The sequence below is a fragment of the Mesorhizobium ciceri biovar biserrulae WSM1271 genome (assembly GCF_000185905.1).
GTDB classification, from domain to species: domain Bacteria; phylum Pseudomonadota; class Alphaproteobacteria; order Rhizobiales; family Rhizobiaceae; genus Mesorhizobium; species Mesorhizobium ciceri.
Genome location: NC_014923.1, coordinates 1,922,934 through 2,038,276, shown reverse-complemented (window position 1 = coordinate 2,038,276; position 115,343 = coordinate 1,922,934). Strand labels below are relative to the sequence as shown.

Here is a 115,343-nt window from a genome sequence, read left to right as displayed (position 1 = left end):
GACTACGGCCTTGCCGCCGAAGTCAAGAACCAGGGCGTCCTCGATCGCCAGACCTCCATCTATTCCACGGGCGCCGCCCAGACCCTGTATGACAACGCCTATGCTGGCGTGATCGCGGGCGGAGGAACGGATATCGCCGCGAACACTGCCGGCCAGACGGCGGCGGGAGCGGTCACCAAGGTCAACAATATTTCCGCCTACAACCTCGACATCACGGCCCCAGGGGTGACCGACGGCATCATCACCCAGATGGTCACCATGATGGACAAGGTCATGGCCCAGTTGACTGATTCCGCCACCATCATCGGTTCGGCCAAGAGCTCGATCGACCTGCAGAAGACCTTCACCCAGAGCCTGATGGACTCCATCGACCGCGGCGTCGGCCAGCTCGTCGACGCCGACATGAACAAGGAATCGACCCGCCTCCAGGCCCTGCAGGTGCAGCAGCAGCTCGGCATCCAGGCACTGTCGATCGCCAACAGCTCCTCGCAGTCGATCCTGTCGCTGTTCAAGAACTAATCGCGGGCGCCACCGGCGCCCTCCTTTCGCATCCCAACTGACGGGCCGCGCCGCAAGCGCGGCCCGATTTCATTTTCGCACAAGCTTCGAAGACTAGAGTTCCGGCGGACAATCATGCTGGGAGTCGTCGAACCGTGCCGGAACAGATCCAGAGCATCATCTCGAATCTCCGCGGGTTTGGCGTGAAGCGCCTCGCCATGCTGGCGGGCATCGCCGTTCTGGTGATGGGCGTCATCGGCATCGCCTCGGTCTATCTCAACCGCCCCGCCTACGACACGCTCTATGTCGGGCTCGACCGCGCCGACGTGAACCAGATCGGCCTGGTGCTCGGCGAAGCCGGTATCGGCTTCGATGTCGGCGCCGACGGAACCTCGGTTCTGGTGCCGGCCGGCACCACCGCCCAGGCGCGCATGCTGCTCGCCGAAAAGGGCCTGCCGACCAGCGCCAATGCCGGCTACGAATTGTTCGACAATGTTGGCTCGCTCGGCCTCACCTCGTTCATGCAGCAGATCACCCGCGTGCGAGCGCTGGAAGGTGAGATCGCCCGCACCATCCAGTCGATATCGGGCATCAAGGCGGCGCGCGTCCACATCGTCATGTCCGAACGCGCCAATTTCCGCCGCGACGAGCAGCAGCCCTCGGCCTCCGTGGTCATCCGCTACGCCGGCATCGACGCCGAGAAGAGCGCCATGTCGATCCGCCATCTCGTCGCCGCCGCCGTCCCCGGCCTGTCGGCCGACAAGGTGACTGTTCTCGATTCCAGCGGCAATCTGCTGGCCGCAGGCGATGATCCTTCCAACACCAGCGCCGCCCGCACGCTCGGCGTCGAGCAGACCGTCGAGGCGCAGATCGGAGACAACATCCGCCGTGCGCTGACGGCCTATCTCGGCCCCGACAATTTCCGCGCCAGCGTCAAGGCCGAGGTCAACACCGACACCCGCCAGACGGAAGAGACCATCTTCGATCCGAATTCCCGCGTCGAGCGCTCGGTGCAGTCGGTGCGCGCCAACGAGAACAACAACCAGAAGCAGGCTTCCACTCCGGCCAGCGTCGAGCAGAACCTGCCCGAGACCCAGGCAACCGCCACCGATGGCCCGCAATCCTCCTCGCAGAACGACCGCAGGGAAGAGATCACCAACTACGAGATCAATTCCAAGAAGATCGCCACCGTCTCCAACGGCTACACCGTCACCAAGATGTCGATTGCCGTGGTCGTCAACCAGCAGCGGCTGACGACCATCCTCGGCAAGGATGCCACACCGGAGCAGATCGCCAAGCGCGTCGCCGAGATCCAGAAGATGGTCACATCCGCCACCGGCCTGGATGAAAAGCGCGGCGACATCATCGACGTCTCGGCGGTCGAGTTCATCGATGGCCTGGATGGCGAGGCGATCCCGCAGGCGGGAATGCTCGATTCGATCGGCCAGCATGCCGGCACGATGATCAATGCAGGTGCCTTCATCGTCGTGGTGTTCCTGGTGGCCTTCTTCGGCCTGAGGCCGATGGCCGCGGCGCTGACGGCAAAGGCTGCTCCAGCCCTGGCAGGTCCCAGCTTCGACGACGTCCAGCGCTCGCTGCCGACGCCGGAGGCAATGGCGGCCACCGACAATGCCGCGGTTGGCGCCTTGCCAGGCACACGCCCAGGCCCCACTCCGCTCGACGATCTTCGCCAGAAGATCCGGCCGGCGCCGCAGGACCGGCTTGCCAGGATGGTCGACCTCAACGAGGAGCGCACCGCGCAGATCCTGCGCAAATGGGCTTCCCAGGAAGTGGCGGTGTAAACCATGCCTTCCGTAGCCCTCTTCGACCTTCTGCCTGATTTCGGCACGCGCGCGCAGCGTGCCGGCCAGCCCCGGGCAGCAGTCGATCCCGAACACAAGCCCGAGACGCCGGCGCCACAAGCCGATATCGGCACGCTGATCGCCGAGGCGGTTGCCCAGGCGGAGGCAGCGCTGGAGGGCCGCCTGGCGGCTGCGCATGACGCCGCGCTCGAAGCCGAACGCCAGGCCAGTGCTGAGGAAGCAAGGATATTTCTCGAAAGCCTTGGCGACGATGTCGGCAAGGCGGTCTCGTTGCACATCGATGCGATGGAGGCGCGCGTGACCGGACTTGTCGCCGGCACGGTCGCCCGCATCATCGGCGGCATCGTCAGCGACGATCTGCAGAAACGTTCGATCGATGCGTTGGCAGACGCCGTCCGCGAAGCGGTTGGCGACGCCGAGGCTGTGCGCATCGTCGTGCGCGGCCCGCTCTCGATGTTCGAAACACTGAAGGCATCGCTCGGACCCCGCGCCGCCAATCTCGATTTTGTCGAGGCGCCAGGCTTCGACCTGACCGTGGCTATCGACGAGGCGGTGTTCGAAACGCGCATGGCCGAATGGTCGACGACCCTCTCGGAGGTCCTGGCATGAGCGTCGCCAACGCCGATCAGGGCCGCCACGAGATCATCATCGTGCGGCGCAGTCATGACGACCATGACGAGGCCCACCATGGCGGCGTCTGGAAGATCGCCTTCGCCGACTTCATGACGGCCATGATGTGCTTCTTCCTGGTCATGTGGCTGATCAACGCCGCCAACGAGCAGACCAAGGCAGCCGTCGCCAGCTACTTCAACCCGGTCAAGCTGGTCGACCGCAATTCGAGCCGCAAGGGCCTGGAGGATCTCGGCGACGGCCCGCGCGCCATGGGACTGACGGCCGACGATCCGCAAGAGGCGACCAGCAAAGCCGGACAGAACGGCAATGCCGGCGCGGGCGCGTCGGAGCGCAAGCAGGACAAGCAGGAGCCACAGCAGGCGGAACACTCCGACGACCATCTCTTCGCCGACCCCTACGCGGTGCTTTCGGAAATCGCCACAGATACCGGCGTCATGCAGAATGTCAGCCAGAAAGGCGATGGCGGCGTGCAGGCTGCCGGCCCGGCTACCGGCGCCTCCGGTGGCGCCTCCTACCGCGATCCTTTCGAGCCGGATTTCTGGTCGCAGCAGGTCGCCGCGCCCGGCGCCGAGGCCAGCGCCCAGCGCACCAAGATCGAGGGCGATCCGGCCAAGCCCGGCGACAAGACCGCCGAAACGCAGGTGCTCAAAGTCAAAGCCGTGCCGCCTGTCGCGGCACCGCTCGAGCCACTGGCAAAGGACGCGACCAGTAAACAGGCCGCGAACCCTGCCACGGCATTGGCCGGCGAGACGAAACCGGACGGCACCAAGGCCGCGGTAGCGAAGGCTGAGCCTGAGGCGCAAAAGGCCGTCCAGCCCGACATCGGGGAGAAGGCGCCAACCGCTGCTGCCGTGAAGGCAGCGGCCGACGTCAAGCGGCAGTTGGCCGATGCTTTCAAGCCTGGCGACAAGCTGCACGACGGCGTCTCGGTCGAAGCCACCGACAAGGGCGTCGTCATCTCGATCACCGATCAGCTCGACTTCGGCATGTTCGAGGTCGGCTCGGCGTTGCCGAGACGCGAACTGGTGCTGGCGATGGAGAAGATCGGCCGCATCGTCAACAGCCAGAAGGGCACCATCAGCATCAACGGCCACACCGATGCCCGGCCGTTCCGCAGCGACAGCTACGACAATTGGCGGCTGTCGACGGCGCGCGCGCATTCCGCGTACTACATGCTCGTGCGCGGCGGCGTCGACGAACGCCGCATCACCGAGGTCGCCGGTTTCGCGGACCGCCAGCCGAAAATAGCAGCCGATCCATTGGCGGCCGCGAACCGCCGCATCGAGATCCTGATGGCGACCGGCGGATGAAGCGAGCGGCTGTCACCCGCCGGTTGATTGGCCTGTTGCTGCTGGCCGGCGGACACCCGTCCACTGGTTTCGCCCAGGAGGCCCTGCAGCCGTATCAGCTGGTGCGCTCGCTGCAGCTCATCCAGGACCGCATAGCCGCCGGCGATCATGCCGCCCTGCCGATGCAGGCCAAGCTGCTCGAGATGACGGATGCGCGCCTGCGCGCGGCGAATGCCGAGGACTACAAGGATCCCAAGAATTTTCGGGCCCTGCTTGTCTACGGCATGAGCGGCGGCAACCCGGTGACCGTCGAAGCGGCCACGTCGCGCGCTACGGCGGACCCGCAAAGCCTTGCCATCGCCAAAGGCGTGATTGAGTACCTCAACGGCCGGCCCGGCAAGGCTATCGAAGCCTTGAGGCCGATCGATCCCATGGCGCTGCCTCCGGATCTCGGCGCCTTCCTCGCTTTGGTCAAAGGCTCGCTGCTTGCCGGCGATCAACCGGCGACCGCACTCGGTCTGCTCGACGAGGCAAGATTGCTCAGCCCCGGCACGCTGGTCGAGGAGGCGGCACTTCGCCGTTCGGTCGGCCTTGCAGTCGCGCAAGGCGACGCGGCACGTTTCGCCCTTGCTTCCACCCAGTATGTCGAGCGCTACCTCTATTCGCCCTATGCTAGCCAGTTCGCGGACTCCTTTGTCTCCGGCGTCATCGCGCTGCACATGTCGATCAGCCAGGACAAGCTGGGCGACATCACCTCGATGATGGATCCCGAGCGCGAGAAGGTGATCTATCTGCGCATCGCCCGCCGTGCCGCGATAGACGGCCTGAACGACCTTTCGGCCTTCGCTTCGGCGCGGGCCGAGCAGGGCCGCGACGGCAACACCAATCAGGACGATCCACGCGCCCTCCTCTATGCCAGCCTTTCCACCGTCACCTCGGGCACAATCGAGGACATTCGTGCCAAGCTCGGCAAGATCGATCGCAGCCGGCTGTCGGAGGGCGACCGCGCCTTGCTCGACGCTGCTCAGGCCATTGCCGGCGAGGTCGTCGCGCCGCCCACCGCCCTTCCGGCGGAAAAGCCTGCCCCTGTCGCGGCCGAGCAACCTCCGGCTCCCGAGATCGCCACGCCGCAAAACGCCGATGACAGTAGCTTGCCACCGGTCGAAGGCGCCATCTCGGAGCAACCCGCCGCCACCGCGGCCTCCGGCGGATCGGCCGCCAATGCGCCGGACACAGCGGCAGTTGCAGCCACATCCGCCGAGCCTGCGACCGTCGTGCCGGCGTCGGCACCTTCACCCGCCGCCGGTCCAGAACCCGCCGATCCGACCGACGCCGCCATAACCAGAACACGTCGACAGCTCGACCTGATCGACCAGATGCTTGGAGCCGCCCCTAAATGACCACCAGCCTCGGCTCGGCCTTGCCAGGATTTGCCTCCACGCGCGCGACGTCGGAGCAGCCGGCCGCGAACGGCAGAAACGATGACGCCGGCTTCGGCAAAATGCTGCGCGACGATGCCCGCCCGGAACGGCAGGCGTCGACAGAGGCGGGATCGCGCGACCGGCGCTGGAGCAAGCTCGCTGCCGGCCTCGCCGGGCATGGCGCCAAGGCCGAACCGGCATCGGCCGAGCCCGGAAGGACCACCTCGGCCAAAGGCGCAAGCGTGAAAACCGGCAAGGACGAATTGGAAGCAAAGGCGCACAAGGCCGACGCCGAACAGACGGCGTCGGATACCGCGCCGCTTCAGGACGACCTGCCGCTGCTGATCGCGTTTCATGACCTGCGGCATTTCTCGACAGCGGCCAAGGCAGCGGGGGGCAATGCGGCCACCGGCGAGAATCCCTCGGACCCGATGCTCGGCGGACAGGCTGCACTGCCAAAGACCTACCGCTCAAAATCGTCGGGCGGACGCGAAGCACTCGAAACCATGTCGAAGCCGGAGCAGGCGTCGATCGTCGACGGACCTTTGACGGCGCTTGACGGTCAGTCGCCGAGCGCTGCCTCCAGCGCACCAAAACGCGACGTCACAGCGGCGGCCCGGAAGCTGTCGGACGCGCCGGCTGCCGATGTGCCCGGCGTGCCGTCGAAGCCCACCACGAATGCGATGAGGAGCATCGAGGATGTGCGGTCCTCGATGCGTCCCGAAGCGGGAAAACAGTCCCTGTCCGCCGCGCGCATCGACGTGGTGTCGGAACGGAGCTTCCCCACGCCGCCGCAGGGTCCCATCAGCCAGGCGGCCCTCAATGTGATCAACGCCATAGCCGCCGACGCCGGGCCGCAAACGGCGCTTTCAGCCTCACCCACGACCACCCATCTGGCCAGCTCTGTTGCCGTTCCGACACATGTGTTGAAGATCGAACTTCACCCTGCCGAACTCGGCATGGTGACGGCCAATCTTCGCCTCTCCGGGGAACAACTTTCGATTGAGCTGAAGCCTGAAACACACGATGCCTATCGTCGGCTGTCGGCCGACAGCGAGGCCATCGTCAAGTCGCTGCGAGGGCTCGGCTTCGAGGTTGACAAGGTCACGATACTGCAACCTTCGGTAGCAGTTCCCGCTACAACCCGGACGGATGCAACCGCTCCGTTGGCGGCGGCAACAGGCCGCGATCCAGCATCCTTTCAACCGGGGAATTCGGGCGGCGGCAATGGTGGAGCCGGCGGCCAGCAACCGGGTCAGCAATCCTCAGGGAACCGCAACGATGACGCGCAGGACTACGGCCGCGGCACTTCGCCTTCTCGCGAGCGCGCTGGCGGCGATATCTTTATCTAGCACGGTGACAGCTGCCGCAGCCGCGACCAACCCTTGCGAGCCGGAAATCCTGCGCGCCGCCGACCGCTATGGCGTTCCCGCCGGCATCCTTTATGCCGTTGGCCTGACGGAGACCGGCAACAAGGGCAGCCTTCAACCCAACGCTTTGAATATAGAGGGAAAAGCAGTCTTTCCCAGGAGCCGGACCGAGGCCCTTGCCGCCTTCGCCAATGCCCGGCGCGAGGGCAAGACCCTGATCGATCTCGGCTGCATGCAGATCAACCACCACTACCACGCATCGCATTTTCGCAGCGTCGAGGACATGCTCGACCCACGTCAGAACGTCGACTATGCGGCGCGCTTCCTGGCCAGCCTTCATGCCCGTCACGAGACCTGGTCGATGGCCGTGGCCCGCTATCATGCCGGCCCCGACAATGACCCGGCGCAGAAGATCTATGTCTGCCGCGTCATTGCCAACATGGTCGCCACCGGCTTTGGAAAATGGACCGCGAACGCCCGCGGATTCTGCAACCCATAAGCGCATTTCCCATTACTAATAGACCTACCACACAACCCCGAATTGTTGTTCTGGCCTGGCCAAAACTTGGCGCCGAATGCGTATCTGGCTGCACGCTAATGCAACCGATACGATTCCAGACTCCCAAGAAACTAGCTACAAGAAATGACGGTTGTTCAGGATTCTCGCCAGCGGATAGGCCTCTCTTCACGGGGCAAATGATTTGATTCGGAAGGCGGGGCCGATGATTGTGATCGTTGACGAGCGCGAGCTCGTAACAGAGGGATACAATTCACTTTTCGATCGTGAGGGCATCGCCTGTGCAGGCTTTGCATCCGGCGAATTCGGTGAGTGGGTGAATTCGGCCGCCGACACCGATCTGCGCTCGGTCAGGGCCTTCCTCATCGGCGATTGCCGCGAAGGTTCCATCTCTCCGCGCCAGATCCGCGACCGCACCGGCGCCCCGGTGATTGCGCTGAGCGAACAGCATTCGCTGGAGAACACGCTGCGGTTGTTCGAGAGCGGCGTCGATGACGTCATTCGCAAGCCCGTCCATATTCGTGAGATCCTGGCCCGCATCACCGCGATCCGCCGCCGCGCCCAGGAAGACGTCGCCTACACCGAGATCGGCGCCATGCGCATCTTCATGGACGGCCGCGACCCCGAGATCGACGGTCAGCCCCTCCCCCTGCCGCGCCGCGAGCGCCGCATCCTCGAATATCTGGCGAGCAATCGCGGACGCCGGGTCACCAAGACCCAGGTCTTCAACGCCATCTACGGCATCTTCGACGAAGAGGTCGAGGAGAACGTGGTGGAAAGCCACATCAGCAAACTGCGCAAGAAGCTGCGCGAGAAGCTGGGCACCGACCCGATCGATTCCAAGCGTTTCCTCGGCTACCGGCTCGTCTTCTGATGCAGCGCCGCGCCAGCCTCGCGCAAGAAAACATGCGTAGCCTCGCAGCCAGCAGCATGGACACAGCGGAGACGTTTCGATGAGCCTCTATGGAATGATGCGGACCGGCGTTTCCGGCATGAACGCGCAGGCAAACCGCCTGTCGACGGTCGCCGACAACATCGCCAATTCAGATACCACGGGTTACAAGCGGTCCTCCGCCGAATTTTCGACGCTGGTCATGCCGTCGACCGGCGGCGCCTACAATTCCGGCGGCGTCACCACGACGATCCGTCAGGCGGTCAGCGATCCGGGCGTGCTTCAGTACACGACCTCGGTTTCCGACCTTGCCGTCAGCGGCGATGGCTTCTTTGTCGTTCAGGATCCGAGCGGTACCCCCTATCTGACCCGAGCCGGCGCTTTCGTTCCCGACGGTCAGGGCAGGCTTGTCAACTCGGCCGGTTTCCAGCTGATGGCCTACAGTTACGAGAACGGCGTACCGGCAGCGACGGTCAACGGCTTCGAGGGATTGGTCCCGGTTGTCATCTCCGACCAGGGCATGACCGCAACGCCGAGCACCGAGGGCAGCTTTGCCGGCAACCTGCCGGCGGGTGCGACACCTGTCGCGACCGCCAACCTGCCCGCCGCCAACGCTGCGACCGCGCAATACACGTCGAAATCCTCCATGGTCGCCTACGACAATCTCGGCAACAAGAAGCTGCTCGACGTCTACTTCACCAACACCGGCGCCGGCACCTGGCAGGTGGCGGTCTTCGATCAGTCGAAGGCCACCGCTGGAACATCGTTCCCCTACACCGCCGGCGGCTTGCTGGGCTCGGCCAACCTGACCTTCGACACCACCACCGGCAAGCTCACCGGCACGCCCACCAACGTTTCATTTACTGTGCCGAACGGCGCCACCCTCAATCTCGATCTGTCGGCGCTGACCCAGCTTGGCACCGGCTTCACGGTTTCCGACGCCCAGGTCAACGGCAACGCACCGAGCACCATCGACAAGGTTCAGATCAGCAAGGACGGCACCATCTACGCCCAGTACAAGGACGGCTCGACCAAGCCGCTCTACAAGATCCCGCTCGCCGACGTACAGAGCCCGGACCAGCTCAAGGCGCTGCCTGGCAACGTCTATTCGCAAGGCACCGAGTCCGGCGCGGTTCGTGTCGGCTTTGCCAATGAAGGCAAGCTCGGCTCCATCATCTCCGGCGCGCTCGAGAATTCCAACGTCGATATCGCCGAAGAACTGACCAACATGATCGCGGCACAGCGCAGCTACACCGCCAATTCGAAAGTCTTCCAGACCGGTTCCGATCTGATGGACGTCCTTGTCAACCTGAAGAGATAAGACGGGCGTCGCCCGCGAAAGACCCGCATGTCACTGTCTACCGCATTGAGTATCGCCCAGTCGGCGCTTATGAACACCGCGCGACAGACCAGCGTTGTCTCGCGCAATGTCGCCGACGCCTCCAACCCGGACTATTCGCGGCGTCAGGCCGTCGTCACCAGCACGGCGCCGGGTGCGCGCTCGGTCGATATCCAGCGCGCAGCCAACGAGCTTCTGTTTCGCCAGAATCTCGCCGCGCTATCGGCCTGGAGCGGCCAGAACGCTCTCTACAACGGCATGGATCAGTTGGGTGTTGCGGTCAATGGCGTCGACAATGCGTCCTCGCCCTCGACTGCGATCGCCAACCTGCAGCAGGCGCTGCAGCTCTACGCCACCTCGCCGTCGAATCAGAACCTCGGCGCCTCCGTCATCGACGCCGCCAAACAGGTCATGCGCTCGCTCAATGAGGGCTCCAAGGCAGTCCAGGATTTCCGCACCCAGACCGACGGTCAGATTGCCACCGCCGTCGACGACCTGAACTCGCTGCTCGGCCAATTCCAGGATGCCAACACGGCCGTCATGTCCGGAACCCGTTCCGGCACCGACGTTTCCGATGCGCTCGACCAGCGCGATGCGCTTTTGAAGAAGATTTCGAACTATGTCCCGGTGTCGACCTTCACGCGAGGCGACAATGACATGGTCATCACCACCGGCGACGGCACGACCTTGTTCGAGACGATACCGCGCACGGTCACCTTCGCGGCGTCGGCAGGCTATACCGCGGGTGCCGCCGGCAATGCCGTCTACATCGACAATGTGCCGATCTCGGCGGGAGCCGGTGGCAACACCAGCGCCAGCGGCACGCTTGCCGGCCTGCTGCAATTGCGCGACGGCGTCGCCTCGACCATGCAGAGCCAGCTCGACGAGACCGCGCGTGGCCTGATCACAGCCTTTGCCGAGACCGCACCCTCGATGGCCAACGCCGCCGGCCTGTTCACCTGGTCTGGTGCGCCGGCCGTGCCGGCGGCCGGCACGCTGGTCAACGGCCTTGCCGCGTCCATCAGCGTCAATGCAGCGATGGACCCGAGCACCGGCGGCAACCCGATGCTGCTGCGCGACGGCGGAGCCAACGGTGCGGCCTACGTCGCCAACACGGGCGGTGGCGCATCCTATTCCACCCTTCTGGTTGCCTATGGCGACCGGCTCGACCAGCCGATGACTTTCGACCCCGCCGCTGGGGTTTCGGCAACGTCCAGCGTGTCCGACTACGCCGCCAGTTCGATCGGCTGGTTCGAGGGCGTGCGCCAGCAGGCTTCGACCGCCTCCGACGCCAAGGAAGCACTGGCGTCGCGCAGCGCCGAGGCGCTGTCCAACGCGACCGGGGTCAATGTCGACCAGGAAATGTCGCTGCTGCTCGACCTCGAACACACCTACCAGGCATCGGCCCGGATGATGAAAACCGTCGACGACATGATGACGGCCTTGCTCAACGCGGTGGGATAATTCCATGACTTCAGTCTCCTCGGCCGCAATCTCCAATGCCATGCGCTCCCAGCAGATGCGCATGCAGGCCGAACTCGTCAAAGCCACGAAAGAATCCTCGACGGGCAGGGTCGCCGACGTCGGCCTGGCTCTCGGCGGGCGCACCACCCAGGCCGTCACTTTCCAGCGCGATCTTGACCGGCTCAACGTCATCATCGATTCCAACGGCCTGGTCGGCGCCCGGCTCTCCTCGACGCAGACCTCGCTTGGTCAACTCTCGACCGCCGCTCAGACGTTCCTGTCCGCCCTGACCACCGCCTCCTCAAGCGACTCGTCCAACAGCCTCACCCAATCCTCCGGCAAGGCGACCATCCAGCAGCTGACCTCGATCCTCAACACCAGCGTCAATGGCGAATACCTGTTCGCCGGCACCAACACCGACGTCAAGCCAATCAACGACTTCACAGCTGCCGGCTCCCCCGCCAAGGCGGCATTCGACGCCGCTTTCGTCGCCAATTTCGGCTTCACCCAGGACGATCCGCTCGCGGCCGACATCACGGCTGCCCAGATGGACGATTTCATCACCAATGATGTCGCCCCGCAGTTCACGGGCGCTGGTTGGCAGGGCAACTGGTCGAACGCCACCGACCAGCAGATCGTCAGCCGCATCGCACTCAACGAAACCACACCGACGTCGACCAGCGCCAACAGCGCCGGCATCCAGAAGCTCGCAATGGCGGCAGCCATGGTCAGCAGCCTGATGTCCAGCAACATCAGCCAGGCGGCGAAGAATACGGTTGTCAGCCGCTCCACCACATTGGTTGGCGAAGCGCTGAGCGGCATTGGCCAGCTTCAATCCGAGACCGGCATCGTCCAGAAGCGGGTTTCCGATGCCAACGATCGGATGAAAACGCAGGTCGACCTTTTCGAACGGCACATTCTCGACCTGGAAGCCGTCGATCCGGCCGAAGCCGCGACACGGGTCGCGGATCTGACACAGCACATCGAAACGTCTTTCGCGTTGACCGCACGCCTGCAGCAGCTCAGCCTGTTGAATTACCTGACCTGACAACGCTTAACGGAACGGTAGAGCCCCAACGATGTACCAATTCTCTTACGCCGACATCCAGAGCAACTCCGTTGCCGACGCGAAGGACCGCGAGCGCGAGCTTCTGACCCGCTCGATCGACATGCTGGCGGCGGCAGCAGTGGCCGGCCACGGTTCGATGGAGGCGATAGAGGCGCTTCACTTCACCAACCGCGTCTGGACCGCCTTCGTCGAGGATCTTGGCTCCAGCGACAACGCCCTGCCAAAGGAACTGCGCGCCAACCTCATTTCCATCGGCCTGTGGCTGCTGCGCGAGGCGGAGGACATCCGTCAGGGCCGCACCAACAATTTCGAAGGGCTGATCGAGGTGTCCCAGATCATCAGGGACGGCATTCAATGACCAACACGCTGAAGATATCGCTGAAGCCGAACGAAAAGATCTACATCAACGGCGCCGTCATCCGGGTCGACCGCAAGGTCACCGTCGAATTGATGAACGACGTCCAGTTCCTGCTCGAAAACCACGTGATCCAGGCCGAAGATGCCTCGACACCGCTCAAGCAGCTTTATTTCATCCTGCAGGTCATGCTGATGAACCCGGCCGGCGCCGCCGCCGCACGCGAGATGTTCCGTCGTTCGCTGCCGCTGCTTCTGGCAAGCTTCGAGGACGGCCAGATCTGCAGCGCGCTGAAACAGATCGACCGCATGGTCGGCGAGGACCATATCTACGAAGCGCTGAAGGCGATCCGCGCACTTTATCCGCTCGAACGCCGCGCGCTGGGTGGCAATGACGATGTTTCGGGTGCCGAGCGCCCGTTGGCTGTGGGAGCACGATACTGATGAACGTGGACATGACGACGACGATTCCGACCGGCGCCAATCAGGCCACCGCGTCCACCTCGAAGACAGCAGTCGACTACCAGTCCTTCCTGAAGCTTCTGATCGCCGAGATGAAGAACCAGGATCCGACCAAGCCGATGGATTCGACGCAGTATGTCGCCCAGCTCGCCACCTTCTCGCAGGTCGAGCAATCGGTGCAGACCAACACCAAGCTCAATCAGATCATGCAGTCCTCGGCGCTGTCGCAGGCCGACGCACTGATCGGGCGCTCGATAACCTCCGCCGACGGCCTGACGACGGGCACCGTGGCTTCGGTGCGCCTCGCCAGCAACGGTCTCATCGCCGTGCTGCAGAACGGCACCGAAGTCGCGGTCGGTCCGGGAGTTTCGGTCAAGGCGGCAAGCTGACGCTTTCGACAGAGAGCCAGTCCCATGAATGAGGCCGACGCTCTCGACATCGTCCAGTACGCGGTATGGACGGTGCTCGTCGCGTCCGCTCCGGTGGTGCTGGTCGCCATGGTGGTCGGCATCGGCATCGCCCTCATCCAGGCGCTGACCCAGGTGCAGGAAATCACCTTGACCTTCGTGCCGAAGATCGTCGCCATCATGCTGGTGGTGGCGCTGACCGGCCCCTTCATCGGCAGCCAGATATCGGCCTTCACCAACGTTATCTTCGAGCGCATCCAGAACGGGTTCTAACCTGTTTTGGGAAGGCGTGCCGCGGCATGCCGTTCGTAATTGTCCGAAGACAGACGCCGCCGATCCCCTTGGCGCCTCCGCACGCACGGCAGACAAGGCCTGGACCGCCTCTATCCCATTGTTGGACCATGAGCTTTTTTGCCCTTTGCGGCGCCATGCCCTACTTTCGGCAAACGGTCTGCGCAAACGGATTGTCTGACGGGCAGGCACGACATGGCAGGAATCCCAAATGATTGACGAAAAGCCGGACAGCGAGAGCGTCTCGGCGCTGGCGCCCTTCCGGCACGGCATTTTCCGCGCCGTGTGGGGCGCAAGTCTCGTCTCGAATTTCGGTGGCCTGATCCAGGGTGTCGGCGCCGCCTGGATGATGACCACGATCGCCACCTCGCCCTATCAGGTGGCCCTTGTCCAGGCTTCGACCACCTTGCCGATCATGCTGTTTGCGTTGGTCGCCGGCGCCATCGCCGACAGTTTCGACCGGCGCAAGGTGATGCTGGTCGCCCAGACCTTCATGCTGGTGGTGTCGGTGCTTCTGACCCTGTTCACCTATTCGGGCCTGATCACGCCATGGACGCTGCTTGCCTTCACCTTCCTGATCGACAGCGGCACCGCGCTCAACAGCCCGTCATGGCAAGCCTCCGTCGGCGATATCGTTCCCCGCAACAAGGTGCCGGCGGCCGTCGCCCTCAATTCGATGGGCTTTAACCTGACGCGCAGCGTCGGTCCGGCGATCGGCGGCATCATCGTCGCCGCCGCCGGTGCGGCAGCCGCCTTCGCGGCGAACGCGGTGAGCTATATCGGCCTGATCGTCGTGCTGGCGCGCTGGAAGCCGAACGTGCCGGTATCGACCTTGCCGCGCGAGTCGCTGGGGGCCGCCATGGGCGCCGGCCTGCGCTATGTCGCCATGTCGCCCAACATCGGCAAGGTGCTGGTCAGGGGTGCTGCGTTCGGCTTCAGTGCAGGCGCTGTGCTTGCGTTGCTGCCTCTGGTGGCGCGCGATGTCGTCAAGGGCGATGCGCTGACCTATGGCATCATGCTCGGCGCCTTCGGCATCGGCGCGGTCGGCGGCGCCTTGATCAGCGTCAGGCTGCGGCAGTTGCTCTCCAGCGAGACGATGGTGCGCTGTGCGTTCGCCGGCTTCGCCGTCTGCGCCTTCAATGCCGCCGTCAGCCAGCATGCCTGGCAGACATCGCTCGGCCTGCTTGTCGGCGGTGCCTGCTGGGTGATCGCGCTTTCGCATTTCAACGTCACGGTGCAGATGGCGACGCCGCGCTGGGTGGTCGGCCGGGTGCTGTCGGTCTACCAGACCGCGACCTTCGGCGGCATCGCGCTCGGCAGCTGGATCTGGGGCGTCGTCGCCGACGCGCATGGCGCCGAAACCGCGCTGATCGCCGCCAGCATCGCCATGCTGGCCGGCGGCGCCATCGGTCTTTTGCTCCCGCTGCCGCAACAGCAGGTGCTCAACCTCGACCCGCTCAATCGCTTCAAGGAACCGCATTTGGCGCTTGACCTGAAGCCGCGCAGTGGTCCCATCGCCATCATGATCGAGTATGTGATCCGCCACGAGGACGAACCGGAGTTCCTCGCCATCATGGCCGAACGCGGCCGCATCCGCCGCCGTGACGGCGCCCGCAACTGGACGCTGGCGCGTGATCTCGAGAATCCCACCATATGGATCGAGCACTATCACACGCCGACCTGGATCGAATATATCAGGCACAATGGACGCATCACCCATGCCGACGCCGTCATCGGCGAGCGCCTGCGGGCACTGCACAGCGGCAACGAGCCGCCCCGCGTGCGCCGCGTGATCGAGCGCCCGACGACCGCCGGCACGGCCCTCGTGATGGCCAAGGGACCTATTGAGCACTGACTCCGGGTTGTCCCTTAGCCCTCGCCCGACAGATCCCGGCGGGCCTTGTCGAGTTCCTCGGCATAGCGTCGCATCAGATGGCCTTCGGTCAACAGGCCCAGCACGATATGGTCGGTGAAATCCTCGACCACGGCGAGTTCTTCGGCGCCCGCCCGCTGGAATGTTTCCGCGGCGGCCTGCACGTTCATGCTCGGCACCAGCACCGCGTCCTTGTATTTGGCGAGATCGCGCACCGGCACCTCGCCATCGGACGGATCGCTGTGCAGTTCGGCCACGATCAGCACACCGACATAGTGGTCGCCCGCGTCGACGGCGATGACGCGCTGGGCAGAGCCGAGCGGCACCTCCTTGCGGAAGGCTGCCAGCGTCGTCGAGGCATAGATGGTCTTGATGTCCTTGCGCATCATCGAGCCGACTGTGAGGCTGCGCATCCAGCCGACATCGTGGGCGCTGCGGATGGTCTCGCCGCGCAGATGGAAGCGCCATGTCGAGAACGAGTAGCCGAAGGTTTCGCGCACCAGGATGGCCGACATGATCGAGGCGGCCAGCACGACGCCGGTCAGCGTCAGGTCGCGGGTCGATTCCAGCGCCAGGAAGGTCATCGTCAGCGGACCGCCGACGACACCGACGGCGAGCGACGTCATGCCGACGACGGCGGCGACGGCAGGGTCGATGCCGGTTGCCGGAGAAATAACAAGCATCACATCCGCGAACGCCTTGCCGAGCAGCGCGCCGAGGAACAGCGAGGCAAAGAACAGTCCGCCGCGAAAACCCGACCCCAGCGAGACCGCCGACGCCGCCAGCTTGAGCACGAAGACGCTGGCCACCACGGCCAGCCCGTAATTCATCGAGAATTCGCGATGCAGCGCGCCATGGCCGCTGGACAGGACCTGCGGCGTGATCAGCCCCAGCAGCCCGACGATGACGCCGCCGATGACGGGGCGCAGCGACGCATCGATCGACAGCCTGGCGAAACCGCGCTCGATCAGCGTCACCAGATGCATGATGGCGATCGAGGCGGCACCGCCGAGCAGCCCGAGCAGCAGGAACGGCACATACTGGCTGGCGGTGAGCGCCGGCAGACCCGAAAGCTCGAGCGGAAACGGCACGCCGCCGAACATCTCGGCGGTCAGCGAGGCTGAGATCGCGGCGGTCATGACAGGCGCGACATTGGCGACCGAGTAGATGCCGATGACCAGTTCGAAGCCGTAGAAGGCGCCGGTCAGCGGTGCATCGAAGGCAGCGGCGATGGCGCCGGCCGCACCACAGCCGACCAGGATGCGGACATCGTTGCGGCGCAGCCTGAAGATGCCCGCCAGCCGCGATGCCAGCCCGGAGCCAACCTGCGTATAACCGGCTTCCAGCCCGACCGAGGCGCCAAAACCGCTGGAGATCATCGTCTGGCCGGCGATGATGAAGGTGTCGGTCAGCGACATGCGCCCGCCATAGAGCGCATTGGCTTCGATCGGGTCGATCGGTGTGCGGAATTTCCGTATCCGGAGCCAGACCGCCGTCAGCCCCAGCAGTATGCCGCCGATCGCCGGTATCAGCGCCTGCATCGGATTGGCGAGCGAGAACATGCCGGAAAGCCGGCCGCCTGGCTGAACGCCGAACAGCAGCCCGTGCAGGTCCTGCACGATCTGGCTCATCGCCGTGACCAATATGCCAGCCATCACGCCTACGACACCGGCGAGGATGACCACCACGATGCCGCGTGCCTCGAGCAGGGGCAACGACCTGATCAGCACCGCGCGCAGCCGGCGGGCGTAGACTTCGCTGTGGTTTCTGGAAAGCACCGGGGCGGCTCGCCGATATCGAAAGGCAGTGGAAAGCCAGCCTGATACGCCCGGCGGCACGGCATGGCAACCACAATGCCGACAGACACCATGTTGGCGACAGCGCGATATCGATCGGGCCGATGGACCGTTCAGGTCGACATGGGCTCGCCGGCTTCATAGAGCACGAGGTTGCGCTCGCCTATGCCAAGCGCCGGCCAGCTCGCACGCCAGTCCGCAATGTGCGGCGAGGCGAAGTGCGCGTCGAGCGCTGCCCTGTCGCTCCAGACTTCCGTGACCCGGATGAGCCCGGCATCGAAAACATCCTGCGCATAGGAATATTGGATGCAGCCGACCTCGGCGCGGCTGCCTGAAACCATGCGTTCCATTGCGGGCTTGGCTTCCTCAAATTTGTTCGGCGGCAAGCGGATGGTGCCGATGATCAGAAGCATGGGTTTCCCTTTCCTGGCGAGGCTAGCCGACACGGCGACCTGCGCATGATCGTTCGAACTAGCCAGTCTCCCACCCTCGCGCAAGCTTGGCGGACTACCCTCACAGGGCTGTCGCGCGCTCGGCAGTCTATGGGGTTTGAGGACGATATGGCGATCAGCGAAAGCATTCAGCCCGGCGCGGCCGCCAAGAACGGCCGCGACGTCTTCTTCGCCATCGGCATCGTCATCATCCTTGCCGTGCTGTTCCTGCCGATCCCGGCCTTTCTCATCGATGTCGGCCTCGCCTTTTCGATCGCGCTTTCGGTGCTGATCCTGATGGTGGCGCTGTGGATCCAGCGGCCGCTCGATTTTTCGTCTTTTCCAACCGTGCTGCTCATCGCGACCATGCTGCGGCTGTCGCTCAACATCGCCACCACGCGCATGATCCTGTCGCATGGCAATGAGGGCACGCACGCCGCCGGCTACGTCATCGCCGGCTTCTCCAAGCTGGTGATGGCCAGCGACTTCGTCATCGGCCTCATCGTCTTCATGATCCTGATCGTGGTGAACTTCATCGTCATCACCAAGGGCGCCACGCGTATCGCCGAAGTCGGCGCGCGCTTCACCCTCGACGCCATCCCTGGCAAGCAGATGTCGATCGACGCCGACCTGTCGGCCGGCATGATCGACGACAAGACCGCGCAGCTGCGCCGCCGTGAACTGGAAGAAGAAAGCTCCTTCTTCGGCTCGATGGACGGCGCCTCGAAGTTCGTCCGCGGCGACGCCATCGCCGGCCTCATCATCACCGCCATCAACATCGTCGGCGGCATTGCCATCGGCTACATCAGGCACGGCATGGGCATGGGCGAAGCCGCCGACGTGTTCATCAAGCTGTCGGTCGGTGACGGCCTCGTCACCCAGATACCGGCGCTGATCGTGTCGCTCGCCGCCGGCCTGCTGGTCTCCAAGGGCGGCACCCGCGGCTCGACCAACCAGGCGGTGTTCGGCCAGCTCGGCGCCCACCCGCGCGCCCTCTATGTCGCGGCATCGCTGCTGGTGCTGCTCGGCCTGATGCCCGGCCTGCCGCTGTTCCCGTTCTTTGCGCTCGCCGCCGGCATGGCCGGTCTCGGCTACGTCATCCCGATGCGCGCCAACCGTGTCCTCGCCGAAGCCGAGGCGATCAAGGACCAGGAAAAGGCGACCAAGGTCGAGGAGGAGAAGAACTCGGTCAAGGCCTCGCTCGCCACCGCCGAGATCGAGCTTTTGATCGGCAAGCAGCTGTCGACAAGGCTGCTGACGTCGCATCAGGAACTGGTTTTCCGCATGGGCAAGATGCGCAAGAAATTCGCCACCCAGTACGGCTTCGTCGTGCCGGAAGTGCGTGTCGCCGACGATTTCGCCATCCCGCCGAAAAGCTACCAGATCAAGGTGCACGGCACCGTGGTGGCCGAATACCAGATGCGCGTCGGCGAGATCATGGTTCTGCTCGGCAATCGCGACATACCCGAGATACCGGGCGAGGAAATCCGCGAGCCGGCCTTCGGCATGCGCGCCTATTCCGTCGTCGAAGCCTTCGCCGAGGATCTGAAGCGCGAGAACTACACCTTCGCCGACAACATGTCGGTGCTGCTCACCCACCTCTCCGAGGTCATCCGCAACAACCTGCCGCAGCTTCTGTCCTACAAGGACATGAAGGCGCTGCTCGAACGCCAGGACCAGGAATACCGCAAGCTCGCCGACGAGATCTGCACCACGCACATCTCCTATCCCGGCCTGCAGGCGGTGCTGAAGCTGCTGCTCGCCGAGCGCGTCTCGATCCGCAATCTGCACCTGATCATCGAGGCGATCGCCGAGATCGCGCCGCATGTGCGCCGCACCGAGCAGATCGTCGAACATGTCCGCATCCGCATGGCCCAGCAGATCTGCGGCGACCTGTCCGAGGGCGGCGTGCTGAAGGTGCTTCGCCTCGGCAACCGCTGGGACCTCGCCTTCCACCAGAGCCTCAAGCGCGACGCCAAGGGCGAGGTGCGCGAGTTCGACATCGACCCGCGCCAGCTCGAGGAGTTCGGCCAGGACGCCACCAAGGCGATCAAGAAATATCTGGAAGCCGGCGAACGTTTCGTCCTCGTCACCGCGCCCGACGCCCGCCCCTATGTGCGCATGATCATCGAGCGGCTGTTCACCACGCTGCCGGTGCTCAGCCACGTCGAAATCGCCAAGGGCGTCGAGATCAAGGTGCTCGGAACCATATCGTGAGCGTGCTGTCGCAAGGCGTCGTCATCGCGGCGTTCCTCGCCTTCTGCCGCATCGGCGCCTGTTTCATGCTGATGCCGGGCCTGTCCAGCGCCCGCGTCCCGGTCCAGGTCAGGTTGTTCGTGGCGGTCGCCGCCACCGGCGGCCTGCTCGCCTTCCTGTGGGACAAGATCTTTCCTTTCGTCGACCCGCGCCCGCAGATCCTGGTGCCGATGATCATCTCGGAACTTCTGGTCGGCGGCCTGATCGGCGCCATGACCAGGCTCTACATGGAAGCCCTGCGCTTCATGGGCTCGGCCATCGCCATGCTGGTCGGTTATGGCGGCACCGGCGGACCGGCGATCGAGGAGCCCGAACCCCAGGCAGCCCTTGCCGCGATCATCTCGTTCTCGGCGCTGTTGATGCTGTTCGTGTTCGATTTCGACCACGAGATAATACGCGCGCTGGTTTCCTCCTACACGGTCGCGCCGGTCAACATCTTCTTCAACCCGCAGGCAGCCCTCGTCGATGTCACCGACACGGTGTCGGACACCTTCTTCCTGGTCATCCGCCTCGGCAGCCCGTTCGTCGCCTATGCCATTCTCGTCAATCTGACGATCGGCTTCGTCAACAAGCTGACCCCGCAGATCCCGATCTATTTCATCTCCCAGCCCTTCATCATCGCCGGCGGCATGATCATCTTCTATTTCGCCGTCGGCACCATGCTGTCGCTGTTCGTCGACGGCTTCGTCGACCTGACGCTGGCGAGATGACCATGAGCACGCGCAAGGACCGCCTCAAGAAACTGGTCAAGGTGCAGGAACAGCTGAAGGCGCTGCACGAAACCCGCCACGCCACCTTCCTTGCCGCGGCCAGTGCCGCCGAGGCTGAAGCCAGGGAACTGGTCGGCCATTTCGACCAGCCCGATTCGCTTTCCGCCCTGTTCCCCGATCTCTACCACCGCCGCATCGCCCAAGCGGTCGTGCGCCAGGAGGCGAACCTGGCAAGCGCGAAGCAAGAAGCCGGCCTCATCGCCGCCGCGACCGCCCGCACCAACATGGTTGAGCGTGCCTACAAGGACGTGCGCAACCGCGACGAGCGCGAACGCTCCGACCGCGAGCGGCTCGACATCATCGCGCAGAAGCAGGGCGAGGAGTAAGCTGAGGGTGTTCCGCTATGGGCCAACGGTGAGCGTCATTGACCAGGTTGCGAATGGCGGCAATCTCGGTCTTAGGGGCGGGCATGGTGGCTTCCTGAGAGCGGACATTGCAGGCTGCACATCGAGGTCCTGCCGCGCCATGACCAGTCGATGCTTCGGTCTGGAAGCAGCCGTTGAGCAGACGTTCATTGCACGGCGGCGGCTGCGGTGAAGATGTAGCCAACGCCATAGACGACCTTGATCGGCGCGGGCAAGCTGATGTGCTCCTCCAGTTTGCGGCGTAGCCGGCTGACGACTGCGTCGAGATGCCTGTTGTCGAAGTTCGACCTGGGACGGGCGACAAGCTCCACCAGATCCTCGCGCTGGCAGATTTCGCCGCTACGGTTGCAGAGCACGTTCATGAAGGCGAACTCGGCCGCCGTCAGTTTAAGCGAACGGTGATTGGGCGCGATCAGCATCCAGTTCGTGCCGTCCAGCACCCACCGATCGCTGCTGCCGTTGGCAGAGTCGGGCGGGGCTCCCGTCCGTCGCAGCAGGCTGCGAATTGCGGCGTCGATCTCGCGCAGCGTGCTGTGCTTGACCAGGTAGATGTCGGCGCCGCTCTCAAAGCCACGGATACGGTCGTCGCTGTCACCGAGTGCCGTCAGCATGATGATGCCGCAGGCATGTGATTTGCGGATTTCGGTTGCCAGATCGAACCCGTTCCCATCGGGCAGCCCGACATCGAGGATGATGACAGCGGGCGAGCTGCCGTTGGCCAGCGTCTGGCGCAATTCCCCTGCCGTGGCGACGCCTTCGGCCGTGAAGCCCGTCAGTTCCAGGAAATCCGCCAGATCCTTGCGCAGCCGGGGCTCGTCCTCGACGATCAGAATATGCGTCATGCGGTCAGTTCCTCGGGCGAAAGTCGATCCGTTGCCTCGCCTGCCAGAGGCAGGCTGACGATGGACGTAATGCCCTGGTCGTCGTTGGCGAGCAACTGCAGCTTGCCGCCGTGATAGGCCAGCAATTTGCGCGAAGAATAGAGGCCGAGACCGGTTCCGGTTCCCGCCATCGTATTGGAGGCCCGGAAAAAGCGCCTGCCGATCTTGTGAAGCTCGGCCTGTGGAATGCCGATGCCACGGTCACGCACCCGAATGACCGCACTTCGACCTTCGCTGCGCACATCGATATCCACTGGCTGGTCCTCCGACGAATATTTGAGCGCATTGTCGATGAGGTTGATCAGGACGGTCGCCAGCATCTCGGGATCGGCGACAAGCGAAACGGCGTCGTCATCCGCCGTAAAGATCAGGCGCTCGCCGCGCCCGGTCATCCCGAAATGCAGCCGCACATCGGCAATAAGCAAACCGACGCGTATCATCTCCGGCTGAAACCCGCTGTCGCGATCATTGGCCATGAAGCGGTCGATCAGGGAAAACAGGCGATCGAGCGCCTCGCCAATGCCGGCAATCCGTTCTCGTGTCGCTTCGGGCGACTTGTGGCCGACAAGGCCGATCATGTCGGCCGCGTTGCGGATGATGGCGAGCGGGGTGCGAAACTCGTGGCTGACGACGCGCATGAAGTCCGCCTGCTCGTCGCGAAGCACACGTTCGGCCGCCAGGCTCGCGTTCAACCGGCTTTCCAGCCGTCGTCGTTCCCGTACCTCCCGCGACAGGGCGATATTTTTCTCCAGCAGCGCAGAGGACAGCCGCGAACTGACCATGAACAGCAGGCAGCCGAAAAAGGCGATCAGGAACAGCGCGCCCTGCAGCAGATACCAAGCGTTGCGGTCGGCCAGAACCGAGGCGCCTTGAAAATCGACCGGCAGCCGGTATTCGATGATGCTCTGGAGAACGCTAGCCGCGATATACTCGGCAAGCACACCGATCGTGATCCAGCGCAGGAGGGTTGGTTGCGTCCGGTCCCGCATCAGCCCAAGACACATCACCGACATCATCACGACCGTAAAGAAGGTCGATGCGTGAATGCGTATAGCAATGTCGCCCGGATCCATCGCGAGGGCGGCACTCCATGCGACAATTTGGAAAATCAGCAGTGAAATGCTGATCCAGGTATAGCGTGGCTGTCCCAGAAAGCGCGCCAGACCCTCGGCCAGCAACACCAGGCCTAGCTTGATGATCGTGTTGTGGAGCACGATGGCCCAGGCCGCCGGCTGCTCCCCACGCAGGAGAATCAGCAGCACCCCCGCCGCGATAGCGACGAAGCCGGCCGCAAGAAACTTCAACTCATAGAGGCGGCGCCACGCCAGCCACACAAACAACCAGGTGACGGCCTGCAGGCTTGCGGTTGCAAACGTAACAACCAGAACGGTCTTCAGATCAAGCATGGTCGAGTATTCGCACGGGTTCCCCTGCCACACCCCCCGATGCGCCAAATGTTGAATCTCGCAGGAGTTGTGCGGGGAGGCAAGCGCGATCCGCCCGTGCAAGAATTGGTCAGAATTCAATAGAATTGATCGGTGGAATTGTCGGGAGAGGACGTTTTATCATCGGCCGCGATCGTCTTGGTGGTTTCGCCGGGCGGATTGTGAGGAAGCAGTCGGGCGATGTGCGTGGCGGACGCACGCGACCCGACGCAGCGGCAAGCGATGATTTTCGCGGGACGCTCGGCGATCGGGCCGGCCGCGGAATCGTTGCTTGCGGCACACGGGGGGAATTCCATGACAATTCGCGATCGTCGCTCGCTCATACGCCCGCTTGTACTTTTGTGCTCCACGGCGCTCGCGGGGTCGTTGCTGCTGCCAGTCATCCTGACGGCGCCGGCGCATGCACAGGCTCTTTATGGTGCGACCGGAGGCGGGGGCGGTGATGGTGACGTAGACAGCAACGGCGGCGATGGTGGCGATGCAGGTGACGCCGGCGTCGCGGGCAACGGTCCGGATGCAGGGACCGGTGGGGCGGCCGGCACGCAGGCCATTCCAGACGGTGGAAATGGTGACAACGGCGGCTCCGGTGGTGGCGGTGGTGGTGGCGGCGGCGGCGGCGGTGGTTACAGCAATATCATTGCTGGCGATATTTCCGCGCCCCTCAATGGTGGCAATGGAGGCTATGGCGGCGGCTTTTTGGACGGAGGCTATGGCGGCGGCGGCGCTGGTGGCGATGGCGTGCGTAATGAAGAGGTGAACCCGGCAATTTCCGTGACGGCTGATGTTCATGGCGGCGATGGCGGCGATGGCAATGGCAATGGCCCGTTTGCCGGCGGCGGCGGCGGCGGCGGGGGCGGGGGCGCCGGCATGGTGCTTCTGAACAACGGCGCCATCACTGTTGAAAGCTCGGCCACCGTTGCTGGCGGAAACGGTGGCAATCCTGGCGCCAATTTCGGCGGTGGTGGTGGTGCGGGCATTGTTTTGAACGCCGGCGGCGACTTGACCAACCATGGCGATGTCCTCGGTGGCACGGGCGGGGCTTTAGCCACCGGCGGAACAGCCATTGTGATGGGAGATTCTGGCAGCATCGTCAACGACGGTCGCATTACCGGTGGCCGCGCCGGGGTTTCTGCATCCGCCGGTGCAGCGATCGACCTCAGAAATGGTGGGACGGTTTTTAACAGCGGAGTGATCATTGGCGGCGAGGGCAACGGTGGCCATGCCGGCGGCTCTAACGGCCCTGCTGGCGGAACCGGCAGTGGCGGCGCCCCCGGCTATATTCCCCTGACGCCCAGCAATGGAAACGGTGGTACCGGCATCGTTGGGGCCAATTTGGCGGTGCTTAACGTTGGGGAGATTACTGGGGGAGATTCTTTCTTTGGCCGGGCTAACGCCATCACCTTCACCGGCGGCGCCAACACGCTTTCCCTGCGAAACGGCTCGATTATCACCGGCAATGTCGTGGTGGAGAGTGGCGCGACCGGCTCATTGATGCTCGGGGATTATGACACGCTGCCTTCCACGCCGGCCTTCGATGTCTCGAAGCTCGTGAATACGGCCACCGTAGGCGCGAGTGACGAGTTCGTCGGCTTCACGAGCTTTAACAAGGCCGGGACGAATACCGTGACCCTGACCGGCACGGGTGCGCAGGACTGGACCATCGATCAAGGCACCTTGGTCGGCGACACCAACAGCTTCGGCGGCAATCTCACCTTCTCAGGCGTGAACACCGGCGCCGTCGTCTTCGACCAGGCGAGCGACGGTACCTATGCCGGGACCATTACCGGCCCCGGCCATTTCGGCAAGGCCGGCGCCGGTACGCTGACGCTGTCAGGCGACGCTTCCGACCTCGCGGGCAACCTGGGCGTCATGGGGGGCACGCTCGACATCGACACACAGCTCACCTCTTTTACCGGGATCATTGCTACTGACGGAACTGATCCGGACGAGTGGGCAACCGCAAGAGTTTCAGGGTCGGCCACCTGGACTGCCGACGTCCTTAGGGTCGGGGATTCCAATGGGGATTCCAAAGGGAAAGGGAGCTTGATCGTCGAGAATGGCGGTCAGGTTTTCAACGATTCGGGAGTTGTGGCGTATGGCGCGGGCAGCACTGGCTCCGCGGTGATTTCCGGAAATGATTCGGGTTGGACACTCGTTGATGCCATCGCAGTTGGTCTCTTTGGCAATGGATCGCTCAGCATTGAAAATGGCGGGCAGGTTTCCAGCGGCAACAACGCCATTGTTGGTTGGGATGCTCAAGCCACCGGAATTGTGAATATTACGGGCCCCGGGTCGGTTTGGACAGGCGACTCCATCATTGCCGTTGGCGTCTTGGGCAAGGGCACGCTGACTCTGTCGGAGGGCGGGCAGGTTTCGCTTGCCGGGGGTCCTGCTATCGTTGGGTTGGCGGCCCAGCCAGGATCATTCGGAACGCTCAACATCGGTGCGGCAAGTGGGGAAGTGGCGAAGGCCGCCGGCACGGTTGATGCGGCATCGATAGCTTTTGGCGCTGGCACAGGCACGGTTGTGTTCAATCATCTGGGAAATCCCGATGGGTCCGATCTGATTTTCAGCCCTTCCCTGACCGGCTTGGGGACCATCCTCCATGAAAGCGGCACGACCGTTTTGGCTGCAGACAGTTCCAGCTTCACCGGTGCCACCACTGTTGCAGGCGGCACGCTTCTTGTCGGGAACCATGCCAGTGCCGGCTTCCTCGGTGGCACGATCAATGTCGAGGACGGCGCCACGCTCGGTGGCTCGGGCACGGTGGGCACGACGACGGTTGCCGATGGCGGGCATATCGCGCCAGGCAATTCGGTGGGTACGCTGACGGTTGCCGGAAATCTGGGCCTCTCTTCAGGGTCGATTCTCGATTACGAATTCGGCAATCCAGGCGGTTCAACCGACTCTCCGGGGATAAGCGACCGCATCGGGGTGAGTGGCAATCTGACGCTCGACGGTACGCTCAATCTTGCGCAGAGCGGCGACGTGGCCGATGGCACGGCGGGCCTCGGCTATTACCGGCTGATGACCTATGGCGGCAGCCTCACCGACAACGGCCTGGAGATCGGCACGAAGCCGCCGCTTTCCGATCCGGCCGCCTATGAGATCCACGCGGGCGGCGGCAATGTCGACCTCTTCATCGGAGCGGCCGGCGACGACACGCTGCAGCACTGGCAAGGCGGCGACGGGACCTGGAACACCACGAACGAAAAATGGCTGAACCAGGGCGGCGATACTCTCGTCTCCTGGGCAGGAAACCATGCGGTGTTCAAGAACGAACCGGGCGGCTTCGACGGCGGCACGATCGCCGTCGAAGGAGCGCAAAGCTTCAAGGGCCTGCAATTCGTCGACAGCGGCTACCGCCTGGAAGGTTCCGGCACGCTCGCGATAGATGGTTCCGACAGCGCCGATGGCAATGCCGAGATCCGCGTGCTGGCCGGCACGGCAGCCACCATCGCGACGACGATTACCGGCGCGGGCGGGGTCAGCAAGACGCAAGGCGGCACGCTCGTCCTGGAAGGCAGCAACAGCTATCAGGGCGGCACGCGGCTTCTAGGCGGGATTATTTCCGTTTCTTCCGATGCCAATCTCGGCGCTGCAAGCGGTGCCCTGACATTCGATGGCGGCACGCTGCGGAACACGGCGGCGTTCGCGACGGCGCGCAACGTCACCCTGGATGCCGGCGGTGGGACGTTCCAGACCGATGCCGACCTGACGGCGAACGGCGTCATCTCCGGGACCGGCGCGCTCACCAAGACCGGGGCCGGCGGGCTGGTGCTTTCGAGCGCCAACAGCTACGCCGGTGGGACGACGGTTTCGGCAGGATTCATCACCGCGGCGACGACAGGCGCGCTGGGCAGCGGACCGGTGAATGTCAAGGCCGGTGACCTCCGCTTCATCAATGATGCAAGCGCCGAGAGCCTCGACATCGTCATGGAAACAAACGCAACGATGCGCTTCGATGGCAGTGCGTCGGCGGGAACGGCGACGATCGTCACTACCCAAAGCCGCATCAACTTCAACGACGAAACATCGGCCGGTGCGGCTTCGATCACCGGCAATGGTAGCAGGACGTCCTTCAACGGCAATTCGAGCGCCGCCAATGCCACGATTGGCGTTACAATCCAAGGAACGCTCGACTTCTACGACACCGCGTCTGCCGGCAGCGCCGCCATCACCAACAAGGGCGGCTTCGTTGGCTTCCATGGCGCTAACACGGCGGATGGGGCCGCGATCATCAACGATACGGGGGGAAAGGTCGACATCTCCGAAATGACGTCGGACGGTATCGCGATTGGCTCGCTTTCGGGCGATGGTCTCGTCTTTCTCGGCTCGAAGTCGCTGACGCTTGGCGGATTGGATAAGAACGACACCATCGGCGGCGTCATCCAGGATGGCAGCACTGGCATCGGAGGGAGCCTCGTCAAGACCGGCGCCGGCACGCTGACGCTGAACGGCGTCAGCACCTATACCGGTCTGACCACCATCGGCGGCGGCAAGCTCGTTGTCGACGACGGCAGCCATTCCGGGGCAAGCATTGCTGGCGCCATTGCGGTTGCAGCCGGCGGCACGCTCGGCGGTTCGGGAACGGTGGGTACGACCACGATCGCTTATGGCGGCACGATTACGCCGGGCAATTCGATCGGCACGCTGAATGTGTCAGGCGATTACACGCAGGAGATAGGCTCGACCTACGAAGTCGAGATCAATCCGGCCGGCAATTCCGACCTGATCGACGTGACGGGCAAAGCCACCATCCAGGGTGGCACCGTCTTCGCGCTCAAGGCGCCGGGCGGCTACAGTGCCGGAACCCGCTACACGATCCTGAGCGCGGATCAAGGCGTGACCGGCACCTATGATGCGTTCGACCAGAACGCCCCGTTTGTCGACCTGGCACTCGCCTATGACGCCAGTAATATCTATCTCGACGTTGCCCGCAATGACGTGTCGTTCTGCGACGTGGCCGGCACCCGCAACCAGTGTGCCACCGCCAATGGCGCCGAAAGCGCCGGGCCGGGCAACCCGATCTACGATGCAATCGCCGGCCTGCCGGACGATGAAACCGCACGCGAAGCCTTCGATGCGTTATCTGGCGAGATCCATGCGTCCGCCAAATCGGCGCTGATCGAGGACAGCCATTTTGTCCGCAATGCCATCAATGATCGCCTGCGCGCGGCCTTCGAGGGGGTAGGGATCCCGGCAATCCCGGTGCTGGCCTATGGCGAAGGCGGTCCGGTGCTGGCGCCTGCCACCACCGATCGCTTTGCCGCCTGGGGCACGGCTTTCGGGTCATGGGGCACCTTCGACGGCGACGGCAATGCCGCAGGCCTCGATACCTCCACCGGCGGCTTTCTTACCGGCGTCGACGGCCTTGTCGTGGAGGATGTGCGGCTTGGCATCATGACTGGCTACAGCCACACGAGCTTCGATGCCGACGGCCGATCCTCGTCAGGCTCGAGCGACAATTATCATCTCGGCCTTTATGGTGGCACGCAGCGGGGCGCTCTCGCCTTCCGCTCCGGGCTTGCCTATACGTGGCATGACATGAAGACATCGCGCTCGGTGGCCATGCCCGGCTTTGCCGACAGCCTGAGCGGCGACTACAACGCTGGCACCTTCCAGGCGTTCGGGGAACTCGGCTATCGCATCGATACGCCAGTCGCGGCCTTCGAGCCTTTTGCCAACCTCGCTTATGTCAACCTGCATACGGACGGCTTCACGGAAAAGGGCGGTGCGGCGGCATTGACCAGTGCAAGCCAGACCACCGACGCCACCTTCACCACGCTTGGTCTCAGAGCCTCCGCCGGCTTCACGCTCGGCGCCATCAATGCCACAGCGCGCGGCATGCTGGGCTGGCGCCATGCCTATGGCGACGTCATACCGACCAGCACACATGCCTTCTCTGCCGGTGATGCCTTCACGATCGCTGGCGTGCCGATCGCCAAGGACAGTGCCGCCATCGAAGCGGGGCTCGATCTCAACCTGACCGATGCCGCGACCCTCAGCGTCGCCTACCAGGGTCAGTTCGGCTCCGGCGTCCAGCAGAACGGCTTCAATGCAAAACTCAACGTGGAATTCTAATCAAGCGGGAAGGATCGTTCCGGAATGACTGCCCCTTACGAAAAGGGGCTATTCAATCCGCTTGTCGCATCGCCCAGGCGGTCGTACGCCAGGAAGCGAACCTCGCGAGCGCCAGGCAGGAAGCCAGCCTTATCGCCGCCGGTCGAGCGAGCCTACAAGGACGTGCGCAACTGTGATGAATGCGAACGCTGCGACCGCAGGTGCCGGACTTGATCGCGCAGAAGCGGACGCAGGAGCAGCTGGGAGGATTGTGTGGCGCGAAGCGGACCCTCCCAAGGTTCGGCTTTCCCCTAAACGCTTTACAGCCCGGTTTGGTAGCGCTACCGTTTCGGCCTAGCGTGAGCCTGGGAGGAGCCAGGGCTGTCGCTAGCGGAAGCGTTGTTCCTTCGACGACGTCGCAGGAATTTGTTGGGAGGATCGATGGCGTCTGTCGCAATTGGCGAAGTCTACAAATCATTCGGCGCTGTCGAGATCCTGCACGGGGTCAGCGTGAACATCGAGGACGGCGAGTTCGTCACACTGGTCGGGCCATCGGGCTGCGGAAAATCAACCCTTCTCAGAATGATCGCCGGCCTGGAAAAGATTTCACGCGGCCAGATCGCGATTGGCGAACGTGTCGTCAACAACGTTGCGCCCAAGGAGCGCGACGTCGCCATGGTCTTCCAGAACTATGCGCTCTACCCACACATGACCGTTGCCGAGAACATGGCGTTCTCGCTGATGCTCAAAGGAGTTTCCAAGCCGGAGAGCGATGCAGGCGTGCACCGCGCGGCCGAAATCCTTGGGCTGGTGCCGTTGCTGGCGCGCTATCCTCGGCAGCTTTCCGGCGGCCAGCGCCAGCGCGTCGCCATGGGCCGCGCGATCGTGCGTGATCCGGCGGTCTTTCTCTTCGACGAACCGCTGTCCAATCTCGACGCCAAACTCAGGGTGCAGATGCGCGCCGAGATCAAGGAACTGCACCAGCGCCTCAAGACCACGACAGTCTACGTCACGCACGACCAGATCGAGGCCATGACCATGGCTGACAAGATCGTGGTCATGCATGACGGCATCGTCGAGCAGATAGGGCCGCCGCTGGAACTCTATGACCGGCCGAACAATCTTTTTGTCGCCAGCTTCATCGGCTCGCCGGCCATGAATTTGCTGAGGGGCGAGATCGCTATTGACGGCTCACCCTCGTTCCGCGGCGCCGGGGGGTTTTCAGTCCCGTTGGCCTCGGCACTTTCCATCCCCAATGGCGAGCCTGTGGTGCTGGGAATAAGGCCCGAGCATTTGCGGCTGTCCGACGACCAGGGCATTCCGGTCACCGTCGCGGTGGTTGAACCAACCGGGTCCGAAGTGCAGCTCATCGGCCGGACAGCCGGCGGCGAAGAGATCGTCGCGAATTTCCGGGAACGACATTCCTTCACGCCGGGCGAAACCATCCGGCTTACGGCCGAGCCCGGCCTCATCCATCTCTTTCACGGAGAAACCGGACAGAGGTTCCAAACACGTGCCGATCAGTAGGACCACAGGCAAGGACAACAAGCAGGAGGAAACGAGCATGAAGTTCACCAGACGTGACGTGATCCGCACCACCGCCGGCGCGGCGGCGGGTGCCTTGGGAAGTCGGTTCATCAGCTCTCCGGCCCTTGCCCAGGACGGACCGAAATACAAACCCGAGGATGGCGCCAAGCTTAGACTGCTGCGCTGGTCGCCCTTCGTCCAGGGCGACGAGGACCAATGGCTGGCCAACACCAAGCGCTTCACCGAAGCGACCGGTGTCGCGGTCCGCGTCGACAAGGAAAGTTGGGAGGACATTCGCCCCAAGGCGGCAGTCGCGGCAAATGTCGGCTCCGGCCCCGACCTGATGTTCGTCTGGTTCGATGACCCGCACCAATATCCCGACAAGCTGCACGACGTGAGCGAACTGGGCGAGTATCTCGGCTCGAAATACGGCGGCTGGCATGATGGACCAAAGCAATATGCGACCCGGGAAGGCAAATTCATCGGCCTGCCACTGGCCACGATCGGAAACGCCATCGTCTATCGGGAAAGCTGGGTGAAAGAGGCCGGCTTTTCGGAGTTTCCCAAGGACACGAAAGGCTTCCTGGAACTTTGCAAGGCCTTGCAGGCGAAGGGACATCCGGCCGGCTTCACGCATGGCCATGGCGTCGGCGACGGCAACAACTATGCTCATTGGCTGCTGTGGAGCCATGGCGGCCAGATGGTCGACGAGAGCGGCAAGGTAACGATCAACAGCCCCGAGACCCTCAAGGCCATCGAATACGCGCAGGAACTCTACAAGACCTTCATTCCAGGCACGGAAAGCTGGCTCGACGTCAACAACAACCGCGCCTTCCTGGCCGGCGAACTGGCTGTCATCGCCAACGGCATCTCGGCCTATAACACCGCCAAAATCAATAAGGACAATGATCCGAAGCTGGCTGAAATCGCCAAGGACATACGCACCACCAACCTGCCCATTGGTCCTGTCGGCAAATCCGTCGAATTGTTCCAGGTGACCACGGCTGTCATCTTCAATTACACGCCCTACCCCAACGCGGCCAAGGCGTATTTGCAGTTCATGTTCGAGGAACCGCAAATGAAGGACTGGATCACCTCCTCGGCCGGATATTGCTGCCAGACCCTGAAGGCATTCGACAACAACCCGGTATGGACTGCCGATCCCAACAACGCCGCTTACGCCAAGGCTTCGGCTACTCTGCGGCCTAACGGCTATGCCGGGCCGCTCGGCTATGCTTCGGCGGCAACCATGGCCGACTACGTGCTGGTCGATATGTTCGCCAAAGCGGTGACCGGCCAGGCGACGCCGCAAGAGGCAATGGAAGAGGCCGAGAAGCGGGCAAATCGCTATTATCGCGTTTGAGCCGGTTCAGCCGGGCAGCGCGGCTGCCCGGCTGGCTTCGGATTGCGTCGCGGCCGATCCGGCCGATCAATGAGACCTCAGCAGGAGCCGACCCATGGCCGTGCCGTCAGCTGCTATCCAGCCGCGATCTTCGATCTTCTCACGGATTCTATCGCGCTGGAGCGAAAGCCGGAACGCACTTGGCTTCGGCTTCATGCTTCCGGCGGCTGCACTGCTGCTTGTCTTCCTGACCTATCCGCTGGGGCTCGGCGTCTGGCTCGGCTTCACCGACGCCCGCATCGGCCGCCCCGGCATCTTCATCGGCATCGAAAACTATGAATATCTGTGGAGCGACGCCGTCTTCTGGCTCTCCGTCTTCAACACCTTGCTCTACACGATCAGCGCTTCGATCCTGAAATTCGCGCTCGGCCTCTGGCTGGCGCTCCTCCTCAACCAGAACCTTCCCTTCAAATCGTTCTTCCGCGCGATTGTCCTGCTGCCGTGGGTGGTGCCGACGGTGCTCTCGGCCATCGCCTTCTGGTGGATCTACGATTCGCAGTTCTCCATCCTCTCCTGGGCGCTGCAGCAGATGGGATTGATCGACCACCGCATCAATTTCCTTGGCGATCCGGAGAACGCACGCGCCTCGGTGATCGCCGCCAATGTCTGGCGCGGCATTCCTTTCGTGGCCATCACGCTGCTGGCCGGCCTGCAGACGATTCCCCAATCGCTTTACGAGGCCGCGACGCTCGACGGCGCCAGCCGTTGGCAGTTGTTCCGCTATGTGACGCTGCCGTTGCTGACGCCGATCATCGCCATCACCATGACCTTTTCGGTCCTGTTCACCTTCACCGATTTCCAGCTGATCTATGTGCTGACTCGCGGCGGGCCGGTGAATGCCACCCATCTGATGGCGACGCTCTCGTTCCAGCGCGGCATTTCCGGCGGCCAGCTTGGCGAGGGAGCCGCGATCGCGGTGGCGATGATCCCGTTCCTGCTTGCGGCGATCCTTTTCAGCTATTTCGGGCTGCAACGTCGTAAATGGCAGCAGGGCGGTGGAGACTGACATGGCCGCGATCGAAACGAGCAACCGTCCGAACACGGATGAAGGCGGCATGGGCTATCTCCAGAGCCTGCCCCGGCGCGTGGTGACCGTTTATCTGCCGCTCCTGATCTTCGTCATCGTGTTGCTGTTCCCGTTCTACTGGATGACGATCACGGCGGTGAAACCAAATCTCGAGATGACGGATTATGCCAATTTCAACCCGTTCTGGGTCGTCCATCCGACGCTCGAGCATATTCGGTATCTGCTCTTCGAGACGTCCTATCCGGGTTGGCTTCTCAACACGATCATCATCTCGACCGCCGCAACTTTCCTGTCGCTGCTGGCGGCGGTGTTCGCAGCCTATGCGATCGAACGCTTGAGGTTTTCCGGGGCGCGGCAGGTCGGCTTGGCGATCTTCCTGGCCTATCTCGTGCCGCCCTCGATTCTGTTCATTCCACTGTCGGTAATGGTGTTCAACCTCGGCCTTTACGATACGCCGTTCGCACTGATCCTCACCTATCCGACGTTCCTCATTCCATTCTGCACGTGGCTCTTGATGGGCTACTTCCGCTCGATACCCTTCGAACTGGAAGAATGCGCGCTGATCGACGGAGCGAGCCGCTGGCAAATCCTGACCAAGATAGTTCTACCGCTGTCGGTGCCCGGCCTGATCTCCGCCGGCATCTTCGCCTTCACCCTGTCATGGAACGAATTCATCTACGCCTTGACCTTTATCCAGTCGTCCGAAAACAAAACCGTGCCGGTCGGCGTACTTACCGAGCTGGTACGTTCGGACGTCTATGAATGGGGAGCCCTGATGGCAGGCGCGCTGATCGGCTCCCTGCCGGTGGTGGTGCTCTATTCATTCTTTGTCGAGCACTACGTCTCCTCGATGACGGGGGCGGTCAAGGAGTGAGGCTGGGGCGGAAATCCCCCCCTCGGCCGGCAGCTTCGATCCGATCCCCGCACTCCGCTCCCTCTCCTTCCCGCAAGCCTGCCACAAGCTTGTTGAGGCATGGTCTGGTCAGGGAAAACCGGTAAAAGGCGGACTTTCTTGGCGATTTCTCCACCCAGCGACATCGTTATGGATGTGGCCCGAGCCGTCGACCCGGCGGATATCGAGACCGCCCGCGCCGCGCTGGCAAAGCGGGCCGGCGGCGCTGCGGGCACGTTTTCACTCGACACCGCCGCTTCCGTCGATGCCGGCTCGATCCTGTCGCGCGCCACCGCCGACAAGGCCGCCGCCGCAACCGACCCGGCCAAGAAATTCAAGAAGTTCGAGGCGATGGTGCTGCAGACCTTCATCCAGAACATGCTGCCCAAGGACACCGAGGGCGTCTACGGCAAGGGCCTGGCCGGCGACATGTGGAAATCGCAGCTTGCCGAGCGGGTGGCCGACGTGATGGCCGAACGCGGCGGCATCGGCATCGCCAAATCGATGCTCGCCGACCACTATCTCGAAGGCAAGCGCGTCGTGCCCGTCGGTCCGGTTTCGGGCGGGCCGGAAAAGACCGAGGTCGACCAGCAAAACAGCCTGTCGACCTCGCTGGTCCATCAATTGCAGCGCAAGGCTGCGGGATCGATGACCGGTGACGAGACGACCATAAAAACAAATATCAAGATCTAAACTGGGAAACGCCATGGCCGACTTTTCGGAATCCACCCCCAACCTGCCAGCACGCACGACCACGTCGGAAGCGCCGATCCCGTTCGCGCGGCCCGGCAACCTCGCCGCCATCATCGGCCGCATCGAGGAAGTGGTCGAGGAAGAGACGGCAGGCATCCGCAACGCCACCAACTATGATCTCAAGGCATCGAACGCCCGCAAGAGCCGCTACCTCTACGAGTTGACCCGCGCCATGAAGGGCGGCAGCGAAGCCGAATTCCTCGAGCAGCACCGCGAGGGCCTGACCCGGCTGCGCCAGAAGCTGGCGAAGAACGAAGCGGCGATCCTGGCGCATCTCAGCGCGGTCAACGAAGTCGCCAGCCTGCTGCGGCACGCCATCCAGCGCGCCGAGACCGACGGCACCTATTCCGCCGGCGAGTTCGGCTGGATAAAGGCGTGATGGCGAACACAGGCGACACGTCGGAGATCCTGCCTCGGCAGCGGCGCCGTGCCGCGTTGCCATTGCAAGGGACTGACCAAGGGACTGACAAGGCCCGATGATCAAGGTCATCGCCATCGCCGTCTGGATCTGCGCCGCAACGCTGGGCGCCGTGTTCTATTCTTTCCAGGCGGCCGGCGAGCGCGGTGTCGGCGAAACGCCGAAGCCGATGCTGGGCGGCCTCGACTACGTCAAGACCGACATCATTTCGGTGCCGCTGATCCGCGATTCCGAGATCGGCGGCTATTTCCTGACCAAGCTTGTCTACACGGTCGAACCCGAGCAGATCAAGAAACTGTCCATTCCCGCCGAAGCGCTGATCACCGACCAGGTTTATTCCTACCTCTATTCCAATCCGCAGATCGACTTCACCAACAAGGCGACGATCGATCTCGATGCCTTCCGCGCCGCCATCCGCGATACCGTCAACACGCGTGTCGGGGCGCCTTTGGTGCATGAGGTTCTGATCGACCAGGTCAATTTCCTGTCGAAGGACGAAATCCGCGACAACTGGCTGCGCCGCAAGAAAAGCGAGACGGCGAGCGAAATGACCAAGGCGTTCAAGGAACACTGAGTTGCCGGGCTCGCATTCCCGGCCTCCTCCATGCTCGCCTGCCGCAACGGCAGGAACCAACCGCCTGAATTCGCGTTGACGTAAACGTCAACCCAAAGCTATATGCGGCAGCGACCGTGATCGCGAAACCGCGGCACGGGCTTCGGCTGGATCGAAGCGCCGTTGCGAGACAGATGCAACCAGACAAGGAGAACAGCGTGAGCGTTCAGGAGATTGCCGAGAAGATCAAGTCGCGCGTGGCCAGCAGCGGGTTCGATCGTTCCGTGAAATTCGACACCGGCAGCGACGGCGTCATCGTCATCGACGGCGCAACCGTCTCGAACACCGATGCACCCACCGACTGCACCATCAAGCTCTCGCTCGACGATCTCGATTCGCTGATCGCTGGCGACCTGAACCCGACAATGGCGTTCATGACCGGCAAGATAAAGGTCGAAGGCGACATGACCGTTGCCATGGCGCTCAGCCAACTGATCGGCTGAAGGCATGCAGGCGCCCAAGGTGGCGCCCACCAATCGCGAAAAAACGCCGCCTTTTCGGGCGGCGTTTTTGCATGAAATGCTGGCGGCTTCGTATCTCAGGCCGCCGATGTCAAGGCCTGCGCCTTCAGCTTGCGGCCGGCAGCCTTCAGCGTGCCGTGCACGCCGTCAAGCGCGCCTTCCACCAGTTCCAGCGCCAGCAGGCGGTGCCGCTCATAGGGTCCCGGCATGGCAAGTGAACCGGTCTTCTCGGCCGAGAAGCCGAAGCGCGCGTAATAGGGCGCATCGCCGACCAGAAGGATCGCGGCATGGCCAAGACGTGCCGCCTCGGCGATGGCATGGCGCATCAGGGCCGAGCCGATGCCGGCGTTCTTGAGCGACGGATCGACGGCAAGCGGGCCAAGCAGCAGCGCGGCCGCACCGCCCTCGCCCAGCCTGACGTCCCACAGCCGCACGGTGCCGGCGACGCCGCCCGAAGCATCGCGGGCGACGAAGGCCAGGCCTTCCGAGGGCCGCCGGCCACGCCGCAGCTTCTCCGACGACTTTTTCCTGCGCTTCGGCCCCATGGCCCGATCGAGCAACGCCTCGCGCGCCGAAACATCGGCGGCGGTTTCGGCAACCATCATAAAGGCCGGTGCGTGGCCCCCAATTTCAACTGGCATTTCCATTTCCGTAATCCCTGGCGAGCGGAGATCTGTTCCACAGGCGAGCCCGGGTGGACGAAAGTCGCCCACCTGGGATGATCTGATCGGCTCTCTCAGCGCATTTTCAGGCGAAGTTGTGTCCGGTTCGCCGTTCGAAAATGCGCTGAGCAAGCGCCGTCAGATCACGTAGGATCGGAGAGGCTCGAAGCCGTTGAAGGCGACCGCCGAGTAGGTGGTCGTGTAGGCGCCGGTGCCTTCGATCAGCACCTCGTCGCCGATGGTCAGCGACAAAGGCAGCGGATAGGGCGTCTTCTCGTACATCACGTCGGCCGAATCGCAGGTCGGGCCGGCGAGCACGCAAGGTGCGGTCTCCGTGCCGTCATGCGCGGTGACGATCGGGTAGCGGATCGCCTCGTCCATCGTCTCGGCCAGACCGCCGAACTTGCCGATGTCGAGGAACACCCAGCGCACATTGTCGTTGGCGGCCTTCTTCGAGATCAGCACGACTTCCGACTTGATGACGCCGGCATTGCCGACCATGCCACGGCCCGGCTCGATGATGGTCTCCGGAATGGCATTGCCGAAATGCTTGCGCAGCGCCGAGAAGATCGCCTGGCCATAGGCCTGGGCGGCCGGCACGTCACGCAGATAGCGCGTCGGGAAACCACCGCCCATATTGACCATCTTCAAGACGATGCCTTCCTCGGCGAGCGTCGCGAACACCACCTTGGCGTCGGCCAACGCACGGTCCCAGGCGGTCAGGTCGGTCTGCTGCGAGCCGACATGGAACGACACGCCATAGGCGTCGAGGCCGAGCCCCTTGGCATGGCGCAGCACGTCTACGGCCATCGCCGGCACGCAGCCGAACTTGCGCGACAGCGGCCACTCGGCGCCCTCGCCATCGGTCAGCACGCGGCAGAACACGCGCGCACCGGGCGCGACGCGGGCGATCTTCTCGACCTCTTCGACGCAATCGACGGCGAACAGGCGGATGCCGAGCTGGTAGGCGCGTGCGATGTCACGCTCCTTCTTGATGGTGTTGCCGAAGGAGATGCGGTCCGCCGGCGCACCAGCGTCCATCGCCATCTCGACTTCGGCAACGGAAGCGGTGTCGAAGGACGAGCCCATCGCAGCAAGCAGGCGCAGGATTTCCGGCGCCGGGTTTGCTTTCACCGCATAGTAGATCCTGGAATCGGGCAGCGCCTTCTCGAAGGCGCGGAAATTGTCGCGCACGACATCGAGGTCGACGACGAGGCAGGGGCCGGTCGGACGTCGGGTGGCGAGGAAGTCAAGGATGCGCTGGGTGGCCATCGGGGTCTCTCCATCAGCGCCTTTCGGCGCGCAATAAGGCTGCGGGACGCGGGCTGTCGGCCTCGCGAACTCGCGGTGGACAAAGGCGGGACGGAAATCCATGGAACCAGCCGGTGGAGACCCCGGAACCATGAAGCGCCGTCTCGCGGCGGTGAACCTTGGCCTTGCCCGGCCTCGGTTCGCTTTGTCTGCCTTGGCTTGGATGGGAGACCCGTCCGCACTGCCGGCAATGAAGGTGTGCCTCTTCAGTAACCCCGGTTTTTGGACAACCGGCAGAACACCAGAAAGGCCCGCACCGTCGTTGCTTCAAGGTGTCCTCGGGCTGGCGGTTGGCCGCTAGACCGACTGGAGGGGTTGGCTCCAGTTACCTTACCGATTTCCCTCACCATTCGAGGATCGGCGGACACCCACAGGCACGTGCGACTTTGGGCAAGCGCGATATAAGGGCGAAGACTTTCACAATCAATAAAAATCGTATCGCAGGTTGTAAAATTTCTGGCGTCGAACAATGTTGCGGCAACCGTATCCGGATATCGAACGATGACAGGCACGCACGGCCCTCTCAACGCCTTTCTCGATCTTCGCCAGATGCCCGTGGCACATGCCCAGCTTGGCCCGCTGGCCGGCCTGCGGCTGGCCGTCAAGGACATATACGACGTCGCCGGCTACCGCACCGGTTGCGGCAATTTGCAAAAATTCGCCGAAAGCCACGCAGCCTCGCGCACCGCACCCGCCGTGCAGATGATCCTCGATGCCGGCGCACGCTTCGTCGGCAAGACGCAGACCGACGAGCTCGCCTTCGCGCTGTTCGGTCAGAATGCGCATTTCTCGTTTCCGGTGAACCCGGCGGCACCCGACCGCGTCACCGGCGGCTCCTCATCGGGGTCGGCGGCGGCGGTGGCGGGCAGGCTGGCCGATATCGCCACTGGTTCCGACACCGGCGGCTCGATCCGCGCGCCGGCGAGCTTTTGCGGACTGATCGGGCTGCGCACCACGCATGGCCGCATTTCGCTCGACGGCACGATGAAGCTGGCGCCGAGCCTCGACACGTTCGGCTGGTTCGCCGACGACATCGAGACCTACGAGACCGTCGGCAAGCTGCTGCTCGGCCGCGATCCGCACCAGCACGTGTTGGACCGGCCGCTGGCGCTGGATTGGCTGGACGGGCTGGTCGCCCGCCCGGCGCTGGCCGAATATGCCGGAATGAAGGGGCTGGCGGGCGCGGTTTTCGGCGCGCCGGCGACGCCGGCAATCCGCTTCTCCTCATCTCCCGATGAACTTTACTGGTGCTTTCGCCGGCTGCAGGCCAAGGAGGCCTGGGCGGTGCATGGCGAATGGATCACCAGCGGCGAGCGCGACCTCGGCCCCGGCGTCGAGGAGCGATTCGGCTTCGGCCGCGCCGTCGACGACAAGACAGCCCAGGCCGAGAAGGTGCGGCGTCTGACCTTTCGCGGCGAACTGAGCGCCCTGCTCGGCAAGGACGGCTTCCTTGTCTTGCCGACGGTGCCTGGTCCGGCGCCTTACGTGGACAGCACGCCGGAGCAGTTCCAGGCCTATCGCGAACGGGCGCTCCAGCTTCTGTGCCTGGCCGGCCTGTCCGGTTTTCCACAGATCACACTGCCCATCGGCTCGGTCGCCGGCGCCCCGTTCGGCCTGTCGCTGCTTGGCCCTTCCGGCAGCGACATTGCCCTGATACGGCTCGGCCGGAAACTTCTCGACGCGGCACGAAAGGCCTGACCATGGACACACTGACGCGCATGCGTGCCTTCATCGACGTGGTCGAGGCCGAGGGCTTTTCGGCGGCGGCGCGCAAGATCGGCCGCTCCAAGGCCTTGCTGTCGAAATATGTGCGCGAGTTGGAGGACGAACTCGGCGCTTTGCTGCTCAACCGCACCACGCGCCAGTTCTCGATGACCGAGGCCGGCCACACCTATTACCGGCGCGCCTCGGAGATCGTGCGCGAGGTCGACAGCCTGGCCGACGCGGTGCGCGAATCCTCCGGCGACGTGCGCGGCCGGATCAAGCTGTCGGCGCCGCGCACCTTCGCCGACGCGCCGATCGGCCAGTCGCTGATCGACTTCGCCAAGCAGCATCCCGACATCGTGCTCGACATCCAGCTCGACGACCGCTTCGTCGATCTGGTCGAGGAAGGCTTCGACCTTGCGGTGCGCATCTCGCGGCTGGAGAACTCGTCGCTGATCGCCAGGCGTCTGGCGCCGTTTTCGATAAAGCTCTGCGCCTCCCCCGAACTGATCGCCAAGCACGGCACGCCGACACGGCCGCAGGATCTCAGCCGCATGCCTTGCATCGTCGACACCAATGGCCGCGGACTGAACAACTGGCCGTTCAAGGGCGACAATGGCGATCCGGTCAGCGTTTCGGTGTCGGGTCCGATCGAGGTCAACAGCCCGATGACGGCGAGAGCCGCGGCCGTGTCCGGGCTGGGATTCACCGTCCTGCCGGATTTCATTGCCGCGCCCGACCTCGCGAGCGGCCGGCTGGTGTCGGTGATAGATGACCGTATCCTGTCGGGCGGCGGCATCTTCGCCGTCTACCCGCACCGCCGCTATCTGCCGGCCAAGGTCCGCGTTTTCGTCGACTTCCTGGTGCAGTGGTTCAGGACGGGTGAAGTTGCCTGACCCACTTCAGCCGAGCAGCGGTCCCAATTTCGCCCCCTTTCTGGTAACTCTCGGCAACTCTTCCGAGGCCTAGGGAATCGCGACCGAGAATGCACCTGAAACGGCACGCAATCATGCTGGCTTCGGCCTTGGCGGCTAGCTTTGCCGCCACTGGACCCGCTTACGTGCATCCACACGTCTTCGCCGAGGCTCGCCTCGATGTGATCCTCTCCCCGGATCACCAAAGCGTGAAGGCTCTGCGTCATCTCTGGCGCTTCGACGATCTGTTTTCCTCGACGGTGATGATGGAATTCGACAAGAACTCCGACCTGAAGCTCGACGACAAGGAGCTGAAGGAAGTCGCCGACACCGTTCATGCCTCGTTGGCGGAGTTCAATTACTTCCAGCTCGTCACCGTCGACGGCAAGGACGTGGCGATGACGCCGCCGCCGCATCTGATGGCCAATTTCGACAACGACCAGCTGATCATCCTGTTCGAGTCCGAACCGAAGCTGCCGATCAAGCTCAACGGCAAAATCGATATCGGCGTCTACGATCCGACATTCTACACGGCGATCGACTTCACCGAGGACTCCAACATCACGGTCGAAGGCCTGCCCTCGAACTGCACCAGCAAGGTGGTCCGTCCCGACCCCGACGAGGCCATCAAGGAAAACCAGAAGACCCTCACCGATGCCTTTTTCAATGACCCGACCGGCACCGATATGAGCAAGATCTTCGCCACCAAGCTCGAACTGACCTGTCAGCCAGAAGGATGAAGCCGGTGACGAAACCGTCCCTGCGTTTGGCATTCGGCCTGTTGGCCCTCACAGTCGCCATGATGCATTTCGCCGACGCGGCTCATGCCCAGAGTTCGCTCGGCATCGGCGTCAATGACGGCATGGCGCCCACCACCGGCCCGTTCGCCCATATCCTGATGTGGATCAATCTCAGGCAGCAGGAATTCTACCGCGCGCTGGCAACGGCGATGAAGGCGATGCGCCAGGACGGCAGCAAGATCTGGATACTCGTCGGCCTGTCCTTCGCCTACGGTATTTTCCATGCCGCCGGCCCCGGTCACGGCAAGGCGGTGATCTCGTCCTACATGGTGGCCAATGAAGTGGCGTTGCGGCGCGGCATCCTCTTGTCCTTCGTCTCGGCGCTGCTGCAGGGCCTGACCGCGGTCGCGGTGATGGGGGTCGCCTATTTCGTCCTGCGCGGCACCTCCGTCTCGATGACGGACGCAGCCTGGTTCATGGAGATCATGAGCTTTGTCTTCGTCACCCTGTTCGGCGCCTGGCTGCTGTGGCGCAAACTCGGCCCCGCCGTCCTGCGTCTGTTCGGCAAGGGCCCGGCCTACAGCCTGTCGGCGGCTCATGCCGGCCATTCTCACGCCGGTCATTCTCATGGGGGTCATTCTCATGGGGGTCATTCGCACGGCGCGCATTCGCATGCCGGCCATTCCCATGCAGCTCACAGCCATTCGGCGCATGCCCATTCGCACGCGCTGCACGCGCATGACCATGTGCACGGCCCTTCGCACGATCATCACGATCATCACGATCATGCCGAACACGATCATGCTCATCACGATCACGCGGCCGGCGAAGTCTGCGACACCTGCGGCCATTCGCACGCACCCGATCCGGCGCTGCTGTCAGGCGACCGCTTCGACTGGCGCACGGCCTGGACAGCGGTGGCGGCGGTCGGCATCCGCCCCTGCTCCGGCGCGCTGATCGTGCTCAGCTTCGCCCTGCTCAACGGCCTCTGGCTCGGCGGCCTGCTGTCGGTGCTGGCAATGTCGCTGGGCACCGCCATCACCGTTTCGGCACTGGCGACGCTGGCGGTGACCGCCAAGAACTGGGCGGTCTATTTCGCCGGCGACGGCCGCATGGGCAACCGCATCCACTCGATCGTCGAGATCGGCGGCGCCGCCTTCGTGTTCCTGTTCGGACTGCTGCTGCTGTCGGCAAGCCTGGCGAGCGGCGGATGATGCCCGACGCCACGAGGGTCGGAGTTTAACCCGCGATCTTGCCGCCGAGCTCATCCTCGATGTGAGCGCGGATGATCTCGTCAAAACTCTTTTCGGCGCTGAAGCCGAGCTCCCGCGACCGCTTTGCCTCGAAGCGCGTCGGCCAGCCCTTGACGATCGCCCAGATCGTGTCATCCGGAACCTCGCGGATCAGGCTTACCGCCTTCGGCCCGGCGATGCGTTCCAGCGCCTCGATCTGCTCGCCGACGGTGACGGCGACGCCGGGCATCGTCAGATTGCGGCGTGGCCCGACAGCGCTGCCGTCGATCCCCGCCGCATGGATCAGGAAGTTCACCGCCGAGCGCGGGCTGGCATGCGTGTGCACGACCGAGCGCGGCACCGGCAGGATCGCCTCATGGCCGCTCAACGGCTCGCGGATGATGCCCGAGAAGAAGCCGGACGCCGCCTTGTTCGGCTTGCCCGGCCGCACGCAGATTGTCGGCAGCCGGATGCCGATACCGTCGAAGAACCCGCGCCTGGAATAGTCGGCCAGCAGCGCTTCGCTCATCTGCTTCTGGGTACCATAAGAGGTCAGCGGCGTCGGATGGAAGTCATCGGGAATGACGTCCGGGAACGGCGCGCCGAACACCGCGATCGACGAGGTGAAGACGACGCGCGGCGCAAAGCCCGCCACCCGGATGGCATCGAACAGGGCGCGCGTGCCATCGAGATTGACGCGGTAGCCGAGATCGAAATTCGCTTCCGCCTCGCCCGACACGATGCCGGCAAGGTGGAACACGACGTCGGGGCGCGATGCGACCAGGCGCTCGGTGGCACCCGCTTCGGCGAGATCGCCGGTGTGCAGCGTGACGCTGACGCCATCCAGGCTCGGCGCCTGTGGCGGCACGATATCGTGGAGATCGAGCGCGGTGATCTTGCCCCCGCGCAGCGTCCCGTCCTTGGCCAGCCGGGCGATGAGCTTGCGGCCGACCATACCCGCGGCGCCAGTGATCAGAATGCGCATGTCGAAAATCCCTTGCCTATTTACCCTGGTTTTTGCGCTGGTTGCGGGCGCGCAGCCAGAACACCGAGAAGAACGCCAGCACGAAGACGATGCCAAAGGCGCCGGCCAGCACAGTGGAAAGGCTGCCGAGTGCCAGCATCACGGTCGGCAGATAGTAGGCGCCTATACCGAACAGCAGCATGATCCACGCGGCGGCGATGACCGCGTTCCTGGTGTCGCGGTCCATCATGCCGCGTCCGGAGGATGGGCGTTCGTCAAGCTGGTTTTCAAGGTTTTGCAACTCCTGAGGCAGGACGATCGACATCGATCGATCCGGTCCTAGTGATGGTGGTCGTGATATGCAGCCGCTTCATGCTCGTGCCCGTGGTCGTGCTCGTCGCCATCGTCGGCGCATTGGCCGAATTCCGGTTCCACGGTGGCATGGCTGATGCCGTGCTCGCTGGCAAGCCGCTTCTTGACGGCACTCACCGCCTGATGCGCATCGACGCCCTCGTCGAGACAGGCATGCAGCGTCGCCATGTTGCTGGTCCCGTCGAGCGACCAGACATGCATGTGGTGCACTTCGCGCACGCCCTGGATGGTCGCCTCGATATCGCTGGCGATCAGATCTCGGTCGAGGCTTGGCGGCACGCCCTCGAGCAGGACATGGGCGGCCTCCCGCATCAGCGACCACGCCGTGTAGAGGATCAGCAGTGAAACCAGGACCGACAGGATCGGGTCGATCGGCGTCCAGCCGGTCGCCAGAATGACCAGCGCCGCAACGATGGCGGCGGCCGAGCCGAGCAGGTCGCCAAGCACATGCAGAATGGCGCCGCGCATGTTCAGGCTCTCGCGGTCGCCGCCATGCAGCACGAAGAACGAGCCGAGGTTCACCAGCAGGCCGAGGATCGCCACCACCAGCATCGGCCCGCCAAGCACCGGCGCCGGCGCCTGCAGGCGTCCCCAGGCCTCATAGACGATCCACAGCGCGATGACGAAGATGGCGATGCCGTTGGTATAGGCCACCAGCGTCTTGACCCGGCCGAAGCCATAGGTGAGGCGAACGGTCGCCGGCCGGCCGCCAAGATGAAACGCATACCAGGCAAGGCCGAGCGCGATCGAATCGGCGAGCATGTGGCCGGCATCGGCCAGCAGCGCCAGCGAGCCCGTGAGGATGCCGCCAAGCGCCTCGGCGACCATGAAGCCGCCGGTCAGGCAGGCTGCGATCAGAACGCGTTTCTTGTCGGTCGAGCCATGCACATGACCAGGGCCGTGACCGTGCCCAGTGTGATCGTGGGTATGTGCCAATAGTGAACTCCTAAGCGCCGAATTCCGCGCGAAAATCCTCGAGCCGTCGCTTCTGCCGGCCGTCGCCATCGAAATTGGCCGGATCGAGCCACGCCTCATAGGCACTGCGCAGCGCCGGCCACTCCTTGTCGATGATCGAATACCACGCAGTGTCGCGGTTTTCACCCTTGACGATGAGATGCTGGCGGAAAATGCCTTCGAACTTGAAGCCGAACCGCTCGGCGGCCCGCTTCGATGGCTCGTTGCGGTTGTTGCACTTCCATTCGTAGCGGCGATAGCCGAGCCCGTCGAAGATGTATTTCATGAACAGGAACTGCGCTTCGGTTGCTCCCGGCTTGCGCGAGATGAGCGGTCCCCAATAGATGTTGCCGATCTCGATGACGCCGTAGGCCGGATCGATGCGCATCAGCGTCTGGCGTCCGGCGACCTTGCCGCTGGCCTTGTCGATGACGGTGAAGAACAGCGGATCCTCGCTGGCTTCGACTTTGTCCAGCCATGGCTGGAAGGCGGCGCGGGTCTCCGGCGGATAGTCGGGCAACCAGGCGAAGCGGTCGTCGATATCGGACACGGAGGACGCTTCATAGAGGCCGTCGCCGTGTTTTGCAGCGCTCAGCGGTTCAAGCCGGACGTATCGACCGTCGATGGTCTTGCGTTCGGGCCGCGGACGCGGTTGCCAATCCTTCAGATTTTCCGACACCGAATGCTCCAATCCGTTTGACTTTTGCGGGCTGAGGCTCACAAAAACGCGACCCAACAGCAAGAACCACACGGACGGGAAAAATGCTCCACACGATTTCGGCCTTCGACCGCCTTGGCGAGGAAAACGCCTTCGCCGTGCTTGCGAAGGCCACAGCACTTGCCCAACAAGGCCGCGACATCGTCAATCTCGGCATCGGCCAGCCCGACTTCAAGACGCCGCAGCACATCGTCGAGGCGGCGATCAAGGCGCTGCGCGACGGCCATCACGGCTACACGCCGGCCAATGGCCTGCTGGCGACGCGCGAGGCGGTGGTGCGCCGCACGCTGACCACCACCGGTGTCGAGATATCGCCCGAAACGGTGATGATCCTGCCCGGCGGCAAGCCGACCATGTTCGCCGCGATCCTGATGTTCGGCGAGCCCGGCGCCGAGATCCTCTACCCGGACCCCGGCTTTCCCATCTACCGCTCGATGATCGAGTTCACGGGTGCGGCACCCATTCCCGTGCCGATGCGCGAAGAAAACGGCTTTGCCTTCTCGGCCGAGGAGACGCTGGCGCTGATCACCTCGAAGACCAGGCTGCTGATCCTCAACTCGCCCGCCAATCCGACCGGCGGCGTCACGCCTCGCGCCGAGATCGAGAAACTGGTCAAGGGGCTGGAGGCGCATCCGCAGGTCGCCATCCTCTCCGACGAGATCTACGACGTCATGACCTATGATGGCGAGACGCATTGCTCGCTGCTCGGCTTTCCCGAAATCCGCGACCGGCTGATCGTGCTCAATGGCTGGTCGAAGACCTGGGCGATGACCGGCTGGCGCATGGGCTGGTCGATCTGGCCGAATGGCGACAAGGGCGCCCATCTCTACGACAAGGTGCGCAAGCTGGCGGTCAATTGCTGGTCCTGCGTCAACGCGCCGAGCCAGTTTGCCGGCATCGCCGCCATCGACGGCCCGCAGGACGACGTCGACGAGATGATGCGCGCCTTCGACCGCCGCCGGAAGATCGTCGTCGAGGGACTGAACGCCCTGCCCAACATATCCTGCATCACGCCCAAGGGCGCGTTCTACGCCTTCCCCAACGTCTCGAAGACCGGCTGGAAGGCCAAGAAGCTCGCCTCGGCGCTGCTCGACGAGGCCGGCGTGGCGCTGATCGGCGGCCCCGATTTCGGCATTCTCGGCGAAGGCTATATCAGGCTCTCCTACGCCAATTCCGAGGAGAACATCTTGCGCGCACTGGAGCGGATCGGAGCGTTCCTGGCGAAGTAGGTTTGAAAGCGGGCCGGTGGCCTCTTTCCGGATGGTTGCGGCTGGCGACCATGATGGTGTCATGATCTGTCCGGACACGCACGGCCAAGGCTGGGCGGGCGTGTCGGGAACCGCTACGCTCCCTGGATCAGGATCGAAGCAGGTGACATAAAATGTTCTACGCAATCCTTGCCTATCACGTGGAAGATGCGATCAAGGCGCTGACGCCGCAGGAAGATGCAGCACTTATGGCCGACCTGCTGAAGATCAACACCCGGCTTCATGAGGAGGGCACGCTTGGACCGTCCGCGCGTCTGGGCGCGACACAGGATGCCATCACCCTGCGCGGCCCGGGCGACGGTGTGATCATCGACGGTCCGTTCGCCGAAACCAAGGAACAGTTGCTCGGGCTCTATGTCGTCGACTGCGCCACGCGAGACGAGGCCATCGCGATCGCCCGCGACCTTCGCCGCGTCAATCCCACCGCCGTTTACGAGATCAGGCCCATTCTGCTGTTCAAGCCCGGCGTGCCGCTGGCCGGGAAATAAAACCATCCGGCTGGGTCCCCGCTGCTTCGCAGCGTCCCAGCGTTCGCCGGCCTTTCATCGTGCCACTGGCACGATGAATTCGCTTACGCGAACCGGGCTGCTCACCCACGCCCGACAAACGGCATCTTGGTCGCCATCACGGTCATGAACAGCACGTTGGCGTCGAGCGGCAGGCTGGCCATGTGGACGACGGCGTCGGCGACGCGCTGAACATCCATCACCGCTTCGGCTGCGATCGAGCCATTGGCCTGCGGCACACCGACCGTCATCGGCTGCGCCATGTCGGTCAGCGCATTGCCGATGTCGATCTGGCCGCAGGCGATGTCATAGGGCCGGCCGTCGAGCGCCAGCGTCTTGGTCAGTCCGGTGATGGCATGCTTGGTCGCCGTGTAGGGCACCGAGCCTGGGCGCGGCGCATAGGCCGACACCGAACCGTTGTTGATGATGCGGCCACCCATCGGCTTCTGCTTGCGCATGGCGCCAAAGGCGGCACGGGCGCACAGGAACGAACCGGTGAGGTTGACGCCGACGATATCGTTCCACACTTCGACCGGTATCTCGTCGATCGGCGTCGATTTGTAGCCCATGCCGGCATTGTTGAAGAGCAGGTCGACACGGCCGAAGGCCGCCGCCACGGTCTCGAACAGATCGTCGACCTCGCCTGCCTTGCTGATATCGCAGGCAACCGCCAGGGCCTTGGCGCCGGTGGACCCGGCCTCAGCCACGGCTGCATCCAGCACGGATTTGCGGCGTCCGCAGAACACCGTGTTCCAGCCGGCCTTGAGCAGCGCCGTGGCGACGCTCTTGCCGATGCCCGTGCCGGCCCCGGTGACGATGGCGGTTCTTTGCTCGGTCATGGCTATTGTCCTCCGGCAGCGCTGCGCTTGCTCGACTGATTTTGGGGGGTTGGCTCGAAAAGGAAGGCATCGCAAATGACGGCGGCGATGGCAAGCGTGTCCATCCGGCCGGACCGACAAAAAGGGCGGCCATTGGCGACCGCCCCTGATCTGAACCGGGCTTGGGAGGAGGAAAAGCCGATCCGACTGTGTTGAATGATGCGCTTGCTGGGTTAATGAGCGGTTAACCCGGAAAGTGCCCCCTGTTCCGTTTTGGCCTACCAGCGCGGATTGGGTGACGTCCCGGCCTTGGCCGGCACCTTGGCCGCCGAAACCGTCGCCTCGACATGGTCGACCAGCGCGTCCGGCAGGCCGAGCCGACCGGCGAGCAGATCGAGATAACCGCGCTCGGCGCGTGTGTCGGGATCGATGGTCAGGCGCGACGCCGTGTAGAGTTCGAGCTTCTGCGCATCGGTCTTGGCGCCGGCCACCAGCGTGTCGAGGTCGAGCGGGCTTGCCAGCTCCGCCATCAGGAACTTTTCGGCATCGGAGCCTATGCCGGCCAGGCTGAGCTTGCCGGCGATCTTCTGGCGCTCTTCATCGTCGATATGGCCATCGGCTTTCGCCGCCGAGATCATCGCCCGCACCAGGGTCAGCGTGAATTCGTCCTCGCCTTGCGGCGCCTGCGACGGGTGGAAGGGGGTATCCTTGGGCGGCGGCAGCAATTCCGGTTGGCCGGCCGCCGGTGCTTCTGCGGGCGCGTTGCCGGCCTTGTAATTCTGGTAGGCCTTGTAGGCGAGGCCGCCGATTGCGGCCAGTCCGCCAAGCTTCACCGCGGCGCCCGTCACGTTGCGGCCAGTACCGGTTCCGAGCAGCACCGCGGCCAGCGCACCGGCGGCCAGCGGATTGTCCTTGGCCATCTGCACGGCCTGCCCCGCCTTGTCGCGAACAGTGCCGCTGGTGCCGGGGATTTGCGAGCCGAGCAGATCGTCGAGAAGCTTCTTGGGATCGAACATTCAGTGCCTCCAGGATTTGCCCGGCCAACGGGCGGGTTTCGAACGTCGAAGACGTAGGTCCCGAAACTTGACATTGCAATGACAGGCAGCAGCTTTGCAGCAGCACGATGCTGGATCAGGAGCCGATATGCGGCCCCCTGCCCCGCGCCTGCGCAAGCTCGACCTGGCGCTGGCGCTCGGCATAACGCTGGCGGTCCTCGTCCGAACGCGCATCGAAGCAATGCGGGCACGAAATACCGGCAGCGAATTTGGGCGACGTCAGCTCGCCCGGCGTTAGCGGGTGGCGGCAGGCGCGGCACAGTTCCGCGTCGCCCTCGGCAAGGCCGTGCGACACCGAAACCCGCTCGTCGAAGACGAAGCACTCGCCTTGCCAGAGGCTCTGTTCGGCCGGAACCTCTTCGAGGTATTTGAGGATACCGCCCTTGAGATGGAAGACATCCTCGAAGCCGAGCGATTTGACATAGGCGGTCGCCTTTTCGCACCGTATGCCGCCGGTGCAGAACATCGCCACCTTGCGGCCTTCGAGCTCCGCCCGGTGCGTTTCCACCCAGGCCGGGAACTCGCGAAAACTTGCGGTGGCTGGGTCGATCGCACCCTTGAACGTGCCGATCGACACCTCATAGGCGTTGCGCGTGTCGATGATGACAGTGCCGGGCTGCGAAATCAGAGCGTTCCAGTCGGCCGGCGCGACGTAGGTGCCGGCACTTTTCGAAGGATCGATGTCATCGACACCCATGGTGACGATCTCGCGCTTCAGCCGCACCTTCATGCGATGGAACGGCATGTCCGCGGCCGCGCTGTACTTGACCTCGAGTCCGGCAAGCCCTTCGATGGCTTCGAGATACGCGATCAGTTCGGCAATTGCCGTCTCGCTGCCGGCGACGGTGCCGTTGATGCCTTCATGCGCCAGCAGCAGCGTGCCCTTTATGCCGCGCCCGCAGCAGAATGCGGCGAGCGGCGCGCGCAGTTCTTCGAAAGCGTCGAGCCGGGCAAACCGGTAGAGCGCGGCGACGCGAAGGAGTGGAAGTGATGTCATCGCCGAAGCCACTAGACGCTCGAGCAAGCCGATTCAAGGCAAAGCAGGCATCCTGTTCGGCGGGTCACTGGCGCAAATCTGCACCATGGCTGAATTTGTACCATAGCTGAGATCAGGGAGTCAAGAAAAAATTCCTATCCTGAAAAGCCACCGGGACCAAAGCTGTCGGCACCATCGAGCCGGCAGCCACCCTTGTCAACTTGGGCTTGGCGAGTATGGGCGACGCGTGACATCGCGACACGGCCGGTTTCGTGGACAGGAAAACGGCCTTCTGCTAATCGGTTGAATTGTCCCACGCCACGGAGAGACACATGCCCAGCAAGACCGAAAAACTTCTGTCGCTCCTCAACGGCCAGCCCGTCATCCCGGTGCTGAAGATCTCCGATGTCGCCAATGCCGTGCCGCTGGCCCGCGCTCTGGCGCGCGGCGGCCTGCCTGCGATCGAGATCACGCTGAGGACCGCCGACGCGCTGGAAGCGATCCGGCGGGTCGCTGGTGAAGTCGAGGAAGCCATCGTCGGCGCCGGCACCATTCTCGATGCCAGGCAGTTCGAAGAGGCTGCCGCCGCGGGCTCGCGCTTCATCGTCAGCCCCGGCATCACCCGCGAGCTTCTGTTGGCAGCCGCCGCCAGCGATGTTCCGCTGCTGCCCGGTGCGATCACCCCCGGCGAGATCATGGCCGCGCGCGAAGCCGGCTTGCGCTTTCTGAAATTCTTCCCGGCCGAGCAGTCGGGCGGCATCGCTTCGCTGAAGGCCTTCGCCTCGCCGCTCGCCGATGTGAAATTCTGCCCGACCGGCGGCATCTCGGCCAAGAACGCGGCTGACTATCTAAGTCTGCCCAACGTGGTCTGCGTCGGCGGTTCCTGGGTGGCGCCCGACGACCTCGTCAAGGCCGGCAAATGGGACGAGATCGAAGCCTTGGCGCGCGCGGCGAGCAAGCTCACAAAATAAGGCTTTCATGGCGGCATGGAAAAACCCGGCCGACTTGCGTCGACCGGGTTTCCGCCGGATGTTTTTTCCAGGCCTGCCTTGGCCGGATCAGTTGCAGACCCTGACTTCCCTGACCACCCTATGATGATGCTTCCAGGTCGTGACAACCTTGGTCCGGCAGTGCTTCTTCATGTGCATGTGATCGTGGGTTTTGACGACAATGGTTTCGGCCTGCGTAGGGGCGATGGCCGCCGAAGCGGTTGCCAACGCGATGACCGATGCCAGTAGAATCTTCTTCATGGGTATCCCCGGTTTGAACGAACGGGGGAGAAACCGCTGACGGCCCAAGGCGTTCCACGATCACGGCAATGTCAGGCCGGTGTGATCGGAAGCCGGCGGGCCACGCGACCGGATCCGGCCACGCAGCAAAAAGCCGCGCTGGTTGCCCGGCGCGGCTTTGTCGGTTGATTTGCCGTCATTTGGTCTGGAAGCGGGCTACCGACATGAACTTGACGGCGTTGCCGGTGAAGCGATTGGCATCGGCCACCTGGCTGCTCGGCTGGAAGCCAGCGGTGTAGACCTCGCTCGGCGGCGTGTGCACGATGCTGTAGGCGTAACCCGGCGCCGTCGTCGCGCTTGAAACAGTGGCGACCTGCTCGCCGCTGGTCAAGGCCCAACGGGCGGCCTGCGGTGCGGCTGCAACCACCATGGCCTTGGGGCCTGGCTTCAGGTCGCGGGCGGTGGCTCTCGATTCCTTGCGGGTCGTCTTGACGCCGGCGCCGATCGCGGCGGCCGGATCGGAACCGACTGGGCGGGCTACGACAGCATCGCGCGGTGATGCGGCGTTGGTGCCCGGATCGTTGAACGCCGAACGCGGCTCGGACCCGGACAAGGAAGCAAGCTGGTAATCGGCCGCACCGACCTGGGCATTGGCCTCGTCGAGCACGGCCTTGACCGCGTCCGGCCTGGCCATCTCGGGCCGTGCCGTCGGCAGCACCGAGAACGCATCGGTCGCGGTCTTGCCTTGGTCGGCCGTCTCGGCCAGCGCCATCAGCACATCCTTGCTGGGCGGCGCAGCCAGAGCGGCCGGCAGCGAATTGTCGGGACGCCATGTCGGCAACGGTATGTTGTTGACCGCGACCTGGGTCGCATCAGCCGAAGCCGTTGCATCGGCCATGCCGAAAGGAACGCTCGCCGGCGCATGCGCGGTCGCCACGGCCTGCTCGGTGGTGGCTGTCGCCTCCGCCATCGCGAAGGGAACATTCTCAGGCTGCTGCGCGCCGACATCGGCTTTCGGCCGCGGTGCGAAATCCGGCAGCGGAATGCTTCGGGCCGGCAATGCCGCGATGATCGTCTCCGGCGTGTCCTGTTCAGGCTCCGGAGCCTGCTGTTCGGTCACCTGCGGAATCTCGGCGCGCCGCGCATTCTCCGGCGCCACGATGGCGATGCCCGGGAGGTTGCTGGTCTTGGCCGCCGCTGCCGGCTTCAGGTTTCTCGCCTTGGGCGGGGGGGCGGCCGAAGCGGTCTCGACATCGGCGCTGTCGTCGGCCTCGTCGTCGCCGCCGCCACCGAAGAAAGCCGACAGGAATCCACCCGATTTCTTGCTGCTGCCGCCGGCACTGGCCATCTCGATGGCCGGCGAGCCCGATCCCTTGCGCGCCTTGTAGGAGGCGAGCGCCTGCTCAAAACCGGGCAGCGGCCTGCCGTCGCTCGGCACATGCAGCGTCTTGCCATTGGGGAACAGGGAGACCAGTTCCTGGCGGCTGATACCGGGCCAATGGCGCACATTGCCGACATCCATGTGGACGAACGGCGAACCGGATGACGGATAGTAGCCGACGCCGCCGCCCTGCATCTTGAGGCCGATGTTGCGCAGCTTCTTCAGCGGCACGCCGGGAATATAGAAATCCATCGCCTTGCCGAGCATGTGCTGGCTCTTCTCGGCCACGCCCCTGCTGCGGCTGCGCAGCATCGAGTTCGTCGACGGCGAGCGATAGCCGCAGACGACCTGGATGTAGTCCGTGGCACCTGCTTCCCGATACGCCTCCCAGACGAGATCCAGCAGGCGCGGATCCATCTTGGTCGGCTCGTTGCGACGCCAGTCGCGCAAAATGATGTTGATCTTGCGGAGACCCTCGGGAACGTAGCGGCCGTTGCGCTTGTAGACGATCTCGGCCTTCTCGTGGGTGTGGAGATGATACAACTTCAGCGACCGTGTTTCGGCGCTGGCTCCGCTCGCAGCCGCGGCAACAAAACCAAAAGCGACAACCAACACTGCCAGCCACTTCGGCCAGACGCTCAAATGATGGTGCCGCCTGTTTGTGTGTCGTTCGATTCTGTTCAAATCAAAAGGCCTTGCAGGCTGCCGTTTGTCCCCGGATTTGTCCAAACGGATGTGGCATTAGCACACCCGAATATCGATCCTAATGGTTAATCATCGCTTATTGAAGCCGAAATGCGGTAACACCGTGGCGATATCCCGTCAAAAATTGTTCACAAGGTTTCTTGGTAAACCGCTGGTTTAGATCGGATTTTCGCCTTCGCCCCAAACACGATCTGTTACCGTTAGCCTTAATGCGTGAACAGAGCTGTCCACGGGACAGCCACAATGCCGCCGAAACGGCGATACAAGGCCCGTTGTGGCATTGCAAGCTGGCGCCGGCCTTGTGGCAAAGCCGGAAGCCGGGCCAAAGCTCAGCCCGGCATCGCCCTTAAGAGGCTAGTCGATCGACGCGGCCTGTCTCCGGATCGATGCCGTGTTCCTTGAGCTTGCGATAGAGCGTCGAGCGGCCGATGCCGAGTCGGCGGGCGACTTCGCTCATCTGTCCGTTGTAGTGATCGATGGCAAGCTTGATCATCTCGAGTTCGACATCGGCAAGTGCCCGCACATTGCCGCGCTCGTCGAGCGCCCGCAACGTGCCGAAGCGAGGCTGCAGCCTTGCCGGCGGATCGAACGCGATTGCCGGGCCGCCCTCGCCGGGCAAGGCTTCGTCATCGCGCGCCTGCAAAGGCAAGGACGGCGACGGCGCGTCGCCATCCATATCGAGGTTGACGGTGCCTTCCACTTGCGCCCGGATCTGCGGGAAGTCCTCCGCGGTTAACATATCGCCTTCGCAAAGCACCGAGGCGCGAAAGACGGCGTTTTCGAGCTGCCGGATGTTTCCGGGCCAGTCATAGGCCTGCAGCACCGCGAGCGCTGCCGCCGAAATACCTTGCAGGCGACGGTGCGGGTCGGCCGGCGCGACCTTCTCCATGAAATGGGTGACCAGATATGGGATGTCGTCGCGGCGGTCGCGCAGCGGCGGCACGAAGATCGGATAGACGTTCAGCCGGTAGAACAGATCCTCGCGGAACTTGCCGTCCTTGACCTGCTGCAGGAGGTTGCGGTGCGTCGCCGAAATCAGCCTGATGTCGACCCTGACGGTCGAGCGCCCACCGACCGGGTCGACCTCGCCGTCCTGGACCGCGCGCAACAGCTTGACCTGCACGTCGAGCGGCAGGTCGCCGATCTCGTCGAGAAACAGCGTGCCCGAATGCGCTTCGACGAACTTGCCGGTGTGCTTGTCGGTGGCCCCGGTGAACGAGCCCTTCTCGTGACCGAATAGGATCGATTCGACCAGATTGTCTGGAATGGCGCCGCAATTGACGGTGACGAAGGGCTTCGTGCGGCGGTCGCCACTGCCCTGGATGGCACGCGCCACCAGTTCCTTGCCGACGCCGGACTCGCCCTCGATCAGGATCGGGATGTTGGATGCCGCCGCTTTCTGGCCAAGACGGATCACCCTGTCCATGGCCGGGCTGTGCGTGATCATGTCCTTGAAGGTCAGGAGGCCGCCGCGCCGGCGCGATGTGCGCTTGACCTCGCCCTCGACGGCCTCGACCTTGAGCGCATTGCCGATCGATGCCTGCAGCCTGTCGGGAGACGCCGGCTTGACGACGAAATCGAAGGCGCCATGACGCATCGCCGAAACCACGGTCTCGATTCCGCCCTGCGCGGTTTGCACGATCGCCGGCACGTTGATGTCGCGCTCGCGCATCGCCTTCAGCACGCCGATACCGTCGAGACCGGGCATGACCAGATCGAGGATGACCACCGACACCTCGCGGGCGCCGGGTCCATCGAGGATGTCGAGAGCGGCCGCGCCGCCGTCGACCACGATTGCGCTGTAGCCGAACCGCGTCACCGCCGCTTCGAGCAGCCGGCGTTGCACCGGATCGTCATCGACTATGAGTATGGAACCTGTCATGACTGGTGTGACTGCCCGCCCGAGGAATTCTGCCCTGTGGACCATCTTGGCACAGGGTTCTAAATAAGGTTTCAAAAAACCCGGTGAATGAATTCCTTAGGATTTGACCGGCTTCTCGTTTCTCCTTGAACCTTGGCCACGGAAGGTGTCGGCAATGCATAGGGATTCTGGCCACATGATTTCCGCACGGCGGCTGGCGGCGCCGGCGTCGGGTCAAGGCGCGGCCGAGCTGGGCGACTTGCCGGAATGGAACCTTGCCGACCTCTATGCCGGCATGGACGCGCCGGAGCTGAAGCGCGACATCGCCAAGGCCGCCACCGATGCGACCAGTTTCGAGAGCCGCTGGAAGGGTACGCTGGCCGCCGAAGCCGAGCGCGGCGGCGCCGGCAGGTTGGGCGAGGCGCTTGTCGCCTACGAGGCGCTGGAGGAACTGATCGGCCGCATCGTCTCCTATGCGGGACTGGTTTATGCCGGAAACACCGCGGATCCCCAGCGCGCCAAGCTCTATGGCGACATCCAGGAGAAGATGACCGACGCCAGCGCGCACCTTCTGTTCTTCGCGCTCGAACTCAACCTGATCGACGATGCGTCGATCGAAGGCGCGCTCGCCGTCGATCCCGCCTTCGGCCACTATCGGCCATGGGTGCTCGATCTGCGCAAGGACAAGCCCTACCAGCTCGAGGACCGCGTCGAGCAGCTCTTCCACGAAAAGTCGATCACCGGACGCGGCGCCTGGAACCGCCTGTTCGACGAGACGATGACCGACCTTCGCTTCCACATCGACGGCGAGGAACTGACGTTGGAGCCGGCGCTGAACCGTCTGCAGGACGCCGACGGCGAGGTGCGCCGCCGGGCGTCCGAGGCGCTGGCCACGACCTTCCGCAAGAACTTGCGCACCTTCACGCTGATCACCAACACGCTGGCCAAGGACAAGGAGATATCCGACCGCTGGCGTGGCTTCGAGGACATCGCCGATTCACGCCATCTGGCCAACCGCGTCGAGCGCAGTGTGGTGGACGCCTTGGCCTCCGCCGTTCGCGATGCCTATCCGCGCCTCTCGCACCGCTACTACGCGATGAAGGCACGCTGGCTGGGCATGGAGGTGATGAACCATTGGGACCGCAACGCGCCGTTGCCGGATACGCCCCAGGCGATCATCGGCTGGGACGAGGCCAGGAACACCGTGCTGTCCGCCTATCAGCGCTTTTCGCCCGACATGGCCGAGATCGCGCGAACCTTCTTCGACCGGAACTGGATCGACGCGCCGGTGCGGCCCGGCAAGTCGCCTGGCGCCTTCGCGCATCCGACCGTACCGTCGGCGCATCCCTATGTCCTGCTCAACTACATGGGCAAGCCGCGCGATGTGATGACGCTGGCGCACGAGCTTGGCCATGGCGTGCATCAGGTGCTGGCCGGCGGCCAGGGTGCGCTGATGGCCTCGACGCCGCTGACGCTGGCCGAGACGGCATCGGTCTTCGGCGAGATGCTGACCTTCCGCTCGCTGCTCGACCAGACCACCGACCGGCGTGAGCGCAAGGCCATGCTCGCCCAGAAGGTCGAGGACATGATCAACACGGTCGTGCGCCAGATCGCCTTCTATGAATTCGAGCGCAAGGTGCATGCCGAACGCAAGAACGGCGAACTGACCTCCGACAGGCTCGGTCAGTTCTGGCTCGAAGTGCAGGCCGAAAGTCTGGGTCCCGCCATCAAGCTGCGCGAAGGCTATGAGGTGTTCTGGACCTACATCCCGCACTTCATCCATTCGCCCTTTTATGTCTATGCCTATGCTTTCGGCGACTGCCTGGTGAACTCGCTCTACGCGGTCTACCAGAACGCCGAGCGCGGCTTTCAGGACAAGTATTTCGAAATGCTGCGCGCCGGCGGCACCAAACATCATTCCGAGCTTCTGGCGCCCTTCGGGCTCGACGCCACCGATCCCGCCTTCTGGCAGATCGGACTTGGCGTCATCGGTGGCCTGATCGACGAGCTGGAAGCGCTCGACACTTGAAATACGCCCCCAGGCGTCGCTCTAACAGTTTAGCCGGAATGCATGTTGGGACAGCTCTACTATCGCCCTAAATATCTGTTCTTGAAGTACTCTCCACCGAAGTTTTCCGATAGCTTTCCACAAGCTCTATGATAGCCTTCGCTCCAAGCTCAGCCGGAGCGCATGCGGATCGGCGAGGAGAAATCTCAGCCGGCCGTGGCGCTCAGGCGAACGCGACAACGGCCGTTGGCCATGGGCAAGCAAAGCCGATCGCCGACAGCTCGAACCGAAGCCGGCTGTTCTGCTTACCGCGGAACCACCAAGAGTAGTCCTTCGCCGAAGATCATGACCCACGGCAGACGGATCTGACTGGAGAGAGACAATGGGCACTTTTTTCTACGTGGTCCTGGCGTTCCTGATAGGCGTATTGGTCGGCTGGTTCCTTTGGGGGCGCCTGCGCGGTGAACTCGACAGCTTGCGCGGCGATCTCGACCGTACACGCAGCGAACGCGACAGGCTGCGCACCGACAGCGACCGCCTGACCGGCGAACTCGATGCATGCGGCAAGACCCGCGCCGACCTTGAGCGTCGGCTGCGCGAAGCGTCGGCCGCACCTGCCGCCGGAAGCAGCGCGGCAAAACCGGCAAGCCAGGCGCCGGCGGCCCTGATGTCGACCCCCGCGACGGCCAAATCCACAAAGCCCGCGCCGGCCAAACCGGCCGCTGCGAAAGCGGTCCCTGCCAAGGCGGTCCCTGCCAAGCCGGCGGCGAAACCCGCCGCCACCAAAACCTCGGCTCCAGCCAAATCCGCAACGAGCAAGCCTGCAACAGCCAAGCCTGCATCCGGCTCAGCATCCGGAAAGCCCGACAATCTGCGTCGGCTGATCGGTATCGGTCCGGTCAATGAGAAACTGCTCAAGGCACAAGGCGTCACCAGCTTCGCCCAGATCGCGTCCTGGACAGCGGCCGATATCAAACGGATCGAAGACGTCATGAATTTCGATGGCCGCATCGCGCGCGAACGCTGGATCGAGCAGGCCAAGCTGCTCGCCGCCGGCAACGAGAAGGAATTCGCCAAGCAGTTTCCAACAGCCGGAACCTCCAGCAACAGCTGATCGCCAGGCACGACCTGAAGATTGCAAGCGGCGGCGCCATATCGGCGTCGCCGTTTGCTCTTGGTTCCTGAGTTGGCCCAAAGGTCGGCTTTAAGAGGCAGCGTGCCGTTCCCTCGATTGCGCGCGGGCGGCACCCCATATAGAGCGGTTGATGGCTTCATTGACCGCAGCATTCGGTGCCCATGTCCCTGCCCGCCGCAATTTTTCGCAATGACAAAAGCGCGCGCCAGCTCGTTTTCGACCGGCCGGCCGATATCATCGTGGCGCACGACGCAGGCGATTTCCGGCCGGCTCTGGAAGCAGCACAAGCCGCGCATGATGCAGGCAAATGGCTTGCCGGCTATTTCTCGTATGAGGCGGGCTACTTGCTCGAACCCAAGCTCGTTCCCCTGCTGCCGAATGGACGCCGCGCCCCACTCGTGTGCCTTGGGGTTTTCGATGCCCCGGTCGAAGAGGCGGTGCCGCCGCGCAATACGGCGGCGACCAATGGCCCGATCTTCGACGCCCGTGCGACGTGGTCGCCCGAGGATTATGAAAAACGCTTCTCGCGGCTGCACCAGCACATCCGGCAAGGTGATTGCTACCAGGGCAATCTGACCTTTCCCGTGCACGCGCAATGGTCAGGCGAGCCGCTGGCCGCCTTCGATGCGTTGACTGAACGTCAGCCGGTGAAATATGGCGCGCTGATCGCGCTCGGTGAACCCATCGTGCTGTCGCGCTCGCCTGAACTGTTCTTCGAGATCGACGCCGAGGGCATGATCGAGACGCATCCGATGAAGGGAACGGCGCCGCGCGGCGCCACCAAAGCCGAGGACGAACGGCAGAAGATCTTCCTGCGCAATGACGAGAAAAACCAGGCCGAAAACCGGATGATCGTCGATCTCCTGCGCAACGATATCTCGCTGATCAGCGAGGTGGGCACGCTGGACGTGCCGGCGCTGTTCCGCATCGAGACTTACCCGACCGTGCATCAGATGGTGAGCGACGTCAGGGCCAAACTGCTGCCGGGTCTCTCTATCCGCCAGATCTTTGCGGCGCTGTTTCCTTGCGGTTCGATCACCGGCGCGCCTAAGATCCGTGCCATGGAGATCCTGCGCGACCTGGAAGGCACGCCCCGCAATGCCTATTGCGGCGCCATAGGCTGGATCGCGCCCGGCGGCCCGATGCGCTTTTCCGTGGCGATCCGCACCATCTCGCTCTTTTCGGGCGGCGAGGCCGTCTACAATGTCGGAGGCGGCGTCGTCTTCGATTCGACGGCGCAGGAGGAGTATCAGGAGTGTCTGCTGAAAGCGCGCTTCGCGACGGGAACACCGCCGACTTTCAGTTGATCGAGACCATGCGCTGGGAACCCGGCTCGGGCTTCCTGCGCTTCGATCGTCATCTTGCGCGCCTCTATGGCTCGGCGGCGGAACTCGGCTTCCGCTGTGATCCAGGCACGGTCGGCGAGGCGCTGAGCAGCGCGGTCGGCGGTTCCGGCGTTGCCACGCGCACGCGTCTCGTCCTGTCGCACGATGGCGAGGTGACGGCCTCTGCGCAGCCTTATGAACCGCTCGCCGCCGACAAAGTCTGGATGCTGCGGCTGGCGCGGACGAGGCTCGATTCGAACGACACGCTGCTGCGCCACAAGACCAGCCGGCGACAGCTTTACACGCGTGCCCGTGCCGAACACCTCATCACGCAGGCCGACGAGGTGCTTATGGCCAACGAGCGTGGCGAGATCTGTGAAGGCACGATCACCAATGTCTTTGCCGATCTCGGCGACGGCGTGCTGGCGACGCCCCGGCTCGATTGCGGCCTTCTGCCTGGCGTATTGCGCGCGCAGCTTCTGGATGAAGGCCGCGCCCGCGAAGCGATCTACAGCTTGGACGATCTGAAATCCGCCAAGTCCCTGTTCGTCGGCAATTCGCTGCGCGGACTGATCCCCGCAAGACTGACCTGAGACATGACGTCCGTGCCCACTCACACACCCCCAAAACATACGCTGCCCACCCACACGCCCTATGACGGCTCGTCGAAACTGTTCAGCATCGGGCTGAAGCCGCTCGACCCGGCGGCCTGGATCGAGGTCGACGGCCATCTGCTGCCGTATCTCGCCGAAAAGCACCGGCTCTATGCCGAAATCCCAGAGCGCGTTTTCGTCGAGGAGGACGGCACGCGGGACGCCCAGCAGGAAGTGCTCGACTTGCTCGCTGCGCATCTCCCGGAGAGGTTCCCCGAAACCCATCGGCTCGGCGGATCAGGCGTCGAGGTGGCGGGCGCGGCGAACCGTCTGCCTGCTTCCCTCGCCGATGCGCCGCTGGCCAAAGCCTCACTGCTCGTCCAGGAAGACCTGATCCTGATGCGCAGCAGTGACAGCGGCTGGCGGCTGGTCGCCGGCTCGCTCTGCTTTCCCTCCTCCTGGTCGCTCCTGGAAAAGTTCGGCAAGCCGCTGCAGGACATCCACGCGCCGGTGCCGGGTTTCGGCCCGGGCACGCGTCCGGCGGAACTCATCAACCGGATGTTCGATGGCCTCCAGGGGCAGGCCGTCGAGCGCTACAACTGGTCGATCCAGGCCGACAACGCGCTCTACCATCCGCTCTCCGACCTGCAGCGCATCGACCGCGCCACCAACCGGCCGTCGCGCTTTCCCGATGGCGACATCGACGCCCATGCCTTCATTCGCGTCGAGCGGCAAACCCTGCGCAAACTGCCTGTTTCACGCGATATCCTGTTCACCATCCGCATCCATCTCGACCCGCTCGCCGTGCTGGCCAGGCACTCTGATCGGGCGAAGCTCGCGGTGTCTTTCGCCGCCCAGCTCGAAGCACTCGATCTCGCCCAGCTCGACTACAAGGGCCTGACATCGGACCGCGACCGGCTGATGACGGTCCTTAACCACATGGCCAATGACGACTGATCGCTGGTTGGCGCTTTTCGCTGGTTTGTGACAATGATCTGTGATGTAGCGCATGGCCGCCGGGCAAAGATGCCCGGTTTTGTGTGTGCGTTTTCCCAGTTTCCTGGGCTTTGAAGGAGTGCTCGATAAAATGGCGAATGAAAACTGGCCCGTTTACGGTGAGATCAGCGGCCCTGTCGTGATGATCGGCTTCGGCTCGATCGGCCGGGGAACGCTGCCGCTGATCGAACGCCATTTCAAGTTCGACAAGTCGCGCATGACGGTTATCGATCCGCGCGACACCGACCGCAAGCTGCTCGACGAGCGCGGCATCACCTTCGTCCAGGAAGCGGTGACCGAGAAGAACTACAAGAAGCTCCTGACCCCGCTTCTGACCAATGGCGGCGGCCAGGGCTTTTGCATCAACCTGTCGGTCGATACCGGCTCGGTGGACCTGATGCGGCTCTGCCGCAAGCTCGGCGTGCTCTACATCGACACCGTCGTCGAGCCGTGGCTCGGCTTCTATTTCGACGCCAAGGCCGATAACGCCAGCCGCACCAATTACGCGCTGCGCGAGTCGCTGCTCAAGGAAAAGCACGACAAGCCCGGCGGCGCCACGGCGGTCTCCACCTGCGGCGCCAATCCAGGCATGGTCTCGTGGTTCGTCAAGCAGGCGTTGGTCAATCTCGCCACCGATCTTGGCCTGGAGTTCTCGGAGCCCGCGCAGGACGACCGCGAGGGCTGGGCCAAGCTGATGAAGAAGGCAGGCGTCAAGGGCATCCACATCGCCGAACGCGACACCCAGCGCACCAAGAAGCCGAAACCGATGGATGTGTTCTGGAACACATGGTCGGTCGAAGGCTTCATCTCCGAGGGCCTGCAGCCCGCGGAGCTTGGCTGGGGCACACACGAGACATGGATGCCGAAGAACGCCAAGAAGCACAAGCACGGCTCGAAGGCAGCCATCTACCTGGAGCAGCCGGGCGCCAACACGCGCGTGCGCTCGTGGTGCCCGACGCCCGGCGCGCAATACGGCCTGCTGGTGACGCATAACGAGGCGATCTCTATCGCCGATTTCTTCACCGTGCGTTCGAAGAAGGGCAAGGTGCATTACCGCCCGACCTGCCACTATGCCTATCATCCCTGCAACGACGCGATGCTGTCGCTTGACGAGATGTTCGGCGCCGCCGGCAAGCCTCAGCCGGTGCATCATGTGCTCGACGAGAACGAGTTGATCGACGGCGTCGACGAACTCGGCGTGCTGCTCTACGGCCACGACAAGAATGCCTACTGGTACGGCTCGCAGCTGTCGCTCGCCGAGGCGCGCAAGCTGGCCCCCTACCAGAATGCCACCGGCATGCAGGTCACCTCGGCGGTGCTCTCGGGCATGGTCTGGGCGCTGGAGAATCCCGAGGCCGGCATCGTCGAAGCCGACGAGATGGACTACAGGCGGTGCCTGGAAGTGCAGTCCCAGTATCTCGGACCGGTCAAGGGCTACTACACCGACTGGACGCCGCTCGATAACCGTCCCGGGCTGTTCCCGGAAGACCTCGACCGGAACGACCCGTGGCAGTTCCGCAACATCCTTGTGCGATAGCAGCACCGCCCACCTGCCTCACTGCCTTGCAATCGCCCGGAAATCGGGCGATTGAAGGGATGCGGACCATAGCGATACGTATTCATCTGGACGCACGTCGCTCTGGAAACTTGGATGCACGCCTCGTGCTTGTCGAAAATCGATTTCCGATTTTTGGGCCGATGCGAGAGGAGAGGATTTTCACATGATCATTGCGCGCAAAATTCTTTCGATGAGCGTGGCGGGTGCCATTGCGGCGATGCTCGCCGCCTGCGCGACCAGCGGCCCCGATCAACCGCCGATGGCAGCGGCGCCGAAAGGCGTCGAGGGCTCGTGGATCGACGCCAAGGGCACCGGCCTGTCGACCTTCACCGGCGGCACCTTCACGACGGTAGCCACCGACACCGGCCAGAAGCTTGCCGACGGCAGCTACACGATGACCGGCGCCACATCGGTACAGATCAACGGCACCTCGCTGATCCGCCAGACCGCGGTCAGCTTCAACTGCCTGATGGTGTCGACAAGCCAGCTCAACTGCACGAGCTCCAGCGGTCAGAATTTCGTGCTGACAAGGCGCGTCTGAACCCACGACCATTCGTTTTCCAAGGACGGCGGCCGGTTGGCCGCCGTCCTTTTTTGTGCCGGCAAAGGGTCCCGGATTCCGCTTGCGTCATCCGGAACGCGATGGGAACATGGCCAAAGCGCCGGCTGTTATGTTCCAGTCAAGCAAGAGCGCTAATGGCCTCTGATCAGCTCTCCGGGAGACGAAGATGAAGAAGCTTGCCGCCATTGCAGCCCTGTCAGCCTCAACCCTCGGCCTGTCGGCCGGCGCGTCCTTTGCCGACTACACGCTGAACATCCTGCATATCAACGACTGGCACAGCCGCATCGAAGGCAACAACAAATATGAATCGACCTGCTCGGCGGACGAGGAGACCAAGGGCGAGTGCATCGGCGGCGCGGGCCGGCTGATCACCGCGATCGCCCAGGAACGCAAGAAGCTGGAAGGCCAGAACGTGCTGCTGCTCAGCGCCGGCGACAATTTCCAGGGCTCGCTGTTCTACACGACCTATAAGGGCAAGGTCGAAGGCGAATTCCTCAACGACATGAAGTTCGATGCCATGGCCCTCGGCAACCATGAATTCGACGACGGCGAGGCCGCCTTGGCGCCGTTCCTCGACATGATCAAGTTCCCCGTGCTCGGCGCCAATGTGAAGGCCAACGCGCAATCCAAGCTCGGCGACCGCGTCAAGCCATCTGTTGTCGTCGAGGTCGGCGGCCAGAAGATCGGCATCATCGGCGCGATCACCAACGACACGCCGGATCTCGCTTCGCCGGGTCCCAACGTCGCCATCGAGGACGACGTCAAGTCGATCACTGCCGAAGTCGAGAAGCTCAAGGGCGAAGGCGTCAACAAGATCATCGCCGTGACCCATATCGGCTACAGGCGCGAACGTGACGTCATCGCCAAGATCCCGGGCATCGATGTCGTCGTCGGCGGCCACAGCCATTCCCTGCTGTCGAACACCGACCCGAAGGCGGAAGGCCCCTACCCGACGATGGTCGACAATCCGGACGGCTACAAGGTGCCGGTGGTGCAGGCGGCCTCCTATTCGAAATATCTCGGCGAGTTCAAGGTGGTGTTCGACGACAATGGCGTCGTCAAATCGGCCAGCGGCGACCCGATCTATCTCGACAAGTCGATCACCCCCGACCCGGCCGTGCTCGCCCGCATCAAGGAGCTTGGGGCGCCGATCGAGGCGTTGAAGAACAAGGAAGTGGCCGAAACCACCGACGTCATCGACGGCAGTCGCGAGAGCTGCCGCACCCGCGAATGCGCGATGGGCAATCTCGTCTCCGACGCCATCCTCGACCGCGTCAAGGGACAGGGCGTCGAGATCGTCATCTCCAATGGCGGCGGCCTGCGCGCCTCGATCGACAAGGGCACCGTCACCATGGGCGAGGTGCTGACCGTGCTGCCCTTCCAGAACACGCTGGCGACCTTCCAGATTTCGGGCAAGGATCTGGTGGCCGGCCTCGAGGGCGGTCTCAGTCAGGTCGAGGACGGCGCCGGGCGCTTCCCCCAGGTCGCCGGCCTGAAATATTCCTTCGACAAATCCGTTGCGCCCAATGCCGGCCGGGTCAAATCGGTGGAGGTCATGGAAGGCGGCGCCTGGACGCCGATCAAGCCGGACAAGGACTATCTGGTCGCCACCAACAACTATGTTCGCCAGGGCGGCGACGGCTATAAGATCTTCGCCGACAAGGCCAGGAATGCCTACGACTACGGCCCCGGCCTCGAACAGGTGGTCGCCGACTATCTCGGCGCCCACCGGCCCTACACGCCGAAGCTCGACGGCCGCATCACCGAAATAGCCGCGACCGTCGCCGCGGCGCCTGCGGCCCCGGCAAGCGATCCGGCCAAGCCAGCCGAAGCGGCCCCGGCCACCCCGGCGCCCGCACCGGCTGAAGCCGCCAAGCCTGCCGAAGCGGCACCGGCAATGCCTGAATTACCGGCCAACTCGGGCGATATCGCCAACACACCACCGGCCATATCGACGGAAGGAGCACCTCCCCCGCCAGCGCCACCAGCCGCGCCGGCACCGGCCGAGCCGGCAAAGCCTGCTGAGGCCGCGCCAGCGGAAGCCAGCCATGTCATCGTTGCCGGCGACACCTATTGGGATCTGGCCAAGAAAGCCTATGGCGACGGCGCCAGGTGGAAGGTCATTTCGGGCGCCAACAAGGGCTACGAACCCCGCCGGCTTCCTGTCGGCGCAACGCTGACCATCCCGCCGAAATAGCTCGCTTATATGCCTGAATGACACCGCCCGTCCGAAAACCGGACGGGCGTCCTGTTTTCGGGCTAATGCATGTCGCCCAAAAGTGACCTCGGTTTTGGGAAAACGACATGCATAAAACAAAGAGTTAAAGCGGGTCGTCTGAATCCATTCGGACAATCCGCTTTAAGGTGCGGCCAGACGCTGCATTGAATGCGCGCGCAAGATGGTTAGGTTCGCGTCTCCCGGAGAACCCTTATGACGCTTCCCACCCCTGCCGATCCCAAGGTCGCAAAAGCGCTCGGCCCGTTGCCCGCTGGGCATCCGCCGGTCAAGGCGGGCAAGATCGGCGTCATGCTGGTCAATCTGGGCACGCCCGATGGCACCGATTTCAAGCCGATGTGGCGGTATCTGCGTGAATTCCTGTCCGATCCGCGCGTCATCGAGCTCAACAGGGCGATCTGGTATCCGATCCTCTATGGACTTGTGCTCACCACGCGCCCCAAGAAGTCGGGCGCCAATTACGCCCGGATCTGGAACCGGGAAAAGAACGAGTCGCCGCTGCGCACCTACACCCGTGCCCAGGCCGAAAAGCTGGCCGAAGCGCTGCGCGACCTGCCTGATGTCGTCGTCGACTGGGCGATGCGCTACGGCAACCCTTCGACCGCCAGCATTGCCCAGCGTCTGGCCGACCAGGGCTGCGACCGCATTCTTTCGTTTCCGCTCTATCCGCAATATTCGGCGACGACCACGGCAACAGCCAACGACCAGCTGTTTCGCGCGCTGATGAAGATGCGCCGCGCGCCGGCCGTCCGCAGCGTGCCGCCCTACTATGACGAGCCGGTCTATATCGAGGCGCTGGCGCGTTCGATCGAACGGCATCTGGCGACGCTGGATTTCGAGCCGGAGGTGGTCATCACCTCCTATCACGGCATTCCAAAACCCTATTTCGAGAAGGGCGATCCCTATCATTGCCACTGCCAGAAGACGACGCGGCTGTTGCGCGAACGGCTCGGCTGGGATGACAGGAAACTGATCATCACCTTCCAGTCGCGCTTCGGCGCGCAGGAATGGCTGCAACCCTATACCGACAAGACGGTGGAGAAACTCGCACAGGACGGCGTCAAGTCGATCGCCGTCGTCAATCCCGGCTTTTCCGTCGACTGCATCGAGACGCTGGATGAGATCGGCCGCGAGGCGGCCGAAACCTTCCACCATGCCGGCGGCAAGAATTTCGCCCATATCCCTTGCCTCAACGACAGCGCGGAGGGGATGGCGGTGATCGAGGCGATGGTGCGGCGCGAACTGTCTGGCTGGGTCTAGGAGAAATTCCAGGAAAAGTGTGAAACGGTTTTCCCGGGAAAAGCGAATAGCGCTTTCCCTTGGGAATTTCGTCAACCGGAGTTAGAGCGGCTCGCCGCTCTAACTCCGGAACAACACAAGCTCCGGGGCGTTAAGGCGCGCCGCCGGAGAATGCGATGCCCCGCAAACTCGACCTCAGAACTGGCCAGCCCGTCTGGTCAGCCTATCGCGCGCCTGCGGTGCCGACGGACGGCCTGACCCGGGACGTCAAGGCAGATGTGCTGGTCGTCGGCATGGGCATCAGCGGCGCCATGATGGCCGAGGCGCTGACGGCCGATGGCCATCGGGTGATCTGTATCGACCGCCGCGGCCCGCTGAAGGGCTCGACGGCCGCGACCACCGCGCTGGTGGCATTCGAAATAGACCAGCCTCTCTCCACGCTTTCGAAGATGATCGGCAGAGCCTCGGCGCAGCAGGCCTGGCGGCGCTCGCGGCTCGCCGTCTCCAATCTCGCCGGACGCATCGCCGAACTCGGCATCAACTGCGGCCTGAGCCGGGCGCCGTCGCTCTACCTGTCTGGCACGATACTTGGTCCGTCGGAACTGCGCGACGAGGCCAAGGCACGGCGGCTAGCCGGCATCGCCGCGACCTATCTGACGCCGGCGCCGCTGGCGGAGACATTCGGCATCGACCGCGAAGGCGCCATTCTCAGCCACGGCAACATCGCGCTCGACCCGCGTAAGCTGACGGCTGGGCTGCTGCTGAAATCCCTTCAGCGCAAGGCTCGCTTCTACGCCCCCGTCGAAGCGACAGTGATTGAGGATAGCGCCGAAGCTGTTGTCGTCGCGACCAGGGATGGCCCGACCATAACCGCGCGACATGTTGTTCTGGCCACCGGCTACGAACTTGTGGAGATCGTGCCGGCCGCGGCCCACCGGATCATCTCGACATGGGCGATCGCAACACGCCCGCAACCGCGAAAGCTCTGGCCGGACGCAGCGTTCATCTGGGAAGCGTCGGAGCCATATCTGTATATGCGCACGACGATCGACGGCCGGGTCATTTGCGGCGGCGAGGACGAGGATTTTGTCGACGAAGCGCGGCGCGACGAGCTGATCGCCGACAAGAGCACACGCATCGCCGAGAAGCTCGGCCTGGTATTTCCGCATCTCGACGCCAGGCCCGATTTTGCCTGGACCGGTTCGTTCGGCACCACAACCACCGGCCTGCCCTATATCGGCGCCATTCCCCGCCACCCGCGCATCCATGCAGTGATGGGCTACGGCGGCAACGGCATCACCTTCTCGCAGATCGCTTCCGAGATTGTCCCGGCTTCGATCAACGGGCTGGAGGACACGGATGCAAGATTGTTTGCCTTCAACCGCTGATCGCACCCGCAAACAATCCGTCATCACCTGATTGTAACGCATCTGAAACACACTTAAGTCTTTGGTGAAGTCGGCCGCGCGAGAATGGCTTGTGCGGCCTTCGTCTGAGGGAGAGCCAAATGGATTTCAGTGGTTTCGATATTGCGGTTGGTGCACTTGCCCTTCTGGTATTGGTGCTGCTGATCAAAGGCATCAGGACAATCCCGCAAGGCTACAACTATACGGTGGAGCGCTTTGGCCGTTACACCAAGACACTGAGCCCGGGTCTCAATTTCATTTACCCGTTCATCGACCGCATCGGCGCCAAGATGAACATGATGGAGCAGGTGCTCGACGTTCCAAGCCAGGAAATCATCACTCGCGACAACGCCATTGTCGGTGTCGACGGCATCGCCTTTTTCCAGATCCTCAACGCCGCGCAGGCCGCTTACCAGGTTTCCGGCCTGCAGAACGCCATCCTCAATTTGACGATGACCAACATCCGTACCGTCATGGGTTCGATGGATCTCGATGAACTCCTGTCGAACCGCGACGCCATCAACGAGCGCCTGCTGCGCGTCGTCGATGAAGCGGCCCACCCGTGGGGCATCAAGATCACCCGCGTCGAAATCAAGGACATCAACCCGCCGGCCAACCTTATCGAATCGATGGGCCGGCAGATGACCGCGGAACGCAACAAGCGCGCCCAGATCCTTGCCGCCGAAGGCCTCAAGCAGTCGCAGATCCTCGAGGCCGAAGGCCGCAAGGAAGCCGCCTTCCGCGATGCCGAGGCGCGCGAACGTTCGGCCGAGGCGGAGGCCCGCGCCACCCAGGTTGTGTCGGAAGCGATCTCCAAAGGCGATGTGCAGGCGCTGAACTACTTCGTCGCCCAGAAATACACCGAAGCGTTGGGCAAGATCGGCACTGCGACCAACAGCAAGATCGTGCTGATGCCCTTCGAGGCATCGTCGCTGATCGGTTCGCTCGGCGGCATTGGCGAGATCGCCAAGGAAGTCTTCCGCAGCGAGGGCACGACCGGCTCGCAGAGGCAGGCCGCGCGCCCGCCGGTCGTTCGCCCAACCGACAACTGAGGTCGAAACCAATGATCGACCGCATCGTTTCCGAACTCGGCCCCTGGAACTGGATGGTTCTCGGTTTCGTCCTGCTGGTGATGGAAATCATCGCGCCGGGTATCTTCATGCTGTGGATCGGCATCGCCGCGCTGATCATCGGCGCTGTGTCGCTGCTGATCTGGGACACCGGCTTCTGGACATGGCAGGTCCAGGTCCTCGCCTTCCTGGCGCTGTCGCTGGTCTCGGCCTATGTCGGCAAGAAGCTGGTCGGCAGCCGCAACGACCCGACCGATCAGCCGCTGCTCAACCGGCGCGGCGCGCAGATGGTCGGCAGGATGGCGACACTTGCCGAACCGATCCGGGACGGGCGCGGCCGCATCAAGCTGGGCGACACACTGTGGCGTGTCTCCGGCCCTGACCTGCCGGCCGGCACGCAAGTGCGCGTGACGGGTGCGGCCGATACGGATCTGGAACTGACCGTCGAGGCGGTCTGAACGTTCAGGCGGCGCCGATACGCAGCAGATCATGCAGGTGGATGAGGCCGACTGGTTTCCGGCCCTCCACCACCATCAGGCTGGTGATGGCTGAATTGTTGATCGTCTGCAGCGCCGTTGCCACCAGCGTGTCCGGCGTCGCGGTCTTCGGACCTCTTGTCATCACCTGATCCACCGTCATCGCCAGCAGATTGCTGCCGATGTGACGGCGGATGTCGCCATCGGTGATGATGCCGACCAGCGCACCGTCGACATCGGTGATCGCGACGCAGCCAAATCCTTTGCGCGACAGTTCCAGGATCGCGTCCTGCATGCCGGTGCCCGCAACCACCAGCGGCAGCCTGTCGCCGACATGCATGATCTCGCGGATCTGCGTCAGGTTGGCGCCGAGCTGGCCGCCCGGGTGAAAGGTGCGGAAATGGTCCGGCGTGAAGCCGCGTGCTTCGAGCAGCGCGATCGCCAGCGCGTCGCCCATCACCAGTTGCAGCAGCGTCGATGTCGTTGGCGCCAGGCCGTGCGGACAGGCCTCCGGAGCGCGCGGCAAAAGCAGCACCACGTCCGCCGCCCGCGCCAGCGCCGATGTCTCTCCGGCGGTGACGGCGATCAGCGGAATGGAAAAGCGCCTGGAATAGGCGACGATGCCCATCAGTTCCTTGCTTTCGCCCGACCACGACATGGCGATGATGGCGTCGTCCCTGGCGATCATGCCGAGATCGCCGTGGTTGGCTTCGGCGGGATGGACAAAGAAAGCCGGCGTGCCGGTCGAGGCCAGCGTCGCGGCGATCTTCGAACCGATATGGCCGCTTTTGCCGACGCCGGTGACGATGAGCCGGCCTTCAATCCCCGAGATCATCTCGACCGCCTGGGCGAAAGGCGCGGCCAGCCCATTCTCCAGCGCCTCGGCGAGGGCTTCGACACCAGCCTGTTCTGTCGCCACCGTCCTCAGCGCCGAAGCGATCGAGGCTTGCCTGTCCAAAGGCTTCTTATCCAGGGATCCCGCATGCATGGCTGATGCGATTAGCGCTTTGCCGGCGCGCTGTCCAACGGAAATGGCCCCAGGCATATCGCCCGAACGTGTGCGGTGGTTTCAGACGACGGCAGGCGAGAAAACGCACGCAGTATGAATCCCTTTGGAAATCAGCGCTTCAGGCAGCTGACGGGCCGCTGCCTCAACCCTCCGTTAACCATCCCCATTTACGGTTCGGTAAGTATGGCGCGCGTGCGCCGCGCAAGCAGTGGTGGCGATGTCCGGGGTCCAGCCAGAAAATTCGACGCGACGTGGGGGCAAGGCGGTCTGCGCCTTGCTGCTGGCAACCAGCATGTTTGCCTTGCTGCGCCCAACGGCGCTCCATGCCCAGGAAACCGAACTGCGCGGCGAAGTTTCGGAATCGGCGATCCTGTCCGACCAGCAGCGCAAGGCGAGACAGCTGGCCTTGGCAGCGCAGGGTCAACAGCCGGCCAACGCCGCGCAGGACAATGCGCCGGCCCGCACCTATCTGCCGGCCAGCGCCGGTGCCGTGCCTGACGACGCCGACACTGGCGACGCCACCGCGACCGGCAGCCTCTTCGACCCGCCGGCAGCCACTGACGACACGTCCGCCGACACGGCGGCGCCGCCCAAGCCGCGCCGCCGCTCATCGAGCGCCAGGCAGAATGCGGCTGACCAAGCCAAGGACAAGGCTGCCGACAAGTCGAAAAAGAAGAAGAAATCGACGGCCGACACCTCCGACATCACCGCTTCCACGACCGCCTCCCGGACCGCCTCCACGACGGACGCCACCGATGCTGCAGAGACCGATGCGGACACGGCCAACCGCCGCGCACTCACCATCGACAGCGCCGACAGGCAGAAGCTCGACCCAGGAGCGGAGCGTACGGACGCCATCGAAGGCCAGAAGAAGAAGCTGGAGGATGATCCGTTTGCCGCCACCGGCGTCAAATGGGGCTCCTTCGTCATCCGGCCGACGATCGAACAGGGCCTGACCGCCACCTCGAACGGCGATTCGAGCAGTGCAGGCAAGTCGGCGCTGCTGTCCGAGACGGCGCTGCGCTTTTCCGCCGCCTCCGACTGGCGCGAGAACTCCGCTACGATCGACGGCTATGGCCTTTTTCGCGAGACCGTCTCGGGTTACCCGGTTCACGACGAGCAAGGCCGCATCGAAGGCCAGCTCAATGTCGACCTCGACAATGAATTGCGCGCCATCGCCAAGCTCGGCTACGAGGCCGTGCCGGAATCGGCATCATCGCCGGACGCCATTGCCGGCGTCAGCAAGCAGCCGCTGCGGCAGACCATCGATGGCAGCCTGGCCGTCGAAAAGCATCTCGGCAAGATGCAGTACACCTTGACCGGCGCGGTCTCGCACGACTTCTACGGCGACGCCAAGCTCTCGGACGGCACCTCGCTGTCGCAGAAGGATCAGGACTCGACGCTCTACACGGCGACGTTGCGCACCGGCTACGAGATCTCCCCTGCCCTGACCCCTTTCACCGAAATCGAGGTCGGCCGCCGGACCTATGATCAACGCATCGACAATGAAGGCTTCGAGCGCTCGTCGACGCGGCTCGGCGCCCGCGCCGGCCTTGCACTCGACATGGGTGAGAAGCTGTCGGGCGAATTCTCGGCCGGCTGGCTCAGGGAAGCGATCGACGACAAAAACCTTGATGCGATCTCGGGTGCCACCGTCAACGCCGACCTCAAATGGTCACCCGAGCGCGGCACCATAATCGGCCTGACCGGGCGGACCACCGTCGAGCCCACGACCACATCGGGCGAGAGCGGCGATATCCTCTATTCCGGTCGCCTGACAGGCGAACGCCAGATTCGCGCCAACCTCACCGCCAACGCGGCTCTGGGTCTCGACTGGCGTGATTACATCGGCATCGACGGCCATGACAGGGTGTTGAGCGCCGAGGCCGGCCTGACCTGGTGGCTGAACCGCTACGCCGGCCTGACCACAAGAGTGAGGAGCGAGAAACTGACCAGCAACCTGCCGGGCCGGGACTACACCGCCAACAGCATCTTCCTCGGCGTCAAGGTGCAGCGCTGAACGGCCGCACCAACGACATCCGGCCGCTCGCTAGGATGTTTTAAAACGCAGCGCCACGGCGCTCTGACGGCTTCAGCTCGTCGAGAAGCGTGCGGATGACGCCCGCCATGTTCTCGTTCATGTCGCTGCGCCACAGCGCGAAGGCGACATTGGCCTCGACAAAACCCTCCGGCGATCCGCAGTCGAACGTGCGGCCTCGATAGTGGTAGCCGTAGAAAGGCTGCTGCTTTTCCAGCTTCAGCATGGCGTCGGTGAGCTGGATCTCGTTGCCGGCGCCTTTTTCCTGACCTTCTAGGATCTTGAAGATCTCCGGCTGCAGGATGTAGCGGCCGTTGATGTACAGGTTGGACGGCGCGGTGCCGGCCTTCGGCTTTTCCACCATCTCGGTGATACGGAAGCCGTGATGCGTGTCCTCGCCGCGGCCGACGATGCCGTATTTGTGGGTTTCGGCGGGATCGCATTCCTGCACCGCGATGATGTTGTTGCCCGTCTCCTCGTAGAGCTCGACCATTGCCTTCGTGCAGCTCTTCTCCGACTGCATGATCATGTCGGGCAACAAAAGCGCGAAGGGCTCGTCGCCGACGAGCTCGCGGGCGCACCAGACGGCGTGGCCAAGTCCCATCGGCACCTGCTGGCGTGTGAAACTGGTCTGCCCCGGCGCCGGCTGCAGCCGCTGCAGACGGGCGAGCTGGTCGTCCTTGCCGCGCTGGGCCAGCGTGTCATAGAGTTCGAACTGGATGTCGAAATGGTCCTCGATGACGGCCTTGTTGCGGCCGGTGACGAAGATGAAATGCTCGATGCCGGCCTCGCGCGCCTCATCCACCACATACTGGATCACCGGCCGGTCGACGACGGTCAGCATTTCCTTGGGGACAGCCTTGGTGGCCGGAAGAAACCGTGTGCCGAGGCCGGCGACCGGGAAGACTGCCTTGCGAACTCTCTTCATGCTTTCAATTATCCGTTTGAGGGCCAGCTCCGCAATCCCCGTTTCAAGACATTTTCACGCCGGAATTGGGGATTACTGGGAAACTGAGGGGAACGTCCACCGGTAAAGCTTCGAAGCGTCTTTTCGTTCCCGGTGGCACCTATGGTAAACTAATTCCTAACCTGGTTCGGCGATGAATGGTCTTTCCTGAGACAGAGAAGGAGGAAAAGATGTCCGTTCGCAATGCCGCAAAAATTTTTACCAGCGTCATGGCGGCAGCCAGCCTATCGCTCGCTCTGCTGATGCCTGGCCCCGCTTTCGCCGATGCCGGTTTCCGGCAATGGGTCGCCGGCTTCCGCGCCACCGCCGTGCAGAGCGGCGTTTCCGGCGCCCTATACGACCAGGCCTTCAGGAACATCAGGGATATCGATCCCGTGGTGCTGGAAAAGGCGCGCACGCAGCCTGAATTCACGGCCCCCGCCTGGGACTATTTCGACAACCGCGTCCATGATCAGTCCGTCGCCGTCGGCCAGCAGATGGCCAGGAAATGGAAGCCGTGGCTGGATCGGATCGAGGCCAGGTTCGGCGTCGACCGCTACATCCTGCTGGCCATCTGGTCGATGGAATCGAATTATGGCGAGATCCTCAAGCGCGACGACATCATGCGCAACGTCGTTCGCTCGCTGGCGACCTTGGCCTACGCCGATCCGAAGCGGGCGAAATTCGCCCGCACACAGCTTATCGCCGCGCTGAAGATCCTGCAGACCGGCGACATCGACGAAAGCCATCTGAGCGGATCCTGGGCCGGCGCCATGGGCCACACCCAGTTCATCCCGACCAGCTATCTGCACTATGCCGTGGACATGGACGGCAATGGCAAGCGAGACATCTGGAATTCGATCCCCGATGCGCTGGCGACATCAGCCAATTTGTTGAAGAAGAATGGCTGGCAGGCCGGCAAGACCTGGGGCTATGAGGTCGCCTTGCCAGCCGGAAAACTTCCCGGCGGTTCCAAGACGCTGTCGCAGTGGCAGGCGCTCGGCGTCGCCAGGGCCAACGGCAAGCCGTTCAAGAACGGCTCCGACAAGGCGACGCTGAAGGTGCCGGACGGCCGCAGCGGGCCAGCCTTCCTGATGATCAAGAATTTCACGGTCATCAAGGCCTACAACAACGCCGACAAATATGCGCTGGCCGTCGGCCTTCTTGCCGACGAAATCGCCGGCTCGAGCGGTCTGGTGCAGGACTGGAAGCGGCCTTTCACCAAGCTTACTTTCGAGGAAAGACAGGAGCTGCAGAAGCGGCTTTCCCAGCATGGCCTTTACGACGGCAAGTTCGACGGCAAGATCGGCGACGGCTCGAAGACTGCCATCATGGCCTTCCAGGCCAAGGCCGGCTTGACCCAGGACGGCTATCCGAGCATGGAAGTGCTGAAGTGGCTCCGGCAGAAATAGAGCCGCCTGCGGTGCCGCGCGGCCTTCCAGGCGCGCAAAGGACACTGTAGCAATCTGGTTGGCGCGGCATTTGCCGAGAAACCGATGCGGTTTTTCGGCAGGACTGCGCCAAGGGACGGAGGAAACGATTGGCTTCGGCTGCGCGCATCGCAGGGCTTGTTCGTCGCATGCCGGTGCTCGTCCTGGCCGTGGTCGTGCTTGCCGTCGGCGTTGCTGGCGCCTTTCATGCGCCGGCCATGGCGCAGGAGCAGCAAAACCGCGGCTGGTCGTTGCGCGACCTTTTGTTTCCGCGCCGCAGCGAGCGCATTGAGCCGCCCCTGGATATCCAGAAGCCGAGGCCCAGGCCCAAGGCGAAAAAACCCCGCGCCCCGCGCCCGCCCGCGGAACCGGAAATCCCGGTGGTCGACAAGGCGCCGGACGCCCGCACCGTCCTGGTGGTCGGCGACTTCATGGCGGCCGGCCTCGCCGAAGGCCTCGACACCGCTTTCGCAGAGAATGCCGGCGTCAGGATCGTCGTTCGCAGCAATGGCTCGTCCGGCTTCGTGCGCGATGATTTCTACAACTGGCCCGAACAGATCAAATCGCTGATCGAGACCGAAAAACCCGCCGCCGTGATCGTCATGCTGGGCTCCAACGACCGCCAGTCGATGAAGGTGGGCGACGTGCGCGAACAGCCACGCTCCGAGAACTGGACCAAGGAATATGAACGCAGGACCGACGCGCTGGGCAAAGCCATCGCCGCGGCCAAGGTCCCCTTCCTTTGGGTCGGCATGCCGGCGTTCCGGGTGCCGAAGATGACCTCGGATATGCTTGCCTTCAACGACATCTACCATCAGGCCGCAGAAAGCCATGGCGGCGAATTCGTCGATATCTGGGACGGCTTTGTCGACGAGAACGGCGCCTTCGTCACCAGCGGCCCCGACATCAACGGCCAGCCGGTGCGGCTGCGCGCCGATGACGGCATCAATATCTCGAAGGCGGGCAAGCGCAAGCTCGCCTTCTACACCGAAAAACCGCTGCTGAAGATCCTCGGCCTGACCGCGCCGGGAAGCATGATTACACCGTCCGCTCCGGCGGGCGCCCCTGTCGAGACGCCGGCGCCGGCCGCGCCCCCCATCGTCATCGACCGCACCGCGCCGATGCTGCTCAGCGATCCGGCACTCGACGGCGGCTCGGAGCTGCTTGGCGCGGCACCGCCGGCAAAGGCCAATCCGGACCTGCCCGGTGAAAAGCTTGTGGTCGAGGGCAAGGCACCGATTGCATCGCCCGGCCGCGCCGACGATTTCTCCTGGCCGCCGAAGGCCGCAGCCGCGACCGACACCACGACCGCGATCAATCGTTAGTCTCGCAGCGCGGCTCTGAGGCCGGGCTCAGCGCGGGAGAACGCTCGACCCCATCAACGCCTCGTCGATCGCGCGCGCAGCCTGGCGGCCCTCGCGGATCGCCCAGACGACCAGCGACTGGCCACGACGCACGTCGCCGGCCGCATAGAGCCTGTCGACGCTGGTCTTGTAGTCGCGGTCATTGGCCTCGACATTGCGCGAGCGGCGGCTGTCGGTGGCGATCTTCATCTCACCCTCCAATTCCCTCGCCACACCTGCCGCGGCCGGCCCGGCAAAGCCGATGGCGATGAAAGCGAGATCGGCACGAATGACGAATTCGGTACCGGCGATCGGCTTGCGCTTGTCATCGACCTCGCAGCACTTGACGCCGGTCAGCTGGCCTTCCTCGCCGATGAATTCGAGCGTCGCCACCTGGAATTCGCGCTCGGCGCCTTCGGCCTGCGAGGACGAGGTGCGCATCTTCGTCGCCCAGTAGGGCCAGACCGAAAGCTTGTCTTCCTTCTCCGGCGGCTGTGGGCGGATATCGAGCTGTGTGACGCGCACCGCGCCCTGGCGGAAGGCCGTGCCGACGCAGTCGGACGCGGTATCGCCGCCGCCGACGACGACGACATGCTGGCCGCCGGCGATGATGGGATGCGACGGCCACGCCACCGACTGGATCGGTTCGCCGCCGACCCGCCTGTTCTGCTGCACCAGATAGGGCATCGCGTCATGCACGCCGCCGAGATCGTCGCCGGGAATACCGGCCGCGCGCGGCGTTTCGGAACCGCCGCAATAGAGCACGGCATCATGTTCGGCGAGCAGTTCGGCGACCGGCTTGTCGACGCCGACATTGACGCCGCAATGGAAGGTCACGCCCTCGCCCTGCATCTGCTCGATGCGCCGGTCGATATAGTGCTTCTCGATCTTGAAGTCGGGAATACCGTAGCGCATCAGCCCGCCGGGCCGGCTTTCGCGCTCGTAGACATGGACGTCGTGACCGGCGCGGCCAAGCTGCTGGGCAGCCGCCATGCCGGCCGGGCCGGAGCCGATGACGGCGACCCGCTTGCCGGTCTTCTTCTCCGGCGGATAGGGCCTGATATGGCCGGTTTCATAGGCCTTGTCGGCGATCGCCTGCTCGACCGTCTTGATGGCGACGGGAATGTCCTCGAGGTTCAGCGTGCAGGCTTCCTCGCAAGGCGCGGGGCAGATGCGGCCGGTGAACTCCGGGAAATTGTTGGTCGAATGCAGGTTGCGGATCGCGTTGTCCCAGTCGCCATTGTAGACGAGGTCGTTCCAGTCTGGAATCTGGTTGTGGATCGGGCAGCCGGTCGGCCCGTGGCAGAACGGAATGCCGCAATCCATGCAGCGCGCGGCCTGTTTCTCGACCTCCTTGTCAGACATCGGCAGCGTGAACTCGCGGAAATGCCGGATGCGGTCGGAGGCCGGCTGGTACTTGTGCACCTGCCGGTCGATTTCGAGAAAGCCTGTTACCTTGCCCATAGTCCAGTTCCTGCTGTCCAGATGGTGCGGTTTTCGCCGCACCCGTTAACCCCTTGAGGCAGCCATGGCAACCTTGCGCCGGAGGTCAAACTGTCGATGAAGATGGGCCGGGAAGCCTGGGCTCCCCGGCCATTGCAAAGCCTATTCCGCCGCAACGCCCATGCGCATGCGTTCCATCTCGATCAGGGCGCGGCGGTATTCGACCGGCATGATCTTGCGGAACTTCGGCCGGAACGTCGCCCAGTCGTCGAGAATCTCGCGGCCACGCACCGACCCGGTGTAATGCACATGGTTCGAGATCAGCTGGTAGAGCCGCTCCTCGTCATGGCTGGTCATGTCGCCGGAGACGTCGACGCGGCCCTTGTGGTCGAGGTCGCCGCCATGGTGCAGCAGCCTTTCCATCAGATCGTCTTCTTCCGGAACCGGCTCCAGCTCGACCATCGCCATGTTGCAGCGCTCGGCGAAATCGCCCGCCTCGTCGAGCACGTAGGCGACGCCGCCAGACATGCCGGCGGCGAAGTTGCGGCCGGTCTTGCCGATGACGACGACGATGCCGCCAGTCATGTACTCGCAGCCATGATCGCCGACGCCTTCGACGACGGCGGCGACGCCCGAATTGCGCACGGCGAAACGCTCGCCGGCGACGCCGGCGAAATAGGCTTCGCCCTCGGTTGCGCCATAGAGCACCGTGTTGCCGACGATGATGGATTCAGCCGCGACGATCTTGGCCTCTTCCGGCGGCCGAATGACGATACGTCCGCCCGACAGGCCCTTGCCGACATAGTCGTTGCCGGCGCCGACAAGCTCGAACGAGATGCCGCGCGCCAGGAAGGCGCCAAAGGACTGGCCGGCAGTGCCGGTCAGCTTCACCTGGATCGTATCCTCGCGCAGGCCCTTGTGCTTGAAGCGCTTGGCCACTTCGCCCGACAGCATGGCGCCCGCGGAGCGGTCGACATTGCGGATATCGACCTCGATCTTGACCGGCAGCTTGCTCTCGAGCGCCGGCTTGGCCAGTTCGATCAGCTTGCGGTCGAGCACGTCGTCGATCGGGTGCTTCTGCCGCTCGGTCCAGTGCACCGCTTCATGCGGCGCATCCGGCTTGAAGAACATCTTCGAGAAATCGAGCCCGCGCGCCTTCCAGTGCACGATCAGGTCGCGCTTTTCCAGAAGATCGGTGTCGCCGATGATCTGGTCGAGATGGGTGTAGCCCATCTCGGCGAGCAGCTCCCTCACCTCTTCCGCGACGTAGAAGAAGAAGTTGATGACATGCTCGGGCGTGCCCTTGAAGCGCTTGCGCAGCACCGGATCCTGCGTCGCGACGCCGACCGGACAGGTGTTGAGATGGCATTTGCGCATCATGATGCAGCCGGCCGCGATCAGCGGTGCGGTCGAGAAGCCGAACTCGTCGGCGCCGAGCAGCGCGCCGATGATGACGTCGCGCCCTGTGCGCAAGCCACCATCGACCTGCAGCGCAACGCGCGACCGCAAGCCGTTCAGCACCAGCGTCTGGTGTGTCTCGGCAAGGCCCATTTCCCACGGGCTGCCGGCATGCTTGAGCGAGGTCAGCGGCGAGGCACCGGTGCCGCCGTCATAGCCAGAGATGGTGATGTGGTCGGCGCGCGCCTTGGCGACGCCCGCCGCGACCGTGCCGACGCCGACTTCCGACACCAGCTTGACCGACACGTCGGCCGCTGGATTGACGTTCTTCAGGTCGTAGATCAGCTGTGCCAGATCCTCGATCGAATAGATGTCGTGATGCGGCGGCGGCGAGATCAGGCCGACGCCCGGCGTCGAATGCCGGACCTTGGCGATGGTGGCGTCGACCTTGTGGCCGGGCAGCTGGCCGCCCTCGCCGGGCTTGGCACCCTGCGCCACCTTGATCTGCATCATGTCGGAGTTGACGAGGTATTCGGCCGTGACGCCGAAACGTCCCGAGGCGATCTGCTTGATCGCCGAGCGTTCCGGGTTCTTGCCGCCGCCCGGCAGCGGCAGATAGCGGTCGGCCTCTTCGCCGCCCTCGCCGGTGTTCGACTTGCCGCCGATCTGGTTCATCGCGCGCGCCAGCGTCGTGTGCGCTTCGCGCGAGATCGAGCCGAACGACATCGCTCCGGTCGAGAACCGCTTGACGATGTCGGCCGCCGGCATGACGTCGTCGAGCGCCACCTTCTTGCGGCCGGTTTCCCCGGCCAGCTTGAGCTTGAACAGGCCGCGAATGGTCTGGGCGCGGGCCGTCTCGCTGTCGATCTGGGCGGAATAGTCCTTGAAGGTTTCCCACGATCCCTGGCGCACGGCGTGCTGCAAGGTGGCGACAGCATCGGGCGACCAGATATGCGCCTCGCCGCGCATGCGGAACATGTATTCGCCGCCGACCTCGAGGCTGTTGCGCAGCACGGGGTCGTTGCCGAAACCGTCATTGTGGCGGCTGAGCGTCTCGGCCGCGATCTCGTCCAGGCCGACGCCTTCGATCAGCGTCGCGGTGCCGGTGAAGTATTGCTGCACGAAATCGGTCTTCAGGCCGATGGCGTCGAAAATCTGCGCGCCGCAATAGGACTGGTAGGTCGAGATGCCCATCTTGGACATCACCTTGAGGATGCCCTTGCCGATCGACTTGATGTAGCGCGAGACGACTTCGTAGGCGTCCACTTCCTTCGGCAGTTCGCCGCGCTTGTGCATGTCGAGCAGCGTGTCGAAGGCGAGGTAGGGATTGATCGCCTCGGCGCCATAGCCGGCGAGGCAGCAGAAATGATGCACTTCGCGCGGCTCGCCGGATTCGACGACGAGGCCGACCGAGGTGCGCAGCCCCTTGCGGATCAGGTGATGATGGACCGCCGCCGTCGCCAGCAGCGCCGGGATGGCGATGCGGTCGGGCCCGACCTGGCGGTCGGACAGGATGATGATGTTGTAGCCGCCGGCAACCGCCGCCTCCGCCCGCTCGCACAACCGATCGATGGCGCCCTGCATGCCCGCGGCGCCTTCGGCGGAGCCATAGGTGATGTCGATCGTCTTGGTGTCGAAACGGTCCTCGGTGTGGCCGATGGAGCGGATCTTTTCGAGATCGCCATTGGTCAGGATCGGCTGACGAACTTCGAGCCGCTTGCGGCGCGAATTGCCGACAAGGTCGAAGATGTTGGGCCGCGGCCCGATGAAGGACACCAGGCTCATCACCAGCTCCTCGCGGATCGGGTCGATCGGCGGGTTGGTGACCTGGGCGAAGTTCTGCTTGAAATAGGTGTAGAGCAGCTTCGACTTGTCCGACATCGCCGAGATCGGCGTGTCGGTGCCCATCGAGCCCACCGCTTCCTGGCCTGTCGTCGCCATCGGCGACATCAACAGCTTGGTGTCCTCCTGGCTGTAGCCGAATGCCTGCTGACGATCGAGCAGGCTGACATCCTTGCGCAACGCGCGCGGTTCGACCGGCTTCAGATCTTCGAGGATCAGCTGCGTGTTGGCGAGCCAGGTCTTGTAGGGATGCTTGGTCGCGATCTCCGACTTGAGCTCCTCGTCGGAGACGATGCGCCCCTTCTCCAGGTCGATCAGAAGCATGCGGCCAGGCTGCAGCCGCCACTTCTTGACGATCTTCTCCTCCGGCACAGGCAGCACGCCGGCTTCCGAGGCCATGATGACGCGGTCATCGTCGGTGACGATGTAGCGCGCCGGGCGCAAGCCATTGCGGTCGAGCGTGGCGCCGATCTGGCGGCCATCGGTGAAGACCACCGCCGCCGGTCCGTCCCACGGCTCCATCAGTGCCGCATGGTATTCGTAGAAGGCCTTGCGATCGGCATCCATGAGCTTGTTGCCGGCCCAGGCTTCCGGGATCAGCATCATCATGGCATGGCTGAGCCTGTACCCGCCCTGGAACAGGAACTCGAGCGCATTGTCGAAGCAGGCGGTGTCGGATTGGCCGTCATAGGAAATCGGCCACAGCTTCGAGATGTTGTTGCCGAACAGTTCGGAATCGACCGACGCCTGGCGCGCAGCCATCCAGTTGTTGTTGCCGCGCACGGTGTTGATCTCGCCATTGTGGGCGACCATGCGGTAGGGATGCGCCAGCTTCCATGACGGGAACGTGTTGGTCGAGAAGCGCTGGTGGACGAGGATCAGCGCGGTTTCGAAGCGCGGGTCCTTGAGGTCCTTGTAGTAGGCCCCGACCTGATAGGCCAGGAACATGCCCTTGTAGACGATGGTGCGCGCCGACAGCGACACGCAATAGGCGCCAACGTCCATGTTGTCGTTCTCGGCATAGATGCGGCCCGATATGACCTTGCGCAGCAGATAGAGCCTGGCCTCGTATTCCTCGTCATCGGTAATGTCTGGCGTGCGGCCGATGAAGATCTGCCGATGGAACGGCTCGGATGCCACGATGTCGGGCGCCTTCGACAGCGACGAATTGTCGACGGGCACGTCACGGAAACCGATGAGCGGAAGTCCCTCGGATTGCGCCGATTCGGCAATGATGTCCTCGATATGGGCGCGAAGGGCGGCGTCCTGCGGCATGAACCAGTGTCCGACGCCGTACTGGCCCGCCGGCGGCAGCTCGATGCCCTGGGCTGCCATCTCCTCACGGAAGAACTGGTCGGGAAGCTGCACCAGTACGCCGGCGCCATCGCCGACCAGCGGATCGGCGCCGACGGCGCCGCGATGCGTCAGGTTTTCGAGCACAGCAAGCCCGTCCTCGACGATCTGATGCGACTTCACGCCCTTCATGTTGACGATGAAACCGACGCCGCAGGCGTCATGCTCGTTGCGTGGATCGTAGAGGCCCTGGGCGGAAAATCCGTTGGCGCTTCGGCCAATATTGGATCGCAAGGTGGTTTTGACGGTTGCCGCTTTCGTCTGCGCGGCCTGGCCGTTCGTCGCAGAGTGCGTCATGTCCGTCATCTCCTGTCCTCCTTCCCAGCCATTCAGGCGCTGGTTTGCCTCGGCAAGCGCTTGGCTCACCCTGATCCTTGTGGCACGTCTTGCGAAATCCTGTCGAACCAGGCGGCTTTCCGCATGGATCGCATCCGGTAATCGTACAGGCCAGAGTCTGGCTGTCCACCTGTCGCTCGCGGCAACAGCCGGAGAGGCCCAAATGATACGCCAATCCAGCTCGTTTTGTGCGACAAAATAAGACAGCACTACTGTCCTAAATTTTTATGGCAGAAATCCCGGACGCACACAAGACCGATTTGCAAAAAACTTGGGGCATTCGCGACAGAAAATGTCGCGAAGCTGAGGAAAAACGTAAGCTTCAGTCGTCGGCCTGGGCTTTGCCCGTTGGCTGGCTTTACTGTTTTTCCGGCGCCTGGCCCTTGCGATCAGCACGCGAAACCGGTCAACTTCAGTCTGATTTCCCCACCCCCCCGTTCTCCCAAGACATAGGCAGATGCATGTTCTTCGCTTCCGACAATTGGGCAGGCGCCCACCCCAACATTGCCGCCGGCCTGTCGGCCAATGCCGGCGGCTTTTCCACCGCCTACGGCGACGGAGCGCTCGACCAGGCAGTCTACCAGCGCTTCAGCGAGATTTTCGAACGCGAGGTCGCGGTGTTCTTCGTCGCCACCGGCACGGCCGCCAACTCGCTGGCGCTGACCGCTTACAACAAGCCGGGCGGCATTTCCTTTGCTCACCGCGAATCGCATGTCATCGAGGACGAATGCGGCGCGCCGGTGTATTTTTCCGGCGGCTCACGCCTGCATGAGATCGATGGCGCGCTGGGCAAGATCGATCCGCACAATCTGGAAAGGACCATCGGCCGTTTCGCACCGGAAATCGTCCATTGGGGACGGCCGATGGCCGTCTCGATCACCCAGTCGACCGAGGTCGGCACCATCTACGGCCTGGATGAGATCGAGACGATCGCGGCGATCGCCAAACGATATTCGGTGCCCTTGCACATGGACGGCGCCCGCTTTGCCAATGCGCTGGTCGCGCTCGACACGTCGCCAGCCGAAATGACCTGGAAACGCGGCGTCGACATCCTGTCCTTCGGCGGCACCAAGAATGGCTGCTGGTGCGCCGAAGCGATCGTGCTGTTCGATCTTGATCGTGCCAGGGAATTGGCGTTCCTGCGCAAGCGCGCCGCCCAGCTGTTTTCGAAATCGCGCTTCGTCGCGGCGCAGTTCGAGGCCTATTTCAAAGACGGATTGTGGCTGGACACCGCCCGCCACGCCAACGCCATGGCCGCACGCCTTGCCGCCGCGATCGAGGATTCGGCCACGGCCAAGCTGGCATGGCTGCCGCAGGCAAACGAGGTTTTCGCAGTGATCAAGAAAGCCGAAGCTGAAAAGCTGCAGGCAGCGGGTGCGGCGTTCTATGATTGGCACAAGCCGCACGGCTTTGACGGCCACATCAGCGAGGACGAGTTGCTGTATCGCTTCGTCACCAGCTTCGCGACGACGGCCGATGAGGTCGACCGTTTTGGCCAGCTGATCGCCTGATACCGAAATCCCCGATAACAAAAAAGCGGCGCCTTTCGGCGCCGCTTCCGTCTCGGGAGGAGACTTGTACTTTAGGCAGCGGTCTTGGCCTCGATCTGCTTGGCCTTGGCCGAAGATGCCGTAATCGCGATCTTGCGCGGCTTCAGCTCCTCGGGGATGTTGCGCTTGAGGTCGACGAACAGCAGGCCGTTCTTCAGCGAAGCACCGACAACTTCGACGTGGTCGGCAAGCTGGAAGCGGCGTTCGAAGGCTCTCGAGGCAATGCCGCGATAGAGCAGTTCAGAGCCTTCGCCGGTGCCCTCGTCCTTGCGCTCACCCTTCACGGTCAGCACGTTGCGATGGGCTTCGATCGAGATTTCCTCGTCAGAGAAGCCGGCAACCGCCATCGAGATCCGGTAGGAATCCTCACCGGTGCGCTCGATGTTGTAGGGCGGGTAGGTCTGCGCGCCATCCGGCTGCGCAAGCGAATCGAGCATCGTGAACAGACGATCGAAGCCGACGGTCGAGCGATAGAGCGGGGAAAAATCAACGTGACGCATGAGGTGTTCTCCTGTTGAGCAACATGGTTTGCGTATGGCCGGTGCGAAACCCTTGAGCGGCGTTTCGGGTGGGCCAGCGGCCCCGACATTGGCGACCGCACGAGACATTTGGGGAGCGCTGGAAAGCATTTCAAGATTTCACCTGGCGGCAAAAGCCACGGCGGCCGGACCCTTGATGAACGGCAGATGAACCGGCACTTCGGCGCGCGTTCAGGCAGCCGGCGCTAAAGTCCATTCCAGGATCAAGGACTGGCGGCGCCGATTGCACAACAGGCACCGCAACGAGGCCGACCGGGTGTAACGTCCCTTCCTCCCGGATCGACAGAGGCCGGAAGCACGCTTTCAAGCGGCTTCCGGCCTTCCCTGTTGCAGCCCAGTCAGTCACCGGGAATTCCTTGGCTTTTGGCGCATGGGCGTCTATCACCATAGCGGAGCCGGCCAGCGCAGGCGGGCATGCGAGACGCCGAGCACGAAGCGCCGAATGACGGATCTTTTCACCGAAAACTCCCTTTTTCACGAAATCGAGGGCAATCCGCGGCCGGAAAACGCCACCGGCGGCTTCTTCACCACGCGTGACCGCAAGAATATCCGCTACGGCCTGTTCGGCGCGGTCGCTCGCCCGATGAAGGGCACCGTGGTCCTGCTCACCGGCCGCAACGAGTGCATCGAGAAATATTTCGAAACCATCCGCAACCTTGCCGATCGTGGCTTTGGCGTCGCCACGCTCGACTGGCGCGGCCAGGGCGATTCAGACCGGCTGATTCGCGATCGCCAGCGCGGCTACGTCAGCAGCTTCCGCGACTACACCGCCGACCTCGAACAGTTCTTCGAGGAGATCGTGCTGCCCGATTGCCGCGGACCCTACTACATCCTGGCCCATTCGGCAGGCGCATTGATCACCCTGCTGGCCGCGCCGTCGATGGTGAACCGCGTTCGGCGCATGGTGCTGATCGCGCCTTTCCTGACGCTGCCCGACCTGCCGGTCTCGATCTCGACGGTTCGCCGCGTCTGTTCCCTGTTCTGCGCTCTCGGCCTCGGCCGGCTCTATGCCGCCTGGGGTCCGCGGCCGAGGGTAACGGCCCCTTTCGAGACCAACAAGCTGACATCGGACCCGGAACGCTATCGGCGCAACACACGGATCTATGAAGAATACCCGCAACTGGCGCTTGGCGGGCCGACGATCCGTTGGCTGCGGGCAGCCGCGAAAGCTTCGGAAGCCGTCAGCGACCCCGACTTCATGGCCCGGATCCAGGTCCCGCTGCTGATCATCGCCGCCGGCGCCGACCAGGTCGTCTCGACCAGGGCTGTCGAAGCCTACGCCAGGCGTCTGCGGCTCGGTTCATTGCTGATGATCGACGGCTCCCGCCACGAAATCCTGCAGGAAGCCGATATCTACCGCGAGCAATTGCTCGCCGCCTTCGACGCCTTCATTCCCGGCAGCGACGACCCCACGGCCTGACGGCCGCCGGTCGCTGGTCAGCCGCGCAAGGCGGCCATGGCAGCTGCGTGGAGTTCCGGCGTTGCAGCCGCCAGGACATCGCCGCCCTTTTCCGCAGGCCCGCCATCGAATGTGGTGACCACACCGCCTGCCTTCTCGATGATCGGGATCAGCGCCACGATGTCGTATGGCTTCAAACCGGGATCGGCGACGATATCGACGCTTCCCGAAGCGATCATGGCGAAGGCATAGCAATCGGCGCCATAGCGGGCGAATTGGATCTGTCTTTCGAATGCATCGTAACGGTTGCGCGCTTCGCCTTTGAATAGCGCCGGCGTGGTGGTGAACAGCGTCGCCTGGTCCAACTTCGTCGTCTTGCGGGTCGTCAGTTTTCGCGGCCCGCCCGGCCCCTCATAGTGCGAACCTGAGGCGTTGGCGTAGAACAGCTCGCCGGTGAAGGGTTGCGCCATCATGCCGGCAACGGCGTCACCGTCGACCGTCAGCCCGACCAGCGTGCCCCACACCGGCAGGCCGGAAATAAAGGCGCGCGTGCCGTCGATCGGGTCGATCACCCAGACATGCCGGCTCGAAATGTTCTCGCTGCCATGCTCCTCGCCAAGAATGCCATGGTCGGGATACTCGGCAGAGATCAACGCCCGGATAGCGCGCTCGGCCTCGCGATCGGCCTCGGTGACCGGATCGAAACTGCCCTGTTCCTTGTTGGCGACCGCGCCTTGGGCACGAAAGCGCGGCAAGGTCTCCGCCGCCGCCACCTGCGCGATGCGGCGCATGAAATCGACACTGATGTCCAACTGATTCTCCCGCACTGCAGCATGTCCGAGCCGTGCTCTGCCGCCAATTTCGTACCAAAACAAGTGTGTTCGACGACTTCTCCGCGACGGCATCTGTTGCCCGGATGTCACATAAGCGTCGTCGAAACGCAATTTCCACATCAGAGTGAATTAAAAAAGCCTGAAGGTCGCTTGACATTTGTGCAACGCACAATACCCTCGACCTCGGACAGGGTTTCCTGTCCATGCCCTCCTTGGGCGTTTCCTCCCTAGACTTCGACCGTATCGTGCAAACGATGCGGTCTTTTTTTACGCCGCGATTTCACTCCGCGGCCAGCGGCAGGTCGATGAAATGATGATCGGGCATCGACATCAGGTCGGCTGAGAACCGCGTCAGATCGTCGGCCAGCGCATCGAAGCCGGCGGCCTTCTCGAATGTCCGTTCGTTCATGTAGAGCCCGCGATTGACCTCGATCTGGAGCGCATGCAGATGGCGCGCCGGGCGGCCGTAATGCTCGGTGATGAAGCCGCCGGCATAGGGTTTGTTGTGGGCAACCGAATAGCCCATGGCGCTGAGCAGGCCGATCGCGGTCTCGGTCAGGGCGGCGGTTGCCGAGATGCCGAAACGGTCGCCGATGATGAAGTCGGGCCGCAGCCCGCTGTCGCCGACACGGATGCTCGCCGGCATCGAATGACAGTCGATCAGCACGGCAAAACCGAACCGCGCATGGGTCCGGGTCAAAAGCCGCTTCAGCGTCTCGTGATAGGGCTTGTAGACGGTTTCGATCCGGGCAACGGCTTCCGACAGCGGCAGGCGGCCGGAATAGATGTCGAGCCCCTCGCCGACCAGCTTCGGCACCGTGCCAAGCCCACCCGCCACCCGCGCCGAGCGGATGTTGCAGAAGGACGGCACTGGCTCGGCGAACATGCGAGGATCGAGCTCCCACGGCTCGCGATTGACGTCGAGATAGGCCCTCGGAAAATTCGCCGCCAGCAGCGGCGCGCCGAGCGCCACGGCACCGCCGAACAGCTCATCGACGTAACAGTCTTCCGACCGGCGGATGGCGTTGCGGTCCAGCCTTGCCATGGCCAGGAAGCGTTCGGGATAATAGCGGCCGCTATGCGGCGAGTTGAAGAGGAAGGGGACGCGCTGCTCGGCGCCCGACCGGATTTCGAAGGGTGGAAAGACCGAAAAATCCTCGGCTGCCGTCTTCAATTTGAACGAACCCGAAAACACCAGTGCATCATGATGTGAAAGTGCCACCTTGCAGGCCGCGTGTCCAGCATTTCAGCGGCGGCACACCCGCGGCAAATATGGATCATCGCCGTCCGCGTTCACTTGATGTTTACCCTCACCTCCTCATATACAGGATGGTTAACGGGCTTGCCCAACGGCAATCTCGGGCGGGTGATTCGGACAGGATATCATGGCACGCATTCTTCTGGCGGAAGACGACGACGATATGCGTCGGTTCCTCGTCAAGGCGCTGGAGCGCGCCGGTTACCAGGTCAGCGATTTCGACAATGGCGCCAGCGCCTATGAGCGGCTGCGCGAAGAACCGTTCTCGCTGCTGCTGACCGACATCGTCATGCCGGAGATGGACGGCATCGAGCTGGCGCGCCGCGCCACCGAGATCGATCCCGACCTGAAAGTCATGTTCATCACCGGTTTCGCCGCTGTTGCGTTGAACCCGGATTCCAAGGCGCCAAAAGACGCCAAGGTGCTGTCGAAGCCATTCCATCTGCGCGACCTCGTCAATGAGGTGGAGAAGATGCTGCAGGCGGCCTGAGCCGTTTTCTAGGCGAGGCGCCGCACCTCTTCGCCACTGCGGCGAGACGACGCCTTCTTTCCTTTTTCCTGCTATTGACGCGCTGGATCAAAAATGGTGTATGCGCGGCTTCGGATGGGCGTGTAGCTCAGCGGGAGAGCACTGCATTGACATTGCAGGGGTCACAGGTTCAATCCCTGTCACGCCCACCATCCAACCAGACAAATCAGACTTGGATCGACATGCTGGCCGGCTCGCCAGACAAAGCGCGTGGGCATGACGCGCGGGATGAGCAGCGTCGAGGTGCTGGCGGAAGAACTCCTCACTTGGGATAAGCAGGGCACAGCGTGGCACAAGGCCGTCCAGGGCGCGCGTTACACAGAGCTGGACGATACGGTGCCTCAAGGGGAGGCTGGACGTTGGCGAGCTTTCGAGCGCAACGCGCCCGTCCCAGCGCTGACCGGAACGGGCGACACGCAATCAGATCATTGCGGCGCTGGATCAGGCGTATTTCCCGGCCTGTCGCCGCCGCCCTTGCCTTCGCGGCAAGGCTCGCCGATGCCGCAGCATTTGCCATTATAGGTGACGCCAGGCTTCAGCTTGTCGCATTCCCTGGGAGCGGTTGTCTTGCAGCCGGCCAGCACCGAAACGGCGATGGCGGCCAAAAAGACGTTTCTCGAGACAGTAAACATAAGACGTTCTCCTTGATGAACCATGTTTGGACACATCACTTGGTCGCGCCTCGGGTGAATTGGTTCACAAAAATAGTGATGGCGGCGAAAACAACCCTCACGGTTGTTCGACAGAGGACACTCCTGGGCAGGCGCAGCAATCGCGTGGCGACGTGTCGGCGACGGCGAACACGCCCACAATGACGATGGCGGCCGATGCGGCGTCCTAGATGAATTGCGTGGTCATCTGGTCTGGAATCCAGCCAAAACCCTGGTGATGCCGACAAGATGGCAACGAAGATCACGGCGGCAATAAGCTGAACACGGTGTTCCTGGACATGGGGCGGGAACGCAGCGCTGATTTGGATTGAAGGTAAGCGGGCCTTGCGGCATGCGTTGCGGGACAAGGTGAAGTGAGGATTTTATGCGGGGCGTTGCGATTCTTACAGAGGGAAGAAGCGGTTCGAATTGGCTGGGAAGCCTGACGAACGCAACTGGCCTGATGGGACGGTCGGAGGAATGGCTTGATCCGGCCTATCTACGCTTCGATCCCCGCACCTATGATGATCTTGAAAAAGCGGCCATCGAGAAAGCGGCGACCGACAACGGGCGGTTTGCGATCAAGTTGTTTCCGCGCCATCTGGCCTGGTGTAAGGAGAAATTCGGAAAGGATTTTCTATTCGAGATACGAAGAAAACACGGCTTGGAATTCATTTTGTTGGAACGTCGCGACCGAATTCAGCAAGCTATTTCGTTCTACCGAGCTAGGATGTCTGGAGTGTGGACGAGCCGGCACGAAGGGAAAGTCAATCCGCGCGCTGTTCCTTATAGCTTCGCCGACATCAGCCAAGCATATTTCCAGGTTGATCGAAGCTATGCGTTCTGGAGGTCCTACCTACAACTTGCGGGGCTGGATTGTCGTCAATTCGTCTACGAAGATTTGCAGCAAGACCCACGGCCCTATCTGGAAGCTGTGGCGGATTATATGGGCGTCCAGGTCCCGGAAGACACCGCCAATTCGAGATTCACTGTTCAACGGGACAGCCTCACGGAAGAATGGATAGTGCGCTTTCGTGAGGACGCAGCGGCCAAGGGCGCCATTGAGGGCATCGGGGAGATGGCGGTGCCAAGAACGCTCGACAATATCGCCCGCTTTGCCCTGAAACGGCCCCTGATCCGAAAGCGCTTCTAGAGGCAGGTACTTTCTTCGGGGGAATTCGATGATCGTTGCAGCTGGCTCGGTTCAGCGCTCAATGCCCCGGCTCTTCCTCCAGAACACCTGGAGTAAATCGCGCTGGTCAACCTTCTGCCCGCAGTAATGATCTTCTTCCGGGATGTCCTGGCCGCCGTGCAGCTTGCTGGGAACGGCGGGCCAGGGTCAGATAGTTTCGTCATGTCGCTCGAACCTGCCATTGCGGCAAAAAGTTCCGGAACCATCCTTCAAGCTGATGGAATCGCGGATCGCGTGTGCGGGATCGGCATTTCCCGGCTGTTCGCCGAGGTAGAGCGGTTCGCATTTGGGTTGACCTCTAGCCTGCACCTGGCGCAACGCCGCATGTAGTGCTTGAAGTTGGCGAAGGGTGGTTTCTCGATTGGGTTGAGGTCCGGACTATAGGGGGCAGGAACGAGAGCCTCGCGGAGCCAGCCTACTGGTCATCGTCATCGTTATTGTCTGGATTGTCGACCAAACATCCCGCGCCGTGACACCCTTGGTAATTGCCTTGAGTGTCGAAATTCGGATTGCCGTCCTTGTCGTAACTCGGCCTTGGATCGATGTAGCTGTCGTCCTTTCGACGCGCTTCCTTGCGATCCTTGTCTCTCTGTTCTTGCGCGGCCATGCGATCCAACGAGCGCTGCTCATCTTCTGAACGTTGTGAGGTCTGTTGCATCATGCAGTCGGCAAACCTGTTGGTTCCTGGCCTGTAGCCGTAAGAAGCGCACTGTTGCTGATCCATTGCGCGCTGATCCTCAGCGCTGACGCAACCGGCAACCGCCAACGGCACAAGCGCGATCAGCACATATCTCATCTTGAAATTCGGCATTTTGTCACTCCAGATTATTCTGATGGCACCGGGCAAGAGAGGTCACCCTCCTGGCAGTTCAGGTAGGCCTTCAACTGCTTGGTGCGGGCCTTGGTCAGGTCAGCCTGACAAGCAGCGGCAACCATCGGCGCCGCGGAGCCACCATCGTCACCGCTGGATTGAAACGTGCATTCGGCGTTGCGGAACGCAATCCACGCTCTCTGCGCTTTCACGAACCGTGCCTTGCCGTCGGAATCATCCGTAAGCCGCTTCTGGATTTGCTTGAAGGTCTGGTTCAATGCCTGATCGGCTCTTTTGAAGTCCGAAGCTGGATCGGCCAGAGCCGCGGTGGCGGCGAACGACAGCATGGCGACCGCAGCAAGTAGAAAACGCATGATTGTATCCCCCTCGTGAAAACAACCACAAGTAAGCACGCATAGGAGCAGCCGGCAAGGCCTGGAAAACCATATAGTAAGCAAAGGGTTGTCGGGTTCAACAATGCAGGACGGACGAGGCTAGGGCCGTGAGGTGATATGCGGGGAGTGGCAGATAACTCATGCATTCGATGCAATGGCGGTCGAATGCGGCCGCCACAAGCTGACCATGTTTGGACACATCGCTTGGTCGCGCGCCGGGAGGATTGGTTCCAAGAAAATTGCGATCACCGGCGCATCTTTTGCGAGCTTGCCTTTGCGTGAAGGCGAATCGCCGATGCCGGGGCATTTGCCATGCTATGTGGTTTTCGGATTTGATTTATCGCATTGTCCTGTCGGCGTTGCCTGGCAACCTGCCGTCACTTATGCAGCAGAACATAACAGGACATTCGCAACGTTACATGCGAGAGACGTTTTCCATGATTGATCGTGTCGCACAATTCAGGGCTTGGTCGCCTCACGCTCAGAAATGGTCCAGAGTCGAAGTCGGAATGATTGGCGAAACCGCGCGCATCCCCGAGGCGGTGATCGGGATCCGGTCTCCCTGCGTGCCGTCATGAGCTCACAGCCCGGTAGGACAAAACTATCGTCCTGGCCGAAGATATATCGCGAACTGAACCGTGTGCGCACGCAATTGCGGTCGCCGTGGTCGACATTGGGCAACGCGCTCATTTCCGCAAAGCAGAATGCTGAATACCGGCGCGGACTCGGCAAGCGGATCGAGGCCGCCCGCGAGACTTACACGGCGTCGCCGATCTCGCAGATTGCCGACAGCTTCATGCTCGTCCGGATCATCGGCAATGATCTGGAACCACGACACCGCAAGGGCCAGTCATTCGACAACGTGCTGTTCATTCTGGACAACGAACCGGTCTTCGACGCCTGCGAAAAATTCTGGATCGTCAATCGAATAGTCGACACCGACGAGGAAGCCCGGATCATCGGCCTGCTCGAAAGCCGCCGCCAGAATTTTCATACAATCCCCTTCGAACTCGATCAGTACCGGAAGATATCCTGGGACGTCGACCAGCTTGTTGCCGGCGACCTCCGATTCTCAGAGAAGGGCCGGGCGAGCGGACAGTCCGCGCGTTACGAAACGCACATCCGCCGCAGCAAGAACCTCTATGTGATGAACAACAATGGGGCTCGCAACGCCGCGCTCGCGATTGCCCGCGACAGGGCAAAATGGCTGATGCCCTGGGACGGGAACTGCTACCTGACAGACTCTGCGTTCCAGCGGATACGGTCCGCGATCGAGAAAAACCCGCACCTTCCCTACGCTGTGGTGCCCATGGCGCGCATTGTCGACAATGCGCTTCTGCTGGACCAGAGCTTCCAGCCGCCGGCCGAGGAGGAGCCGCAGATCATATTTCGAGCCGATACCACGCAACTGTTCGACGAAAACTATGGTTACGGAAGGCGGCCAAAAATCGAGATGCTGTGGCGGTTGGCAGTTCCCGGCCCCTGGGACCGCTACCGCGACGACGCCTGGGATTTCCCACGCCCGGTCCGGGCAGCGGATGCCGGGCTGCTCCAGAAAGCGGGCTGGGTGGCGCGCCTGGATTCAGGGCGTTCGCATCTCGAGATCGGCAAGGCCGGCTTCGTCGCTCGTCTGGTCAGCCGCGATCAGGCGATCGTCGATATGGTCGATCAATGTGACGCCAAGGCAGTCGCCGCTCGGCTTGATACCTCCCGCCTGGCCTTTTATGACGAAGACGCCCTGGCCAACGCGGTGAAGGACGGGCCCATCCTGCACCATCTCGAAACCGCGGCCGGACAGGCACTCGCCCGCGGTCCGTTCAGCGTGCTCGACAAGACTGGCCTAGCCCCCAGCGGGGATCCCCAGGACTATTTTCACCCCGCGCCTTACTGGTGGCCCGACCCCGACAGACCCGACGGCCTGCCCTATATCCGGCGCGATGGCGAACGCGTGCCCGGCACGGCATTGTATGCAGCAGGAAGCGAAACCTACGATCGCACACGCTTGCAGCGCGTCTTCGACGACACAACCGTGCTTGCGCTCGCCGCAACCGTGCTTGATGGGCATCATTATGCCGTCCACGCCGCCAGGCTCATTCGCGCATGGTTTATCGATCCCAGGACAAGAATGAACCCGCATTTGCGCTATGCGCAGGTGCGGTCGGGCCACGACAACAATGAAGGGTCCGGCCACGGCATCATCGAGCTGAAGGATTTCTATTTCTTCCTGGATGCCGTACGCCTGCTCGAGCGAACAGGAGTACTGGGCGACGAGGATCGCGATGCGTTCAGAGCCTGGCTCGGTTCCTACTGCGAATGGCTGGACACCGCGCCGGCAGCCGCGACGGCCTTCTGCAGCAGCAGCAACCAGGGAACATATTACGATTTGCAGCGGGCATCGATCGCCACGTTTCTTGGCGACAGCGCCACCCTGGCCAAGATCAGCCTCTATGCTCGGGAGAGACTAGCAACCCAGATCGCAGCCGATGGCTCCTTGCCCAGGGAACTGTCCCGCACGCGCCCCAGGCACTACGCCATGTTTACCTTGCAAGGCTGGACGTCGCTGGCCCGTGTCCTGTCTTCGGTCGGTGACAATCTCTGGCAACACAAGACAGCCGAGGGACTGGGACTGGTCCAGGCGCTGCACTGGCTTGTTGCGCACGAGAACAAGCCACACACCATGTCGGCCGAAACTGTCGATCCGGATCGGCTTGGGCCGCTGCTTCTCGACCTGACGCACCATGATCCCGCAGGAATGCCACCTGCCGATCTGGGAAGGGCGACCAAGCCCATTTTTCATCCAGACGAGGCAATCGCGCCTTTTTGGCTGTGGCGGAGACGTTAGCGACGCCCGGCATTCCTGGCCTGTTACGTCGATGATGAGAACCACTTTGCGCGCTTCAAACCCCCGCGACGGTGCAAAGGCTCTTCATCCTGGTCACCGCCAGTTCCGGATCGGCCAGCAATCCGGCCTGGTCGGCAAGGCGGAACACGTCGGCATAGTAACGGATGCCGCGCGCCGACTGCATACCGCCGACCATCGCAAAATGATCCTGATGGCCATTCAGCCAGGCCATGAAGACGATGCCGGCCTTGTAATACTCGGTCGGCGCCTCGAAGATCTTTCGCGACAGCGGCACGGTTGGTGCCATCAACGCGTCAAAGCCGGCGCGGTCGCCTTCCGCCAGTTTCGCCAGCGCCGCGTTGGCGACCGGCGCGATGGCGTCGAAAATACCCAGCAATGCGTGCGAGTGCCTTTTCTCGTCGCCGGCGATCAGTTCGGGATAATTGAAATCGTCGCCGGTGAACATGACGACGCCGTCCGGCAGACGGTTCCTCAGCGCGACCTCCTTGCCGGCATCGAGCAGTGAGATTTTTATCCCCTCCACCTTGCCAACGTGGCATTCGATGATGGCAACGACTGTATCGAGAGCGACCTCGAAATTCTCGCTGCCCCAATAGCCCCTGAGCGCCGGATCGAACATGTCGCCCAGCCAGTGCAGGATGACCTTGCCGGAGGACTGTGACAGGATGCGGTCGTAGACGCTGACATAGTCGTCCGGCCCTTTGGCAACTGCCGCCAACGCCCGGCTGGCCATCATGATAGCCTTGCCGCCGAGCCCTTCGATAAAAGCGAACTGCTCTTCATAGGCCTTGATGACGTCATCGATTGTTTTGGCGGCGGCGGGCGCCAGATGGTCGGTGCCGGCGCCCGAGGCGAGATCGGCGCCATCGACCGTGCGCGCCTCGGCGATCGAGCGGCGGATCAATTCCTGCGCATTTGCCCAGTCGAAGCCCATGCCACGCTGCGACGTGTCCATCGCTTCGGCGATGCGAAAGCCCAGCCGCCACAGATGGTGACGGAACGCCATCGTCCTCTCCCAGTCGATCACCGGTCTGGACCACGGATCGGTCATGGCGAGCGGATCGGCAACGACGTGCGCGGCGGCATAGGCGATACGCGAAAATCGCGCGCCGATGTCAGGCTGCACGGGCTCGCCAACCAGCGTGTACCGGGTGCTGCCGCCACCCTCACCAGGCAAGGAAATGTCCATCCATCGCTCCCTTCACAACGCTACTAAATGGAACGTTCCAATAAATCAAGGACCTTTAAGATTCGAACTCCCTGCAGGATGAAATGCTGCATTGCAACAAGAAAGCCTTATGGAGCATGCCATTTGAGTACGCACAATCGATGTTCGAGGCGCGGGAAAAATCCCGATTGACTCACGAGCGGAGCAGAGATTAGAACGTTCCAATAGTTTTGGGCCTGCAGTCGGGAGGATGCATCTGGATGGCCAACCGGGCCAAGGCGACGATATTCGACATCGCCCGCGAAGCGGGCGTGTCCAAATCGACGGTATCGCTCGTGCTCCAGGGCAGCGGACTGATCCGGCCCGAAACAGCGAGCAAGGTGCGCAAGGCGATCGAGGATGTCGGTTACGTCTACAACCGCGGCGCCGCCAATCTGCGCAAGGCGCACTCCAACGTCATCGGCATGGTCATCAACGATCTCACCAATCCTTTCTTCGCGGAGCTGGCGGTTGGCATGGAGCGGGTCTTCCAGTCGGCCGGCATCGTGCCGTTCATCGCCAACACGGCGGAAAATCCGGTGCGCCAGGAAGAAGTGCTGAAGTCGCTGATGGAGCAAGGCGTCGCCGGCCTCATCGTGTCGCCGGCTCGCGGCACGACGCCGGGCGCCTTCAGGCGGATCGAGACGGCAGGTCTGCCGGTGGTCTTCGCCATGCGCCGGCTTCCCGAGAGCCGCATTCCGGTCATCGCGCCCGACAATCATCGCGGCGCCTATCTCGCCACCGCTCATCTGATCGGCAAGGGACATCGCCGGCTGGTCTTCTTCGGCGGCTCGTCCGATCTCGTCGTCTATCACGAGCGGCTTGGCGGATTTCGCGAAGCCTGCGAGACGCAGGGCATCTCCGACCGCGACACTCTGGTCGTCGAGGGAGAGACCAGCCGCAGAGGTGGTATCGCATGCCTCGAAACCGCTCTCGCAATGGCTGAACCGCCGACCGCGGCACTCTGCTTCAACGACGCCGTCGCCTTTGGCGCCATGCTGGCGCTGCGCAAGCGCGGGCTTGAGCCGGGAGTTGATTTCGCCATCGTCGGCTTCGACGATGTGGCCGAGGCCGAGCACTACATGCCGGCTCTGACCAGCGTCGCGGTGGACTCGGCGGGCCTCGGCGAACGCGCCGCCCATGTCATGTTGAAAATGATCCAGTCACGCACAACACGGGCCGAAGACCATATCGGCGCGGTCAATCTGGTGGTCAGGGAAAGCTGCGGCCCGGATCGCCGCATTCGAAACAGGGCGGCCGGTTCGGGAGGCGCTGCATGAGCGTCAAATGGAGCTTGATCGGTGCCAGCACGATCGTCAGGCAGTTCATGATCAACGCCATCCGCGCGCAAGGCGAGGACAGCATCTGGTCATCGGCGTCAGTCGAAGCAGCATTGCAAACCGCGAAATCAGGCAAGGCGGTCGCAATCGAGCCTAAGCTCGGGAGTGTGAATTGAGCAAGGTGGTCTCCGCAGCGCAGGCAGCCGGCCTGGTCAAGGACGGCATGGTCGTGTCGGTGTCCTCGTCGAGCGGCCTCGGCTGCCCCGATGCGGTGCTCGCCGCGATCGGCGAACGCTTCGACGCAGAAGGCCATCCGAAGAACATCACCACACTGCACCCGATCGCAGCCGGCGACATGTATGGCATCAAAGGCATCGACCATCTGGCCAAGCCGGGACTGCTGAAGCGTACCTTGTGCGGCTCCTACCCGTCCGGCCCCTCCTCTTCCGAACCGCCGCAGATCTGGAAGATGATCGGCGACAATTCGGTCGCCGCCTACAACGTGCCGTCCGGCATCCTGTTCGATATGCACCGCGAAGCCGCGGCCAAGCGGCCGGGCGTGCTGACCAAGGTCGGCCTCGACACCTTCGCCGACCCGCGCCACCAGGGCTGCGCCATGAACGCCGCCGCCAGCGAGCCGATCGTTTCGGTGCAGCAGTTCGACGGCGAGGAATGGCTCTATTTCCGCTCCATCGTGCCGCAAGTGTCGATCATCCGCGCCACGTCGGCCGACGAGCGCGGCAACCTCACCTACGAGCATGAGGGCGCCTATCTCGGCGGCCTCGAACAGGCGCTCGCCGCCCGCAACAATGGCGGCATCGTCATCGCGCAGGTCAAGCGCGTCGTCGAGAACGGCACGCTGAAACCGCATGACGTGCGCGTGCCCGGCGTTCTGGTCGACCATATCGTCGTCGCGCCCGACCAATTGCAGACGACGCTGACACCCTACGACCCGGCGATCTCCGGAGAAATCTTCCGGCCGCTGTCGAGCTTCCGCACGCCGGAGATGAACGTGCAGAAGGTGATCGCGCGCCGCGTCGCCATGGAGTTACGCGACGGCATGGCCGTCAACATCGGGTTCGGCATTTCCGCCAATGTGCCGCGCATCCTTCTCGAGGAAGGCCAGCACGGCAAAATTACCTGGGTGATCGAACAGGGCGCGGTCGGCGGCGTGCCGCTGCTCGACTTCAAATTCGGCTGCTCATCGAACGCCGACGCCTTCATGCCCTCGCCGCACCAGTTCATCTATTTCCAGGCCGGCGGCTTCGACGCCTCGCTGCTGTCCTTCCTGCAGATCGATCGACACGGCTCTGTGAATGTTTCGAAGCTTTCGGCGCGGCCGCATGTCACCGCCGGCGCCGGCGGCTTTGTCGACATCACCGCACGGGCGAAGAAGATCGTCTTCTCCGGCTTCTTCAACGCCGGCGCCAAGCTGTCTCTGGCCGATGGCGGCATCCGCATCGACCACGAGGGCAGGGTCAAGAAGGTGGTCAACGAAGTCGAGCACATCTCGTTTTCGGGCAAGCGCGCGGTGGCGCAGGGACAGGACATCACCTATGTCACCGAACGCTGCGTGATGAAGCTGACGCCGGAGGGGTTGGTCGTCACAGAACTCGCACCCGGCATCGATCTGCAGCGGGATGTGCTGGCCCAGTCGGAAATTCCGTTGGCCGTTGCCAAGGACCTCAAGACGACACCGGCAGCCCTCTATCAGGAGCAACCGATAGGCCTGTCGCTGAATGGCGGCGCCTCGCTCGGAGGCGCGCGTGGCTGAGCCTCTCGTCACCTTCGAGCAGGATGGCGCCATCGGTACCATCACGCTGCGCCGGCCGGAGAAATTCAACGCACTGGACATTCCGATGCTGCGGGCGCTAGAGACGGCGCTCGACGCGGCCGAGATGGCCGAGGGCGTCCGCGTCGTGCTGCTGCGCGGCGAAGGCAAGGGCTTTTGCGCCGGTGGCGATGTCGAAGCCTGGGCGCAGATGAGTGCCGCCGATTTCCAGGTGCAGTGGGTGCGCTACGGCCATCGCGTCTTCGACCGCTTGGCGCGGCTGCGGCAGCCGACAATCGCCGTCCTGTCCGGCCATGCGCTGGGCGGCGGCCTGGAACTGGCTGCGGCTTGCGACTTGCGCGTGGCGGAAACACAAGTGAAATTAGGCTTCCCGGAAACCTCGATTGGCGTCGTGCCCGGCTGGTCCGGTACGCAGCGCGCCGTGCGCCGCTTCGGCGCGCAGACGGTGCGCCGCATGGCGCTGGGCGGCGAGATCCTTCTCGCCCCCGAGGCACTCGCCCTGGGCATCGTCGACCGGGTGGTCGCAACTGGCAACGCACACGAAGAAGCAAAGGCGTGGGCGGAAAAGATCGCCGAGCGCGGCCCGCTGGCGACGGAAGCCGCCAAGCTGATGATCGCGGTCGCCGAAGGCGAGGAAAGTGCCGCCGCCACCGAAGCGCTGGCCAGCGGCTTCATCGCCCTGACCGGCGATCTGAAGGCCGGCGTCGATGCCTTCAAGGCCAAGCAGAAGCCGGCCTTTTCGAGATCCTAGAGCAAACATATGAACGCACCCCTGAAGATCGCCATGCCGGCCGAGGCGGCCGAAGCCCCGAAAGGCTACAAGCTGCTGATCAACGGCAAGCATGTCGATGCCCGCGACGGCCGCACGATTGCTCGAAACAGCCCCGGCCACGGCTTCACCGTCTCGCACTATGCGCAGGCCGGTGAGGCCGAAGTGGAAGCCGCTGTGCTTGCCGCCCACAGGGCTTTCGAAACGGGTCCATGGCCGCGCATGAAGGCGGCCGAACGTGCCGCGATCCTGCTCAGGGCAGCTGATCTGATCGAGGGCCGGCTGGAAGACATCGCCCGGCTCGACGCACTGGAATCGGGCAAACCGATCGCCCAGGCACGCGGCGAGATCGGCGGCGCCGTCGACATCTGGCGCTATGCCGCCTCGCTTGCCCGCACCCTGCATGGTGAAACCTACGCGAATCTCGGCGACGCCATGCTGGGTGTCGTCCTGCGCGAACCGATCGGCGTCGTCTCGATCATCACCCCGTGGAATTTCCCGTTCCTGATCGTCAGCCAGAAACTGCCCTTCGCGCTCGCCGCCGGCTGCACGGCGGTGGTCAAGCCGAGCGAAATGACCTCGGCCTCGACCTTCGTGCTCGGCGACATCCTGATGCAGGCCGGCCTGCCCGCCGGCGCCGTCAATATCCTGGCCGGACTTGGCGCCGATGTCGGTGCGCCGATGGTCAGCCATCCGCTGGTCGAAATGGTCTCGTTCACCGGCTCCACCCGCGTCGGCAAGATGACGATGGCATCCGCCGCGCAGTCGCTGAAGAAAGTCTCGATGGAGCTCGGCGGCAAGAACGGCCAGATCGTCTTCCAGGACGCCGACCTCGAAGCGGCCGCCGATGCGGCGGTGTTCGGCGGCTTCTTCAATGCCGGCGAGTGCTGCAATGCCGGCAGCCGGCTGATCGTGCACGAGGCGATCGCCGACGATTTTCTCGGCGCCGTCAAGGCGCTTACCGCCAGGGTCACGGTCGGCGATCCGCTCGATGACCAAACCAAGGTCGGCGCGATGATCTCGTCCGACCATTTGGCCAAGGTGGCCGGTTACGTTGCGGCAGCCGCAACCGAGGGCAGCAGCATCTACAGCGGAGGCAAGCAATTGGCCTCCAATATCGGTCAATACCTCGATCCCACCATCATCCGCGGCGTCACCGAGGACATGGCCATAGCGCGCGAGGAAGTGTTCGGCCCGGTGCTCTCGGTGCTGACTTTTGAATCGATTGAAAAGGCGTTGCACATCGCCAACAACACGCCCTATGGTTTGTCGGCAGGCGTGTGGAGCGCCAGCATCGACACTTGCATGTCGGTCGCGCGCGGCGTGCGTTCGGGAACCGTTTGGGTGAACACGTTCATGGAAGGTTATCCCGAGTTGCCTTTCGGAGGCTACAAGCAGTCCGGTCTCGGACGCGAACTCGGCAAACGCGCCGTCGAGGATTATACCGAGGAAAAGACAATCCAGTTTCATCGCGGCCAGCGCACCGGGTGGTGGGTCGGCTGAGTTGAGAAGAACCCGGCGGCATCCGCCGGTCGTGTAATGCAACAAGGGAGGAAGTACATGTTGCGCAAACTGCTTATCGGAACGGCTCTCGCATCGGGGCTCGCTTTCGCGGCCCATGCCGAGGACGTCAAGGAAGTGCAGATGCTGCATTGGTGGACGTCAGGCGGCGAAGCGGCTGCCCTCAACGTCCTCAAAGGCGATCTGGCCAAGGAAGGCTATGCCTGGAAGGATGTGCCGGTGGCCGGCGGCGGCGGCGATGCCGCCATGACCGCGCTGAAGGCGATGGTCGCGGCCGGCAATTATCCGACCGCCTCGCAGATGCTCGGCTACACCGTGCTCGACTATGCAGCCGCCGGCGTCATGGGCGACCTGACCGAAACGGCGAAGAAGGAAGGCTGGGACAAGTCCGTTCCGGCAGCCCTGCAGAAGTTTTCGGTCTATGACGGCAAGTGGGTCGCGGCGCCGGTCAATGTTCACTCGGTCAACTGGCTGTGGATCAACAAGGCCGTCCTGGACAAGATCGGCGGCACCGAGCCGAAGACCTTCGACGACTTCGTTGCCCTGCTCGACAAGGCCAAGGCGGCAGGCGTGATCCCGCTCGCTCTCGGCGGCCAGAACTGGCAGGAAGCCACCATGTTCGACTCCGTCGTGCTGTCGACCGGCGGACCCGAGTTCTACAAGAAGGCCTTCAACGACCTCGATGACGAGTCCCTGAAGTCCGACACGATGAAGAAGTCGTTCGACAATCTGGCCAAGCTCGTCACCTATGTCGACCCCAACTTCTCGGGCCGCGACTGGAACCTTGCCACCGCCATGGTCATCAAGGGCGATGCCCTGGTGCAGGTCATGGGCGACTGGGCGAAGGGCGAGTTCCACGCCGCCAACAAGACCCCGGGCACCGACTTCCTGTGCTATCGCTTCCCGGGCACCGACGGCTCGGTGATCTACAACTCCGACATGTTCGGCATGTTCAATGTTCCCGACGACCGCAAGGCCGCCCAGGTCGCACTGGCCACCGCCACCCTGTCGAAGAGCTTCCAGTCGGCCTTCAACGTCGTCAAGGGTTCGGTCCCGGCCCGTACCGACGTTCCGGACACCGACTTCGACGCTTGCGGCAAGAAGGGCATCGCCGACCTGAAGGCAGCCAATGAAGGCGGCACGCTGTTCGGCTCGCTGGCCCAGGGCTATGGCGCGCCTCCGGCGGTCGCCAATGCCTATAAGGATGTCGTCTCCAAATTCGTCCATGGTCAGATCAAGACCTCGGACGAAGCCGTGACCGAGCTGGTCAAGGCGATCGACGACGCCAAGTAAGCACGCGCCAAAAACGCCTTCCCCGCTCCGGCGGGGAAGGCCCAGATCCGCGAACATAGATCCGCGAAGCTGGTTGGCCGCGAGTCGACGGGAGGAGCCCCATGAGCACGGTAGCGACAAGCCAGATCAAGCTGACGCCGGAGCATGCGCGGCCACGCGCCTCGGTGCGCTCGCGCCTGCAGGACGCATTGCCGAAGATCGTGCTGGCGCCGAGCTTCGGCATCACCATCGTCTTCGTCTACGGCTTCATCCTGTGGACGATTTATCTGTCCTTCACCAATTCCAAGACCTTCCCGTCCTATGTCCTAACCGGCTCGCGCGCCTATCAGCGGCTGTGGGGCTGGACCTTCGACACCGACCCGCCGTCGAGCTGGTACACGTCGATCACCAATATGGGTATTTTCGGTTTCCTCTACATCGCAATCTGCCTGGCGCTCGGCCTGTTCCTGGCCATCCTGCTCGACCAGAAGATCCGCGGCGAAGGCGTGTTGAGGCCGATCTATCTCTATCCGATGGCGCTGTCCTTCATCGTCACCGGCGTCGCCTGGAAATGGTTCCTCGATCCCGGCCTCGGTCTCGAGCAGACCTTGCATCAATGGGGCTGGACGAGCTTCCATTTCGACTGGATCAAGAACAAGGATTTCGTCATCTACACAGTGGTCATTGCCGGCGTCTGGCAGGCCTCCGGCTTCATCATGGCGATGTTCCTGGCTGGCCTGCGCGGCATCGACGGCGAGATCATGAAGGCGGCGCAGATCGATGGCGCCACCACCTTCCAGCTCTATCGCCGCATCGTCATTCCGCTGCTGCGGCCGATCTTCCTGTCGGCCTTCATCGTGCTCGCGCATCTCGCCATCAAGTCCTACGATCTCGTGGTCGCACTGACCAGCGGCGGGCCCGGCGGCTCGGCGTGGCTGCCGTCCAACTTCATGTATGAGTACACGTTCAAGCGCAACGAAATGGCCGTCGGCTCCGCCAGTGCGGTGATCATGCTGATGACCATCGTCGCCATCATCGTGCCCTATCTCTATTCGGAACTGCGGGAGAAGCCGCGATGAGCGCCGTCACCACTCCCGCCCACCAGGCCTCCGGCGGCGTCAACGTCAAGGTCATCAACCGCATCGTCATCTACGGGCTGCTGGCTCTGTTTGCGCTGTTTTACCTGATGCCGCTGTTCGTCATGCTGGTGACCTCGTTCAAGACCATGGACGAGATCCAGAACGGCAACATGCTGGCGCTGCCCAAGGCGCCGACCTTCGACCCGTGGCTGAAGGCGTGGGGCGAGACCTGCGTCGGCCTCACCTGCGCCGGCATCAAGGGCTATTTCTGGAACTCCATCAAGATGGTGGTTCCGGCCGTTCTGATTTCGACCATGCTGGGCGCGCTGAACGGCTACGTTCTGACCAAATGGCGTTTTCGCGGCGCGACGCTGGTGTTCGGGCTGATGCTGTTCGCCTGCTTCATTCCGTTCCAGTCGGTGCTGCTGCCGATGGCGACCATCCTCGGCAGCCTCGGCCGCTTCGGCGTCACACTGCAGAACTCGGTCGGAACGAGCTTCGGTCTCGGCAACCCGACGGTCAACCTGGTCTTCGTCCACGTCGTCTACGGCATCGGCTTCACCACGCTGTTCTTCCGCAACTACTACGAGGCGTTTCCGACCGAACTGGTCAAGGCGGCACAGGTCGACGGCGCATCCTTCTTCCAGATCTTCCGCCGCATCATGCTGCCGAACTCAATGCCGATCTTCGTCGTCACCGTCATCTACCAGTTCACCAACATCTGGAACGACTTCCTCTTCGCCTCGGCTTACGCCGGCACCGGCGACGCGATGCCGATGACGGTGGCGCTCAACAACGTCGTCAACACCTCGACCGGCGTCGTCGAATACAACGTCAACATGGCCGCCGCGATGATCGCGGCACTGCCCACCCTTCTCGTCTATGTGCTCGCCGGCCGCTACTTCGTGCGCGGTCTCATGGCTGGCGCCGTCAAAGGATGATCTGATGGCTTTTCTGGAAATTGATGGTCTGAGAAAGCGCTTCGGCCAGGTCGAGATCCTGAAAGGGATCGATGTCGAGCTCGAGAAAGGCGGTTTCCTGGTGCTGGTCGGCCCTTCCGGCTGCGGCAAGTCCACTTTGCTCAACACCATCGCCGGCCTGGAGACGATCACCTCGGGCGAAATCCGGGTCGACGGCCGCGCCATCAACGATCTGCACCCCTCCAAGCGCGACATCGCCATGGTGTTCCAGAGCTATGCGCTCTACCCGAACATGACGGTGGCCGGAAACATCTCCTTCGGCATGGAGATGCGCGGCGTGCCGGCGGCGGAGCGCCAGAAGGCGATCGACAAGGTGGCCAAGGTGCTGCAGATCGGCCACCTCTTGCAGCGCAAGCCGAGCCAGCTTTCGGGCGGCCAGCGCCAGCGCGTCGCCATGGGCCGGGCGCTGGTGCGCGACCCCAAACTGTTCCTTTTCGACGAGCCTTTGTCCAACCTCGACGCCAAGCTGCGCGTCGACATGCGCATCGAGATCAAGCGCCTGCATGCCACCACCGGCACCACCATCGTCTACGTCACCCACGACCAGATCGAGGCGATGACGCTGGCGACCAAGATCGCCGTGATGCGCGACGGCGAGGTGCAGCAGTTCGGCACGCCGGCCGAAATCTACAACAACCCGAGCAATCTCTTCGTCGCCGACTTCATGGGCTCGCCGGCGATGAACCTGATCCCGGCGACGATCGGTACGTCAGGCAATGCGTTGTCCGTCGTGCTGCAGCGCGAGGCGCGCGAGCCGATCAACCTGCCGATGGCCAATGCGCCGGCGGGCCTGTCGGCATTCCAGGGCAAGCCGATCATCTTCGGTGTCCGTCCCGAAGCCCTGACCGATCCGGAAGGTGCCGAGCGCAACGCCTCGCACATCGCAACCGCGGACTGTCACATCGAGGTCGTCGAGCCGGCAGGTTCGGACACCTTCGCCGTCACCAATCTCGGCGGCAAGGGCGTGGTGGCGCGGCTGCGCGCCGACGCCAACATTCAGCCGGGCACCAACACGCCGCTCGCCTTCAACCTGACAAAGGCGGTGTTCTTCGATCCGGCGACCGAGACCCGTATTCGCTGATGTATGTCGCCCAAAAGTGGATCCGGTTTTGGGGCAACGACATGCATCAAAACAAAAAACTAAAGCGCGTCGGGACGCGATTTAGGCCATGAGAAATCCGGACATCGTCATCATCGGCTCCGGCATCGGCGGCGCCACGATCGCTTCCGGCCTTGCCGGCAGCGGCGCCTCGATCTTGATGCTCGAGCGCGGCGAGCCGTTGCCGGCGACGCCGCACGCGCGCGACACGCGCTCGATCTTCGTCGACGGCCATTATAGGCCGAAGGAGATGTGGCGTGAGGCCGGCGGCGCCGCCTTCAACCCCGGCAATTATTATTATGTCGGCGGCAATTCGAAGTTCTATGGCGCGGTGCTGATCCGCTACCGCAAGGAAGATTTCGCCGCCATGGAGCACTTTGGCGGGGTCTCGCCGGCATGGCCGTTCTCCTATGAGGAATTCGAGCCCTGGTATTCGAAAGCCGAACAGCTGTTTCGCGTGCGCGGTGCACTGGGCGAGGATCCGACCGAGCCGTTCCATTCGATCCCCTACGCCTACAAGCCGGTGCCCGACGAGGCGCCGATCGCCCGCGCCCGCGCCGAGCTGAAAAACCTCGGCCTGCATCCGGCCTCGCTGCCGCTCGGCGTCGACATCGACACCTGGCTGAAAGAGGGCAAGACCGGCTGGGATGCGTTTCCCAACACCGGCCAGGGCAAGGTCGACGCGCAGACAGGACCGCTGACGGCGGCCCTGAAGGACACCAACATCCGGCTCGAGACCGGCTGTTATGTCGAGTACCTGGAGGCATCGACCGACGGCAAAACCATTGCTGCCATCCACTATCGGCAGAATGGTGAGCTGAAAAAGGTCGCGCCGAAACTGGTCATCCTCTCCGCTGGCGCGGTCAATTCCGCCGTCATCCTGCTGCGATCACCGTCTCCTGATGGCAAGGGCCTTGCCAACCGCTCCGATCAGGTCGGGCGCAATTTCATGAACCACAATTCCAGCGCCATGCTGGCGATCGATCCGCGCCGCCGCAACGATGCCGTCTACCAGAAGACGCTGATGCTCAACGACTACTATCTGTCCGACGGCAAGGGCGGTAAGCCGCTGGGGAACGTCCAACTGCTCGGCAAGATCGACGGCAACATGCTGCGGGCCAATGTCAAGTACACGCCGGGATTCGCGCTCGACTTCATGGCCGGCCACGCCGTCGACTGGTACCTTATGTGCGAAGACCTGCCCGACCCGGAAAGCCGCATCATGGTCGACGGCAAGGACATCATCATGCAGTGGCGGCGCTCCAACATGCAGTCGCTCGACGGGCTGAACAAGGTAATGCGCGAAAACTTCCGCGCCTGCGGCTATCCCATCGTGCTGTCGCGCCCCTTCGACAAGCGCACGCCGTCGCATCAATGCGGCACGATCAAGATGGGCGACGATCCGGCGACGGCGGCGCTCGACCCCTACTGCCGCTCCTTCGACCACCGGAACCTGTTCGTCGTCGACGCCGGTTTCCTGCCGAACTCGGCGGCGGTCAACCCAGCGCTGTCGATTGCAGCCCAAGCGCTGCGCGTTGCTGACCACATCCGCAAGACGGACCTCGTCGCATGACCCGCCCCGCCGCCATCGTCACCGGCGGCGCGCGCGGCATCGGCCTCGCCTGCGCCCAGGCACTGGCGGATGCCGGCTTCGATATTCTGGTCGCCGACCTTGCCGAAACAGCCGCTGACGGACTTGCCCCCGACATCGCCAAGCGTGGCGCAAAATTCGCCTATGTCAGGTGCGACATCGCGGACCTCGACACCCATACAGCACTTGTCGATGCCGCGATGCGCGCCTTCGGCCGCATCGACTGCCTGGTCAACAATGCCGGCGTCGGCGCCGTGGTGCGCGGTGACCTCTTGGACCTCAAGCCGGAGAATTTCGACCGCACGCTGGGCATCAACCTGCGCGGCACCGTCTTCCTCAGCCAGGCTGTCGCCAAGGCGATGCTGGCTGCGCCAGGCGATCAGAGATCGATCATCACCATCACCTCGGTCAGTGCTGAAATGGCGTCGCCGGAACGGCCGGACTACTGCATCTCGAAGGCCGGGCTTTCGATGTGGGTGAAGAACCTGGCGTTGCGGCTTGCGCCTGAAAACATCGGCGTCTTCGAAGTCCGGCCCGGCATCATCCGCACCGACATGACCTCAGGCGTGACCGCCAAATATGACGCCCTTATCGACGGCGGCCTGGTTCCGGCCAAACGCTGGGGCGAAGCATCGGACATCGGCGCGGTGGTGGCGACGCTCGCCGGCGGCAAGCTCGGCTTTTCGACCGGCTCGATCATCAATGTCGACGGCGCGCTCTCGGTGCCACGGCTATGAATGGATCAGGAAATGACTGACTATATCATCGTGGGCGCCGGTCCTGCCGGCTGCGTTATGGCCAACCGGCTGAGCGAAGATCCCAGCAATTCGGTCCTGCTGCTGGAAGCCGGCGGCAAGGACTGGCACCCCTACATCCACATGCCGGCGGGCTTCGCCAAGATGACCAAAGGCATTGCTTCCTGGGGTTGGTCGACCGTGCCGCAAAAGCACATGAAGGACCGCGTCTTCTGGTACACGCAGGCCAAGGTCGTCGGCGGCGGCTCGTCCATCAACGCGCAGATCTACACGCGCGGCAATGCCCGCGACTACGACGCCTGGGAGAAGGAAGAAGGCCTCGCCGGCTGGGGCTACCGCGACGTGCTGCCCTATTTCAAGCGCGCCGAAAACAACCAGCGCTACGCCAACGACTTTCATGGCGACCAGGGCCCGCTCGGCGTGTCCAACCCGATTTCGCCGCTGCCTATCTGCGAGGCCTATTTCCGTGCCGGCCAGGAGATGGGCATCCCCTTCAACCCGGACTTCAACGGCGCTGCCCAGGAAGGCGTCGGCTACTACCAGTTGACCCAGAAGGATGCCCGGCGCTCGTCCGCTTCAGTCGCCTATTTGAAGCCGATCCGCACCCGCAAGAATCTGACCGTCCGAACCGATGTGCTGGTGACGCGCATCGTCGTCGAGAACGGTCGCGCTATCGGCGTCGAGGTGGTCGACAGGCCGGGCGGCGAGAAGAAAATCCTGCGCGCCGAACGCGAGGTGATCGTCTCGTCCGGCGCCATCGGCTCGCCGAAACTCCTGATGCAGTCGGGGATCGGCCCCGCAGACCATCTGAAGTCGGTCGGCGTCACGCCGGTGCATGACCTGCCCGGCGTCGGCTCCAACATGCAGGACCATCTCGATTTGTTCGTCATCGCCGAATGCACCGGCGATCACACCTATGACAACTACGCCAAGCTGCACCGCACGGCCTGGGCCGGTCTGCAATATCTGCTGCTGAAGAAAGGCCCGGTGGCCTCCAGCCTGTTCGAGACCGGCGGCTTCTGGTACGCCGACCCGACCGCCGCCTCGCCCGACATTCAGTTCCATCTCGGCTTGGGATCCGGCATCGAGGCCGGCGTCGAGAAGCTGAACAATCCAGGTGTCACCCTGAACTCGGCCTTCCTGCGGCCGCGCTCACGCGGCACGGTGCGGCTGAAGAGTGCCGACCCGTCCGACCACCCGCTGATCGATCCGAACTACTGGTCCGATCCCTATGACCGCGCCATGTCGATCAAGGGGCTGCGACTGGCGCGCCAGATCATGCGACAGAGGGCGCTTGCCCCTTACGTGCTGCGCGAAGTGCTGCCCGGGCCGTCGCTCGCCAGCGACGACGAGCTGTTCGACTATGCCTGCCGCACCTCCAAAACCGACCATCACCCGGTTGGCACCTGCCGCATGGGCCATGACGACATGGCCGTGGTGACACCGGATCTGCGGTTGCGCGGCATCGAGGGCCTGCGCGTTTGCGACGCCTCGGTGATGCCGCGCGTGCCTTCATCCAACACCAATGCGCCGACAATAATGGTCGGTGAAAAAGGAGCCGATCTGGTCCTCGGCCGCGAGCCGCTGCCGCCGGCGGTGTTTTCCGGAAACCGGGCTGCTTAGCCGCTGAGGAGCAAGACATGATCAGGCACTGTGTTTTCGCTAGATTTCGCAATGACGTCGCCGCTACCGAGCGCACGGCGGTCCATGCCGATCTCGAGGCGCTGCGACAGCTGATCGACGGCATGGACGCCGTAAAATTCAGCGCCAATGTCAGCCCGGAGCCGTTCGCACGCGGCTTCACCCATGGCTTCACCATCGACTTCCGCGATGCTGCCGCGCGCGATGCCTATCTTGTGCATGAAGCGCACCAGCGCGCCGGCGCACGCCTGGTCGCTGCCCTGGAAGGCGGCACGGACGGGCTGATGGTGTTTGATCTCGAAATCTAGACTCACCATCAAGCCACGATCGAGTTCATCGACAGATGGCACCGGTCGCTCCTCATTGCACCTCAGCGGGCGTTCGATCAAATGAGCCGCGCGAAAAAGTGACCACCGGTCTTCCCTGAACTGGCTGATAATTCCTCACATCGATGATGGTGGAGGAGGAAGATTTGCCCCTTAATTCGCAGCAGAAGAAGACCGTCCTCGCCTCGTTCCTGGGCTGGACGCTCGATGCTTTCGATTTCTTCCTTCTGACATTCCTGCTCACCGATATCGCGACCGAATTCCACGCCGACGTGCCCGCGGTCTCCAAGGCGCTGTTCCTGACCTTGGCCACACGCTTCATCGGCGCGTTCTTCTTCGGCATGCTTGCCGACAAATACGGGCGCAAGCCGATCCTCATGCTCAACATCGTGAGCTATTCGGTGATCGGCGCGCTGGCCGCCTTCTCGCCCAATCTCGGCATCTTCCTCGCCCTGCGTGCGCTGTTCGGCATCGCCATGGGCGGCGAATGGGGGCTTGGCAGTTCGCTGGCCATGGAATCCATTCCGCCGAGCGCACGCGGCATGGTCTCCGGCATCCTGCAATGCGGCTATCCGGCCGGCTATCTGCTGGCGGCGGTGGTCTATGGCCTGCTCTATCAGCAGACGATCGGCGGCTACACGATCGGCTGGCGCGCCATGTTCCTGCTCAGCTTCGTGCCGGCGCTGATTGTGCTCTTCATCCGCTCGCATGTGCCGGAATCGCCGGCCTTCGTCGAAGCGCAGAAGACGGCTCGACCGGGCATGTGGGAAACCCTGCAGAAACACTGGGGTGTCGCGCTCTATGCCGTCGTGCTGATGATGTTCTTCAATTTCTTCAGTCATGGCACGCAGGACCTCTACCCGACCTTCCTGAAGAAGCAGCACGGCTTCGATCCGCATACGGTGAGCTGGATCACCATCGTCGCCAATATCGGCGCCATCGTCGGCGGCCTGGCGTTCGGCGCGCTGTCCGAAAAGATCGGCCGCGTCAACGCCATCACGCTGGCCTGCCTGATCGCCTTGCCATCGATCCCGCTATGGGCCTACTCGACCACGCCGTTCATGCTCGCCATCGGCGCCTTCGTCATGCAGGTCGCGGTCCAGGGCGCCTGGGGCGTCATCCCCGTGCACCTCAACGAGCTTTCGCCCGGAGCGGTGCGGGCGACCTTGCCCGGCTTTATCTATCAGGCGGGCAATCTCGCCGCGTCCTATGGCGGCCCCTATCAGGCAGGAATCGCGGAAAGCGCCGGAGGCAGCTATGGCTATGCCCTGGCGCTGTTCGCAGGCGTGGTCGCCATCTGCATCATCGTCGTCATCCGTTTCAGTCCGGAACGACGTGGCCAGCTGATGACCGTACTCAACTAGGGTCGAAATCAGCCGAGCCTGAGCGCAACGACACCGGCGACGATGCTGAGCGCGGCGGCACCGCGCCAGCCGGTCATTTTTTCGCCGAGAGCGAAGACCGAGATCATCATGGCAAATAGGATCGAGGTTTCGCGCAGCGAGGCCACGGACGCGATCGGCGCCTTGGTCATCGCCCACATGACGATCCAGTAGGCGGCGCCGCTGAGCACGCCCGTGAACAGCCCTGCCTTCCAGTCGCGCGCCAACACCGGCAGCGCCTTCGGCCCGCGGAAGATGAGGCACAGCACCAAGGCGCCAAAAGCATCGCAGATGAACAGCCAGGCTGCATAGCTCTGCGCGGTTGCCGCCAGCCGTGCGCCGCTGCCGTCGGACAGCGTGTAACTGGCAATGAAGATGGAAGTGCCCAGTGCGAAGCCAACCGCGCGCAGATTGAGTTTTTCCAGATGTGCGCCGCCACGAAACGACATCACCAGCGTGCCGGCCGACAACAGGAAGATGCCGAGCATGGCGAACGGGCCGGGAATCTCGGCAACGACGAACATGCCGCCAAAGGCCGAGAGCAGAGGTGCGGTGCCCCGCGCCAGCGGATAGGTCTGGGCGAAATCGCCCGCCTTGTACGCGCCGATCAGGAAGGTCCGGTAGCCCATGTGGAAAATGACGGAGGCGATGATGTAAGGCCACACTTCCGCCTTCGGCACTTCGACGAAAGGCAGCACCACGAGTGCCGCCGCGCCCATGCCGAGCGTCATCAGCGTGATCGACAGGAAGCGGTCGAGATGGACCTTGACCAGCGCGTTCCAGATCGCGTGCATGGCGGCGGCGGCAAGCACTGCGAAAAAGACGAAAAGCGTCATGTGGCAATGCCGGGCGTTTCCAGGTCGATGTCGACCCGCAACGGAAAATGATCCGACGCAACCTCGTCAATATCGGCACGGATCGAACGCACCCGCCCGGCGAACATGCCGCCGACGAAGCAATGGTCGAGCCGGCGCTTTGCCAGTCTGCCGTCGATGGTCTTCACATGGGTGTGGAAGTCCGGAACCGGCTCCCCGGCAACAGCGGCGGCATCGACGAAACCGCTGTGATAGGCGGCACCCCGATGGTAGGGCGTGCTGCCGACGATGCGGCGATATTCGGCGCTGCCCGGCTCCATGTTGAAATCGCCCATCCAGATCGCCGCCAGCGGGTTTTCCGGCTCCGCTTCGCCGCTGGTCCAGTTGCGCGTGGGCTCGTCGTCGACGCCGCTCCACGGCCCGCCGTCGGACGGTGCCCGGCGATGCTCGGCCAGGAGATAGTCGATCTGCTCCAGCCGCTCCTCGGCCGCGATATGGGCGAGATGCAGCGACAACACCCGCACCGGCCCTGCCGGCGTGCGGATCATGCATTCAAGTGCTGCATTGCGGGTGTTGAGCGGCCGCAGCGTGCGGCGCATCGGCAGCGCATGCAGCCGCGACCAGACGATCGGCAGTTTCGACAGCACCATGGTGCCGAACTGGCGGCGCCGGTTGACCAGGCGGCCGTCATGCCGCTCGCTGGCGTCCATGTCGAAGGCCGGGCCATAGACCCAGTGATAGTCGGGCAGCAGGCTGGAAAGCAGTTCCGGCTGATCGTCGAAATTGCTGCGCTGCCAGTGACGCTCGACTTCCTGCAGTGCAATGACGTCGGCGCCGGCAACGATGCGCGCGGCGCGCGAAAGATCGTAGCACCCGTCGCCGCCGAACCCGTACTGGATGTTGTAGCTGACCAGCTTCATTGCTTATCCGGCTCAATTTCGTGTTGGCAGTAGCGGTTCGATGCCACGGTTGCAATGTGCAGGAGAATGGACGTGGCTTGGACCAGCCTTGCCCCTGACCGGGATCATGCACCGATCCCGAAGCACTTCGGTATCTTCCGTGCGCCGGAAAACGGCGTGCGATGCCTCAAGTATTCAGCGGCTGGAACCGGCCGGGTGGCGACGCGGCCAGTTCGGTCCAGTCGATCTCTTCCTCAAGGCGATGATAGGCTTCGTCGCCAATCGTCTCGTTGCGGCGCAATTCCTCCAGCGCGTCGCGCTGGCTCTTGATCGCATAAAGACGCAAGCGGTCATATTCGGTCGCCGCCTGGGCATCGTCGGGGTTTTTGGCGATCTTGCGTTGAGCGGCATATTGCTCGCGCACCGCGGCCGCAGCATCCGATGTCTTGCCGCTCAATATGTCGAGCGCCGCCTGCATGACCACAACGCGCGCCTGCGCAACCTCGCGGTCGACCGTTTCGTCAGGATTGAGATTCAAAAGGCGCAGCAGCGGCTTCAGGCTCATGCCTTGCAGCACCAGCGTGCCGAGGACGACCGTGAAGGCAGCGAGCACGATCGGGTCGCGGGCCGGGAATTCAGCCGGCAGGGCGAATGCCGCCGCAAGCGTCACCAAACCGCGCATCCCGCACCAGCCGATCAGCACGCCGCCACGAAACGACGGAGCGTCACGCTGACGATCAGCCACGCCGAAACGGTCAAACCACCTGATGATCGCGCCGCACCCCAGAACCCAGACGAAGCGTGAGACGATGACGATGGCGAGCACTGTCCCGGCCAGGACGAATGCATCGGTCTGCCCCTGCCCGGCAAGCCGGCCGACGATCGTACGCGCCTGCAGGCCCATCAGCACGAAAGCCAGAACATTGAGCACGAAGACCGCCGTTTCCCAGACGGAATAAGAGCTGATGCGGTTTCTGGCCGGCATGCGGCGCGGCGCGGTGC

102 protein-coding genes and 1 tRNA gene (2 of these 103 cut by a window edge) are annotated in these 115,343 nt (G+C 63.3%); 72 read left to right on the top strand and 31 right to left on the bottom strand.

Annotated features, from left to right (window positions below):
• The 16 genes from MESCI_RS09785 to MESCI_RS09710 form a co-directional block, all read left to right on the top strand.
• On the top strand, positions 1-519 hold the 3' portion of the coding sequence (locus tag MESCI_RS09785; RefSeq protein ID WP_013529787.1) for a flagellin N-terminal helical domain-containing protein. It extends 546 nt beyond the left edge of the window; 519 of the gene's 1,065 nt are visible here — the last part of the coding sequence; its start codon lies beyond the left edge, outside the window; its stop codon occupies positions 517-519.
• A 134-nt stretch (positions 520-653) separates the two neighbouring features.
• Positions 654-2,300 (top strand): flagellar basal-body MS-ring/collar protein FliF, encoded by a 1,647-nt coding sequence (gene fliF, locus MESCI_RS09780; RefSeq protein ID WP_013529786.1) that lies wholly within the window; start codon positions 654-656, stop codon positions 2,298-2,300.
• A gap of 3 nt (positions 2,301-2,303) precedes the next feature.
• Complete coding sequence (locus MESCI_RS09775) at positions 2,304-2,930, top strand: hypothetical protein (protein ID WP_013529785.1); 627 nt, start codon at positions 2,304-2,306, stop codon at positions 2,928-2,930.
• Positions 2,927-4,264 carry a MotB family protein gene (locus MESCI_RS09770; protein ID WP_013529784.1) on the top strand — a complete coding sequence of 446 codons (1,338 nt, stop codon included), beginning with the start codon at positions 2,927-2,929 and terminating at the stop codon, positions 4,262-4,264. The genes MESCI_RS09775 and MESCI_RS09770 overlap by 4 nt, the downstream gene beginning before the upstream one ends.
• Positions 4,261-5,643 (top strand): hypothetical protein, encoded by a 1,383-nt coding sequence (locus MESCI_RS09765; protein WP_013529783.1) that lies wholly within the window; start codon positions 4,261-4,263, stop codon positions 5,641-5,643. The genes MESCI_RS09770 and MESCI_RS09765 overlap by 4 nt, the downstream gene beginning before the upstream one ends.
• Complete coding sequence (gene fliK / locus MESCI_RS09760; protein WP_013529782.1) at positions 5,640-7,016, top strand: flagellar hook-length control protein FliK; 1,377 nt, start codon at positions 5,640-5,642, stop codon at positions 7,014-7,016. Before MESCI_RS09765 ends, fliK begins: the two co-directional genes overlap by 4 nt.
• Positions 6,946-7,533 carry a transglycosylase SLT domain-containing protein gene (locus MESCI_RS09755; protein WP_050580446.1) on the top strand — a complete coding sequence of 196 codons (588 nt, stop codon included), beginning with the start codon at positions 6,946-6,948 and terminating at the stop codon, positions 7,531-7,533. The genes fliK and MESCI_RS09755 overlap by 71 nt, the downstream gene beginning before the upstream one ends.
• Before the next feature lie 223 nt (positions 7,534-7,756).
• Positions 7,757-8,425 carry a response regulator transcription factor gene (locus MESCI_RS09750; RefSeq protein ID WP_013529780.1) on the top strand — a complete coding sequence of 223 codons (669 nt, stop codon included), beginning with the start codon at positions 7,757-7,759 and terminating at the stop codon, positions 8,423-8,425.
• A gap of 79 nt (positions 8,426-8,504) precedes the next feature.
• Entirely contained in the window at positions 8,505-9,764 is a 1,260-nt protein-coding gene (locus MESCI_RS09745) for a flagellar hook protein FlgE (protein WP_013529779.1), read from the top strand.
• Between the two features lie 27 nt (positions 9,765-9,791).
• Positions 9,792-11,246 (top strand): flagellar hook-associated protein FlgK, encoded by a 1,455-nt coding sequence (gene flgK, locus MESCI_RS09740; protein ID WP_013529778.1) that lies wholly within the window; start codon positions 9,792-9,794, stop codon positions 11,244-11,246.
• Positions 11,247-11,250: 4 nt separating this feature from the next.
• A complete protein-coding gene (locus MESCI_RS09735) occupies positions 11,251-12,294 on the top strand; it encodes a flagellar hook-associated family protein (RefSeq protein ID WP_013529777.1) in 1,044 nt (347 codons plus the stop codon).
• A 31-nt stretch (positions 12,295-12,325) separates the two neighbouring features.
• Positions 12,326-12,673, top strand: a complete 348-nt coding sequence (gene flaF / locus MESCI_RS09730; protein WP_013529776.1) for a flagellar biosynthesis regulator FlaF — start codon at positions 12,326-12,328, stop codon at positions 12,671-12,673.
• On the top strand, positions 12,670-13,113 hold the full coding sequence (gene flbT / locus MESCI_RS09725; protein WP_013529775.1) for a flagellar biosynthesis repressor FlbT: 444 nt from the start codon (positions 12,670-12,672) through the stop codon (positions 13,111-13,113). Before flaF ends, flbT begins: the two co-directional genes overlap by 4 nt.
• Positions 13,113-13,520, top strand: a complete 408-nt coding sequence (flgD, locus tag MESCI_RS09720) for a flagellar hook assembly protein FlgD (RefSeq protein WP_013529774.1) — start codon at positions 13,113-13,115, stop codon at positions 13,518-13,520. Before flbT ends, flgD begins: the two co-directional genes overlap by 1 nt.
• 24 nt (positions 13,521-13,544) lie before the next feature.
• Positions 13,545-13,811, top strand: a complete 267-nt coding sequence (gene fliQ / locus MESCI_RS09715; protein WP_013529773.1) for a flagellar biosynthesis protein FliQ — start codon at positions 13,545-13,547, stop codon at positions 13,809-13,811.
• A 229-nt stretch (positions 13,812-14,040) separates the two neighbouring features.
• Positions 14,041-15,684 (top strand): MFS transporter, encoded by a 1,644-nt coding sequence (locus MESCI_RS09710; RefSeq protein WP_013529772.1) that lies wholly within the window; start codon positions 14,041-14,043, stop codon positions 15,682-15,684.
• A gap of 14 nt (positions 15,685-15,698) precedes the next feature.
• Here the strand turns inward: MESCI_RS09710 and MESCI_RS09705 are convergent, their stop codons facing one another.
• Positions 15,699-17,480 (bottom strand): chloride channel protein, encoded by a 1,782-nt coding sequence (locus tag MESCI_RS09705; RefSeq protein ID WP_013529771.1) that lies wholly within the window; start codon positions 17,478-17,480, stop codon positions 15,699-15,701.
• Positions 17,481-17,611: 131 nt separating this feature from the next.
• Entirely contained in the window at positions 17,612-17,911 is a 300-nt protein-coding gene (locus tag MESCI_RS09700; protein WP_013529770.1) for a putative quinol monooxygenase, read from the bottom strand.
• Between the two features lie 147 nt (positions 17,912-18,058).
• Between MESCI_RS09700 and flhA the strand changes: the two genes are divergently transcribed.
• The 3 genes from flhA to MESCI_RS09685 are packed head-to-tail and all read left to right on the top strand — an operon-like array spanning position 18,059 to position 21,281.
• Complete coding sequence (gene flhA / locus MESCI_RS09695) at positions 18,059-20,146, top strand: flagellar biosynthesis protein FlhA (protein ID WP_013529769.1); 2,088 nt, start codon at positions 18,059-18,061, stop codon at positions 20,144-20,146.
• A complete protein-coding gene (gene fliR, locus MESCI_RS09690) occupies positions 20,143-20,895 on the top strand; it encodes a flagellar biosynthetic protein FliR (protein ID WP_013529768.1) in 753 nt (250 codons plus the stop codon). The genes flhA and fliR overlap by 4 nt, the downstream gene beginning before the upstream one ends.
• Before the next feature lie 2 nt (positions 20,896-20,897).
• Positions 20,898-21,281 carry a hypothetical protein gene (locus MESCI_RS09685; RefSeq protein WP_013529767.1) on the top strand — a complete coding sequence of 128 codons (384 nt, stop codon included), beginning with the start codon at positions 20,898-20,900 and terminating at the stop codon, positions 21,279-21,281.
• Positions 21,282-21,466: 185 nt separating this feature from the next.
• On the opposite strand, the gene MESCI_RS09680 is transcribed toward MESCI_RS09685, so the two are convergent.
• Genes MESCI_RS09680 through MESCI_RS09670 form a run of 3 tightly spaced genes read right to left on the bottom strand, consistent with a single transcriptional unit; the run spans position 21,467 to position 24,657 of the window.
• On the bottom strand, positions 21,467-22,162 hold the full coding sequence (locus tag MESCI_RS09680; protein WP_013529766.1) for a response regulator transcription factor: 696 nt from the start codon (positions 22,160-22,162) through the stop codon (positions 21,467-21,469).
• On the bottom strand, positions 22,159-23,709 hold the full coding sequence (locus MESCI_RS09675; protein ID WP_245268603.1) for a sensor histidine kinase: 1,551 nt from the start codon (positions 23,707-23,709) through the stop codon (positions 22,159-22,161). The genes MESCI_RS09680 and MESCI_RS09675 overlap by 4 nt, the downstream gene beginning before the upstream one ends.
• A 57-nt stretch (positions 23,710-23,766) precedes the next feature.
• Positions 23,767-24,657 carry a hypothetical protein gene (locus tag MESCI_RS09670; protein ID WP_164919871.1) on the bottom strand — a complete coding sequence of 297 codons (891 nt, stop codon included), beginning with the start codon at positions 24,655-24,657 and terminating at the stop codon, positions 23,767-23,769.
• Positions 24,658-24,714: 57 nt separating this feature from the next.
• Here MESCI_RS09670 and MESCI_RS09665 point away from each other — a divergent pair, with 57 nt between their 5' ends.
• The 9 genes from MESCI_RS09665 (at position 24,715) to MESCI_RS09625 (ending at position 36,784) form a co-directional block, all read left to right on the top strand.
• Positions 24,715-29,730: an autotransporter domain-containing protein gene (locus tag MESCI_RS09665; RefSeq protein WP_245268630.1), complete on the top strand. Its 5,016-nt coding sequence runs from the start codon at positions 24,715-24,717 to the stop codon at positions 29,728-29,730.
• Between the two features lie 420 nt (positions 29,731-30,150).
• Entirely contained in the window at positions 30,151-31,236 is a 1,086-nt protein-coding gene (locus MESCI_RS09660; RefSeq protein ID WP_013529763.1) for an ABC transporter ATP-binding protein, read from the top strand.
• Positions 31,237-31,273: 37 nt separating this feature from the next.
• A complete protein-coding gene (locus MESCI_RS09655; RefSeq protein ID WP_013529762.1) occupies positions 31,274-32,599 on the top strand; it encodes an ABC transporter substrate-binding protein in 1,326 nt (441 codons plus the stop codon).
• Positions 32,600-32,792: 193 nt separating this feature from the next.
• The gene (locus MESCI_RS09650; protein WP_420828973.1) at positions 32,793-33,644 is read left to right on the top strand and encodes a carbohydrate ABC transporter permease; all 852 of its coding nucleotides are present in this window, start codon (positions 32,793-32,795) and stop codon (positions 33,642-33,644) included.
• A 1-nt stretch (position 33,645) separates the two neighbouring features.
• Entirely contained in the window at positions 33,646-34,539 is an 894-nt protein-coding gene (locus MESCI_RS09645; protein WP_013529760.1) for a carbohydrate ABC transporter permease, read from the top strand.
• Positions 34,540-34,638: 99 nt separating this feature from the next.
• A complete protein-coding gene (locus MESCI_RS09640) occupies positions 34,639-35,250 on the top strand; it encodes a rod-binding protein (RefSeq protein ID WP_032899024.1) in 612 nt (203 codons plus the stop codon).
• A 13-nt stretch (positions 35,251-35,263) separates the two neighbouring features.
• A complete protein-coding gene (locus MESCI_RS09635; protein ID WP_013529758.1) occupies positions 35,264-35,689 on the top strand; it encodes a hypothetical protein in 426 nt (141 codons plus the stop codon).
• 97 nt (positions 35,690-35,786) lie between these two features.
• Positions 35,787-36,302: a hypothetical protein gene (locus MESCI_RS09630; RefSeq protein WP_013529757.1), complete on the top strand. Its 516-nt coding sequence runs from the start codon at positions 35,787-35,789 to the stop codon at positions 36,300-36,302.
• A 197-nt stretch (positions 36,303-36,499) separates the two neighbouring features.
• The gene (locus MESCI_RS09625; RefSeq protein WP_013529756.1) at positions 36,500-36,784 is read left to right on the top strand and encodes an SCP2 sterol-binding domain-containing protein; all 285 of its coding nucleotides are present in this window, start codon (positions 36,500-36,502) and stop codon (positions 36,782-36,784) included.
• A gap of 95 nt (positions 36,785-36,879) precedes the next feature.
• Here the strand turns inward: MESCI_RS09625 and MESCI_RS09620 are convergent, their stop codons facing one another.
• A complete protein-coding gene (locus tag MESCI_RS09620; RefSeq protein ID WP_013529755.1) occupies positions 36,880-37,449 on the bottom strand; it encodes a GNAT family N-acetyltransferase in 570 nt (189 codons plus the stop codon).
• A gap of 153 nt (positions 37,450-37,602) precedes the next feature.
• A complete protein-coding gene (gene odc2 / locus MESCI_RS09615; RefSeq protein ID WP_013529754.1) occupies positions 37,603-38,736 on the bottom strand; it encodes an ornithine/lysine decarboxylase in 1,134 nt (377 codons plus the stop codon).
• Between the two features lie 540 nt (positions 38,737-39,276).
• Here odc2 and MESCI_RS09610 point away from each other — a divergent pair.
• The 4 genes from MESCI_RS09610 to MESCI_RS09595 all read left to right on the top strand — a co-directional run bounded on the left by MESCI_RS09610 (position 39,277) and on the right by MESCI_RS09595 (position 43,347).
• A complete protein-coding gene (locus MESCI_RS09610; protein WP_013529753.1) occupies positions 39,277-40,473 on the top strand; it encodes an amidase in 1,197 nt (398 codons plus the stop codon).
• A 2-nt stretch (positions 40,474-40,475) separates the two neighbouring features.
• Positions 40,476-41,375, top strand: a complete 900-nt coding sequence (locus tag MESCI_RS09605) for a LysR family transcriptional regulator (RefSeq protein WP_013529752.1) — start codon at positions 40,476-40,478, stop codon at positions 41,373-41,375.
• 89 nt (positions 41,376-41,464) lie between these two features.
• Positions 41,465-42,133, top strand: a complete 669-nt coding sequence (locus tag MESCI_RS09600) for a DUF1007 family protein (RefSeq protein WP_013529751.1) — start codon at positions 41,465-41,467, stop codon at positions 42,131-42,133.
• Positions 42,130-43,347: a nickel/cobalt transporter gene (locus MESCI_RS09595; protein ID WP_013529750.1), complete on the top strand. Its 1,218-nt coding sequence runs from the start codon at positions 42,130-42,132 to the stop codon at positions 43,345-43,347. The genes MESCI_RS09600 and MESCI_RS09595 overlap by 4 nt, the downstream gene beginning before the upstream one ends.
• Before the next feature lie 25 nt (positions 43,348-43,372).
• On the opposite strand, the gene denD is transcribed toward MESCI_RS09595, so the two are convergent.
• The 4 genes from denD to MESCI_RS09575 all read right to left on the bottom strand — a co-directional run bounded on the left by denD (position 43,373) and on the right by MESCI_RS09575 (position 46,334).
• Complete coding sequence (gene denD, locus MESCI_RS09590; RefSeq protein ID WP_013529749.1) at positions 43,373-44,350, bottom strand: D-erythronate dehydrogenase; 978 nt, start codon at positions 44,348-44,350, stop codon at positions 43,373-43,375.
• Between the two features lie 16 nt (positions 44,351-44,366).
• Positions 44,367-44,579, bottom strand: coding sequence for a hypothetical protein (locus MESCI_RS09585; protein ID WP_013529748.1), 213 nt, complete (start codon positions 44,577-44,579; stop codon positions 44,367-44,369).
• 89 nt (positions 44,580-44,668) lie between these two features.
• Entirely contained in the window at positions 44,669-45,637 is a 969-nt protein-coding gene (locus tag MESCI_RS09580; RefSeq protein ID WP_013529747.1) for a cation diffusion facilitator family transporter, read from the bottom strand.
• Positions 45,638-45,647: 10 nt separating this feature from the next.
• Positions 45,648-46,334, bottom strand: coding sequence for a GNAT family N-acetyltransferase (locus MESCI_RS09575; protein ID WP_013529746.1), 687 nt, complete (start codon positions 46,332-46,334; stop codon positions 45,648-45,650).
• Positions 46,335-46,417: 83 nt separating this feature from the next.
• On the opposite strand from MESCI_RS09575, the gene MESCI_RS09570 reads away from it, so the two are divergent.
• Together MESCI_RS09570 and MESCI_RS09565 are read left to right on the top strand one after the other, a co-directional pair.
• Positions 46,418-47,602, top strand: a complete 1,185-nt coding sequence (locus tag MESCI_RS09570; protein ID WP_013529745.1) for a pyridoxal phosphate-dependent aminotransferase — start codon at positions 46,418-46,420, stop codon at positions 47,600-47,602.
• A gap of 152 nt (positions 47,603-47,754) precedes the next feature.
• The gene (locus tag MESCI_RS09565; protein ID WP_013529744.1) at positions 47,755-48,129 is read left to right on the top strand and encodes a YciI family protein; all 375 of its coding nucleotides are present in this window, start codon (positions 47,755-47,757) and stop codon (positions 48,127-48,129) included.
• Positions 48,130-48,230: 101 nt separating this feature from the next.
• Here the strand turns inward: MESCI_RS09565 and MESCI_RS09560 are convergent, their stop codons facing one another.
• The 3 genes from MESCI_RS09560 to trhO all read right to left on the bottom strand — a co-directional run bounded on the left by MESCI_RS09560 (position 48,231) and on the right by trhO (position 51,017).
• The gene (locus tag MESCI_RS09560; RefSeq protein WP_013529743.1) at positions 48,231-48,986 is read right to left on the bottom strand and encodes an SDR family oxidoreductase; all 756 of its coding nucleotides are present in this window, start codon (positions 48,984-48,986) and stop codon (positions 48,231-48,233) included.
• A 257-nt stretch (positions 48,987-49,243) separates the two neighbouring features.
• Positions 49,244-49,981, bottom strand: coding sequence for a tellurite resistance TerB family protein (locus tag MESCI_RS09555; protein WP_013529742.1), 738 nt, complete (start codon positions 49,979-49,981; stop codon positions 49,244-49,246).
• A 115-nt stretch (positions 49,982-50,096) separates the two neighbouring features.
• Positions 50,097-51,017 carry an oxygen-dependent tRNA uridine(34) hydroxylase TrhO gene (trhO, locus tag MESCI_RS09550; protein ID WP_013529741.1) on the bottom strand — a complete coding sequence of 307 codons (921 nt, stop codon included), beginning with the start codon at positions 51,015-51,017 and terminating at the stop codon, positions 50,097-50,099.
• Positions 51,018-51,328: 311 nt separating this feature from the next.
• On the opposite strand from trhO, the gene MESCI_RS09545 reads away from it, so the two are divergent.
• Positions 51,329-51,967 carry a 2-dehydro-3-deoxy-phosphogluconate aldolase gene (locus MESCI_RS09545; RefSeq protein ID WP_013529740.1) on the top strand — a complete coding sequence of 213 codons (639 nt, stop codon included), beginning with the start codon at positions 51,329-51,331 and terminating at the stop codon, positions 51,965-51,967.
• Between the two features lie 87 nt (positions 51,968-52,054).
• Here MESCI_RS09545 and MESCI_RS09540 read toward each other — a convergent pair whose 3' ends face one another.
• The 3 genes from MESCI_RS09540 to MESCI_RS09530 all read right to left on the bottom strand — a co-directional run bounded on the left by MESCI_RS09540 (position 52,055) and on the right by MESCI_RS09530 (position 56,193).
• Positions 52,055-52,246 carry a hypothetical protein gene (locus MESCI_RS09540; RefSeq protein ID WP_013529739.1) on the bottom strand — a complete coding sequence of 64 codons (192 nt, stop codon included), beginning with the start codon at positions 52,244-52,246 and terminating at the stop codon, positions 52,055-52,057.
• Positions 52,247-52,421: 175 nt separating this feature from the next.
• Positions 52,422-54,248 (bottom strand): peptidoglycan L,D-endopeptidase MepK, encoded by a 1,827-nt coding sequence (gene mepK / locus MESCI_RS09535; protein ID WP_013529738.1) that lies wholly within the window; start codon positions 54,246-54,248, stop codon positions 52,422-52,424.
• Positions 54,249-54,657: 409 nt separating this feature from the next.
• Positions 54,658-56,193: a sigma-54-dependent transcriptional regulator gene (locus MESCI_RS09530; RefSeq protein WP_013529737.1), complete on the bottom strand. Its 1,536-nt coding sequence runs from the start codon at positions 56,191-56,193 to the stop codon at positions 54,658-54,660.
• A gap of 175 nt (positions 56,194-56,368) precedes the next feature.
• Here MESCI_RS09530 and MESCI_RS09525 point away from each other — a divergent pair, with 175 nt between their 5' ends.
• The 12 genes from MESCI_RS09525 to MESCI_RS09470 all read left to right on the top strand — a co-directional run bounded on the left by MESCI_RS09525 (position 56,369) and on the right by MESCI_RS09470 (position 70,758).
• Positions 56,369-58,201, top strand: a complete 1,833-nt coding sequence (locus MESCI_RS09525; RefSeq protein WP_013529736.1) for a M3 family oligoendopeptidase — start codon at positions 56,369-56,371, stop codon at positions 58,199-58,201.
• Positions 58,202-58,562: 361 nt separating this feature from the next.
• Entirely contained in the window at positions 58,563-59,294 is a 732-nt protein-coding gene (locus MESCI_RS09520) for an NADH dehydrogenase (protein WP_013529735.1), read from the top strand.
• Positions 59,295-59,476: 182 nt separating this feature from the next.
• Positions 59,477-60,622, top strand: coding sequence for an aminodeoxychorismate synthase component I (locus tag MESCI_RS09515; RefSeq protein ID WP_013529734.1), 1,146 nt, complete (start codon positions 59,477-59,479; stop codon positions 60,620-60,622).
• Positions 60,571-61,233, top strand: a complete 663-nt coding sequence (locus tag MESCI_RS09510; protein ID WP_013529733.1) for an aminotransferase class IV family protein — start codon at positions 60,571-60,573, stop codon at positions 61,231-61,233. The genes MESCI_RS09515 and MESCI_RS09510 overlap by 52 nt, the downstream gene beginning before the upstream one ends.
• 3 nt (positions 61,234-61,236) lie before the next feature.
• A complete protein-coding gene (locus MESCI_RS09505) occupies positions 61,237-62,190 on the top strand; it encodes a heme-dependent oxidative N-demethylase family protein (RefSeq protein WP_013529732.1) in 954 nt (317 codons plus the stop codon).
• Positions 62,191-62,320: 130 nt separating this feature from the next.
• Positions 62,321-63,766, top strand: a complete 1,446-nt coding sequence (locus tag MESCI_RS09500; protein WP_013529731.1) for a homospermidine synthase — start codon at positions 62,321-62,323, stop codon at positions 63,764-63,766.
• Positions 63,767-63,950: 184 nt separating this feature from the next.
• Positions 63,951-64,328, top strand: coding sequence for an outer membrane lipoprotein Omp10 (gene omp10 / locus MESCI_RS09495; RefSeq protein ID WP_013529730.1), 378 nt, complete (start codon positions 63,951-63,953; stop codon positions 64,326-64,328).
• Positions 64,329-64,515: 187 nt separating this feature from the next.
• Entirely contained in the window at positions 64,516-66,546 is a 2,031-nt protein-coding gene (locus MESCI_RS09490) for a bifunctional metallophosphatase/5'-nucleotidase (protein ID WP_013529729.1), read from the top strand.
• A gap of 234 nt (positions 66,547-66,780) precedes the next feature.
• The gene (gene hemH / locus MESCI_RS09485) at positions 66,781-67,845 is read left to right on the top strand and encodes a ferrochelatase (protein ID WP_013529728.1); all 1,065 of its coding nucleotides are present in this window, start codon (positions 66,781-66,783) and stop codon (positions 67,843-67,845) included.
• A 155-nt stretch (positions 67,846-68,000) separates the two neighbouring features.
• On the top strand, positions 68,001-69,212 hold the full coding sequence (locus MESCI_RS09480) for an NAD(P)/FAD-dependent oxidoreductase (protein ID WP_013529727.1): 1,212 nt from the start codon (positions 68,001-68,003) through the stop codon (positions 69,210-69,212).
• Between the two features lie 119 nt (positions 69,213-69,331).
• Positions 69,332-70,282, top strand: coding sequence for an SPFH domain-containing protein (locus MESCI_RS09475; protein WP_013529726.1), 951 nt, complete (start codon positions 69,332-69,334; stop codon positions 70,280-70,282).
• Positions 70,283-70,293: 11 nt separating this feature from the next.
• Positions 70,294-70,758: an NfeD family protein gene (locus MESCI_RS09470; protein ID WP_013529725.1), complete on the top strand. Its 465-nt coding sequence runs from the start codon at positions 70,294-70,296 to the stop codon at positions 70,756-70,758.
• Between the two features lie 4 nt (positions 70,759-70,762).
• Here the strand turns inward: MESCI_RS09470 and MESCI_RS09465 are convergent, their stop codons facing one another.
• Positions 70,763-71,764: a KpsF/GutQ family sugar-phosphate isomerase gene (locus MESCI_RS09465; RefSeq protein ID WP_013529724.1), complete on the bottom strand. Its 1,002-nt coding sequence runs from the start codon at positions 71,762-71,764 to the stop codon at positions 70,763-70,765.
• Between the two features lie 238 nt (positions 71,765-72,002).
• Here MESCI_RS09465 and MESCI_RS09460 point away from each other — a divergent pair, with 238 nt between their 5' ends.
• Entirely contained in the window at positions 72,003-73,805 is a 1,803-nt protein-coding gene (locus MESCI_RS09460; protein WP_164754855.1) for an outer membrane beta-barrel protein, read from the top strand.
• 40 nt (positions 73,806-73,845) lie between these two features.
• Here the strand turns inward: MESCI_RS09460 and galU are convergent, their stop codons facing one another.
• Complete coding sequence (gene galU, locus MESCI_RS09455) at positions 73,846-74,751, bottom strand: UTP--glucose-1-phosphate uridylyltransferase GalU (protein ID WP_013529722.1); 906 nt, start codon at positions 74,749-74,751, stop codon at positions 73,846-73,848.
• Positions 74,752-74,960: 209 nt separating this feature from the next.
• On the opposite strand from galU, the gene MESCI_RS09450 reads away from it, so the two are divergent.
• Both MESCI_RS09450 and MESCI_RS09445 read left to right on the top strand, forming a co-directional pair.
• Positions 74,961-76,181, top strand: coding sequence for a lytic murein transglycosylase (locus MESCI_RS09450; RefSeq protein WP_013529721.1), 1,221 nt, complete (start codon positions 74,961-74,963; stop codon positions 76,179-76,181).
• Positions 76,182-76,309: 128 nt separating this feature from the next.
• Positions 76,310-77,524 (top strand): SGNH/GDSL hydrolase family protein, encoded by a 1,215-nt coding sequence (locus tag MESCI_RS09445; protein WP_013529720.1) that lies wholly within the window; start codon positions 76,310-76,312, stop codon positions 77,522-77,524.
• A 27-nt stretch (positions 77,525-77,551) separates the two neighbouring features.
• On the opposite strand, the gene MESCI_RS09440 is transcribed toward MESCI_RS09445, so the two are convergent.
• A complete protein-coding gene (locus MESCI_RS09440; RefSeq protein WP_013529719.1) occupies positions 77,552-79,006 on the bottom strand; it encodes a glutamate synthase subunit beta in 1,455 nt (484 codons plus the stop codon).
• A 141-nt stretch (positions 79,007-79,147) separates the two neighbouring features.
• Entirely contained in the window at positions 79,148-83,884 is a 4,737-nt protein-coding gene (gltB, locus tag MESCI_RS09435) for a glutamate synthase large subunit (protein ID WP_013529718.1), read from the bottom strand.
• Between the two features lie 491 nt (positions 83,885-84,375).
• Between gltB and MESCI_RS09430 the strand changes: the two genes are divergently transcribed.
• Entirely contained in the window at positions 84,376-85,425 is a 1,050-nt protein-coding gene (locus MESCI_RS09430; protein WP_013529717.1) for a threonine aldolase family protein, read from the top strand.
• A gap of 71 nt (positions 85,426-85,496) precedes the next feature.
• Here MESCI_RS09430 and MESCI_RS09425 read toward each other — a convergent pair whose 3' ends face one another.
• Entirely contained in the window at positions 85,497-85,964 is a 468-nt protein-coding gene (locus tag MESCI_RS09425) for an Hsp20 family protein (RefSeq protein ID WP_013529716.1), read from the bottom strand.
• Between the two features lie 481 nt (positions 85,965-86,445).
• Between MESCI_RS09425 and MESCI_RS09420 the strand changes: the two genes are divergently transcribed.
• A complete protein-coding gene (locus tag MESCI_RS09420; protein ID WP_013529715.1) occupies positions 86,446-87,423 on the top strand; it encodes an alpha/beta fold hydrolase in 978 nt (325 codons plus the stop codon).
• A gap of 17 nt (positions 87,424-87,440) precedes the next feature.
• On the opposite strand, the gene hisN is transcribed toward MESCI_RS09420, so the two are convergent.
• Together hisN and MESCI_RS09410 are read right to left on the bottom strand one after the other, a co-directional pair.
• On the bottom strand, positions 87,441-88,214 hold the full coding sequence (hisN, locus tag MESCI_RS09415) for a histidinol-phosphatase (RefSeq protein ID WP_013529714.1): 774 nt from the start codon (positions 88,212-88,214) through the stop codon (positions 87,441-87,443).
• A gap of 301 nt (positions 88,215-88,515) precedes the next feature.
• Complete coding sequence (locus MESCI_RS09410) at positions 88,516-89,457, bottom strand: N-formylglutamate amidohydrolase (RefSeq protein WP_013529713.1); 942 nt, start codon at positions 89,455-89,457, stop codon at positions 88,516-88,518.
• Positions 89,458-89,620: 163 nt separating this feature from the next.
• On the opposite strand from MESCI_RS09410, the gene cpdR reads away from it, so the two are divergent.
• Positions 89,621-89,983, top strand: coding sequence for a cell cycle two-component system response regulator CpdR (gene cpdR, locus MESCI_RS09405; RefSeq protein WP_006199474.1), 363 nt, complete (start codon positions 89,621-89,623; stop codon positions 89,981-89,983).
• Between the two features lie 116 nt (positions 89,984-90,099).
• Positions 90,100-90,174, top strand: a tRNA-Val gene (locus tag MESCI_RS09400).
• 273 nt (positions 90,175-90,447) lie between these two features.
• Here the strand turns inward: MESCI_RS09400 and MESCI_RS09395 are convergent.
• Complete coding sequence (locus MESCI_RS09395) at positions 90,448-90,654, bottom strand: hypothetical protein (RefSeq protein WP_013529712.1); 207 nt, start codon at positions 90,652-90,654, stop codon at positions 90,448-90,450.
• A 403-nt stretch (positions 90,655-91,057) separates the two neighbouring features.
• Between MESCI_RS09395 and MESCI_RS09390 the strand changes: the two genes are divergently transcribed.
• Together MESCI_RS09390 and MESCI_RS09385 are read left to right on the top strand one after the other, a co-directional pair.
• Positions 91,058-91,825 carry a Stf0 family sulfotransferase gene (locus MESCI_RS09390; protein WP_013529711.1) on the top strand — a complete coding sequence of 256 codons (768 nt, stop codon included), beginning with the start codon at positions 91,058-91,060 and terminating at the stop codon, positions 91,823-91,825.
• Positions 91,826-92,026: 201 nt separating this feature from the next.
• A complete protein-coding gene (locus tag MESCI_RS09385; protein WP_164919869.1) occupies positions 92,027-92,194 on the top strand; it encodes a hypothetical protein in 168 nt (55 codons plus the stop codon).
• 85 nt (positions 92,195-92,279) lie between these two features.
• Here MESCI_RS09385 and MESCI_RS09380 read toward each other — a convergent pair whose 3' ends face one another.
• Together MESCI_RS09380 and MESCI_RS09375 are read right to left on the bottom strand one after the other, a co-directional pair.
• Entirely contained in the window at positions 92,280-92,675 is a 396-nt protein-coding gene (locus MESCI_RS09380) for a hypothetical protein (RefSeq protein WP_013529710.1), read from the bottom strand.
• Between the two features lie 14 nt (positions 92,676-92,689).
• Positions 92,690-93,022, bottom strand: a complete 333-nt coding sequence (locus tag MESCI_RS09375; protein ID WP_245268601.1) for a lysozyme inhibitor LprI family protein — start codon at positions 93,020-93,022, stop codon at positions 92,690-92,692.
• Between the two features lie 202 nt (positions 93,023-93,224).
• Here MESCI_RS09375 and MESCI_RS09370 point away from each other — a divergent pair, with 202 nt between their 5' ends.
• On the top strand, positions 93,225-93,515 hold the full coding sequence (locus MESCI_RS09370; RefSeq protein ID WP_145923782.1) for a hypothetical protein: 291 nt from the start codon (positions 93,225-93,227) through the stop codon (positions 93,513-93,515).
• 21 nt (positions 93,516-93,536) lie between these two features.
• Positions 93,537-95,912 carry an alginate lyase family protein gene (locus tag MESCI_RS09365; RefSeq protein WP_245268600.1) on the top strand — a complete coding sequence of 792 codons (2,376 nt, stop codon included), beginning with the start codon at positions 93,537-93,539 and terminating at the stop codon, positions 95,910-95,912.
• A 55-nt stretch (positions 95,913-95,967) separates the two neighbouring features.
• On the opposite strand, the gene MESCI_RS09360 is transcribed toward MESCI_RS09365, so the two are convergent.
• Complete coding sequence (locus tag MESCI_RS09360; protein WP_013529707.1) at positions 95,968-97,122, bottom strand: dihydrodipicolinate synthase family protein; 1,155 nt, start codon at positions 97,120-97,122, stop codon at positions 95,968-95,970.
• Between the two features lie 239 nt (positions 97,123-97,361).
• On the opposite strand from MESCI_RS09360, the gene MESCI_RS09355 reads away from it, so the two are divergent.
• From MESCI_RS09355 to MESCI_RS09290, 14 genes are all read left to right on the top strand, one after another.
• On the top strand, positions 97,362-98,420 hold the full coding sequence (locus MESCI_RS09355) for a LacI family DNA-binding transcriptional regulator (protein WP_013529706.1): 1,059 nt from the start codon (positions 97,362-97,364) through the stop codon (positions 98,418-98,420).
• Positions 98,417-98,596 (top strand): hypothetical protein, encoded by a 180-nt coding sequence (locus tag MESCI_RS09350; protein ID WP_013529705.1) that lies wholly within the window; start codon positions 98,417-98,419, stop codon positions 98,594-98,596. Before MESCI_RS09355 ends, MESCI_RS09350 begins: the two co-directional genes overlap by 4 nt.
• A complete protein-coding gene (locus tag MESCI_RS09345) occupies positions 98,593-100,194 on the top strand; it encodes an acyl CoA:acetate/3-ketoacid CoA transferase (protein WP_013529704.1) in 1,602 nt (533 codons plus the stop codon). Before MESCI_RS09350 ends, MESCI_RS09345 begins: the two co-directional genes overlap by 4 nt.
• Positions 100,187-100,963 (top strand): enoyl-CoA hydratase/isomerase family protein, encoded by a 777-nt coding sequence (locus MESCI_RS09340; RefSeq protein WP_013529703.1) that lies wholly within the window; start codon positions 100,187-100,189, stop codon positions 100,961-100,963. The genes MESCI_RS09345 and MESCI_RS09340 overlap by 8 nt, the downstream gene beginning before the upstream one ends.
• A gap of 9 nt (positions 100,964-100,972) precedes the next feature.
• On the top strand, positions 100,973-102,484 hold the full coding sequence (locus MESCI_RS09335; protein WP_013529702.1) for an aldehyde dehydrogenase family protein: 1,512 nt from the start codon (positions 100,973-100,975) through the stop codon (positions 102,482-102,484).
• 57 nt (positions 102,485-102,541) lie between these two features.
• On the top strand, positions 102,542-103,795 hold the full coding sequence (locus MESCI_RS09330; protein ID WP_013529701.1) for an ABC transporter substrate-binding protein: 1,254 nt from the start codon (positions 102,542-102,544) through the stop codon (positions 103,793-103,795).
• A gap of 101 nt (positions 103,796-103,896) precedes the next feature.
• Positions 103,897-104,853 (top strand): carbohydrate ABC transporter permease, encoded by a 957-nt coding sequence (locus MESCI_RS09325; RefSeq protein WP_013529700.1) that lies wholly within the window; start codon positions 103,897-103,899, stop codon positions 104,851-104,853.
• On the top strand, positions 104,850-105,794 hold the full coding sequence (locus tag MESCI_RS09320) for a carbohydrate ABC transporter permease (protein ID WP_013529699.1): 945 nt from the start codon (positions 104,850-104,852) through the stop codon (positions 105,792-105,794). Before MESCI_RS09325 ends, MESCI_RS09320 begins: the two co-directional genes overlap by 4 nt.
• A gap of 4 nt (positions 105,795-105,798) precedes the next feature.
• Entirely contained in the window at positions 105,799-106,914 is a 1,116-nt protein-coding gene (locus tag MESCI_RS09315; protein WP_013529698.1) for an ABC transporter ATP-binding protein, read from the top strand.
• A gap of 88 nt (positions 106,915-107,002) precedes the next feature.
• On the top strand, positions 107,003-108,505 hold the full coding sequence (locus MESCI_RS09310) for a GMC oxidoreductase (RefSeq protein ID WP_013529696.1): 1,503 nt from the start codon (positions 107,003-107,005) through the stop codon (positions 108,503-108,505).
• Positions 108,502-109,260 carry a 3-ketoacyl-ACP reductase gene (locus tag MESCI_RS09305; protein ID WP_013529695.1) on the top strand — a complete coding sequence of 253 codons (759 nt, stop codon included), beginning with the start codon at positions 108,502-108,504 and terminating at the stop codon, positions 109,258-109,260. The genes MESCI_RS09310 and MESCI_RS09305 overlap by 4 nt, the downstream gene beginning before the upstream one ends.
• A gap of 12 nt (positions 109,261-109,272) precedes the next feature.
• Entirely contained in the window at positions 109,273-110,901 is a 1,629-nt protein-coding gene (locus MESCI_RS09300; protein ID WP_013529694.1) for a GMC family oxidoreductase, read from the top strand.
• 17 nt (positions 110,902-110,918) lie between these two features.
• A complete protein-coding gene (locus tag MESCI_RS09295; protein WP_013529693.1) occupies positions 110,919-111,227 on the top strand; it encodes a Dabb family protein in 309 nt (102 codons plus the stop codon).
• A gap of 146 nt (positions 111,228-111,373) precedes the next feature.
• The gene (locus MESCI_RS09290) at positions 111,374-112,609 is read left to right on the top strand and encodes an MFS transporter (RefSeq protein WP_013529692.1); all 1,236 of its coding nucleotides are present in this window, start codon (positions 111,374-111,376) and stop codon (positions 112,607-112,609) included.
• A gap of 8 nt (positions 112,610-112,617) precedes the next feature.
• Here MESCI_RS09290 and MESCI_RS09285 read toward each other — a convergent pair whose 3' ends face one another.
• The 3 genes from MESCI_RS09285 to MESCI_RS09275 form a co-directional block, all read right to left on the bottom strand.
• Positions 112,618-113,463 (bottom strand): EamA family transporter, encoded by an 846-nt coding sequence (locus tag MESCI_RS09285; protein WP_013529691.1) that lies wholly within the window; start codon positions 113,461-113,463, stop codon positions 112,618-112,620.
• The gene (locus tag MESCI_RS09280; RefSeq protein ID WP_013529690.1) at positions 113,460-114,362 is read right to left on the bottom strand and encodes an endonuclease/exonuclease/phosphatase family protein; all 903 of its coding nucleotides are present in this window, start codon (positions 114,360-114,362) and stop codon (positions 113,460-113,462) included. The genes MESCI_RS09285 and MESCI_RS09280 overlap by 4 nt, the downstream gene beginning before the upstream one ends.
• Before the next feature lie 166 nt (positions 114,363-114,528).
• A protein-coding gene (locus MESCI_RS09275; protein WP_013529689.1) for a cation:proton antiporter crosses the window boundary here: on the bottom strand, positions 114,529-115,343 show its 3' portion. 736 nt of this gene lie beyond the right edge of the window; the window shows 815 of its 1,551 coding nt (coding positions 737-1,551); its start codon lies off the right edge, out of view; its stop codon occupies positions 114,529-114,531.

Coding starts and splice junctions, on each gene's coding strand:
- MESCI_RS09775 (WP_013529785.1), top strand. CDS start 2,304: ATGCCTTCCGTAGCCCTCTTCGACCTTCTGCCTGATTTCGGCACGCGC.
- MESCI_RS09770 (WP_013529784.1), top strand. CDS start 2,927: ATGAGCGTCGCCAACGCCGATCAGGGCCGCCACGAGATCATCATCGTG.
- MESCI_RS09765 (WP_013529783.1), top strand. CDS start 4,261: ATGAAGCGAGCGGCTGTCACCCGCCGGTTGATTGGCCTGTTGCTGCTG.
- fliK (WP_013529782.1), top strand. CDS start 5,640: ATGACCACCAGCCTCGGCTCGGCCTTGCCAGGATTTGCCTCCACGCGC.
- MESCI_RS09755 (WP_050580446.1), top strand. CDS start 6,946: ATGACGCGCAGGACTACGGCCGCGGCACTTCGCCTTCTCGCGAGCGCG.
- MESCI_RS09750 (WP_013529780.1), top strand. CDS start 7,757: ATGATTGTGATCGTTGACGAGCGCGAGCTCGTAACAGAGGGATACAAT.
- MESCI_RS09745 (WP_013529779.1), top strand. CDS start 8,505: ATGAGCCTCTATGGAATGATGCGGACCGGCGTTTCCGGCATGAACGCG.
- flgK (WP_013529778.1), top strand. CDS start 9,792: ATGTCACTGTCTACCGCATTGAGTATCGCCCAGTCGGCGCTTATGAAC.
- MESCI_RS09735 (WP_013529777.1), top strand. CDS start 11,251: ATGACTTCAGTCTCCTCGGCCGCAATCTCCAATGCCATGCGCTCCCAG.
- flaF (WP_013529776.1), top strand. CDS start 12,326: ATGTACCAATTCTCTTACGCCGACATCCAGAGCAACTCCGTTGCCGAC.
- flbT (WP_013529775.1), top strand. CDS start 12,670: ATGACCAACACGCTGAAGATATCGCTGAAGCCGAACGAAAAGATCTAC.
- flgD (WP_013529774.1), top strand. CDS start 13,113: ATGAACGTGGACATGACGACGACGATTCCGACCGGCGCCAATCAGGCC.
- fliQ (WP_013529773.1), top strand. CDS start 13,545: ATGAATGAGGCCGACGCTCTCGACATCGTCCAGTACGCGGTATGGACG.
- MESCI_RS09710 (WP_013529772.1), top strand. CDS start 14,041: ATGATTGACGAAAAGCCGGACAGCGAGAGCGTCTCGGCGCTGGCGCCC.
- MESCI_RS09700 (WP_013529770.1), bottom strand. CDS start 17,911: ATGCTTCTGATCATCGGCACCATCCGCTTGCCGCCGAACAAATTTGAG.
- flhA (WP_013529769.1), top strand. CDS start 18,059: ATGGCGATCAGCGAAAGCATTCAGCCCGGCGCGGCCGCCAAGAACGGC.
- MESCI_RS09685 (WP_013529767.1), top strand. CDS start 20,898: ATGAGCACGCGCAAGGACCGCCTCAAGAAACTGGTCAAGGTGCAGGAA.
- MESCI_RS09680 (WP_013529766.1), bottom strand. CDS start 22,162: ATGACGCATATTCTGATCGTCGAGGACGAGCCCCGGCTGCGCAAGGAT.
- MESCI_RS09670 (WP_164919871.1), bottom strand. CDS start 24,657: ATGGTTGGTCAAGTCGCCGCCGGCGTTCAAAACAATGCCCGCACCACC.
- MESCI_RS09665 (WP_245268630.1), top strand. CDS start 24,715: ATGGGAGATTCTGGCAGCATCGTCAACGACGGTCGCATTACCGGTGGC.
- MESCI_RS09660 (WP_013529763.1), top strand. CDS start 30,151: ATGGCGTCTGTCGCAATTGGCGAAGTCTACAAATCATTCGGCGCTGTC.
- MESCI_RS09655 (WP_013529762.1), top strand. CDS start 31,274: ATGAAGTTCACCAGACGTGACGTGATCCGCACCACCGCCGGCGCGGCG.
- MESCI_RS09650 (WP_420828973.1), top strand. CDS start 32,793: ATGCTTCCGGCGGCTGCACTGCTGCTTGTCTTCCTGACCTATCCGCTG.
- MESCI_RS09645 (WP_013529760.1), top strand. CDS start 33,646: ATGGCCGCGATCGAAACGAGCAACCGTCCGAACACGGATGAAGGCGGC.
- MESCI_RS09640 (WP_032899024.1), top strand. CDS start 34,639: ATGGTCTGGTCAGGGAAAACCGGTAAAAGGCGGACTTTCTTGGCGATT.
- MESCI_RS09635 (WP_013529758.1), top strand. CDS start 35,264: ATGGCCGACTTTTCGGAATCCACCCCCAACCTGCCAGCACGCACGACC.
- MESCI_RS09630 (WP_013529757.1), top strand. CDS start 35,787: ATGATCAAGGTCATCGCCATCGCCGTCTGGATCTGCGCCGCAACGCTG.
- MESCI_RS09620 (WP_013529755.1), bottom strand. CDS start 37,449: ATGGAAATGCCAGTTGAAATTGGGGGCCACGCACCGGCCTTTATGATG.
- odc2 (WP_013529754.1), bottom strand. CDS start 38,736: ATGGCCACCCAGCGCATCCTTGACTTCCTCGCCACCCGACGTCCGACC.
- MESCI_RS09610 (WP_013529753.1), top strand. CDS start 39,277: ATGACAGGCACGCACGGCCCTCTCAACGCCTTTCTCGATCTTCGCCAG.
- MESCI_RS09605 (WP_013529752.1), top strand. CDS start 40,476: ATGGACACACTGACGCGCATGCGTGCCTTCATCGACGTGGTCGAGGCC.
- MESCI_RS09600 (WP_013529751.1), top strand. CDS start 41,465: ATGCACCTGAAACGGCACGCAATCATGCTGGCTTCGGCCTTGGCGGCT.
- MESCI_RS09595 (WP_013529750.1), top strand. CDS start 42,130: ATGAAGCCGGTGACGAAACCGTCCCTGCGTTTGGCATTCGGCCTGTTG.
- denD (WP_013529749.1), bottom strand. CDS start 44,350: ATGCGCATTCTGATCACTGGCGCCGCGGGTATGGTCGGCCGCAAGCTC.
- MESCI_RS09585 (WP_013529748.1), bottom strand. CDS start 44,579: ATGATGGACCGCGACACCAGGAACGCGGTCATCGCCGCCGCGTGGATC.
- MESCI_RS09570 (WP_013529745.1), top strand. CDS start 46,418: ATGCTCCACACGATTTCGGCCTTCGACCGCCTTGGCGAGGAAAACGCC.
- MESCI_RS09565 (WP_013529744.1), top strand. CDS start 47,755: ATGTTCTACGCAATCCTTGCCTATCACGTGGAAGATGCGATCAAGGCG.
- MESCI_RS09560 (WP_013529743.1), bottom strand. CDS start 48,986: ATGACCGAGCAAAGAACCGCCATCGTCACCGGGGCCGGCACGGGCATC.
- MESCI_RS09555 (WP_013529742.1), bottom strand. CDS start 49,981: ATGTTCGATCCCAAGAAGCTTCTCGACGATCTGCTCGGCTCGCAAATC.
- trhO (WP_013529741.1), bottom strand. CDS start 51,017: ATGACATCACTTCCACTCCTTCGCGTCGCCGCGCTCTACCGGTTTGCC.
- MESCI_RS09545 (WP_013529740.1), top strand. CDS start 51,329: ATGCCCAGCAAGACCGAAAAACTTCTGTCGCTCCTCAACGGCCAGCCC.
- MESCI_RS09540 (WP_013529739.1), bottom strand. CDS start 52,246: ATGAAGAAGATTCTACTGGCATCGGTCATCGCGTTGGCAACCGCTTCG.
- MESCI_RS09530 (WP_013529737.1), bottom strand. CDS start 56,193: ATGACAGGTTCCATACTCATAGTCGATGACGATCCGGTGCAACGCCGG.
- MESCI_RS09525 (WP_013529736.1), top strand. CDS start 56,369: ATGATTTCCGCACGGCGGCTGGCGGCGCCGGCGTCGGGTCAAGGCGCG.
- MESCI_RS09520 (WP_013529735.1), top strand. CDS start 58,563: ATGGGCACTTTTTTCTACGTGGTCCTGGCGTTCCTGATAGGCGTATTG.
- MESCI_RS09515 (WP_013529734.1), top strand. CDS start 59,477: ATGTCCCTGCCCGCCGCAATTTTTCGCAATGACAAAAGCGCGCGCCAG.
- MESCI_RS09505 (WP_013529732.1), top strand. CDS start 61,237: ATGACGTCCGTGCCCACTCACACACCCCCAAAACATACGCTGCCCACC.
- MESCI_RS09500 (WP_013529731.1), top strand. CDS start 62,321: ATGGCGAATGAAAACTGGCCCGTTTACGGTGAGATCAGCGGCCCTGTC.
- omp10 (WP_013529730.1), top strand. CDS start 63,951: ATGATCATTGCGCGCAAAATTCTTTCGATGAGCGTGGCGGGTGCCATT.
- MESCI_RS09490 (WP_013529729.1), top strand. CDS start 64,516: ATGAAGAAGCTTGCCGCCATTGCAGCCCTGTCAGCCTCAACCCTCGGC.
- hemH (WP_013529728.1), top strand. CDS start 66,781: ATGACGCTTCCCACCCCTGCCGATCCCAAGGTCGCAAAAGCGCTCGGC.
- MESCI_RS09480 (WP_013529727.1), top strand. CDS start 68,001: ATGCCCCGCAAACTCGACCTCAGAACTGGCCAGCCCGTCTGGTCAGCC.
- MESCI_RS09475 (WP_013529726.1), top strand. CDS start 69,332: ATGGATTTCAGTGGTTTCGATATTGCGGTTGGTGCACTTGCCCTTCTG.
- MESCI_RS09470 (WP_013529725.1), top strand. CDS start 70,294: ATGATCGACCGCATCGTTTCCGAACTCGGCCCCTGGAACTGGATGGTT.
- MESCI_RS09465 (WP_013529724.1), bottom strand. CDS start 71,764: ATGCATGCGGGATCCCTGGATAAGAAGCCTTTGGACAGGCAAGCCTCG.
- MESCI_RS09460 (WP_164754855.1), top strand. CDS start 72,003: ATGTCCGGGGTCCAGCCAGAAAATTCGACGCGACGTGGGGGCAAGGCG.
- galU (WP_013529722.1), bottom strand. CDS start 74,751: ATGAAGAGAGTTCGCAAGGCAGTCTTCCCGGTCGCCGGCCTCGGCACA.
- MESCI_RS09450 (WP_013529721.1), top strand. CDS start 74,961: ATGTCCGTTCGCAATGCCGCAAAAATTTTTACCAGCGTCATGGCGGCA.
- MESCI_RS09440 (WP_013529719.1), bottom strand. CDS start 79,006: ATGGGCAAGGTAACAGGCTTTCTCGAAATCGACCGGCAGGTGCACAAG.
- gltB (WP_013529718.1), bottom strand. CDS start 83,884: ATGACGGACATGACGCACTCTGCGACGAACGGCCAGGCCGCGCAGACG.
- MESCI_RS09430 (WP_013529717.1), top strand. CDS start 84,376: ATGTTCTTCGCTTCCGACAATTGGGCAGGCGCCCACCCCAACATTGCC.
- MESCI_RS09425 (WP_013529716.1), bottom strand. CDS start 85,964: ATGCGTCACGTTGATTTTTCCCCGCTCTATCGCTCGACCGTCGGCTTC.
- MESCI_RS09420 (WP_013529715.1), top strand. CDS start 86,446: ATGACGGATCTTTTCACCGAAAACTCCCTTTTTCACGAAATCGAGGGC.
- cpdR (WP_006199474.1), top strand. CDS start 89,621: ATGGCACGCATTCTTCTGGCGGAAGACGACGACGATATGCGTCGGTTC.
- MESCI_RS09395 (WP_013529712.1), bottom strand. CDS start 90,654: ATGTTTACTGTCTCGAGAAACGTCTTTTTGGCCGCCATCGCCGTTTCG.
- MESCI_RS09390 (WP_013529711.1), top strand. CDS start 91,058: ATGCGGGGCGTTGCGATTCTTACAGAGGGAAGAAGCGGTTCGAATTGG.
- MESCI_RS09385 (WP_164919869.1), top strand. CDS start 92,027: ATGTCGCTCGAACCTGCCATTGCGGCAAAAAGTTCCGGAACCATCCTT.
- MESCI_RS09380 (WP_013529710.1), bottom strand. CDS start 92,675: ATGCCGAATTTCAAGATGAGATATGTGCTGATCGCGCTTGTGCCGTTG.
- MESCI_RS09375 (WP_245268601.1), bottom strand. CDS start 93,022: ATGCTGTCGTTCGCCGCCACCGCGGCTCTGGCCGATCCAGCTTCGGAC.
- MESCI_RS09370 (WP_145923782.1), top strand. CDS start 93,225: ATGGCGGTCGAATGCGGCCGCCACAAGCTGACCATGTTTGGACACATC.
- MESCI_RS09360 (WP_013529707.1), bottom strand. CDS start 97,122: ATGGACATTTCCTTGCCTGGTGAGGGTGGCGGCAGCACCCGGTACACG.
- MESCI_RS09355 (WP_013529706.1), top strand. CDS start 97,362: ATGGCCAACCGGGCCAAGGCGACGATATTCGACATCGCCCGCGAAGCG.
- MESCI_RS09350 (WP_013529705.1), top strand. CDS start 98,417: ATGAGCGTCAAATGGAGCTTGATCGGTGCCAGCACGATCGTCAGGCAG.
- MESCI_RS09335 (WP_013529702.1), top strand. CDS start 100,973: ATGAACGCACCCCTGAAGATCGCCATGCCGGCCGAGGCGGCCGAAGCC.
- MESCI_RS09330 (WP_013529701.1), top strand. CDS start 102,542: ATGTTGCGCAAACTGCTTATCGGAACGGCTCTCGCATCGGGGCTCGCT.
- MESCI_RS09325 (WP_013529700.1), top strand. CDS start 103,897: ATGAGCACGGTAGCGACAAGCCAGATCAAGCTGACGCCGGAGCATGCG.
- MESCI_RS09320 (WP_013529699.1), top strand. CDS start 104,850: ATGAGCGCCGTCACCACTCCCGCCCACCAGGCCTCCGGCGGCGTCAAC.
- MESCI_RS09315 (WP_013529698.1), top strand. CDS start 105,799: ATGGCTTTTCTGGAAATTGATGGTCTGAGAAAGCGCTTCGGCCAGGTC.
- MESCI_RS09310 (WP_013529696.1), top strand. CDS start 107,003: ATGAGAAATCCGGACATCGTCATCATCGGCTCCGGCATCGGCGGCGCC.
- MESCI_RS09305 (WP_013529695.1), top strand. CDS start 108,502: ATGACCCGCCCCGCCGCCATCGTCACCGGCGGCGCGCGCGGCATCGGC.
- MESCI_RS09300 (WP_013529694.1), top strand. CDS start 109,273: ATGACTGACTATATCATCGTGGGCGCCGGTCCTGCCGGCTGCGTTATG.
- MESCI_RS09295 (WP_013529693.1), top strand. CDS start 110,919: ATGATCAGGCACTGTGTTTTCGCTAGATTTCGCAATGACGTCGCCGCT.
- MESCI_RS09290 (WP_013529692.1), top strand. CDS start 111,374: ATGGTGGAGGAGGAAGATTTGCCCCTTAATTCGCAGCAGAAGAAGACC.
- MESCI_RS09285 (WP_013529691.1), bottom strand. CDS start 113,463: ATGACGCTTTTCGTCTTTTTCGCAGTGCTTGCCGCCGCCGCCATGCAC.
- MESCI_RS09280 (WP_013529690.1), bottom strand. CDS start 114,362: ATGAAGCTGGTCAGCTACAACATCCAGTACGGGTTCGGCGGCGACGGG.